Origin of the sequence: Nesterenkonia sp. AY15 (assembly GCF_022565855.1) — a bacterium.
Classification (GTDB): Bacteria; Actinomycetota; Actinomycetes; order Actinomycetales; family Micrococcaceae; genus Nesterenkonia.
Window position 1 is genome coordinate 168,959 of sequence record NZ_JAJOYV010000003.1, and the last position, 112,388, is coordinate 281,346.

Here is a 112,388-nt window from a genome sequence, read left to right on the forward strand (position 1 = left end):
CTCCGAGCACCTCGGCGCGCAGCTGCGGGTGGTCCAGGGCCGTGATCTCAGGGAAGGCGCGGATCACGATGTCCAGCGAGTGCCCTGAAACGGGCTCGAGCGCCTCTTGGCGCATCAGGTCCATCACGATGTGTCGCAGTCGTCGCTGGACGCGATGTCGCACCACAGCATTGCCCACGGCTTTGGACACGACCAGCCCGCAGCGCCAGGACCGGTGATCCACCGCAGCGTCATCCGGGCGCGGCAGGACCGAGACCATGAGCCCGCTGCCGCCGGCGCGCGACCCGAGTCGCATCGCGGCGCGATGATCTCGGGAGGAGGTCAGACGGTGTTCCTTGGGAAGCACAGCTGGTGACCTTCCTTCGGTGCGGACGATATGGTGCGCTGGATGTCCTCGGGCGTGCACCCGTGCGTGGATGCACGAACGGCCCGATCCCTGATTGATGGGACGGGCCGCGGTGTCGGTCCTGCAGCTGTGCGCTCGGACCGGCTGACCAATTGGTCAGCGTGAATTGCTCTGAATCAGGCCGAGAGTTCCTTGCGGCCCTTGGCGCGGCGGGTCGAGATGATGGATCGGCCGGCACGGGTGCGCATACGGGAACGGAAGCCGTGCTTGCGGCTGCGACGGCGGTTGCTCGGCTGGAAAGTCCGCTTGCTCACTGTGTACTCCCACTTGGATGGTTTGAAGTCATTGGGGCCCCGGAAAGTATCTGCGTGCAGGCACGGCAATACCCTGGGGCGACCTGCCAACACTAGGGGTTTTTTCCATCCGCCGTCAAGTCGGCCCCGATTCGGCCATCAACAGCTGTGCAGAACACTGTGCATAAACCGGGTTGTGACCCATTGGCCAGGGGTTCGGGCTGACCTATGGTGGACCTCCCGGCGCCGGTCGGGGTGCCGAAAGGATTGGGCATGACTGGTCATGATCCCGTGATCCAGGTGGAGGACCTCACAAAGTCATTCGGCGATGTCCTCGCCCTGGACAAGCTGTCGCTGCAGATCAACCCGGCCGAGGTCCACGGCTTCCTGGGGCCCAACGGGTCCGGAAAATCTACGACGCTGCGTGTGCTGCTGGGCCTGCTTCGTCCAGACTCCGGAACGGTCAGGGTCTTCGGCGGAGACCCGTGGCGGGACGCGGTGTCCCTGCATCGCCGCCTGGCCTACGTCCCGGGGGAGGTGCAGCTCTGGCCCAACCTCTCCGGCGGCGAGGTGATCGACGTGTTCCTGCGGCTGCGCAGTCGCGACGCAGGATCCAGGCATGTGACCCGGCGCCGCGACGAGCTGATCGAGCGCTTTGGTCTGAACCCTCGCAAGAAGACCCGCACCTACTCCAAGGGCAACCGGCAGAAGGTGGCGCTCATCGCGGCCCTGGCGGCCGACGTCGACCTCCTGCTCCTCGACGAGCCGACCTCAGGACTGGATCCGCTGATGGAGGTGGTCTTTCAACAGATCATCGCCGAGACCCGGCGGGAGGGCCGGTCGGTGCTGCTCTCGAGCCATATCCTGGCGCAGGTCGAGGCCCTCGCGGACCGGATCTCCATCATTCGTCAGGGCCGCACCGTTGAATCTGGCAGTCTCTCGCAGATGCGCCACATGACCCGCACCACGATCGAGGTCGAGACCCAGGGCTCCACCGCCGGACTCCAGCAGCTCGAAGGGGTTCATGATCTGCGCATGAAGACCACCGCCGGTGCCAGCCGCACTGTCCTGGAGGTCGACAGCGACCAGCTGGCGCAGATCACCGCGCACCTGGCATCCCTGGGCGTGCAGTCTCTCGTCGCCCATCCTCCGACGCTCGAACAGCTCCTGATTCGGCACTACGGAGTGATCCCGGAGTCCCATCCTTCCGCCTCCAGCAACTCCGTCTCCAAGACTTCAGCACCATGACGACGGCGCAGGCCCGGTCCTCCAGCAGGTCCGGCAACAGGTCCGGCAACAGGTCCGGCAGCACCAGCGGTCAAACCCAGGCGAGCCTGGTCGGCACCGGCGTCCTGCTGCGGTTTCTGCTGCGTCAGGACCGGGTTCGGCTGAGCCTCTGGGTGGTGGGCATCGGGCTGATGAGCTTCTACGTGGCCAACGCTGTGCAAGCACTGGTGACCGACGAGGCGGAGCTGGCCCAGATGGCGGGGCTGTTCGCGGAGCCGGTCGGACGGCTGATGACTGGTCCGGCCTACGGCATGGAGTCACCCACCTTCGAGCGCTTCTATGCGGCCGGCTATGTGCTGTTCATCTACATCCTCACCGCTCTGATGAGCATGTTCACCGTGGTTCGGCACACGCGCGCCGAAGAGGCCTCCGGCAGGGCGGAGCTTCTGCGTGCCGATGTGCTGGGTCGGCACGCCACGCTCACCGCGGCGCTGATTCTGGTGCTGCTGGCCAATGCAGCGGCGGCGGCGCTGGTGCTCCTCGGTGCGCTCTCCGGTGGGTTCGCGCTGACAGGGTCGCTGCTGGTGGCCGGTTCCGGGGCATCCGTCGGACTCTTCTTCGCCGCCGCGGCGGCTCTCGCCGCCCAGCTGACCGAGACCTCCCGTTCGGCCTCCGCACTAACCGGTGCCCTGCTGGGGCTGGCGTATCTGATCCGGATGCTTGGTGACATGGCGGCCGTCGAGGGAACCACGCTGTCCTGGTTCTCCCCCCTCGGCTGGTCCCAGCAGACCGCCCCCTACGTCGAAGATCGCTGGTGGCCGCTGCTGCCCTGTCTGGCGCTGGCCGCCGCAGCAGTCCTCGGCGCGTACGAGCTGAGCACCCGGCGCGATCTCGGGGCCGGGCTGCTGCCCTCCCGGCTCGGCAGGTCCAGGGCTCGGCCCCGGCTGGCGACACCCCTAGGTGTGGCGACGCACACCCTTCGCGGCGGTCTGCGCGGCTGGGGGATTGCAGTCGTCCTCTGTGGAGCGCTCTTCGGCAGCTACGCCCAATCCATGGTCGACACCGCCGCGGACCTGCCCGAAGAGTTCCGCAGCTTCTTCAGCGGAGAGACTGTGCTGCTGGGATATCTGGCCTATATGGCGATGTTTCTGGCACTCTTCGTCGCGGCCGCGGGAGTCGGCGGGGTCCAACAGCTGCGTGGTGAGGAGAAGCACGGGCGAGCAGAGTGGATTCTCAGCGCTCCGCTGAGCCGGACTCGCTGGATCGGTGCGCACCTCGCCGTGATCCTCGGCGGACTCAGCATCATGCTGGTGCTCACCGGCCTGGCCACAGGTGCAGCGGCCGTGGCCGTGCTCGCGGATGAGCCCGGTGATCACTTCACCGACATTCTGCTGGCCAGTCTGCATCAGGGGCCCGCCGTCCTGGCTGTGCTGGGACTGACGTTCGCCGCATACGGCTGGGCGCCTCGGTTCGCCGGGGTGCTGGGTTGGACCGTTCTCGGCTACGCGGCCGTGATCACGAACTTCGGTCCGCTCCTGGATCTGCCGGAGATCTTCTTCGAGCTCAACGTGTTCGGACACCTCGCGCAGTACCCGGTGGAGGCTTTCGAATGGGGTCCGGTGATCTGGCTCAGCGCCATCGGAGTGGGCGGGATCCTCCTGGGATTCACAGGCTGGCACCGCCGAGAGATCCCCAGCGGCTGACCTGCAATGACGCGGAAGCAAAGAGTTGTTCCACAGGCCTCTCCACAGAAGCTGTGGAATACTATGGGCAGAATTTCACCGATGTATATGAGGGGAGCAGCGTGCCTGCTGAGTCAGAGATCGATGTGCCGCGCCAGTGGCAGCAGGTGCTCGCAGAGCTCCGTGAGAACCATGGCATCGGGGCCCTGAACCTCACTGATGTGGGACGAGCAGTCCCGCAGGGGGAACAGCTCCTCGGCGAGACGCTGCTGCTGACGGTGGCAGTCCCCCACGAGCGGGTTCGCGAACTGATGCAGGCGACTCTGACTGTTCAGCTCAGCGATGCGCTGCGCACCGTGTTCGGCAGGGAGGTCCTCTGCGCCTACGTGATCGATCCTGAGATGTCTCAGCGTCAGCGCGAACACACCATCGACAGCACCGCTCCCTCGGCGCCCTCGGCCGCTTCTGCCTCCTCCACCGCCGTGGATGATCTCTACCCCAGTGAGACGGTCGTCGAACAGCCGCGGCGGGGACTCGCCGCAGACGCGGCGCCCTACGACCGCGCCGAGCGTGCACCGGAGCGCCGAGGCATCGGTTCGGGCCGCGAACGTGACGAGTTCGGTCAGCCGAGCTTCCCGCCCACGGATTATTCGCAGTATGAACGCCCCGAGCCGACGCAGCGCGAGCAGCGCCTCGTCGAGCGCCGTCCGAGCCGTCCGGCCCCGGCAGAATCCTTCACCGCCAGCGGCGGCGGTGAGTCCTACGAGACCTCCCGGCTGAACCCGCGCTACACCTTCGACACCTTCGTCATCGGCTCTTCGAACAGGTTCGCCCATGCGGCCGCGAACGCCGTGGCAGAAGCTCCCGCGAAGGCCTACAACCCGCTGTTCATCTACGGCGACTCCGGGCTGGGCAAGACCCATCTGCTCCACGCCATAGGGCACTACGCCCAACGGCTGTATTCCGGCATCCGGGTGCGCTACGTGAACTCGGAGGAGTTCACCAACGACTTCATCAACTCCATCCGCGATGACGAGGGCGCCAGCTTCAAGCACCTCTATCGCAATGTGGACATCCTGCTCCTCGACGACATCCAGTTCCTCGCCGACAAGGAACGCACGGTGGAGGAGTTCTTCCACACCTTCAACACCCTCTACAACAACAACAAGCAGGTCGTCATCACCTCGGACCTGCCGCCCAAGCAGCTCTCCGGCTTCGAGGAGCGGCTCCGGTCACGGTTCGAGTGGGGCCTGATCACCGATATCCAGCCGCCTGAGCTCGAGACGCGCATCGCGATTCTGCGCAAGAAGGCCACGGCGGAGAACTTCTCCTGTCCCGACGATGTGCTCGAATACATCGGTTCCAAGATCTCCACCAACATCCGTGAGCTCGAGGGTGCGCTGATCCGAGTCACCGCGTACGCCGCGCTGAACAAGCAGGCGGTGGATCTGTCGCTTGCAGAGCAGGTCATGCGGGATCTGATCTCCGATGACCACGCCCAGGAGATCACCTCCGAGCAGATCATCAATGCCACCGCGGACTACTACAACTTCACGGTCGAGGAGCTGACCTCGAAGTCACGCAATCGGACCCTGGTGACGGCGCGTCAGATCGCCATGTACCTGCTGCGCGAGCTCACCGAGATGTCGCTGCCCAAGATCGGTCAGGCACTCGGCGGCCGCGACCACACCACCGTAATGTATGCCGAACGAAAGATCCGTGAGCTCATGGCCGAACGTCGGGCCGTCTTCAACCAGGTCACGGAACTGACCAACAAGATCAAACAACAGCGCTGATCCACCCGCAGAATGACCTGAGTTAAGTCAAGCTCGTCCCTGACACCTGTGGAGAAGCTCCTGCTCCACAACTCACACCGTTGTCATTTGTTGTGCTGGTTGGGATTCAGGGAAGTTGACAGCGTCGATCTCCACAGGTTTTCCCACATATCCACAGGCACCGGTGGAGTTTTCCCGATTCTTGTTAACAGCTGTGGATAAAACAGTGCACGAAGCGGTGCAGAAGCCGACTTTTCTGTGGATAACTGCGCTATGCCTGGGGAACGGCCTCTTGGACCCTCTTCGAATCTCCACTGCCGGTGCACAGCTGAAGCGACGGCGGTCCACCGCTGGGTGCACAGAGGATCTCGGACAGGGCAGGCGAAGGAGGCGGTTATCCACAGATTCCACAGCACCTGTTAACACTTCTGACCCTTAACCCTTTTAAATGACAGAGAACAATCACCTGGCTCGCTGAAACGAGGATCCAGCCGGAGAACACCCACCGCCACGATCTTTGAGATCCTCGGCCCCAACGATGTCTCAGTCTGATCCTCGGATCCCAGATCTTGTGGCTGATGACCCGCCATGGGGCTCATATGGTGGTCGCTGAGATCTTTGCTGGCTTCTGCCGCGCTCTTGCAGGTAAGCTCGACACTCGACACAGCCACCAGATGCTTGACATTGCGCACTGGGCTGTCGATGAGCCACAAGAAGGGCAGGGATCAGTGGAGTTCACTGTTGAGCGGGACGTTCTTTCCGAAGCAGTCTCTTGGGCTGCCCGTTCGCTGTCTCCCCGACCCCCGGCGCCGGTCCTGGCAGGGCTGCACATCACCGCGGCTGATCAGACCGTCACCATCTCCAGCTTCGACCATGAGATCTCCGCCCAGCTGCACATCGAGGCGGACGTGCAGCAGTCCGGGACGATCCTCGTCTCAGGGCGGCTCCTCAATGACATCGTGAAATCCCTGCCGAACGCCCCGGTCACCGTGCATCTGCAGGACGCACGCGTCCAGCTGACCTGCCGATCCTCGAAGTTCACCCTCTCCACCATGCCGGTGGACGAGTATCCTGAGCTCCCTGGCATGCCGGAGCTCGCCGGCACCGTGGACGGTGCGGCATTCGCCCGCGCGGTCTCCCAGGTGATCACCGCGGCGTCGAAGGACGACACGCTGCCGATCCTCACCGGCGTGAAGGTCGAGATCGAGGGGGACACCATCACCTTCCTGGCGACTGACCGCTACCGGCTTGCCATGCGAGAGATCAACTGGTCCCCGGCGGACCCCGAGATCTCCACCTCGGTGCTGATCAAGGCCAAGACGCTCAACGACGTGGCGAAGTCCCTCGCCGGGGCCGGATCCCTGCAGATCGCGCTCTCCGAGACCGCCGAGCTGGTCGGCTTCTCCTCCGGCGGGCGGCGGACCACCTCTGTGCTGGTCGACGGGGACTATCCGAAGATCCGGCAGCTGTTCCCGGAAGAGACCCCGATCCACGCCGTGGTCAACACCGCAGAGTTCATCGAGGCGGCCCGCCGCGTCTCCCTGGTCTCCGAACGCAATGGCCACGTGCGGCTGCAGTTCACCCAGGACAACGAGGTCATCCTCGACGCAGGAGTCGACGACGCGGCCTCCGCCTCCGAGGTCATCCCCGCCACACTCACCGGTGAGGCGATCACCGTCGGATTCAACCCGGCATACCTCAACGAAGGGCTCAGCGTCATCGACACCGAGTTCCTGCGCTTCTCCTTCGTCTCGGCGCCCAAGCCGGCGATGATCACCGGTCAGGCCGAAGCCGACGGCGAGAAGGCCATCGACTTCCGGTATCTGCTGATGCCGGTGCGCCTGATCAACCCGTAGCCCTGGCAGCCCAGGAGACCATGCGGATCTCACAGCTCACACTCACAGACTTTCGCAGCTACGCCCACGCGCAGCTGACATTGGAGCCTGGCCCCAACGTGCTGCTGGGATACAACGGGGTGGGCAAGACCAACATCGCCGAAGCCATCGGCTACCTCTCCACGCTGAGCTCGCACCGGGTGAGCCAGGACGGGCCCCTGGTCCGACATGGAGAGAAGCAGGCCTTCATCCGGGCCGATGCGCATCGTGGATCTCGGCAGGCGCGACTCGAGGTCGAGATCAACCCGGGGCGCAGCAACCGGGCCCGGATCAATCGCGGAAACCCGGTGCGGGCCACCGATGTGCTGGGGATCCTGCGCACCGTGCTCTTCGCTCCGGAGGATCTGGAGCTGATCAAGGGGTCCCCCGCTGTTCGGCGTCGGCTTCTGGATGATCTCGCGGTGCAGCTGCGTCCGGCGCTCGGCAGGGTGCGCCTGGACTACGAGAAGGTGCTCAAACAGCGCAACGCCCTGCTCAAGTCGCTGCGCCATGAGGGGTTCACGGCCACTCATGAGTCCACGCTCGCGGTATGGGACCACCAGCTCTCCGAAGCTGGATCTCACCTGCTCAAAGCCCGATTGGAGATGCTCACGGCGCTTCGTCCCCACACGGCGACCGCCTACGGGCAGCTCTCCGGCAGCGTCCGCACGGCGCGGCTGAAGTACCTCAGCTCCCTTGATGCCGCGGGCACGAACGACGAGGATCCAGACGGCGAGATGGCCGCTGCCCCGGACACGGAGGGAGCACCGGCCGCCGATGCGGGTGCCGGGAGCTCGACCGTGCCTGGGACGGCCGACGTCTCGGCCCTGGAATCGGCCTCCCGCGAGGAGCTGGCGGCGCTGATGGTTCAGCGTCTCGGGGCAGCCCGGCGGGAAGAACGGCATCGCGCCATCACCCTGGTGGGTCCGCACCGCGACGACATCGCCTTCACCCTGGACGAGGTGCCGGTCAAGGGCTTCGCCTCGCATGGAGAGACCTGGTCCTTCGCGCTGGCGCTGCGGCTGGCCGCGTACCGCGTGATGGTCGACGACGATCCCGGTGAAGGCGCCCAGCCGGTGCTGATCCTCGACGACGTGTTCGCCGAGCTCGACTCCCGGCGTCGACGGCGCCTCGCCGAACTCGCCGCCGAGGCGGAGCAGCTCATCGTGACTGCGGCAGTGGACGACGACGTACCGGCCAGCCTCATGCGCAACGCGCTGCGGGTGGAATCGGTGGATCAGATCAGCCAGGTGACCGTCCATGAACGAGATTGAGGACCCGCTCCACGATCATGAGGACGCCGCCAAGATCCTGCTGGCCCGGATGCGCGCGGCTGCCCGCGGGCGCGGAGAGCATCGGATGCGCGGAATCCCGCGCGGCTCCTCGCTCGCCGGTGACCCGCGCAGCGGCGCCAAAGAGGCCCAGGCACGGGGGAAGAGCACCGGGGGATCGCAGTCCGGGGCGGACCGGCGTGATCCGAACCTGCTCGGCGGAGTCGTCGGGGGGCTCATCAAGACCCGCGGCTGGAGCTCTCCTGTCGCGGTGGGCTCGGTCATCGCACGCTGGGAGCAGCTGGTCGGCTCTGCCATCGCGCAGCACTGCAAGCCGGAGAAGTTCGAGAACGGGGTGGTGGAGGTCCTCTGCGACTCCACCGCCTGGGCCACGAACCTGAAGCTCATGCAGCCGCAGCTGATGGACGTGTTCAACACTCAGCTCGGCCCGGGGATCGTCACCGGTCTCTCGATCCGCGGTCCCGCGGCGCCGAGTTGGAAGAAGGGGCGCTATTCGGTGCGCGGTCGGGGCCCACGAGACACCTATGGCTGAAACGCCAGGCTGCGATATGCCGCGCTCGGGCCCACCCAGTGGAACCCAACCTCATCCGGGCATCCCCGAGATGGTCCCAGGCCGGTTCCCCGGCCGCTGACCATGAAGTCTGGGCGTCCACAGCGTCCAAAAAATGCGATTCTGGGGCGATGGCGCGGTAGACTGGAGCGACGGCCCGAGCGTACCCACCACTCGGGCTGGTCTGTGTCATGACAAGGTCGACCTTCACGACCTTCCCGGCAACTCAAGGAGACGGCATAGCCCGTGACCTCGGCTAACGAGAACAAGCAGCACCAGGGCAACTACGGCGCCTCGGACATCACCGTCCTGGAGGGCCTGGAAGCAGTCCGCAAGCGTCCCGGCATGTACATCGGTTCCACCGGTGAGCGCGGTCTGCACCACCTGGTCTACGAAGTGGTCGACAACTCGGTGGATGAGGCCCTGGCCGGCTACTGCTCCCACATCCAGATCACCATGCAGGACGACGGCGGCGTCCGGGTCGAAGACGACGGCCGCGGCATTCCGGTGGACATGCATCCCACCGAGGGCAAGCCCACCGTCGAGGTCGTGATGACCGTGCTGCACGCGGGCGGCAAGTTCGGCGGCAGCGGCTACGCGGTATCCGGCGGCCTCCATGGAGTCGGCATCTCGGTGGTCAACGCGCTCTCCCAGAAGGTCCGCACCACCGTGCGTCGGCAGGGCTATGAGTGGAGCATCGGCTTCGGCAACGGCGGCGAGACCACCGAGCAGCTCAGCCGGGGCCCTGAGACCGATTCCACCGGCACCACCATGACCTTCTACCCGGACCCGTCGATCTTCGAGTCCATCGAATTCGACTTCGAGACGCTGCGCGCCAGGTTCCAGCAGATGGCCTTCCTGAACAAGGGCCTGCGCATCACCCTGCGCGATGAGCGCAACATTCCGGGCAACGCCGTGGTCCACGACGAGGTGCTCGAGGAGCACCACGAGGAGACCGAGGCCGAGCTGGAGCCCACCGAGGCCGGCGGCGGCCATGACGGCATCATCGAGACTCCCAAGGGCCGCGTCGTCGTCTACCAGTACGACTCCGGGCTGCTCGACTACGTCAACCACCTCAACGCCACCAAGCGGGCCGAGGTGGTCCACGACGACGTCATCGCCTTCGAGACCGAGGACACCGAGCGCGGCATGGCCGCCGAGCTCGCGATGCAGTGGACGCTGTCCTACTCGGAATCGGTGCACACCTACGCGAACACGATCAACACCCACGAGGGCGGCACCCACGAAGAGGGCTTCCGCGCCGCGATGACCACGTTGATCAACCGGTACTCCCGAGACAAGCAGATCCTGCGTGAGAAGGACGACAACCTCACCGGCGAGGACATCCGCGAAGGTCTCACCGCGGTCATCTCGATCAAGCTGCGCGAGCCGCAGTTCGAGGGGCAGACCAAGACCAAGCTGGGCAACACCGAGGCCCGCGGCTTCGTGCAGAAGGTCGTCAACGAGAATCTCGGGGACTGGCTGGAGCGAAACCCCGGCCCGGCGCGCGACATCGTGCGCAAGGCCCAGTCAGCGGCTCATGCTCGCGTCGCGGCCCGCAAGGCCCGCGAGAACGCCCGCCGAAAGTCTCCGCTGGAGACCATGGGCATGCCCGGCAAGCTCGCGGACTGCTCCTCCAAGGACCCCTCCGAGTCCGAGATCTACCTGGTCGAGGGTGACTCGGCCGGCGGCTCGGCCAAGCGTGGCCGCGACCCCCGCACCCAGGCGATCCTGCCGCTGCGCGGAAAGATCCTCAACGTGGAGCGGGCACGGCTGGACCGGGCGCTGGGAAACCAGGAGGTCCAGTCGATGATCACCGCCTTCGGCACCGGCATCGGCGAGGACTTCGATCAGGCCAAGCTGCGCTATCACAAGATCGTGCTCATGGCCGATGCCGACGTGGACGGTCAGCACATCACCACGCTGATGCTGACCCTGCTCTTCCGCTATATGCGCCCGCTGATCGAACACGGCAACGTGTTCCTCGCGCAGCCGCCGCTGTACAAGATCAAATGGCAGACCGGTCCGCAGGATTACGTCTACACCGACGCCGAGCGTGATGTCGCGCTGTCTGAAGGTCGGGCCAAGGGGCGCAAGCTGCCCAAGGAGCTCGGGATCCAGCGCTATAAGGGACTCGGTGAGATGGACTACTCGGAGCTGTGGGAGACCACCATGGATCCGGATCACCGCACCCTGCTCCAGGTCTCCATGGAGGACGCCGCTGCCGCCGACGAGGTGTTCTCCATCCTGATGGGTGAAGACGTCGAGTCCCGCCGCGGATTCATCCAGCAGAACGCCAAGGACGTCCGCTTCCTCGACATCTGACCCGCTGCCAGCCCGTGCAGGGCGCAGCCGCGAGACGATGCCGATTTCCGCATAAGGGAGAACACCACACGTGAGTGACAACACCGAAGAACCGCAGGACCCGCAGGGCGGGCCGTCCGAGGCCGTTGAGGGCGTCGTCGTCGAAGAGGTCGTGACCACCGACCGGATCCGGCAGATCGACCTGCAGACCGAGATGAAGCGGTCCTACCTGGACTACGCGATGGCAGTGATCGTGGGCCGCGCGCTGCCCGATGTGCGCGACGGGCTCAAGCCGGTGCACCGCAGGGTGCTCTACGCGATGTACGACGGCGGCTACCGCCCGGACCGCTCCTTCAACAAGTGCGCCCGCGTGGTCGGCGACGTGATGGGCAACTATCACCCCCACGGCGACTCGGCGATCTACGACGCCCTGTCCCGGCTGATCCAGGACTGGGTGATGCGCTACCCGCTGGCCACCGGCCAGGGCAACTTCGGCAACCCCGGCGACGACGGCCCGGCGGCCCCGCGTTATACCGAGACCAAGATGGCCCAGCTGGCCATGGAGATGGTCCGGGACATCAACGAGAACACCGTCGACTTCCAGGACAACTACGACGGCAAGCAGCAGGAACCCGTCGTGCTGCCCTCGCGCTTCCCGAACCTGCTGGTCAACGGCTCCTCCGGCATCGCGGTGGGCATGGCCACCAACATTCCTCCGCACAACCTGCGCGAGGTCGCCGACGGCGTGAAGTGGTATCTGCAGAACCCGCAGGCCAGCCGCGAAGAGCTGCTCGAGGCGCTGCTGCAGCGGATCAAGGGCCCAGACTTCCCCACCGGCGCACAGATCCTGGGCACCCGTGGGATCGAAGAGGCCTATCGCACCGGCCGCGGATCGATCACGATGCGCGCAGTGGTCAGCGTCGAGGAGCTCCAGGGACGCACCTGCCTGGTGGTCACCGAGCTGCCCTACCACGCGAACCCCGACAACCTGGCCCGAAAGATCGCGCTGCTGGTCAAGGACGGCAAGGTCTCCGGGATCGCGGATCTGCGCGATGAATCCTCCGGACGCACCGGCCAGCGCCTCGTCGTCGTGCTCAAGCGCGATGCCGTGGCCAAGGTGGTGCTGAACAACCTCTACAAGCACACCCAGCTGCAGGAGAACTTCTCCGCGAACATGCTGGCCCTGGTCGACGGCGTGCCGCGCACGCTGAGCCTGGACGCCTTCGTCCACCACTGGGTCACACACCAGATCGACGTGATCGTCCGGCGCACCCAGTTCCGGCTCGACAAGGCCCAGCGTGAGGCCCACATCAAGATCGGGCTGCTCAAGGCTCTGGACGACCTGGACCGCGTGATCGCCACGATCCGCGCCTCCTCCACCGTCGACGAGGCCCGGCAGAACCTGAAGTCTCTGCTGGAGATCGACGACGACCAGGCCCAGGCCATCCTCGACATGCAGCTGCGCAAGCTGGCCGCCCTGGAGCGCCAGCGCCTGCAGGACGAGTACGACGAGCTGATGAAGATGATCGAGGACTTCCAGGACATCCTGGCCTCAGAGGATCGCCAGCGCCGGATCATCAGCTCTGAGCTGGACACCATCGTGGACAAGCACGGCGATGACCGCCGCACCCACATCCAGCTGGGCTACGACGGTGACATGTCCATGGAGGATCTGATCCCCCAGGAGGACGTGGTCGTCTCGATCACCCGCGACGGCTACGTGAAGCGGACCAAGATCGACAACTACCGCGCCCAGCACCGAGGCGGCAGGGGAGTCCGCGGCGCCCAGCTGCGCACCGACGACATCGTCGAGCACTTCTTCGTGACCACCACGCACCACTGGATCCTGTTCTTCACCAACCTCGGCCGGGTCTACCGCACCAAGTGCTACGACCTGATCGAGTCCGGTCGCGATTCCAAGGGCCAGCACGTGGCCAACATCGTGGCGTTCCAGCCCGATGAGCACATCGCCGGCGTGCTGCCGCTGCGCACCTATGAGGATGCCCCCTACCTGGTGCTGGCGACGAAGCGCGGACTGGTGAAGAAGACCGTGCTCACCGACTACGACACTCCCCGTCAGGCAGGCGTGATCGCGATCAACCTGCGCGAGGACGACGAGCTGGTCTCCTCCAAGCTGATCTCGTCCGCCGATGATCTGATGCTGGTCTCCCGCAAGGGCCAGTCGCTGCGCTTCACCGCCACCGACGAGGCGCTGCGACCCATGGGTCGCGCCACCTCGGGCGTCACCGGCATGAAGTTCCGCGAGGAGGACGAGCTGCTGGCCGCCGACGTGGTGACCGAGGACTCCTATGTGTTCGTCGTCACCGAGGCCGGCTATGCCAAGCGCTCCGATGTCAGCGAATACCGGGTCCAGGGCCGCGGCGGCCTGGGCATCAAGGTGGGCAAGCTGGTGGAGGACCGTGGTGACCTGGTCGGCGCCATGGTCGTCGAGGACGACGACGAGGTCCTGGTCGTCATGGAATCCGGCAATGTGGTCCGGTCTCCCGTCTCAGGCGTGCCCTCCAAGGGCCGTGACACCATGGGGGTCATCTTCGCGAAGCCGCGCAAGAAGGACCGCATCCTCAAGGTCGCACGCAACTCCGGGGTGACCCTGGCCGCCACGGGTGAAGCCGAGGGTGCAGCTGAGGGTGCAGCTGAGGGTGCAGCTGAGGCCACGACGTCGGAGCCCGGGACACCAGGTGCTGCCGCCGGCGAAGCTGAGCGTCCCGACGCGGCCGATGCAGTAGCGTTGGTCCCTGATGAAGCGGACCGGGATGAATCGGACCGAGACGATGCCTGATGGAGGACTTCAGTGAGCGCAAGCAACGGCGCAGGTAATTCAGGGAGCCAGACGGGCTCCTCCGCGGCGCGGCCGGCCAACCGGTTCCCCGCGCCTCGGCCGCGTGCCCAGGCCGCTGGCGGAGCCACCACATCCCCCCGTCCCCAGGCGGAGAAGGCCGGGGCCCCCAAGCCGCGACCGACTGCCGGGGCACGCCCCAGCGGGCAGGGAGCACGTCCGGCTCAGGGTCAGCGCCCCACCGGTAGTCGTCCCCAGCCCGGCCTGGTGCGACCGACGCCCAAGGCGAAGGTGCGCAAGGCGCGGCTGCTGATCTCCAAGGTCGACCCCTGGTCGGTGCTGAAGATGAGCTTCCTGCTCTCGGTGGCCCTGGGCATCATGACCGTGGTCGCGGCGGTCACGCTGTGGACCGTCATGGACGTCTCGGGGATCTTCAACCGAGTCAACGAGCTGCTCGGTCAGATCCTCGGCACCGAGGGCGGCGGCGGGTCCTTCCGGGTCGAGGAGCTTGTGACCATCACGCAGGTCGCAGCCTTCGCCACGATCATCGCCGTGGTCAACGTGGTGCTGCTGACCGTGCTCTCGATGCTCGCTGCAGTGCTGTACAACCTCTCCGCCTCCCTGGTGGGCGGCGTGGGAGTCACGCTCACCGACGACTGAGCGCTCCGGCTCCACGATTTGGCGGGGTCGCAGGGTGCAGGGTAACGTGTAGTGGTCGCCCTCGCGGGGGTGACGCACCTGAAACAAGGTGTCCGGGCGTATAGCTCAGGCGGTTAGAGCGCATCGCTGATAACGATGAGGTCGGAGGTTCAAGTCCTCCTACGCCCACCCCGGACTCCAAGGAGGGAAACATGAAACGCATCGTCTTTGTGGCTCTCTCTGTGGCGGGAATCCTCGGTTATCGCCAGTGGCGACGAGCCGAGGACACCCGGCAGGTCTGGTCTCAGGCCACAGACTCGCTCTGATAACCTGAGAAGCACCTTTGGGGGCATGGCGCAATTGGTAGCGCACCTGCTTTGCAAGCAGGGGGTTAGGGGTTCGAGTCCCCTTGCCTCCACCAGAGGATCTGAATCGGAAGAGGCTCCCCGCACTTGAAGTGCGGGGAGCTTTTTCGTGTCCTGGGCCGGGCCCGGCGACCTGGTGGAGCTTCCTGTCACCGCATGCGTCTCTCGGTGCAGTCTGGTGGTTCACGCTGGGGGCCCTGTCTCGATGTGTCTTCCGGCGAGGCGGACCACGGCGGCGACGAGATCGCTCACCCCGGGCTCCTCGATCGGGAAATGCCCGCATCGGCGCAGCATCACAGCCTCGGTCGGGGCCGCGATCCGCAGCAGGAACCGCATGCTCAGCTGCACGGGGGTCCAGGCGTCGTGTGTGGGGTGAAGGAGGGTCACCGGTGTGGTCATCTCCGCCCCGGGGACATGGTCGTAGTTCAGGAATGAGCTGAGAAACCCCACCGGTATTCGGGCGCCTCCGCCCAGCGGATCCGAGGCGCACAGTTCGGCCAGGTCCGGGTCCCGGCTCATCTTCGCGAAATCAGCCACGGCGCGCATCGGCACCATCATCTGTGCGGCTCCTCCGGGGATGAGGCGGGTGAGCTGAGCGCCGGCGACGGCCAGGGGACCGAAGCGGGTCAGCCTCGCCCGGACGCGCCAGTCCTGCGGATCCAGCAGGGAGGTCGCTCCGACCGCGGCCACGTGCGGTGATCTGGCTGCCGCCTCGTAGGCGAGCATCCCGCCCATGCTCGCACCGAGCAGGATCAGCGGTCGGTCGTCGTGCTCGGCGTCGAGAAGGTCGACCAGCAGCCCGACCCAGGTCTGATACCGCACGGCGCCCGGGTCCAGGCTGAGCGTCCTGCCATAGAGCGGGAGATCCACGGCTGCGACGTCGAGGCCCTGCGCGGCGAGCAGCGAGGTGATCGGCCAGAGCGCCCCGCTGTGCCCGCCGCCGCCGTGGATCACCAGCACCCGGACCGCCGGCCTGGCCGGCTTGGGCGGCTTGAGCGGGACTGTGCCGACGGACTCATCGGCCGGTGCGGCGAGAGCTGCAGCCAGCGGCGCGGGGCGGGGTGCGGGGCGGGCGATGTGCACCTGGTGATCCTGCCAGCGCCACCATGTGCTCACCCGCGGATGGGTGGCTGCCGCATGGTGCCCCGGATCGAGAAACGCGGCATAGGCCTCGGTCGTCACGGGCACACGGTATCAACAGGAGACGGTCCTTCACAGGAGACTCCGGCCAGGACCTGCCGCACGCGGTCTACCCCCGGGACCCGATTGCGCTATAGTCTCGATCTATCGGTCCAATCTAAAGTCTGAAGAGGTGCCTGACACAGGTGTACGAGTTACAACGCGCAGTACTCCGCTGGCGACGATCTCGCCCCCCGAGTACTGCGAACGCAGGGCAAGCTGATCTCCGCAGGTGCGCGCTGGTGGTGACCCGGTGATCGACATCTTGCTTCTGCTGCTGGGCATCCTCGTCATCCTGGTCATCATTGCCGCCAACGGCTACTTCGTGGCCCAAGAATTCGCGTACATGTCCGTGGACCGCAATAAGCTGCGGGCACTGGCCGCCGGAGGCGATAAGTCCGCACAGCGCGCGCTGGACGTCACCGGACGCACCTCCTTCATGCTCTCCGGAGCCCAGCTGGGCATCACCGTCACCGGTCTGCTCGTGGGCTATGTCGCAGAGCCGCTGGTGGGGGAGAGTCTGGGCGCTCTGCTGGGCGGCATCGGCGTCCCGGCGGCGCTGGGCATCGCGGTCGGCACGATCATCGCTCTGGCCGCCGCCACGATCGTACAGATGATCTTCGGCGAGCTTTTCCCGAAGAACTACGCGATCGCGAATCCGACCCCGTTGTCGCTGGCCCTGGCGCGGTCCACGAAGATCTATCTCGCCGCCTTCGGCTGGCTGATCTGGATCTTCGATGTCTCTGCGAACGCGCTGCTGAAGCTGTTGCGAATCGAGCCGGTGCACGACGTGGAGTCCAGCGCCACGGCGAAGGACCTCGAGCACATCGTGACCAGCTCGCATGAGAGCGGAGACCTGGCCGAGGAGATGTACCTGACCCTCGACAGGATCCTGGACTTCCCGGATCACGACGTCGAGCACGCCATGATTCCGCGGTCCCGCACCGGGCTGATCCATCCTGACACCACGTTGGGCGAGATCCGTGCGCTCATGGCCCAGGAGCACACCCGCTACCCGGTGGTCGACATGCATGACGAACCCGTCGGCGTCGTCCATCTCGTAGACCTGCTGGGCACCAAGTTCACCGATGCGGCCGCTGCGACCGAGATCATGCGCTCTCCGGTGATCGTGCCGACGTTGATGCCGCTGCCTGAGGCGGTGCGCACGCTGCGTGATGCCGACGCCAAGCTCGCCTGCGTCATCGACGAATACGGCGGCTTCACCGGTGTGGTGACCATGGAGGACCTTGCGGAGGAGATCCTCGGCGAGATCACCGACGAGCACGACGACGAGGCGCCCGCCGGCATCGAACATGTCGGCGAGAACCACTGGCGCGTCGATGGTGATCTGCACCTGGACGAGGTGGAGCGCGTCATCGGTCAGGACTTTCCCGAAGGCGATTACGAGACGCTCTCCGGGCTCCTGATGTCCCAGGAGGGCGCGCTGCTCACCGAAGGCCAGGAGGTCCGGATCGATCTGCCGGCTGAACCCGCCGACTATGGCGAGTCCTCGCCCCCGCAGCGCTGGGTCGACGTCACCGTGATCAGCGTGGACCGCCACGTTCCCGAGTCAGTGCACCTTCGCCTGACCGAACATTTCGAGGAGGAACGATGAGCGACTGGCTGATCCCCACCATTGCAACCATCGCCATCATTGCCATCTCCGCCTTCTTCGTCATCCTTGAGTTCGCGCTGCTGGCTGCCCGCCGCCACCGCCTGGAGGAAGAAGCAGAGCACAGCCGTTCGGCGCGCGCCGCGCTGCGCGGGCTCAACGAGCTCACGGTGATGCTCGCCGGAGCCCAGCTGGGCATCACGGCGTGTACCTTCGCGCTGGGCGCGGTCAGCAAACCCGCTGTCGACTACGCACTCACCCCGATCTTCGAGTCGTGGAACATGCCGCTGTGGGCCGCCGACGTGCTCGCCTTCGCGCTGGCGCTGTTCCTGATGACCTTCCTGCACCTGGTGGTCGGCGAGATGGCCCCGAAATCCTGGGCCATCGCGCATCCGGAGCGAGCCGCGAAGCTCGTCGCACTCCCGGCCCAGGTGATCCTCTGGGTCTTCCGGCCCTGGCTGCTCTGGATCAACAGCATCGCCAACCGACTGGTCGCGGCCAGCGGAATCATCCCGGTGGACCGTGCGGCTGCGGGCGGCTACGACTCCGACACGATCCGGCATCTGGTCGAGCACTCCACCCGGACCGGCATGCTGGATCAGGCCTCGGCCTCGCAGATCTCCCGGGTCATCGACCTCGAGACGCTCACCGTCGACGATGTGATTGCCGCGCGCACCCGTCAGGAGACCACTACGGTGCCCGCTTCGGCCACGGCGGCTGATGTGCAGGCCGCGGCCCAGCGCACCGGGCACCTGCGGATTCTGATCATCCCCGAGACCGGCACGAACCCGCTGGTGGTCCATGTGCGGGACACGCTCACCGTCGAGCCGGGGCACCCGGTCAGCGAACTGGCCCGCCCTGCGCTGGTCGTGTCCACCGGAGCGTCCGTCTATGACGCGTTCCAGACCATGCGTGAGGCCGGCGAACAGCTGGCAGTGGTGTACTCCGACGGCGTTCTTGCTGGGGCGATCACCTGGAACGACATCCTCAAGCGGATGTGGCCCACCATGGAGGAGCAGTGGAGCGAGTCAGAGGCCGCTGCCGACTCCGGTCCGCACGGGGCGGCCGCACGACGCTGAGCAGCAGCAGCTCGGCGGCCCGGCTGGATCATCCAGCGGAACATGACGATGACGCCGAAACCACGGTCTGTGGTTTCGGCGTCGTCGTATCTGCTGTGAAAGCCCAGATCAAAAGGTTATCCACAGGGTTTATCCACAGTGTGTATAAGTTACACAGGTGTGATTCCCCAGGTCAGCCCGCTATCCACAGGTTTCTGTGAATTGTGCACAAAACTGTGGATTAGTCCTGCACAGCCTGGGGAGGAAGCGGGGTGGTTCATGCGTAGGGATTCACCAGGGTCATGCCCAGGCCGGTGAGCAGCACCAGGACCACGGCGATGCCGAGCAGACCGAAGCCCTGCCAGCGCGCGCGTCGGCGCGCGTCCTGGCGCCGGTCGGTGGAGGAGCGGGCCGGGGCCTTGGAGAACACCAGGGCGCACAGCGCGCCGATGACGAGTCCACCGAAATGCCCCTGCCAGGAGATGCCGGGGACCACGAAGCTGATCACCACGTTGATCGCGATCAGCGCCAGGATTCCGCCGGTCTGGGAGCCGGTGGCGCGCATCAGGATGAACAGCGCACCGAAGAGGCCGAAGACTGCTCCGGAGGCGCCGAGCGTGGGGGTCCACGCGGGAGTCAGGAAGAGCACAGCGACAGAGCCGCCGAGAGCGGAGAGGGTCAGCAGGGCGATATAGCGCAGGGGTCCGAGCGCCGGTTCGATGGCCCGGCCGATGAACCAGAGCGCGAACATGTTGAAGAGCAGATGCATGGCGTTGGCCGGAGAATGCACCAGCGCGGAGGTGAGCATCCGCCAGGGCTCGAAAGCCCAGGAAGACGTCTGCAGCGGGGCATACCAGAGGGCCCCGGTGACGGGGTCAGGGTTCGCGTCGGTGACGGCGCTGCCGAGCAGCTGCAGGGAGAAGAGCAGGACGCAGAGCCCGATGACGGTGAAGGTGACCACCGGGCGCTGATCGTCGCGCAGCACGGCACCGAACTGGGAGCGCGCCGGGGGCCGGCGGCGTTGGAACTCATCCCTGGCCCGGGCCAGGCAGTCCACACATTGGAAGCCGACCGGGGCCTCCCGCAGACACTCCGGACAGGCCGGCCGCTCACAGCGTTGACACTGCACGGTGGCGGGCCTGTCCGGGTGCTGCGGACAGAATGTTGCGTTGATCGGTCTAGATCCTCAGAGCTTCTCGATGTCGATCTTCTCGATGACGACATCTTCCTTCGGACGGTCCCGGTTGTCGGTGGGGACAGTGTTCAGGGCGTCGACGATCTTCTGCGAGGCGGGATCAGAGACCTCGCCGAAGATGGTGTGCTTGCCCTGCAGCCAGGTGGTGGCCACCGAGGTGATGAAGAACTGGGACCCGTTGGTGCCCGGTCCTGCGTTGGCCATGGCCAGCTTGTACGGGGAGGTGAAGTCCAGCTCCGGGTGGATCTCGTCGCCGAACTTGTAGCCGGGGCCGCCGACGCCGAGGCCCAGCGGGTCTCCGCCCTGGATCATGAAGTCGGAGATGATCCGGTGGAACACGGTGCCGCTGTAGAGCGGGGTGTCGACCATCTTCTCGCCGGACTCGGGGTGGGTCCACTCGCGCTCACCGGTGGAGAGACCGACGAAGTTGTCCACGGTCTTGGGAGCGTGGTTCCCGAAGAGCTCGACGAGGATCTCGCCCTGGGAAGTACGGATAGTTGCCTTGTGTGTTGCGATAGCACTCATGGACCCCATTCTCTCACTCTTGGTGGCGCGCGGTGCCAGCTGGGGGGATGATGAAGGGATTGGCCGTGCCATAGCAGGTCACGGAGAGACCACGTAAGCTGGAGCCAGCAACCGATCCGAATTCGGAGGACATGCATGTTCGGCAAGAAGAAGAAGCGGAACCACGGCTGGGAGCACCTGGTGCTCGCAGGGGTCGAGACCGCACGTGATTGGACCGCCCCCAAACTGGGTGCGGCAGCAGACTGGGCCGAGGACACCTACCGCAAGGGTGCCCCGAAGGTGCACGACGCTTCGGGTCGCGCACTGACGGCGGTCAACGACGGCGCCTCAGTGGCCGGCAAGAAGATCAAGGAGTACTCCTCGGTCGCCGGAGAAGGCATCTCGTCCCAGTACGAGAAGCTCCCCCCACAGGCCAAGGCTGAGGTGACCAAGATCCTCTCCAAGTACGACACTGCCAAGACGCAGTTCACCTCGGAGTACGTCCCTGCCACCTCGGCGAAGCTGGGCGGCTATGCGGACAAGACCGCGAAGCTGATCCACCGCGCTGAGCTTGATCCCCGCGTCGAGAAGGCGCTGATCAAGGCCACCGGTGACAAGAAGATCGTCAAGAAGCTGCGCAGGAGCTCCGAGCGCTACGCGAAGGACGCTGCCAAGACGCTGAAGAAGCACCAGCGCTCCAACAGCCGCAAGAAGGGTCTGCTGGTCTTTGGACTGGTGGCCGCGGCCGTGACGGCAGGGGTGGCCGCATGGCGCGCCAGCCAGCCGGTGGAGGATCCGTGGAAGAAGCCTGCGCCGGTCACCCGGCCAGCGACCTCCTCCACGGCAGCTCCCAAGCCGGTGACCTCGGCTCCCAAGCCAGCCGCCTCGGCTTCGCAGCCCGCAACATCGGCGCCGAAGCCGGCTGCCCAGGGCGGTCCGGCTGCGCCGAGCACCGTCGCTGGCACCCCGGCCGCCGCGCCGAAGGCGACTCCCGATGCCCCCAAGACCTCCGGTGCGCCGGAGTCCAAGGCTGGGCCCTCGGGAGCGACCAACGTCAACGCGCAGAATGCTGACGAGGCCAAGGGCAAGAACGTTCCCTCACCGAAGCCGGCCACCTGAGCCGAGCGTCGACTGAGAACGTAGACACACAAGAGCGGACCTGGCGTGATCGTCAGGTCCGCTCCTGCGTGTCGTGCTGTCTGCGCCGACGCGTATCGGGCTCCTGCTGGGCCTGCGCGGGCACTCAGCGGATGGGGTTGAGCTTCGCAGCCTTCTCCGCCGCGCCGGTCTGCCCCATGGTCTCGAGCCAGTTGCCCAGCATCCGGTAGCCGCCCTCGGTGAGCACCGACTCAGGGTGATACTGCATGCCCCACAGCGGGGCCGTGCGGTGGGCCAGGCCCATGATGACCCCGTCCTCGGTGCGCGCGGTCACCTCGAGCACCTCAGGAATGGTCTCCGGGGCCACGATCAGGGAATGGTAGCGAGTGGCCACGAAGGTCTCGGGCAGTCCGGCGAAGGAGACGTGCCCGGTGTGGGTGACCGGGGAGGTCTTGCCGTGCATCAGCTGCTCGGCATGGGTGACCGTTGCGCCGAAGGCCTCCCCCAGGCCCTGATGCCCCAGACAGACCCCGAGCATCGGCTCCTGGGCCTCGGCGCACCAGCGGATCAGCTCCACCGAGACACCAGCCTCACCGGGGGTGCCGGGGCCGGGGGAGATGAGCACGCCGTCGTGCTCGGCGGCGAGCTTCTTGGCCTCCTCCACCGAGAGGTCGTCGTTGCGGATCACCGTGGCCTCGGCGCCGAGCTCGCGCAGGTACCCGACAAGGGTGTAGACGAAGCTGTCGTAGTTGTCGATGACGAGGATGCGGGCGGGGGTGTCGCTCATGCGGGGGTCCCTTCGGCCCGGCCCAGCGCCGGGAAGGTCATCGTTTCAAGCGTGGAGTCATTGAGCGGGCTGTACTGGCTCAGCCAGGGGAAGACGAACTGCATCAGGAGGAACACGATACCGGCCACGAGGGCCAGTGCCAGAAGGATCTGCACCACCAGCGGACCGGGAAGCGAGCGGAAGAGCCAGGCATACATCTCAGGAACCTCCCTGGCCGAGCGCAGCCGGCGCCTCGGCGGTCAGTGGTGCGAAGTCGACCAGCTCCGCGTGGGTGATCAGTCGCTCGCGGTTGGAGAAGAGCGGATGACAGGTGGTCAGCGTCAGCAGCGACCGATCAGCCTCTGCCTCCGGCTCGCCCGGGACCGGGAGGATGACCTCGGACTGCTGGGGCAGCACCACATGGGTCTCATAGACCTCATAGGTGTAGTACCCATCGGGGGACTCCACGTAGACCTCGTCCCCGGGAGTCAGGCGGTCCTGATCGCGCAGCACGTCGCCATAGGTGAGGCGGTGTCCGGCCACCGCGAAGTTGCCCGGCTCTCCGGGCAGCTGGGTCTCCGGGTAGTGTCCCAGACCGCCGGTGTTCAGCGTCTGGTCGTCGACTCCGGAGCGGACAGGTGCTGACCAGTCGGCGCCGATGGCGGGGGCGTAGATCATGGCCATGGCCCCGGAGTCCACGGCGGCCATCTTCTCTGGACACGCCGCAGCCTTCCCGTTGGGAAGCTCCTGACAGTCTTGCTGTGACTCCGGCTGCTCCTGCCGTGCCGGGTCAGCGTCCAGCTGTTCGATTCGGGTGTGGAACTCGTCTTCGATGGTCTGGGCCTCGCGATTCGCGTCGAGTCCGGTCCACCAGACCTCCCACACCACGAAGAGCAGCCCCAGCACCCCCAGGGTGATCAGCAGCTCGCCGGCGACACCGAGGATCCGGGCGCCTGTGCTGCGGCCACGGTGTCCCGACATGAATCCTCCGAAGGTTGAGTGGGGCGACCATCACACCGGAACGGTAGAATGGCACGCAGACCACGGCCGGGCCCCAAGGGGGCACGGCCGTGAGACCAGGATACCGAACCGAGATCCGTGCCAGACCCAGAGGGGACCGAACCGACGTGGCTGAGTCCAAGCACCGCAAGAACCGCAGGACGCGCGACAAGACCGAGACGAAGAAGTCTCCGCTGAACGACGCCGATCCCAAGGAGGTCAAGGACCTCGAACTCGAGGACGACTCGCTGCCGCTCTGGTACCGGGCGACGATGATCGGGCTGATGATCCTGGGCCTGCTCTGGCTGATCGTCTGGTACATCACCCAGGGCGCCGCCCCGGTGCAGGCCGCCGGCGGCTGGAACGTCATCATCGGCTTCGGCATCACCATGGTCGGCTTCTTCATGACGATGCGCTGGAAGTAGTGGGTCGAGGCATCGACGATGAACTGATGTGAGGACCTAGCGGGGTCGCCTGGTCGCCGTCGTCCGGGCCTTGCGGGTCAGCTCATCGATCGGCTGGGCAGACCCGGCCGGATCGATCTGCGGCTGGATCGTCTCGGCGTAGCGGTTCTGAACGGCCTGTGCGATCAGGAAGTCCGCGATCGCCGGATTCTTCGGCAGCAGCGACCCGTGCAGGTAGCTGCCCACGATGTTCTTCCAGCGCGCGCCCTCGTGTGAATCCCGGGCGTTGTTCCCCTCGCCCTTGGTGACCCGTGCCAGCGGCTGGACCTCGGGCCCGAGATAGGTCTGTCCGGAGTGGTTCTCGTAGCCGAGGATCTCGCCGAACTCCTTGGACTCGGCCACCACATTGCCGATCAGCCGGGTGTCGGTGCCCTCGGTTCTCAGGTCCAGGAGGCCCACGCCCTTGATCTCCCGGCCCTCCCGGGTGCGGAAGGAGTGCCCGAAGAGCTGGTACAGACCGCAGATCATCAGCATCGGGGTGCCGTCCTCGGCCAGGGCGTGGAGCTTGTCACCGATCCGCAGCAGGTCCTGCTGGATCTTGTCCTGACCGCTGTCCTGACCGCCGCCGCCGATGACGATGTCGACCTGCTCCGGGAACTCATCCTCCGGGTCGTAGCTGTGCAGGATCGGCTCATAGCCGCGCCACTGCAGACGTCGCTGGAGCACCAGCGCATTGCCGAAGTCTCCATAGATGTTCATGTCCCGGGGATAGAGCTGGAGCACGTGGATGGGCTTGGACTCTGCCATCAGAAGGCCTCGACTTCGGTATAGGCGCCAAGCCGCTTTCGCAGCCCGAGCATGGCGGTGTAGGTGCAGAAGATCCGGGCGGGCTTCCCGGGGTTCTCCTCGAGGAAGCGGGTGAGCGCGAGCGACAGGTCAGGCTCCACCGCGTCGAAGTCGACCTCGTCGTATTTCAGCCGCAGAGCCATGTCGTAGGCGCGCACTCCGGAGATCATCCGCACGCCCTCCTCCGCGAGCGAGGCGAACTCCACGTCCCAGAGCCAGCTCATGTCCCGGCCGTCGGCGTAGTTGTCGTTGATCGCGATCATCGTGGCCACACCGCCGGCAGGGAAGGAGCTCAGTCCGAGCCGGAATCCGGAGGGGTTCTTCACCAGCACCAGGTCCAGCGGACGTCCCTGCACGGTGAGGCTCTCGCCACGTCCGAAGGCCGGAGAGACCTTGGAGAGGGAGTCGATGAGCGCCGGGGCGTCCACGGTGTCGCCCAGCGCCTGGCGGACGACCGCCATCGCGGCCGCAGCGTTGAAGGTGTTGTAGGCGCCGTTGACGGTCAGTGAGGTGGTCACCGACTCGCCGTCGACGGTGAACCGGCCACCGCCCTCGATGAGCTCTTCGAGGACGACATCGGCGTGCGGGTGATCCGCCGCGGTCGCGGGTCCTGAGTGGAAGTCATCGTCGCTGGGGAAGTGGCCGCGCAGCGACTCGCTGAGCCCGAAGTAGTCGACCCGCTGGGCGCCAAGGGTCTCGGCGATGGCCCGGACCCGGGGGTCCTCACGGTTGAGCACCACGGCCTCGACCGTGTGCTGGGCGATGGTGCGCAGCATCCCTGCGGTGGTGTCGATCTCCCCGAAACGGTCCAGCTGATCACGCATGACATTGAGCAGCAGGCTGTGGTTGGGGCGCACCGCCTTGACGAAGTGCACCGCGTGGGCCTCATCGAGCTCCAGCACCGCGATGTCGGCGTCGAGCTTCCCGGAGAGCTTGACCTCTTCGAGGATCGAGGCGACGACGCCGCGGGTGAAGTTGGAGCCGCTGCGGTTGGTGAAGACCTTCAGACCCTGGCCCTGCAGCAGCTCCACGACCATCTTGGTGGTCGTGGTCTTCCCGTTGGTCCCCGACACGACGATGACCCCGCGCGGGAGCCGGTGCAGCGTGCGGGCGAGGAAATGCGGGTCGAGCTTCTCGACGACCAGTCCTGGGAAGGCCGACCCGCCGCCGCCGCGCAGCTTCGTCACGGTGCGGGCGGCCCGACCGATGAGCACCGAGCCGGCCGAGCCCAGAGCCGTGCCGAGGGTTCGCGGTGAGAAGGAGAGTCTGGACATGGCGCTGATTATTTCATCTCATTTCTGGGGTGCCGCGCAGGTCGGTGCCGCGCGGTGGTCGAGGAGGTGGTCCTGGTGGCGGTCCGTGAGGCGCAAGGCGTCTCAGTCGCCGTTGCCGCCGTTGCCGTTGGAGTTCCCGTTCGTGTCCTCCGAGTCTGCTGAGTCATCACCCGCGTTTCCCGGGGACTCCTCGGCGTCGCCGTTCGATCCGCCGTTCGCTCCGCTGTTCGCCTCAGGGGATTCCTCCTCTGCGGGGGACTCCTCGGGTGCTTCGGAGTCTTCGTCCGCTGCGTCTTCGTCCTCGTTGCCGGACTCGGCTCCGCCATCGTCGGCTTCCTCAGCGTCCTCGCTGGGGGACTCCTCGGGGTCTTCCCTGGGGGATTCACGGTTGTCGCCGTCATCGGTGTCCGGCTCGGGCGCCTCTTCCTCTTCCTCTTCCGGCTCCGGGTCAGGCTCCGGCGCGGGAGCGGGAGCGGGAGCGGGAGCGGGAGCCGGCTCCGGGGCGACCGCGACGACCAGCGTCACGGTGGAGCGCTGCGGGATGGTGTCTCCGGCGACGACGGACGCGCCGCCCACCCGCTGGCCGACGACGGTGTCCTCGGCGTAGTCGGTGCGCTCATCTTCGACGATGGCCACGCTGAGCCCCAGGTTCTCGAGGATCGTCTGGGCCTCGGTGCGGGTGCGGTTGAAGACTCCCGGCATCTCCACCAGACCGGTGGAGAGCACCAGATCCACCTCGGATCCTGGCGCCACCGAGGAACCGGCTTCCGGGTCGGTGCTGATCAGCATGTCTTCCTCGATGCTGGGGTGATTCTCCTGGCTGATCTCGCCGACCTCCAGGCCCACCTCGTCCAGCGCCTCACGCACCTCCTCCTCGGAGGAGCCCTGCAGACCGTCCGGGATGCGCACGCTCTGCGGCCCGGTGGAGATGTAGAGCACCACGGCGCTGTCAGGAGCCACCGCGGTCTCTGCCTCGGGGTCGGTGCGGATCGCTAGGTCTTCCTCGATCTCGGGGTGAGCCTCCGTCTCCACGGTGGGGTTCAGGTTCAGCGCGGTAAGCTCCGCCCGCGCGTCCTCCTCGGTCATCCCGGTCACATCGGGGATGGAGACCTCCGGGCTGTCGAGCATGTTCATCAGCGCCCAGGTGCCGCCGCCTGCCAGCGCGAGGATCAGCAGCGTCCAGATCAGGATCAGGCCGCCACGACGACGACGCGGTCGTTCCTGAGGCTGGTCGTGGCTCTGATAGAGGTCGGGGTCCTCCGGGGTGCGCGCGGAGAGCTGGGTGGCCGGTGCGACGCCGCCGGCGGCGAGGACCTGATTGAAGTCCTGCCGGCCGCCGATGGCCGCCATCGCCGCGGTGGGGTGGTCGTCGTCGTCCACGCCGATGCCGATCAGCGCCTTCTGGATGGCCTGGTTGAACTCCTCGGCGGTCTGGAACCGGAACGCGGGATCCTTGGTCAGGGCCTTGCCGACCACTGACTCCATCGCCGGGCTGACCTGGTGGTTGAAGTCGCTCACCAACGGTGGGGCCTCGCGCACATGCTGGTAGGCCACCGAGACGGGGGACTCGCCCTGGAAGGGCGGACGGTTGGTCAGCAGCTCGAAGAGCACGCAGCCGGCCGAGTAGAGATCCGACCGGTGGTCCACCACTTCGCCGCGCGCCTGCTCAGGGGAGAGGTACTGGGCGGTGCCGACCACGGCGGAGGTCTGGGTCATGGTCGAGGCGGAGTCAGCCAGGGCTCGGGCGATCCCGAAGTCCATCACCTTGATCTGTCCGGTCTGGGAGACCATCACATTGGAGGGCTTGATGTCGCGGTGGACGATGCCCTTCTCGTGGCTGTAGCCCAGTGCGCCGAGGATCCCGTGCATATAGCCGGCCGTCTCCCGCTCGGAGAGCGGCTTGTTCAGCGCATGGTCGATCTTCGACTGCAGCTGGGAGCCGACCTGCGCGGCGGGGAGGTGGTCCTCGCCGTCGTGGACCCGGCCCGTGTCGCCCAGGGCCAGGACGTCGTCGTCGGGCTCATCGGGTGCCGGTGCATGGTTCGTCTCCCCGGCGATCCGGGTCTGCTCATCATCGACGTCTGCGGTGTCGGTGATGCGCGGAGTGCCATGCAGGATATGGCGCAGGGTGACCCCGTCGACGTATTCCATGACGATGTAGGGAGTCTTGATCTCGTGGTGCGCCTGGTCCTCGACCTCGGCGCGGCCGGAGTCATACACGGCCACGATGTTGGGGTGGTTCAGCGAGGCCGACGACTGGCCCTCGCGGCGGAAGCGGCCCTGGAACTGGGGATCACGGGCCAGGTCGGGGCGCAGCATCTTGACCGCGACCTGGCGATCCAGCGTGAGGTCATGGCCCAGGTAGACATCAGCCATCCCGCCGCGTCCGATCAACGAGGTGATTCGGTAGCGGTTGTTGAGGACGCGCTCAGCAGTCTCGGTCATATGTCGGTTCCTGTCTCCGATCCTGGCCCATCCTCGGCTGAGAAGCCAGCCCGATCGGGATCCTCGGTGCCCTCGGCACCGGATTCGCCGCCGGCCTGCCCGTCCTGGGGTGACTCGTCCTCGACCACGTCGGACTCCGTCGGCTCCGGCTGGGTCGCCTCGGGGTCCTCAGCGTCGTCCTGGTCCTCGGGCGAGGGGGACGTGGCGGGAGTCGGCGTGGGGGCCGGGGAGGTGTCCTGCTCGGGCTCCTCCTCCTGCTGACCGGTGCCGTTCTGCCCGTCGCCGTCCTGCTGGTCCTGGCCGTTCTGACCCTGATCGTTCTGACCCTGATCATTCTGGCCGGGGGCCTGGTCCTGGTTCTCAGGCACGGTGTCGTTCGAGACGGCGGAGTAGAACACGGTGACCGTCGACCCCGCCGGGACGCTGCCCGACGGTGCCACCCCGGTGACCACGCCCGTGGGCTCGCCTGACTCCACGGGTTCGGCCTGGACCTGGAGCCCAGCGTCCTGCAGCCGTGCGGTGACCTCCTCCAGGGAGAGTCCCAGGAAGTCGCTCTCGGAGATCTCGACCATCTCGGCGCCGGGGATGAAGGTCTCGGTGACCGTCGGCGTCGGGCTCGGCTCGTCCTCGCCGCCGTTGCCGCCGAACTGCGGGAACAGCCACGAGCCGATCAGGGCCAGCAGGACCAGCACCAGCAGTGCGATGAGCGGCCAGTACCACCGTCGACCCCCATGGAGTCGGCGCGGCTCCTTCTCCGCGCCGGCCTCCGAGCCAGCCGTGGGCGCGCTGGGGCGCGGGTGTGCGCCGCCGGTCGCGGCGGGGGCGGCTCCCTGCTGGGCAGTGTGCTCGGCGGCCTCGGCAGGCTGCTCCGGCGTGCGCGCCGACGGGGCCCGGCTGCTGCCGGGGACGACGGCGGTCGGTGTGGTGTCGGTTCGTGGGATGGCGGTGGTCGCGTCCGCGTCGGGCTCGGCGCCGTCCATATGGGCTGCCATGGCGGGAACTGCCTTCAGCGCAGACTCCGTGTCATGGCGCAGCAGGGCGTCGGCTGCTTCGGCGAGCTTGGTCGCGGTGAGCGGTCGCTTGCTGGGGTCCTTCTCAAGCATCGACATGATCAGCGCCCGCACCGGCTCAGGGACGGTGTCCGGCAGCGCCGGCGGCGGCTCGTTGACCTGTTTCAGCGCGATGGCGATCTGCGATTCGCCGGTGAACGGGCGGTGCCCGACCAGCGCTTCATAGCCGATGATGCCCAGTGCGTAGATGTCCGAGGATCCGGTGGCGTGCTGGCCGGTGGCCTGCTCCGGGGAGAGGTACTGCACCGTGCCCATCACCTGTCCGGTGGCGGTCAGCGGCACCTGATCGGCCAGTCGGGCGATGCCGAAGTCGGTGATCTTCACCCGCCGGGTGGGGGTGATCAGCAGGTTGCCGGGTTTCACGTCGCGGTGGACCAGGCCCTGGTCGTGGGCGACCTGCAGGGCGCGGCCGGTCTGGGCGAGGATCGAGAGGGTCTTCTCCCAGGAGAGCGTCTTGTCCGTCTCGAGCAGGACCGAGAGTGGACGTCCCGGCACGAGCTCCATGACCAGGTAGCCGGAGCCGGACTGCTCGCCGTAGTCGTAGATGTCAGCGATGCCGGGGTGGTTCAGCAGGGCGGTGTGGCGCGCCTCGGCGCGGAACCGACGCAGGAACGCCTCGTCCCCGGTGTACTCCTCCTTGAGGATCTTGATCGCCACGGTGCGCCCGAGGACCTGGTCAGAGGCCTTCCAGACCTCGCCCATGCCGCCGATGGCGATGCGTTCGGTGAGCTGGTAGCGCTCACCCATCAGGATGCCGACCACGGGCCTCATTCGATCGCCGCCTCGAGCATGGTCAGCAGCTGCGGTCCGGTGAGCGAAGATCCGGTGTCGAAGTCGATCCGCTCGTAGGCCACGGTCACCGCGTACTGCGGATCGTCGGCGGGGGCGAAGCCGGTGATCCAGGAGTTCACCTCTCCGGTGTCGCCGACGTCTGCCGTGCCGGTCTTGGCCGCGACCTGGAAGCTCTCGGTCTGCGCGCGGGTGCCCGTGCCGGACTCGACGACCCCGACCATCATCTCGGTGATCTCGGCGGCCACCTGCTCCGAGGTCACCTCGGAGAGCGTCTCTGGTTCGGAGGTGGAGAGCAGCTGCAGGTCGGAGCCACGGATCGCGTTGACCAGGTTGGGCTTCATCAGGGTGCCGTCGTTGGCGATGGCGGCGGCGACCATGTTCATCTGCAGCGGGGTGGAGGTGACGTCGAACTGGCCGATGGAGGACTGGGCCAGGGCGGCGTCGGAGAGGTCGGTGGGGAAGTTCGAGGTGTCCACGCGCAGCGGGATGCCCAGGCCATCGGAGTTGAACCCGAAGGCCTCGGCGCTGTCCCTGATCGGGCCCTCGCCGAGGTCCATGGCGGCCTCCGCGAAGGGCGTGTTGCAGGACTGCGCCACGATCCAGGAGAGCTCCGCCTGGGAACGCTGCGCGCAGATGCCGCGATCGAAGTTCGCCAGCTCGGTGTTCGAATCCGGCAGCGTGATCGAGTTCGGGTTGGCCAGGATCGTGTCGGGCTCGTAGTCCCCGGACTCCAGCATCGCCACCAGGTCGACGAGCTTGAAGGTGGAGCCGGGGGCGAGGGTGCTGGAGATGGCCCGGGAGATGTAGCGCAGATCCGGGTCGGACTCCAGCTCCTCCTGGTTCTGGATCAGTTGGGTGGAGTCCTGCACGGCGAGAGCATTGTTGTCATAGCTGGGCTTGGCGGCCATGGCCTTGATGTCGCCGGTGGCGATCTCGGTGACGATGATGCTTCCGCGGGTCCCCTCGGGGATCTGGTCGTAGGCGAGCTGCTGCAGCTCGGCGTCGAGGGTCAGCTCGACCTGACCGCCGTCCATCGTGTCGCCGGTGAACACCGAGGTGATCCGGTCGAAGAACTGGCTGTCGGACTGCCCGGAGAGGTACTCGTTGAGCGTGCCCTCCAGTCCGGTGGGGTTCGCGGCGATGGAGTAGGTGCCGGTGATCCCGGAGTAGAGCTCGGGCTCGTGGTAGACCCGCTGGTAGGCGAAGCTGGAGTTCTCCGAGGGGACGGATTCCGCGACGGCGGTGCCGTCCACCGTGATCGCGCCGCGCGGGGCTCCACGGTCCTCATAGACCTGCCGCACGTTGTTGGGGTTGGCATTGAGCTCATCGGTCATCGCCACCTGGATGATGGAGAGCGCGACGAAGAGCGTGAGGAACAGGCCGACCGCGACGACCCAGGTGTGACGAATGGCGTTGTTCATCTCGTCGTCCCTCCCTGCTCAGCTGGCACATGGTCGATGCCGGTGTGATCGTCGTCGTGGCGGTCATGGTGGTCTGGCTGTCGGTGCGCGCCGTGCCGGTGGACGGCGCTCTCGCGCGCCCCCGGCCCCTCGGAGTGCAGTCGCGACTCGATGCCGGAGGAGGATTCCCCGGTCGCGTTGACCATCGGTCCCACGATCACCGGCTGCCGGGCGGAGTGGGAGATCAGCAGCACCAGCGCCACGATCAGCCAGTTAGCCAACAGCGCGGAGCCGCCTGCGGCAAGGAAGGGCGTGGCCAGTCCGGTCAGCGGGATGACTCGCGTGATGCCTCCGACGACGACGAAGACCTGCAGCACCAGGACGACGGCGAGGCCCACGGCGAGCAGCTTGCCGAAAGTGTCGCGGGTTCCGAGCCCGGCGCGCATGTAGCGGCTGAAGAGCAGAAGGTATAGCAGCAGCATGGCGGAGAGCCCGATGAAGCCGAGCTCCTCGCCGAAGGCGGCGATGATCATGTCCGAGTTGGCCAGCGAGACCATGTTCGGGTTGCCCGAGCCCAGGCCGGTGCCGGCGAGGCCGCCGTGCGCCATGCCGAACAGGCCCTGCACCACCTGGTGGGAGCCGCCGAAGGCGCGTTCGTAGATGTCCTGGTCGAAGGCGTTGAGCCAGATCTCGACCCGGTCCCGGAAGTGGGACACGAACCGATAGGCCAGGGCGGCGCCGATGAGCATGAAGACCGAGCCGATTGCGATCCAGGAGAACCGGGAGGTGGCCACGTAGATCACGGCGACGAAGAGGCCGAAGAACATCAGCGCGTTCCCGAGGTCGTTCTGCACCACGAGCACGCCGATGGCGATGATCCAGGCGATGAACATCGGGGCGAGGTCACGCAGCCGGGGGAAGGTCACGGGCCCGAACTTCCGGCCCGCCAGCAGGATCAGATCGCGGTTGTTGGCGAGGAATCCGGCGAAGAACACAGCCAGGGTGATCTTGGCGATCTCGCTGGGCTGGAAGGACAGCGGGCCGAGGTTCACCCAGATCCGGGCGCCGTGCAGCTCCTGGCCCACTCCCGGCACGATCGGAAGGAAGAGCAGAACGACGCTGGCCGCCAAGGAGATGTAGGTCAGCTGCCGGAGCCGACGGTGGTCCTTGAGCAGCCACAGAAGCGCCACGGCGGCCACGATCGAGACCCCGGTCCACATCAGCTGCCGATCGGCGACCCCGGAGTAGGCGGGGGTGAAGTCGAGCCGGTGGATCATCGCGAGGCCCAGCCCGTTGAGGGTCACCACGATGGGAAGGATGAAGGGGTCCGCGTACTTCGCGCGCAGCCGCAGGACCACATGGAAGGCGAGGACCAGGCCGGCGAAGACGGCGCCTTCGACGTAATAGTCGGCGGTGATCGGCTCGTCGAGGGCGAGCGCGACCAGCATCTGGGCGCCAATCGCCACAGTCAGGGCCATCAGGAGCAGCACCAGCTCGAGATTCCTGCGGGGCTTGTACACCTGCTGAGATGCTGCGTTCACTGGTCACCTCCCTGATTCTCGGCTGGCTGGTCCTGGGCTGGCTGATCCTCCGCGGGATCCTCGGCCGTCTCATCGGCGGGCTCGTCGGCCTCATCCTCCCCCGGTTCGTCCTCCGGGCCGGGTTCGTCCTGCTCGGCATTGGCGATGGCCATGGCGCGCAGCTGGCTGACGATGTGTTCCGCGTGATCACGGTCGTCGGCGGCGATGCCTCGCTCGATCCGCTCCTGGTGGTACTGGGTGAGGTCTCCCAGGGCGATATCGGCGTGTTCGTCGACCTCGGAGAGCCTGATCGGCCCCAGGGACTGGGAGACGCCGCTGTAGATGGCGACCTCGCCCTGGTCCTCTCCGACGTAGTACTGGGTCTGGGTCCAGACGTACCCCAGGAAGGTGACGACGGCGACCAGCACGGCCAACAGCGCCACAAAGGTGGGCAGGAACCAGGAGCTGCGTCGTCGAGTCGTCTCCAACGCGTCGAGCTCCTCCTCATCGAGGACCAGCTCCTCCTCCTGGATGCTCTCGGGCTCCTCGGCGAGTCCGGCGCCGGCCCGGTGCGGCCCGTCGTCACTGGGGGCCTGCGCCGCGGATGAGTCCGGATCACGTGGAGCTGGCTGATCGGCGGAGGGGTCAGCGGATTCGGGGTCGGCCGTGCCAGCGGGGTCAGCGAGGTCGGAGGCACCGACGGCGGCGCCTGAGTCAGCTCCGGTCTCGTCTGCTTCGCCGCTGGCCGCGGCAGGGTCGTGCGGATGCTCCTCGAGCAGCTCGGAGTAGGTGTGGCGCACGGGACGCAGCGGCTGGCCGGTGAGCAGCGAGGCCATCGGGTGCTCATCCACATTGCGCGCAACCACGGGAATCGTGCCGGTGTCGGCTGCCTTGTTGGCGGCGCCGACCAGCAGGTGCGGACGCGCTCCGAGCTTCTTGCGCACCATGGCGGCCGACAGCGGGGAGAGCGAGTCCTCGTCGTCGTGGGCGGAGAAGGCCTCGGAGTTGACCACCGGGACCACGTCGAGCTCCATGGTCGCGTCGGCTCCGCCGTAGTTGTGGGAGGCGGCGGCCACGGCGGCCTCGCTGAGCGGCAGTTCGTTGCTCGGTGCCAGGGCGGCCTCATCGGCCTCCACGACCTCCAGGCAGACCACTGTCACGTTGTCCGGGGCGCCTCCGCCGAGGGTCAGGTCGACAAGGTCATCGACGATCGACTCCAGGGTCTGGGTGGAGCGCAGCTTCTGTTCGATCAGCCGTTCGGAGACGACGGCGTTGAGCCCGTCTGAGCAGAGCAGCCAGCGCTCACCGGCCTCCAGCGGGAAGGAGGTGATGTCCAGCTCGGGTGAGGCATCGACATCGCCGAGCACGCGCATCAGCACGTTCTTGTGCGGGTGGTGCTCGGCCTGGTCTGGATCCAGCCGGCCTTCGTCGACCAGTCGCTGGACGAAGGTGTGGTCCTTGCTGACCTGCCGGAACCGTCCACGCTTGAGCCGGTAGGCGCGGGAGTCGCCGATGTGGGCGAACTGCAGCCGTTCCTGGGTGATCAGCAGCGAGGTGATGGTGGTGCCCATCCCGGCGAGCTTCGGGTTGGCCTTGACCAGCTTGTTCAAGAAGGAGTTCGCGGTCTGGATCTCATCCGGCAGCACCGTCTCGGGGTCCGCGAACCCGCGCGTGTCCAGGTGTGCGAGGTCCAGCACCGTGGAGGCGGAGGCGACGTCGCCGCCGGCGTGGCCGCCCATGCCGTCTGCGACCACGGCGAAATAGCGGCCCGCGTAGCCGGAGTCGTCGTTCTTGGAGCGCACGGCACCGGTGTCGGAGCGCGCTGCGAAGCGGAATACCAGAGCCACGGGCTAGGTCCTCAGCTCCAGGACGGTCTTGCCGATGCGGATCCGGTCCCCGGGCTCGACCGTGGAGGCGCGGGTCAGCTGCTCCTCACCGAGCCAGGTGCCGTTGGTGGAGCCCAGGTCCTCGAGGAACCAGCGGGAACCCTGGGGGAAGAGTCGGGCGTGCTTGCCGGAGGCGTAGTCGTCATCGAGCACCAGGGTGCATTCCTGTGCCCGGCCCATCATGATCGAGGCTGAGCCGAGCGGGAGCTCGGTCCCGGCCAGGGGGCCCTCGCTGACCAGCAGGCGTCGGGGTCGCGGACGCGGAGTGGGGGCGCTGTGGTTGCTGCCGGCGGGGGCGGGGGGTCCGCTGCGCGGGGCCGGTGCAGCGTGTGGGGCGGCGGCTCGGGCCCGTGAGCGCTTGGAGATGGTCATGTCCCGGCCCTGCGCTCCGATGATCGAGAGGATCAGGATCCAGAGCAGCAGCAGCAGCCCGAACTGCAGCACCGTGACAGCGAGTTCACTCATGTGTAGGCGTCCTTCAGCTCTGGCGGAAGCGCAGGCGCGCGTTGCCGAGCGAGATCAGGGCGCCGTCGATGAGCTGCACCTTCGGCGTGTCACCGGTGAGCTGCTCGCCGTCCACATAGGAGCCGTTGGTGGAGCCCAGGTCACGGGCGTACCACGCGCCGCCGGAGCGGAAGAGCTCCAGGTGCTTGCGCGAGACCCCGGTGTCGGGAACGGTGACATCGGCCGAGGTGGAGCGCCCGATCACGGTGGAGTCCGGGCGCAGCGGGTAGGTCTGCTCCTCATACTCCAGGCTCGCCGTGGGCTGCGGGGCAGGGGCTGATGTCGGCGCGGGCGGAGGGGTGACCGTGGGCTGGGACATCGTGGCCGGAAGCGGGGCGGCGGCGCTGGGGCCGGCTGCCGGGGAGGACTGCTGGGGCGCGACGGGGCTGGCCAGCGGGTCCTTGTCGGTGCGCGACTCGATGCTGAGCTGACCGCGCTTGAGCTCGGTGTTCTTCACGAAGGTCGCCTTCACCGGGCCCAGCAGGGTGTATCCCTGGGATTCGGCGTGGCGCAGGATCTCCTCGCAGAGCTCCTCGGCCAGGGCGACGCCATATTTCTTGGCCTCGCTGAAGTCCTCACCGGCGAGCCGGACCTTGTACAGGTTCGGTGCCAGGTGCTGGCCCTCGGCGATGGTCTTGGACTCTCGGTCCATGTGGCGGCGTACGGCGGTGGCGATCTCCACGGGTCCGAGACTCCCTCCTCGTCCTGAGAAGGCACCGCGGACGGCCTTTTCGATGCCGTGTTCAAGCTTGTCTAGCAGTCCCACCGGCACCTCCTTCTACTGATGAATGTGTGCCCAGCCTTGAAACGGCTGCGTGCTGAACTGGGCAATAAGTCCAGAGTCTACTGTCTCACCCCTGCACCGTGCCGCCCAGTGGCTCCTCCCGCAGGGCCTCAATGGCGGGACGGGGCTGTGACCCTTGCCACAGTCTTACCAGGGGTGCTACTTTCTTCTCACCGTGAGAGCGCTCTCACAAGACGGCTTGGGGACTCGCTCGCACCTCATATCGAAGGAGATTTCTGTGATGAGGACTACTGATCACGCGGAGGAGAACACCTCCGCAGCCGCCCACCCGGGGCGTCGGCCAGGCTCGGCCCGAGGCGCGCATCGCCGCGCCCCTGTGCTGCGGGGCATCGCGCTCACCTCCGGCCTGGCGCTCGCCCTGACCGCCTGCGGAGGTGCCGCCGGCGGGGACGACGACGGCGGCGTGGCCGAGGGGGAGGACGTCAGCTTGAGCGTGACCACCTTCAACGAGTTCGGCTATGAGGAGCTCTTCACCGAGTACGAGGAGCTCAACGAGAACGTCACCATCGAGCACAACAAGATCGACACCGCAGAGAACGCCCGTGATTCGCTGCGCAACAGCCTCGGCGCCGGGCAGGGCGCCTCGGACATCGAGCCCCTGGAGGTGGACTGGCTCGCCGAGTTCAAGCAGTACCCGGACCGCTTCGAGGACCTCTCGGATCCCGAGGTCGAGGGCCGGTGGCTCGATTGGAAGTACGAGGATGCTCTGCTTGAGGACGGCAGCCTCATCGGCTACGGCACCGACAGCGGTCCGCAGGCCGTCTGTTACCGGGCGGACCTGTTCGAGGAGGCCGGGCTGCCCACCGACCGTGACGAGGTGGCCGACTTCCTCGGAGACACCTGGGAGGACTACTTCGCGGCCGGCCGGGAGTTCGTGGCTGAGTCCGACTCCGCCTGGTACTCCGGTTCCGACAACGTCTGGCAGGGCATGATCAACCAGGTCGAGGTGCCCTTCCAGGATGCGGAGGGCGAGGTCATCGCCGATACGAATCCCGAGGTGAAGGACCTCTACGACCAGCTGCTCGAGGCCTCGGTTCAGGACGAGCTCTCGGCGGGTCTGACCCAGTGGAGCGGCGACTGGTCTGACGCCTTCCAGCGCGAGGAGACCTTCGCCACCATGATGTGCCCGGGCTGGATGCTGGGCATCATCGAGGGCAACGCCGCGGAGGTCGAGGGCTGGGACATCGCCAACACCTTCCCGGGCGGCGGCGCCAACTGGGGCGGCTCATATCTGACCGTGCCGTCGCAGGGAGACAACGTCGAGGCGGCCAAGGAACTGGCAGCCTGGCTCACCGCTCCGGAGCAGCAGCTGAAGGCCTTCGAGGTTGTCAACGCGTTCCCATCCACGGCGGAGGCGCTGGAGTCCGAGGAGCTGCTCTCAGCCACCAATGAGTTCTTCAACGACGCTCCCACCGGCGAGATCCTGGCCGAACGCGCCGAGGCTGTGGAGACCCAGCCGCTGAAGGGCACCGAGTACCTGACCATCAATGTGGCGATCCAGGACGCGATCAACCGGGTCGACGTCGACGGCTCCGACGATCCGGAGTCCTCCTGGCAGAAGTTCGTCAACGACATGGAAGCCCTGCGCTGATCATGACCGCACCTTCAAGGGCCGAGGCCGCCGCCACGGGATCCCGTAGCGGCGGTCCGGCGGGCCGGACCGGGACCGGTCGCCGGAAGCCGCGCATCAGCTTCCGGCACCGGGCCTCGGCCTGGGACCGCCGGTATTCGCCCTACCTCTACATCAGTCCCTTCTTCCTGCTCTTCGCCGTGGTCGGGCTGTTCCCGCTGATCTACACCATCTGGGTCGCCGCCCACGACTGGGACCTGATCATGGGCCAGGGCGAATTCGTCGGCACGGACAACTTCGCGCACGTGCTGGGTCAGCGGGCCTTCTGGATCTCGCTGCGCAACACGCTCTCGATCTTCATCCTCTCCTCGGCCCCGCAGGTGGTGGCGGCAATCCTGATCGCCTACCTGCTCGACTACAACCTGCGCGCCAGAACCTTCTGGCGGATGGGCGTGCTGGTGCCCTATGTGGTCACGCCGGTGGCCGTGGCGCTGATCTTCTCCAACCTTTTCGGTGACCGGTTCGGGCTGGTGAACTCGATGCTCGAGACCGTGGGCATCGACGCCGTCGGCTGGCATTCGGGCGTGCTGCCCAGCCACCTGGCCATCGCCACCATGGTGAACTTCCGCTGGACCGGGTACAACGCACTGATCTTCCTGGCCGCCATGCAGGCTGTCCCGCGAGACCTCTATGAGGCGGCCGCGATCGACGGCGCGGGGAAGGTCCGTCAGTTCATCTCGGTGACCATCCCGAACCTGCGCCCGACCATCATCTTCGTGATCATCACCTCGACCATCGGCGGGCTTCAGATCTTCGACGAGCCGCGGATGTTCGACCAGTACGGCCGCGGCGGCGCCGACGGCCAGTGGCAGACCATGACTTTGTACCTCTACGAACTGGGCTGGACCCGGTCCGACTTCGGGCTCGCCTCCGCGGTGGCGGTGCTGCTGTTCCTGCTGATCGTGGCCATCGGGCTGGTCAACTTCGTCATCACCCGCCGCATCTCAAGCTCGGAGGTCAAGCGATGAGCGCGCTCGAAGAGAGGCCGCTGCCGATCATCCCGCGCACGGGACCCGCGACAGCGCCCAAGAACGACGACGACCCCTTCGGCCGCCGCGGGTCCGGATCCGGGGCAGGATCCCGACCTAAGGGACGCCGCCGCCGACGCGGAGGCTCCGGAGGGCCGGGCCGCGGACCGGGCTGGATCGTCTACGGGTGCCTGGCGGCGGTGATCCTGGGCAGCATGTTCCCACTGTGGTGGTCCTACCTGATCGGCAGCCACGACTCGACGATCCTCTCCCGGGACTCCTTCCCGCTGCTCCCGGGCGGAAACTTCCTGGACAACGCCGCCTCGGTGATCAACACCGTGCCCTTCTGGCGGGCGACGATGAACTCGATCATCGTCTCCACCGTCACTGCGGTCTCGGTGGTGTTCTTCTCCACCCTGGCCGGCTACGCCTTCGCGAAGCTGCGCTTCAAGGGTGCCGCGCCGCTGCTGGTCTTCGTGATCGCCACCATGGCGATCCCCACCCAGCTCGGCGTCGTTCCGCTCTACCAGGTGATGGCGCGGCTGGGCTGGATCGGGGAGCTGCAGGCCGTCATCGTGCCGGGCCTGGTGACGGCCTTCGGAGTGTTCTGGATGACCCAGTACCTGCGGCAGGCGATCCCCGATGAGCTCATCGAGGCCGCCACCGTGGACGGGTGTTCCATGATCCGCACCTTCTGGCACGTGGCCCTGCCGGCCGCGAAGCCGGCGGCGGCGATGCTGTTCCTCTTCACCTTCGTCCTGAACTGGACGAACTTCTTCTGGCCGTTCATCGTGCTGGGCCCGCAGAATCCCACCCTGCCCGTGGCGCTGCAGCAGCTGCAGGCGGCGCACTTCGTGGACTACTCGCTGGTGCTGGCCGGGGCCACCATGGCCACCATCCCGCTGCTCATCCTGTTCATCTTCACGGGCCGTCAGCTCGTATCCGGAATCATGCAAGGAGCCGTCAAGCAATGAGTTCTTCCCTCACCACCCAGGCAACCAGCGCACCGCGCACCGTGGCCTTCCCCGCCGACTTCCTCTTCGGCTCCGCCACCGCGGCCTACCAGGTCGAAGGTGCTGCCGCAGAAGGCGGCCGCGCCCCCTCGGTGTGGGACACCTTCGCCCACACCCCGGGGAAGGTCCACGCCGGGGACACCGGGGACGTCGCCTGCGACCACTTCCACCGCTTCCGTGACGACGTGGCGCTGATGAAGCGGCTGAACCTCAAGGTCTACCGGTTCTCGGTCAGCTGGTCCCGGGTGATGCCTGACGGGGTGACCGTCAACCCGGAGGGACTCAGGTTCTACTCGGATCTCGTCGATGAGCTGCTCGCCGCCGGGATCCTGCCCTGGCTCACGCAGTACCACTGGGATCTGCCCCAGGCACTGGAGGATCAGGGCGGGTGGACCAACCGCCGGACCGCTGAGCTCTTTGCTGACTACGCGGTGGTGCTGCACGAGGCGCTGGGCGATCGGGTCCGACACTGGACCACCCTGAACGAGCCGTGGTGTTCGGCCTTCCTGGGCTACGCCAACGGGCACCACGCGCCGGGGCGGACCTCCCCGGAGGACGCTCTGGCCGCGGCGCATCACCTGCTGCTCGGACACGGGCTCGCGGTGAGGCGGCTGCGTCGTCGTGATCCGCAGCTGGAGCTGGGGCTGACGCTGAACTTCACCGACTACCGGCCGGCGGATCCAGAGTCACCGGGAGATGTGGATGCCGCACGCCGGCTCGATGGCAGCTTCAACCGCTTCTTCGCTGGGGCGATCTTCGACGGGGCCTACCCGGAGGATGTGCTTGCCGACCAGGCAGGGCTCTGGCGCGAGGGGCTGGTCCAGCCGGGAGACCTGGAGATCATCTCGACGCCCATCGACGTGCTGGGGGTCAACTTCTACACCGGGGAGCTGCTCACCGGTGTAGAGCCCGAACGCGCCGCGCAGGCGGCGGCCACGGCGCGGGCGACGGGGGAGCCGAACCCGAACGTGGGCTCCGAACACGTCTCGGCGGTGCCGCGGGGACTGCCGGCCACCGCGATGGGATGGGAGGTCTTCCCGCAGGGACTGCATGATCTGCTGCTTCGGCTGCACCGCGAATACACCGGTCCCGCCGGGGTGGCGCTCTATGTCACCGAGAACGGCGCGGCCTACCCGGATGCGCCCGACGCCGCGGGCTTCGTCCAGGATGATCAGCGGCTCAGTTATATCCGAGAGCACCTCCATGCCGTGCATCAGGCTAGGGAGGCCGGTGCGGATGTGCGGGGATACTTCGTGTGGTCCCTGTTGGACAACTTCGAATGGGCCTTCGGCTATGACCGGCGCTTCGGGATCGTGCGGGTGGATTACGATACGCTCACGCGCACTCCGAAGGCCTCGGCGAACTGGTACGCACAGGTCGCGGCAACTGGTGTGGTGGACTGAGAGAAGCAACGACGCCGTGGTGACCACATCCGACGAAGGGGGACCGATGCCTGCTCGGCGACTGCCGACCCTGGAGGATGTGGCAGCCAGGGCAGGTGTTTCCCGCGCCACCGCCTCCCGGGCGGTGAACCTGGATCCACGGGTCCGCGCGCAGTCCCGGATCGCGGTGGAGGCGGCGGTGACCGAGCTCGGCTACCGCCCCAACCGGGCCGCGCGCTCGCTGGTGAACCAGGAGGTCGACTCGATCGCCGTCGTCGTGCCGGAGGCCGAGGACCGGGTCTTCGCGGATCCGTTCTTCGCCTCGATGCTCGCCTCGATCACCCAGCGGCTGGCGGATTCCCCGGTGCAGGTGCTGCTGGCCATGGGCCAGCCCGGGGGACGGCAGAAGATCGAGCGATATCTGCGCGGCGGCTACACCGACGGCGCGATCATCGTCTCGCACCACCGCGACGATGACCTGTCCGACGTGCTCCACGAGACGAAGCTGCCCGCGGTCTACGTCGGCCGGCCCTACGCCGGAGATGTCGGCATCCCCTGGGTGGATGTGGACAACCGCTCGGGTGCGGCGCTCGCGGCAGACCACCTGATCAGTCAGGGACGACGTCGACTGGCCACCATCGCCGGTCCGCAGGACATGGCAGCCGGGTCGGATCGATTGACTGGGTGGACCGAGGCGCTGCAGCGCGCGGGCCTGGACTCCGGCCTGGTCGAGTTCGGCGACTTCACCTCCGCCTCGGGTGCGGTGGCGATGGAGCGGCTGCTCGAGCGCGCTCCAGACCTCGACGCCGTCTTCGTGGCCTCGGATCTGATGGCGGTGGCCGCCATGCATGAGGTCCAGTCTCGAGGAATCGCCGTGCCGGAGCAGATCGCAGTCGTGGGATTCGACGACACGCACGCCGCACAGCTGACCCGCCCGCCGCTGACCACCGTGATCAACCCGGTGGGGGAGCTAGCCGGGCGTGCAGTGGACCTGCTGCTTCAGCTGATGCAGGGGGAGAACGTGGACCCTGTGGTGCTGCAGACCGCCATGGTCAAACGGACATCGGGATGACACTCAGGTGAACTTGCTTCAGTTTTGAAATAAAATGAGGCAGACTGCTGTTGTCCCCATTGACCAACCACGGTGGTTCTGCGCGTTCGGCGCGGGGCCGCAACCCTAAGAGGAGTCCCATTCATGGCACATCTGACCCCCGGCACCTGGAACCTTGATTCTTCGCACTCCGAGATCGGCATGACCGTGCGCCACGCCGGCATCTCCAAGGTGAGGGCCATCTTCGAAGAGGCCGAGGCCACCCTCGTCGTCTCCGAGGGTGATGAGGCGACTGTTGACGCGCACGTCAAGGCCGTGTCCTTCAACTCCAAGAGCCCCGACCGCGACGCCCACGTCCGCGGCGAGGACTTCCTGAACTCCGAGGCCCACCCCGAGCTGACCTTCGTGGCGAACAACATCGCCGCAAACGGTGAAGAGTTCGAGATCTCCGGCGACCTGACCATCCGCGGCGTCACCAAGCCGGTGACCTTCGAGGTCGAGTTCGGCGGTCAGGCGGTGGATCCCTTCGGCATGACACGTGCGGGCTTCTCGGCCAACACCGTGATCTCCCGCAAGGAGTTCGGCCTGACCTGGAACGCAGCCCTGGAAGCCGGCGGCGTGCTGGTCGGCGACAAGGTCTCGATCGACCTTGAGGCAGCCTTCGTCCTGGCTCAGTGATTCGATTCTGAGCCGATGCTCAGCGCATCGGCGATGAGGGCTCAGGCCCTCTGCTGAGAGAGGCCCGGTTCCGTGCCGGTGGGGTTGATCTCCATCGGTGCGGGGCCGGGCCCTTTTTGTATACAGGATCGTGCAAGTGCGTCCTGTTCGTGCGCGTGCGGGGAGCCGCGGCGCTCAGGCGGCCGCGGTCTGAGTCGTGGTGGCCACAACGGGCGGGTGCGGATAGCCGGCGGTGAGGATGTTGAAGGCGTCCTGGATGAGCGCCGGGAGCTCCTCATCCGGCAGGTTGTTCTGCGACCAGAGGGCCAGCGAGGTGACCATCGCCGAGACCGCACCTGAGGCGGCGAGCGAGGGATAGAGGTCCGTGCTGACATCGGTGCCGGAGTGCACGGCGATGCGCGCGCTCAGAAGCTCCACCAGCTCCACCTGCTGGGTGACGCGGAAGGGGCGCAGTGAGGGATTCTTCTCCTCCAGCTGTGCGAGCTGAGAGGCCCTCCGCAGCTGCTCGGGATGCTCGCGGGCGTACTCACTGAGCTGCTCGCAGAGCACCTTCAATGGTGGCTCGTCAGACTGCTCGCCTCCGCATTCATCCAGGACCTGCTCCGCGCCGATGCTGCCGGCTGCGAGCACGGCTTCCTCTTTGGAGGGGAAGTAGTTCGAGACCGTGCGCGGGGAGACGAAGGCTTCGCGCGCGATCTCATCGATGGTGACATCGTTGAGCCCTTTGGCCAAGGTCAGCTTCAATGCGGCCCCAGCGATTGCTTCTCTGGTCATCTGCTTCTTCAGCTCGCGTAGGCCCAGCCGTTCTTCATCCATTGTTCAATATTACCGCAGGTCTGCTGATTGAGATTCTTTGCATGAAGGGCAAAGTTCTTGAGAACTGTCCGACCGAAACTGCATGGCGCTCAACGCGGCGATATCTGTTGTCCGGCAATTCTGGGGTGAGGGCATCCACAATTTGTTTCCACATGTTCGACTGCCGCACTTATAAGCATGCACAAACTGCAAAGTCGCACAAGAAGAAGCTTGCGTTAACCGCAAAACGCTGTAATGATCAAGGCGGCACCTGATTCCTGAACGGGGGCGGGAGCCAAAGTCCCCAGAACCTTTTCTGGGCTTCCACTTTGATCAAAAGGAATCCGCCATGAATCGTGCATACGCGCTGGTCGCCACCCTCCAGTCCTTCATGACTGACCGCTTCGAAGGCCGCAAGGACCGCGGCGCCACCGCCGTGGAGTACGGGCTCCTCGTAGGGCTGATCGCTGTGGTGATCATTGCCGCTGTCATCCTGCTGGGCAACACGCTCGACGGTCTCTTCGGCAAGGTAAACACCGAGCTCACTAAAACCACCACTCCGTGATGAAGCTCGCTTCCCATATCTGATTGCCGGTGGAGCCCTTGAGAGGGCTTCACCGGCAGCTTCGGTTCCAGGAACTGTTGTACCTCCGGCTGCGTGGAAGGATCGAGACGTGAGAGCACGAGCGAATGATCGCGGTGCCTCGGCGGTGGAATTCGCCATCGTCGCTCCGATTCTTGTGTTCATGCTGCTAGGCATCATCGCCTTCGGTCACGCGTTTCACGTTCAATCCGCCCTATCGAACGCGGCGCGTGACGGGGTCCGGGTCATGGCATTGCAGGACACCTCCGGCGGCGCGGATCCGCGAACTGCCGCCCGCGACACCGTCATCGCCTCGGCAGCCCCCTCGGCGAACGTCTCCGCGGGGCAGATCAACATCACCCCCGCCACATGTGAGGCAGCCGGCACCTCAGGCCCCGGTACCGCCACGGTGACTATCAGCTACCCGATGCAGCTGCTCGGCGGCGTCGGATCGGTGACTCTCACCGGCAAGGGGACCATGCGATGCAACGGCTGAAGACCTTGTTCAAGTGGCGAAAGAACAACGATGACCGCGGGGCGTCGGCCGTCATCGTCGCGCTGATGATGGTGCCAATCATGATTCTGGCCGCGCTGGCCATCGATGTCGCAGCAATGCACGCGGACCGTCAGCAGTTGCAGACCGGCGCCGACTCCGGAGCTCTCGCGATCGCCCAGGACTGCGCGCGCGATGACTGTAGCACCACTGGCGCCACTGCGCAGAGCATGGCCGCTGCCAATCTCAATGCCGCCGGCGCTCTCGGTGAAGTTCACGCCCTGGACGAGACCGCCGGGGAAGTGAGGGTGCAGACCAGCACCGTCCGGGACCATTGGTTCGCCCCGATCATCGGGATCAACTCGACCCCGCTGCAGGCACAATCTGCTGCCCGCTGGGGATATCCCACCGGCGGCACCGCAGTTCTCCCGTTGACGTTTTCCTGGTGCGCTCTCACGGCTCAGGCGGGAATCACCGTACAGCGCGATCCCTCTTCTGGCGCAGTGATTGGGGTGGACATTCCCGAATCGACCCCAGACCGCACAATCAATTTCACTAAGTCCTCTGACACCAGCTGCACCGGTCCGTCCGGCAATGCCCTGCCCGGTGGGTTCGGCTGGCTGTCGCCTAGCGCGGAGAGCTGTGGCAAGACGGAATCCATCATCAACGGATGGGTTGGTTCAGATACCGGCAACAACGTTCCCTCTATCTGCAACGACGCTGAGTTTCGCAAGTGGATCGGGAAGACGGTGCTGCTTCCGATATTTGACCGAACCACCGGCACAGGGAACAACGGAGAATATCTGATCTATGGGTATGCGGCGTTCACACTGTCCGGGTATTACTTTGCCGGCCAGTACGGTCATCCGTCTCCAGCACCCTGTGGAGGCAATGAACGGTGCATCCGTGGAAGCTTCGACCGTTTCGTGGACCTGACCGAAGATTTCGACTACAGCCCCAGCGGTCCGCGCCTCGGCGCCGCCGTCGTCGCCCTGACCGAGTAAGGCTCACATGTCCCGTCGCGTCCTTGCCGCCCTTGCCGCCGTCGTCCTTGCTGCCCTGGCAGCCGTGTTGGTGATCAGCTACGTCAACCAGGCCGACGATCGTGCGATGGCGGACATGTCCCCCGAAACCGTCTTGGTGGTGACTGAAGCTGTTCCTGAGGGGACCCCCGTGGAAGAGATGGGGGAGTTCGTCGGCACCGATGAGGTGCCCTCCGCCGCCGTCGTCCCCGCTGGCATCGAGTCCCTCGAGGAGGTGGCAGGTCAGGTCACGATCGCGCCCTTGTACCCGGGAGAGCAGCTGATGGCCGGGCGCTTCGCCTCCCCTCAAGATCTGGAAGGGGCGAGAGACGTGGAGATCCCTTCAGGGTTCCACGAGATCACCGTCCAGCTTCCCGCCACTCGGGTCGTCGGGGGACAGCTGAATCCCGGGGACACTGTCGGGTTCTTCGTGAGTGCCTCCGATCCCCAAGAGACGCAATTGACTCTGCAGAAAGTCCTCGTCACGCGGGTGGACGGCGGAGTCACCGAGACGATCGAGGAGGACGGTACCGAGACCACCACCCCCGCCGCCGAGACCCTCATGGTGACCCTCGCCGTGGAGGCCAGCGATGCCACGCTGGTGGCTCACGCTGCGGAGTTCCACGGAGTCTGGCTCTCGCTGGAGCCTGAGGATGGGCCCGAAGATGACTCCGATTCCATTGAAGTCCAGGACGTGCTGCGATGATCCGCATCGCGGTGGCCGTCGCTGACTCCGACCTCGAACCCGCCTACGCGCAGGCCGCCGGGGGCGGGTACCTGTCCCTCCCGGTGCCGTATTCGGAGAACCCGGCAGATCTGCTCGGAAGGCTCAAGGGCGGCTCCGTTCCCGGTGTACTGGTGATGGACTCCCGGCGCGACCCCGATCTCTGCCTCGCATTGGCAGCTCGATTCCACACCGAACATCCGGACACCGTGGTGCTGCTGATCACCGATCAGCCCGAGGCCCTCGGCCTGCGGGCCATGCGTGCAGGAGTCACCGACCTGCTCGCCCCCGGTGCCGACCTGGAACAGGTGAGTCGAGCCCTCGCCGCTGCCAAAGAACAGGCCGACGCCCTCGCTGCCCGGCACGCCACCACCGAATCTCAGGGTCCCACCGGCCGGGTGATCACCGTCGTGGCCTCCAAGGGAGGCGTGGGCAAGACGACAGTGATGACCAACCTCGCGGTCGCGCTGGCTCAGGCCGTCCCGAACTCGACAGTGATCGTGGACCTGGACCTGCAGTTCGGCGATGTGGCCACGGCGCTGAACCTCTCCCCGGAGCATTTCCTGCCCGACGCGCTGCAGAGCGTGGCAAGCGGAGACACCATCGCACTGAAGACCCGGCTGACCCTGCACGAGACCGGGCTCTACGTGTTGCCGGCGCCGGCAGATCCGGCCGCCGCCGACGGCATCACCAGCGCCCAGATCAGTCAGCTCCTGCAGGTGCTGACCCAGGAGTTCCCGTACGTGGTGGTCGACACCTCCCCAGGTCTAGCGGATCACACGCTGGGGGCGCTGGATCACACCACCGATCCGCTGCTGCTCACTACGCTCAGCGTGCCCGCGCTCAGCGGACTGCGCAAGATCGTCGACACGCTCTCGGTGCTACAGATGTTCACCGAGCGGTATCACGTGGTGGTGAACCACGCCGACGCCGCGGACGGCGTCGCGCTGAGCGACGTGGTACAGACCCTCGGGGTCCCGGTTGGGACCGCGATCCCCAGGTCCAAAGGTGCACCTGCTTCGATCAACGTCGGCGTGCCGCTCATGCAGTCCCAGACGCGCGATCCGCTGGTCAGATCGCTGGCGACGCTGGCGAACAGGCTGCTCCCTGCGGGAGTCCAGCTCGACCGGCGGGGCCGGCTGCGCACGAAGGGGAAGAAGTCATGAGCCTCTCCGAACGGCTGAAGGCCGCGCAGGCGGGGTCCCCGCCACCGAAAGCCGAGGCAGCACCGGCAGCGCTGGACGCGGGTGGCCCCCCTCCCCTCCTCGACGCATCAACGGACACGCCTGCGCGCCCCGTCACGCGCCGGACCGCCGCCAGTGCCCGTGAGCGACCACCCGTGGCGGCGCGGTCGGATGAGCCCGACGACGCCCTCCGTCGGTTGAAGGACACCGCCGCCGCGACGCTGTTCCAACGCATCGGTGCCCGGCTCAACGACCCCTCCCTGGATGAGCGCCAGCTCCATGCTCTGGTGCGTGCCGAACTGAACGCCGTCATCGAGAAATCCGCCATCCCGCTCAGCACCGAGGAGCGCAAACGGCTCACCGCCGAGGTCCAGGACGACGTGCTCGGCTATGGTCCGCTGCAGCGGCTGCTCGATGACGAGACCGTCACCGAGGTGATGGTCAACGGACCGGACATGATCTACATCGAGAAGTCCGGCCAGCTGCAGCGCGCGGCCAGCCGATTCGCCTCCGAGGAACATCTGCGACTGGTCATCGAACGCATCGTCTCCCGCATCGGACGCCGGATCGATGAGTCCGCCCCGATGGTCGACGCCCGACTTCTGGACGGCTCCCGCGTCAATGCCGTGATCCCACCGCTGGCCTTCAACGGGTCCTCGCTGACCATCAGAAAGTTCAGCAAGGACCCCTTCAAGGTCCATGACCTGGTCCGCTTCGGCACGCTCAGCCCGGAGATGGCAGAACTCCTGGACGCCTGTGTCGCGGCCAAGCTCAACATCATCGTCTCCGGCGGCACCGGCTCCGGCAAGACCACCCTGCTCAACGTGCTCTCCTCCTTCATCCCCGACGGCGAACGGATCGTCACCATCGAAGATGCGGTCGAGCTCCAGCTCCAGCAGGACCACGTGGTCCGGCTGGAATCTCGGCCTCCCAATGTGGAGGGCAAGGGCGAGGTCAGCATCCGCGACCTGGTGCGCAACTCGCTGCGCATGCGACCGGACCGGATCGTGGTCGGCGAGGTCCGCGGTGGAGAGAGCCTCGACATGCTCCAGGCCATGAACACCGGCCACGACGGCTCCCTGTCCACCGTCCACGCCAACTCACCCCGCGATGCGATCGCCCGGCTGGAGACACTGGTCCTGATGGCAGGAATGGACCTTCCGCTGCGCGCCATCAGGGAACAGATCGCCTCAGCGGTGGACCTGATCGTGCAGCTCACCCGTCTTCGCGACGGCACCCGGCGGGTCACCGCGGTCACCGAGGTCCACGGCATGGAAGGCCAGACCGTCACCCTCCAGGACGTCTTTCTCTTCGACTACTCCGCCGGAGTCGACGACGGCGGGAAGTTCCTCGGCAAACCCATCTCCACCGGCATCCGCCCACGATTCACGGAACGCTTCGCTGACCTGGGCATCACCGTCTCCCCGGGCGTCTTCTCCCGGCCAGAGGCCAGGCCCGGACCATGATGGAGATCATTCTCGAGAACCTTCTGCCGACAATCGGAGTGCTCGCCGGCGCGATCGCAGTGGGCATCATCAGTTACCTGATGGTCTCGCCGGGCCCGGTGCGCGTGCCGGTAGAGCGCCGCCAACCTGGCCACGTGCCCATGCCCAGCGCCTTGGAGCGCGGCGCGGGAACCGCTACGGCGCTGGTGGAGCGGCTCATCCACCGCCGGGGAACCCCGGTGGGCGCCTCGACGCTGGAGCTCGCCGCGGTAAAGCTGCGACCCCAGGACTTCGTCTTTCTGGTCATCGTGGGCTCGGTGGTCGGTTTCGCCCTGGGCCTGGTGCTCAGCGGCGCGCTGGCTGCGTTCCTGTTCGCCGCCGCGGTGCCGTTGGGAGCGAAGATCCTGCTCGGGCTGCGGATCTCCAAGCGGCAGAAGCAGTTCGCCGACCAGCTCGATGACTCGCTGCAGCTGATGGCCTCGAATCTGCGCGCCGGGCACAGCCTGCCGCAAGCACTCTCCTCAGTCGCGAAGGAGGCAGAGAGCCCCACCTCCGATGAGTTCGTGCGCATCGTCAACGAGACCCGGGTGGGACGAGACCTCGGCGTCGCTCTGGACATGACCGCCGCGCGCATGGCCAGCGAGGACTTCTCCTGGATCACCCAGGCGATCGCGATCAACCGGGAGGTCGGCGGAAACCTCGCCGAGGTGCTCGACGGCGTGGCCAACACCATCCGACAGCGCAACGACATCAAGCGTCAAGTGGCTACCCTCAGCGCCGAGGGCCGACTCTCGGCACTGATCCTGATGGTGCTCCCGTTCGGCCTCGCCGGTTTCCTGCTGATGAGCAATCCCGGGTATCTCGCCCCCTTCACCGAGAGTGCGCTCGGCTATGGACTGATGATCCTCGGCGTGGTCATGCTCACCCTTGGCGGGCTCTGGCTGCGCAAGGTTGTGGAGATCAAGTTTTGAACGCCATGACCACGTCCGTCGCGCTTGCCACCGCGTGTGCCGCGCTCGCCGTGGGAATGGCGGTCTGGCTCATCTGGACGGCGGTGGATCCGACGCGACGCCAAGTCCGCGAGAACCTGCGGCGCACCGGAGTCACCCTGGTGGCGGCCCCAAACGGCCCGGGACCGAACGAAAGCAGCTTCTCACTCTCGTCGCTGGCCAGGAGGGTGACGCCCGAGGTCATCGTGAAGACCCTGGACCGACAGCACACCCTCGCCGGCCGTCCCGCCGCTTGGACGGTGGAGAAGCTGCTCACGCTCAAGCTCCTCTGGCTCCTGGCCGCAGGGGTGGTCAGCGCATTGACCCTTTTGTCTGGGCCCCCGCCACTCCTGGTGCTGATGACTCTAGGCGTGTCGATGGTCGGGTACTTCCTGCCGGAGCTGCTGCTCAACAGCGAGGGGACCAAACGTAACCAGCAGATCGAGCTGGAACTCGCCGACACCCTGGACCAGATGACCATCGCGGTCGAGGCCGGACTGGGATTCGACTCCGCCATGGCGCGCGCCGCGCAGAACGGCAAAGGTCCGCTGGCGAACGAGCTGGTCCGCACCCTTCAGGACATCCAGATGGGCAACTCGCGCAGGCAGGCCTTTGAGGCATTGACCGTGCGCACCACCGTCGTGGACCTGCGCCGGTTCGTCCGTGCCGTGATCCAGGCGGATGCCTACGGAGTCTCCATCGCGAGCGTCCTGCGGACCCAGGCGGATGAGATGCGGCTGAAGCGACGCCAGCGCGCTGAGGAGAAGGCCCAGAAGATTCCGGTGAAGGTGCTTGCTCCGTTGATGCTCTTCATCCTCCCGGTCATCTTCATCGTGGTCATGGGACCGGCCGCGATCAACATCGTCGAATCCTTCAGCGGCATGTGATGAGTGAACCCGTCATGATCCCTCTTCTGACCGCGTTGCTGGCCGCAGTGCTGGGTGGGCTGCTCACCCCGGCCCTGCGTCCGTTCCTCGAGGACGATTCCGAGCGGGTGGGGAGTCTTCTGCGTGTGCCTGTTGCGGTGCTTGCAGCGCTGGCCGGATTCGGTGCCGCGGGCGTCGCGGACAGTGCCGCGGAGCTGGTGGCCTTCGCGGCGGTCGGAGTCGGTTGCGCGCTGCTGGTGGTGACCGACCTGATGGTGCGTCGGCTGCCCGATGTCTTGGTGGCATGTACCGCTGTGGCACTGCTGGTGCCACTTGCGGTGGCGGCAGCTACCGCGGATGAATGGTCCACGTTCGGTCGGAGTCTGCTGGCGGCCGTGGTGCTCCTCGCCGGGTACTTGCTGCTGGCGCTGATCGCGCCGACCGGGCTGGGTCTCGGTGACGTGAAGTTCGCTTTTCTGGTCGGCGGATTCCTGGGCTGGTTCGGGTGGTCCCACGTGGCCGCTGGCACGGTACTGGGATTCACCATCAATGGGGTCATCGCGCTGGTGGTTTTGGTCAGCCGAAATGGAGGCCGGGACACGCAGATTCCCTTCGGCCCGTCGATGGCCCTCGGCGCAGTCTGCGCCGTGGCGCTGCTGCCGTAACTCGAACGGGCAGAGAAACGTTCTTAGGGCACAGGCGAACGAGAATTCTTCACCGATGACAGCGTCTTCGGTCGCCTCCAGGCAGTGCTCGCGCCGTTTTCCGCCTCCGCGGATTTGTGTTTTCTGCATCGTCATGCAAGGCAGAGAACCTGGTGATACTCACTCGGTATTTTCTACTGATGAATTACGTAGTACTTACTAGGCCGGCTAAAAATAGCATTTGCCACCATCACTGCACCTCAGAACGCGCCTGGTGAATCTTGCGAGGCATGGCGATGAAATTGGACTTGTGGATCTTCAGACTGCGCCGTAATCTCAGCGACAAGTGACCCAGATCGCCCAGATCTACATGGGTGAAAAATCTGTTGGAACTTGTGCGAACGACTAGGTTCGATCGGCACCAATTGCATTCCATTCCGGGGGGAAAAATGAATAATACGACCAGCTCGGCTCGATCTGCGCCAGCAGTCCAGCGGCCCGATTTCAGTACGCGGTTGAGAGTTGGGCTGAGCGCCCTGCTCGTCACTTTTGTTGTTATGGCGGTGGCTCTGTCGTTCTCGTCCGCTGCCTCTGCCGCCACCACTCCTGTAGTGCTTGGCACTGCCGGGTCCTATTCGGTGCTTGGTGGCCAGACCGTCACGAATACGGGCCCGACCATCCTGAGCGGGGACCTGGGAGTCAGCCCGGGCAACGCCATCACGGGCTTCCCCCCGGGGCTGGTCGGCGGAACGACTCACGCGGGCGATGCAGAGGCCCTTCAGGCTCAATCGGATCTCGTGACTGCCTATAACGACGTGGCCGGGCGCGCTCCGACTGCGAGCATCGCCGGCGATCTCGGCGGGCAGACCCTCGTTGACGGTGTCTACAATTCCACCGGGGCCATCGAACTCACCGGCACGCTGACGCTTGACGGCCAGGGGGATCCGAATTCGGTGTTCATCTTCCAGGTGGCGTCGAGCCTGATCACCGCAACGTCCAGCAATGTCTCACTGATCAACGGTGCACAAGCCTGCAACGTCTACTGGCAGGTCGGGAGCTCAGCGACCCTGGGAACCGGATCCACCTTCGTGGGTTCCATCTTGGCGCTCACCTCGATCAGCGCTACGACGGGCGCCACCGTGCAGGGCCGGGCCCTCGCTCGCAACGGCGCCGTGACCCTGGACTCCAACACTTTCACCACCACCAGCTGCGCCGTGGAGTCGACGGGAGAACCGACCGAGACTCCAGTTCCTACCGAGGAGCCCACCGAGACGCCAGCCACGACGGAGACTCCAGTTCCTTCCGAGGAGCCCACGGAGACTTCGGTCCCGACGGAGGAGCCGACCGCGGTCCCAGTCCCCACGGACGAACCCATTGAGGTGCCGGTTCCTGCTGAGGAGCCGACCGAGGTTGCGGTCCCGACCGAGGAGCGCACAGATGTTCCAGCCGCGACGGACGAGCCGACTGAGGTTGCGGTCTCAACCGAGGAACCCACTGAGGCTCCGGTTCCGACCGATGAGCCCACCGATTCGGCCGGGCCTACGAACACGGAGAGCCAGGAAGCTTCGGCATCACCTGTGGAATCCGATGCCCCGAGTGGATCGGATTCCCCAACCGCATCTGACACAACGGACGATGACGCGACAGAATCCGCTGCCCTGTCAGACTCAGACGACGCGACCATTGAGGCAGACGCATCGGCGGCTGACACGGACGACGACTCAGCCGAGGCGGCATCCGATTCCTCGGATCTGCCCTCTACCGGCATCGGGGCGCTGACCAGCGTGCTCGTCGGGCTGAGCGTGCTGCTCATCCTCGGAGGCGCCACACTGCTGATCATCAGGCGGCAGCGCTCGACCTCGAGCGACTAGTTCGATCCTGGGCCTGATCCAAGGTCCAGACAGCCGAAGGGCCCGAGCCTGACACCTGGTGGGTGCAATCACCAGGTGTCAGATCGGGCCCTTTGTCATGTCCTGGGCTGACGCGCCAGCCCCGCCTCAGGAGGAGGAGAACGCCGCATCGAACGCGGCATCCGAGGGTTCGAACGCATTGGCCCGCACGAACTCCAGGGCCTGGGGTGCTCCGATCAGCCGGTCCATCCCGGCGTCCTCCCACTCCACCGACAGCGGGCCGGTGTATCCGATCGCGTTGAGCATCCGGAAGGCGTCCTCCCAGGGCACATCGCCGCGGCCGGTGGAGATGAAGTCCCAGCCGCGCCGCGGATCAGCCCAGGCGAGATGCGAGGACAGCCGGCCATTGCGCCCGTTCAGCCGCTTCTTCGTGTCCTTGCAGTGCACGTGATAGATCCGGTCCTGGTAATCCCAGAGGAACGCCACCGAATCGATGTCCTGCCAGACCATATGGGAGGGATCCCAGTTCAGGCCGAACGCCTGCCGGTGCCCGATCGCCTCCAGTGCGCGCTGGGTCGTCCAATAGTCATAGGCGATCTCCGAAGGATGCACCTCATGGGCGAAGCGGACCCCCACCTCGTCGAAGACGTCGAGGATCGGGTTCCACCGGTCAGCGAAGTCCTGGTAGCCGGCCTCGACCAGCTCCGCGGAGACCGGAGGGAACATCGCCACATACTTCCAGCTCGCGGACCCGGTGAAGCCGGTCACCGTGTTGACCCCCAGCCGGGCCGCGGCCCGCGCCGTGTACTTCATCTCCTCGGCCGCCCGCTGCCGCACCCCCTCGGGGTCGCCGTCGCCCCAGATGTGATCCGGAAGGATGTCACGGTGCCGGGCGTCGATCGGGTCGTCGCAGACCGCCTGTCCCCGGAGGTGATTGGCGATCGTGTAGACCTTCAGCCCGTTCTTCTCCAGGATGTCAAGGCGATCCTTCACGTAGGCATCGTCTTCTGCGGCCCGCCGTGGGTCGAGGTGATCACCCCAGCAGGCGATCTCCAGGCCGTCGTAGCCCCATTCACCCGCGAGCCGGGCGACCTCCTCGAAGGGCAGGTCCGCCCATTGTCCGGTGAACAGCGTGACTGGTCGTGCCATGGTCTTCATCTCCGTTCGTGATCGTGGATCTCGGTCCATTGATGCGCGGCCCCGCTGGAGCGCTCCACCGCCTCCAGCACCCGCTGCACGTGGAGGCCATCCTCGAATGAGGGCCGCGGATCCTTCCCGGCAGCGATCCCGCGCACCAGATCCACCACCTGGTGGGTGAATCCATGCTCATAGCCCAGCCCGTGGCCGGCCGGCCACCAGGCTTCGAGATAAGGGTGCTCCGGTTCGGTGGCCATAATCCGGGTGAACCCTGCGGTCCGCGCCGGTTGCGTCGCATCGTAGTAGTGAAGGACGTTCATGTCCTCGAAGTCGAAGCTGACCGCCCCGCGAGACCCGGAAACCTCGATGCGCAGCGCATTCTTCCGACCCCAGGCGAACCGGGAGGCCTCCAGGATCACCGGGGCGCCCGAGCTCAGCCGAGCGGTGACCAGGGCGGCGTCGTCCACCGTGACCGGGCCCCTCGCGGCCGTGCCAGACGCTTCGGCGGAGGCTCCCGGCCCGCCACCGAGACCACCGCTGCCACCGCCGATCCCACCTGCGGCGACGGCGGCCGCAGCGGCGACCGGGCGTTCCGCGACTATGGTGTCGAGCATCCCGGAGACCCCGGCGAAACGCTGACCGGTGAGGAAACAGGTCAGGTCCACGATGTGGGCGCCGATGTCGCCCAACGCCCCGGACCCCGCGCGGGCCTTGTCCAACCTCCAGGACAGCGGCGCGGTCTCATCGCCGAGCCAGTCCTGCAGATATTGGGCCCGCACCTGGCGCACCTCACCGATCCGGCCCTCGGCGATCAGCTCCTGGGCCAGCTTCAGCGCCGGCACCCGGCGGTAGGTGAAACCGACCATCGCATGGATGCCCTGGGCTCGCGCTCGGTGGGCGGCGTCGTTCATCCGCTCTGCCTCCGCCACCGAGTTGGCCATCGGCTTCTCCACCAGCACGTGCTTGCCGGCCTCCAGCGCCGCCGCGGCGATCTCCGCGTGGGTGTCACCCGGGGTGCAGATGTCGATCAGATCCACATCCTTGCGCTCGAGCACCCGCCGCCAGTCGGTGGCGGACTCGACCCAGCCCAGCCGCTGCGCAGCCTGCTTGCTCCGCTGTGCATCCCGGCCGACGAGCACCCGCATCCGCGGCTCCATCGGAAGGTCGAAGAACCGTGAGGCGGACCTCCAGGCCTGGGAGTGGACCCGGCCCATGAAGGCGTGCCCGATCATGGCCACGCCCAGTCGTGGCTTCTCCAGCTCTGCCATCGCTGCCGCTCAGGATTCGAAGGCGTAGGGCAGGTACTGGTCCACGTTCTCGGCGGTGACCACGGGTGCGTAGAGCTGGATCTCGCGAGGGACCTCGATCTGCACCAGGTCGCCCAGGGCCCGGCCCTGGGCGAGCAGCCGAGCCAGCCGGACGCCGTCGGCGGCCTGGGTGGCGGGATAGATGACCGTCGCCTCGACCACGGAGTCCCCGGACTCGATCTCGCGCATCATGTTCGCGGAGCCTGCGCCGCCGACCATGAAGAACTCGTCGCGCCCGGCGTTCTCGATGGCGGCCAGGACGCCGACGCCCTGATCGTCGTCGTGGTTCCAGATCGCATCGATCTCGGGTGCGGCCTGGAGCAGGTTCGCGGTGGCGCTCTCGCCGCCGGCGACGGTGAAGTCCGCGGCGACCCGGTTGTCGACCTCGAGCCCGCAGTCACTGAGGGCCTGTTCGAACCCTTCGCTGCGGTCCTGAGTCAGTGGGAGCGAGTCGATGCCGGCGATCTCAGCGACCACCGCATCCTCCTGATCGCCGAGCTGTTCACAGATGTACTCTCCGGCGGAGACGCCCATGCCGTAGTTGTCCCCGAGGATCGTGGTGCGCGCGGCGAAGGGGCTGGAGAATTCGCGGTCGACGTTGACCACGGGGATCCCCGCCTCCATCGCTTCGGTGGCCACCTCGGTCAGCGCGGCGCCGTCGAAGGGCAGGACCACGATCGCGTCCACGCCGTCATTGATGAACTGCTCGATCTGGCTGATCTGCTGGTTGACGTCATCGGTGCCCTCGGAGACGCGCAGCTCGACGTCTTCGAACTCTTCCCCCTGGGACTGGGCGCCTTCGGTGATGGCGCCGATCCAGCCGTGTCCGGCGGCAGGGCCGGAGAACCCGATGACGACGTCTTCACCGGGCTCGGCGTTGTCGCCCGCAGGTTCAGCGGCGGCGGCCGCGGCGTCGTCGTCGCCGGACTCCGCCTCCACCGGGTCGTTGGAGAGGCAGCCGCTGACGAGCAGGGTGGCTGAGATGAGCGCAGCGGCCGAGAGGTACCGGCGTGGGGTGCGAGACATGATTCCTCCTGATGGAAGTTGATTCAGCTGTGCGAGTGGGTTGATTCAGGTGATGAGGTGCTCAGGTCACGTTCGACTGTGGCTGGAGAAGCGCTGCTGGAGCAGCACGGCACCGACGATGATCGCGCCGGTGACAAGCGCCTGGACGGACGAGTCGAGGTTGTTCTGCACGAAGACGTTGCGCAGCACCGCGAAGACCATGACTCCCAGGACGGTGCCGAAGATGGTGCCGCGGCCGCCTGCCAGCAGGGTGCCGCCGACGACGACGGCGGCGATGGCGTCCAGCTCATAGAGCAGGCCGTGGGTGGAGGAGCCCGAGGTGGTCCGGCTGAGCATCATCACCGCGGCGATGCCGGCGCAGAGCCCGGAGAGGGCGTAGACCATGACCAGGTGGCGCTTGACCTTGATGCCGGCCAGCCGGGCGGCCTCGGGGTTGCCGCCCACGGCGATGGTGCGGCGCCCGAAGGTGGTGCGGTTGAGCAGGAACCATCCAGCGGCGGCGACGATCAGGAACATCCAGACGATGATCGGGATGCCCAGCAGGTCTCCGCGGAAGGTGCTGGTGAAGCCCGGCACGGTGACGATCTGGGTCTGCCGTCCGGAGATCAGCTCGGCGAAGCCGCGGGCGGCGACGAGCATCGCCAGGGTCGCGATGAACGGGACCACCCGCCCGTAGGCGATGATCACGCCGTTGAGCAGTCCAGCCGCGGCGCCGACCGCCAGCGCGGTGAAGAACATCATCGACCAGTGGACGTCCATCGCGATGGCCTGGGTGCCCAGCGTGGTGGCCCAGACCGTGGCCAGTCCCATCACCGAGCCCACCGAGAGGTCGATGCCTCCGGATGTGATCACGAAGGTCACGCCGATGCAGATCACCCCGATCACCGCGGCCTGCTGCAGGATCACCATGAGGTTCGCCACGCTGAGGAAGCGATCGCCGCCGGTGACGACGCCCAGGACCACCAGTGCCGCCAGGGCGAGGATCAGGCCGAGGCTGTGTCCCAGGCTGAGGTTCGACCCGCCGACCGTCTTCGGTGCCTTCTCCTCGTCCGGGCTGAGGTCCCGGCTCGGGGGCTCCTCGCCGGCAGGAGTCTCCGCACCGGCGGGGGCGCCTGTTTCTTTCGTCTCACTCATCCGTGAGCTCCTTCCATCACAAGATCAAGCACCTGGTGTTCGTCGATGTCCCTGGTCGCTCCGGTGTGGACGACCCTGCCGTCAGCGACGACGAGGACTCGATCGGCGAGTCCCAGGACCTCCTCGATCTCGCTCGAGACCATCAGCACTGCCGTGCCCTGTCGGCTCAGCTCCCTGACCAGTCCGTAGATCTCGGCCCGGGCCCCGACGTCGACGCCGCGGGTGGGTTCGTCGAGCAGCAGCACGTCGCACCCATGCACGAGCCAGCGCGCGAGCATCGCCTTCTGCTGGTTTCCGCCGGAGAGGGTGCGGATGCTGCGTTGGACGTCGGCGGGGGAGAGGTGGAGCGCCTCGGCCTGTTCGCGGGCCGCGGTGCGTTCGGCGCGCTCGTTGAGCAGGCCGGATCGGGCGAAGCGGGCGAACGTGGAGAGGGTGATGTTGCGGTAGATCGGCTCGTCCAGGAGCAGGCCCTGACTCTTGCGCTCCTCCGGGGCGAGCCCCACCCCGTGGTTGACCGCATCGGCGATGGAGCCGCGGCGCAGCTTCTTGCCCTTGACCCGGACCTCGCCGGCGGTGGCGCGGCGGGCTCCGTAGATGGTCTCGAGGATCTCGGAGCGGCCCGCGCCCACCAGTCCGGCCAGTCCCACGACCTCACCGGGGCGGACGTCGAAGGAGACCGGCTCGAAGACTCCGTCGAGGCTGAGTCCGTCGACCTCGAGCAGCGGCTGATCGCTGGTGGCTCCGATCGCGGTGCCGCCGAAGTCGGAGATGACCTCGTGCCCGGTCATCAGCGCGATGAGCTCCCTGGTGGGGGTGTCCTCGACCTCGAGGCTGGTGGCCGCGGTGCGCCCGTCCTTGAGCACCGTGATCCGGTCTCCGATCCGGCGGATCTCCTCGAGACGATGTGAGATGTAGACCACGGCCACGCCTTCGTCCCGGAGAGCTCGCACCACTCGGAACAGGTTCTCCACCTCTTCGGGATCAAGCACCGCGGAGGGTTCGTCCATGATGATCAGCTGCGCGTCATGGGAGAGTGCCCGGGCCATCGAGACGATCTGCTTCCCCGCTGCGGGCAGACGTCCGACCTCGCGCTGGGCGGGGATCTCGGGGTGACCGAGGCGCCGGAGCAGGTCGCGGGTGCGCTCCAGGGCGGTGGCCCGACGCAGCACGCCCCCCGAGCTGAGCTCGTGACCGAGGAACACGTTCTCGGCGACGCTGAGACCGTCGACGACGTCGAGCTCCTGATACATCGTGGCTATGCCCAGTCGCAGCGCGGCCATCGTGGTGGGGATGGTGACCCGTTCACCCTTCCAGAGGATCTCGCCCTCGGTGGGCTGATGGGCGCCGGAGAGCACCTTGATGAGGGTCGACTTCCCGGCGCCGTTCTGACCGAGCAGGCAATGGACCTCACCGGCCCGGATGTCGAGATCGACGCCGTCGAGGGCCTTGGCGCCGGGGAAGTGCTTGATGATCCCTCGCATCCGGAGGAGCTCGGACCCACCATTTTGTGTGACCATGCTCACAAATTTAGAGGGCACTTCTGTCGGCTGTCAATCAAAAGTCAAACTAAACACGTAAAACTTTCGGACTCACTCTGACTGAACACTGGGTGGTTTACTTGAACCATGGCCTCCTTCTCCGTGATCGATGAGCAGAACAGCGTGGCGTTCGCGCCGGCGGGGAACACTCTTCCCAACAGCGCGGGAGCGTTGTTCCAGCTCCTGCGGGACGGGACGCCGCGGACGCGCTCAGACCTGACGGCGATGACCGGTTTCGCGCGATCCACGATCTCCGCGCGGGTGGAGGAGCTGCTGGATGCCTCGCTGATCCGCCCTGCGGGGGAGAACTCCTCCACCGGGGGCCGGCCGCCGAGCACCTTCGCCTTCAATCCCGACGCCCGGTCGGTGCTCGCCGTGGACCTCGGCGGAACCCACGCGCGGATCGCCGTGACGGACCTGGCGGCCCGGGTGCTGGCGGAGAAGGAGCAGGAGCTCGACATCACCCGGGGCCCGGTGGCGGTGCTCGACGCGGTGGGCGCGATCGCCATGGAGCTCCTCCAGGAGACCGGACGCAGCCCCGAGGACCTGCTCGGTGTCGGGGTGGGCGTACCGGGTCCGGTGGAGTTCGCCACCGGTCGGCCGATGAGCCCGCCGATCATGCCGGGCTGGGACCACTTCGACATTCCCGGACATCTGCGCCAGTGGTTCCCGGTGCCGATCATGGTGGACAACGATGTCAACGCCATGGCCCTGGGGGAGCACGCGGTGACCTATCCGGGTGTGGCCAACATGATGTTCGTCAAGGTCGCCACCGGCATCGGCTCCGGCATCATCAGCGATGGTCGGCTCCAGCACGGCGCCCAGGGAGCGGCAGGGGACCTCGGCCATATCGCGATCCCCGACGGCGACACCACACCCTGCACCTGCGGGAATGCGGGCTGCCTCGAAGCGGTCGCCTCCGGGCCGGCGATCGCCGCCCAGCTGCGCGAGCGCGGCTTCGACGTGCCGCACCATGCGGCGATGCTGGACCTGGTGCGCTCCGGTGACGTGGAGGCTCTGCGCACCGTGCGCCAGGCCGGGCGGCAGGTCGGATCGGTGCTGGCGGGCTGCGTGAACCTGCTCAACCCCTCGGTCATCGTGATCGGCGGGGTGGTCTCCACGGCGGGGGAACACTTCCTGGCCGGGATCCGCGAGGCGGTCTACTCCCGCTCGCTGCCGCTGGCCACCCAGCACCTGCGCATCGTGGTCACCCAGACCAGGGCGCGCGCCGGGGTGCTCGGAGCCTCCGCGCTGGTCACCGGCCACGGGCTCTCGGTCGAGAACGTGAACCGACTGGTCGGCTGAGGTCAGCGGTCAGTAGACCTTGTCCGGGGTCTCTGCGTCAGGCTGGGCCTTGCCGTTCTGCTGAGCCTTGCCGTCCCGCTGGGCCTTGGCGCTGCGCAGCGCCAGGACCAGGGCGGTGCCCACCATCAGCAGGGCCAGTCCCCAGCCGAGGGTCGCAGTGTAATCCGGTGCCTGTGGGATGGCGGAGAGCACGATGCCGATCGGGGCGAAGAACAAGAGTCCGTTGATGACGTTTTTTTGGCGTGCCATGCGATCAACCCTACGGTGAAACACCTCAAGCGAGACCTGCGCAGGAACGCCCGCGCGCCGCGGCTGCACCGGATCAGCCAGCCTCACTGTCCAAGCGAACCGCACTGGGTGAAGCCAGCCTCAGTCCCCGAAGGCGGCACCGACCCGGCGCTGCAGCCGGGCCCATTGGTCCGCCGGGTCGAGCGCGGGGGAGAGCGTGTGCAGCTGCACCGCCGCAGGTGGAAGGACCGGTCCCTCGGCGGTGTTGTCCGCTGGTTCACCGTCGGCGGTGACCACCTGTTGGACCATGGACCCGGGCATCAGGTTCATCAACGCCAGAGCGAGCTGGCGGGCATGACCCGGTTCCAGCGCAAAGGGCGCCACGACGACGTCGGGGGCGATGTCGACCGGACGGGCCAGCACCCGACGTGCCACATCGAGTCCGCCGAGCACCGACTGCCCCAGGAACCAGCCCAGCAGCACGATCGATGATCCCAGCCGGCGAGGCCAGCCGCGCGGTGAGCGCCGCGCGGAGGGCGGCAGCAGCAGCAGGCTCATCCCCGTGGCCAGCGCCACCGAGACCAGCCCGTAGATCAGGTAGTCTGCGCCGGCTCCGGAGAGCGCCCACCAGAGGACGCCCAGCACCACGGCGCGCAGCACCCCGGCCGATACCCAGCTGCTCATGAGAACCTCCCTGCCACGAGCATCGTGGCCACCGTGACCACGGTCAGCAGCACCACCAGCATCAGGCCGGTGGATTCCCAGCCGCCCAGCCGAGCCTCCGCCCAGGAGACTGCGCGTCGTCCCCGCTGCGCCGCGGCGGACCAGAGGCTGCCCCAGCGTTCGGCGGCGGACGTGGTGAACCCATGTGCACCATCCAGCGCCGACCCGCCGGCAGCCCCGACGCGACGCAGCAGCGACTCCTCCGCCAGCAGCAGGTCCCCGGGCGGGACCGCCGGCGTCGTCTCGCCGCGCAGCCGCGCCGGAAGCAGCCCGCGGCGGGCCGCGCCCCAGACCAGCGCCGCGAGGAGGATCCCGAACAGGATCGGCCAGGTCGCGTCCCACAGGGTGCTCGGCTCCCAGCTCGGCACCGAGACGCCGTCTGCCTGCACCGGATCGGTCACCCACCGGGCGCCGATCACCCAGGGGACCACGATCCCTGCCGCGCAGACCCCCAGCCAGGACAACAGCTCCCCATCGGCCCGCCGGCGCGGATCACGGTCCGCCGCCCAGATCACCACGGCGAAGCGCAGCAGCAGCAGGGTGGACCCGGTCGCGACCAGCGGCAGCAGCAGATCCAGCCCCACCCCGAGGACCTCGATCCCACTCACCGCCTCCTTGGACACATACTTGCCGAAGGCCCCGGAGGTCAGCGGAGCCCCCGCCACGGCCAGCCCCGCCCCGAGCATCCCGAGCAGCACCAGGATCCCGGTCCGACCCCGGGCATAGTGCTTGACCACCGGCACCCCCAGGAACAGCGCCCCCTTGGCGAGGCCATGGTGGACCGCGTAGATGACCGCGGCAGCCGACGTCGCGGCCCGCAGCTCGGGGACCATCAGCCCCACCGCGACCAGCACGGTGATGAACCCCATCTGCGAGATGGTCGAATAGGCCAGGACCACCTTCGGATCATGCTGGAGGACTCCGACGGCGACGGCGGCGAACGCCCCGATCAGCGCCAGCGTCAGCAGCACCGCCCCGGCTGTCTCGCCCTCGGGCAGGAACCGCAGCCAGCCGATCATCCCGGCCTTGACCATCGCCCCGGAGAGCACCGCCGAGGCGGCCGGCGGCGCGGCCGGATGGGCCAGCGGCAGCCACACATGCAGCGGGACGGTGCCGGCCTTGACCCCGAATCCGAAGATCAGCAGCCCCTGGATCAACCCGGTGTGCGCGGTGCCTGCCGCCTCGGAGGCCTCGGCGAGCAGGAACCCGCCGGCGGAGGTCATCAGGATCAGCGCGGCCAGGATGGCGGTCTCGGAGAGCACCGACATCACCAGGTAGACCCGGGTGGCGCGCTGCGCGGCCGGGGTCCGGTAGTGGATCACCAGGCCGGCCGCGGAGAAGCTCATCAGCGCGAAGGCCAGATAGAAGCTGGCGGCGTCGGCGGCGAGGTAGGTGCCGATGTTGCCGGTGAAGCTGAGCAGCAAGAACGCCGAGAGCGCGCCCGAGCCCCGCTCCGCATCACGCAGCTTGATCCAGCTGATCGACAGCAGCGCGGCCCCGTAGAGCAGCGCGGCGATCAGCAGCAGCGGCCTGGCGTAGAGGTCCACCCCGAAATGCGCCCCGAAGAGCAGCCAGGGCACCTCGACGGTCTCAGCGACGGAGCCGGGTTCCGCCAGCAGCGCCAGCAGCACCGCCGGGGCCACGGCCAGCGGCGCGAACAGGGTCAGCCGGCGCCGAAGCGTGAACGCCTGCAGCGGGCGCAGCAGTCCCGCGAGCCCGAGGACCAGCACGATGACCAGCGGGGTCAGCAGGGACAGTGCGATGAGCAGCGACGGTGAGAAGAGCGAAGGGGGTGAGATCAGCATCAGCCCAGCACCCCCTCAGCGATGAACCGGGCGACCTGCAGCGGGGCGAAGGCCAGCGAGGCGGCGATCCCGACGAAGAGGGTCAGCCCGGCGGTGATCAGCGCCGGGATCAGCAGGCTCTTGGGCTCGCGGACCCGCAGCGGATCTGAGGCGTCGGATCCGCGGCTCACCAGCGTCTCGGGCTCCACCTCCTCGGGATCGACGAACCACAGCGCGTAGACCACGGGCAGGAAATATGCCGCATTGAGCAGCGAGGAGCCCACCAGCACCCACAGCACCCAGGGGTGCTCCGAGGCCAGCGCTCCGGTGCCCAGCTGCCATTTGGAGATGAACCCGGCCGTCGGCGGCAGCCCGATCATGCCGAAGGCGCCCACGGTGAACGCCGCCGAGGTCAGCGGCATCCGTCGTCCCGCCCCGCGCAGCTGGCTCACCGTATGGGCGCGGATCACCTCCGCGAAGAGTCCCGCGCAGAAGAACAGCGTCACCTTCATCAGTCCCTGGTGGACCAGGTGCACCACCCCGCCGGTGGTGGCGAGCACGTTGACCATCGCCACCCCCAGCACCACGTAGCTGACCTGGGAGATCGTGGAATAGGCGAGCCGCTTCTTGATCTCCTGCTGGCGCAGCGCCTGATAGGAGCCATAGAGGATGGTGAACGCCGCGAGGATCAGCAGCGGCGTGAGCACCCCCAGCTCGGCGGCGGCTTCGACCCCGAAGGCGTCGTGGAGCACCCGCACGATCCCGAACACGCCGGCCTTGACCACTGCCACCGCGTGCAGCAGCGCCGAGACCGGGGCCGGTGCGACCATCGCCAGCGGCAGCCAGCCATGCAGCGGGAACAGCGCGGCCTTGACTCCCAGACCGCCCACGAGCAGCCCGAAGATCAGCAGCGCCGGCACCGGATTCGAGGCGACCAGCTCGGTGACACCCTCGGCGCCGCCGTCGGCGAAGTCGACCGGGCCCACGTACATGGTCAGCCAGACCACTCCGATGAGCACCGCGAGTCCGCCGCCCAGGGCGTAGCGCAGGTAGATCCGGGCCGCCCGCAGCGAGGCGGGGGTGCCCCAGTGCGCCACCAGCGGGTAGGTCACCACGGTGAGCAGCTCATAGAACACCAGGAAGGTGACCAGGTTCCCGGAGAAGGAGATGCCCACCGTGGCGGTGACACACAGGCTGAAGAACCCGAAGAAGCGGCTCTTGTTCTTCGTCCCGCGCAGGTATCCCAGGGCATAGATGGTGGTCAGCAGCCACAGCAGCGAGGAGAGCCCGGCGAAGAACAGCGCCAGCGGGTCCACCCGCAGCACCAGGTCGATGCCCGGCAGGAAGGGTGCGGAGAACTCGGGCCGGGCGCCGTCGGCCACCACGGCCGGGACCAGGGCGATGATCAGCAGCACCTTCGCCACCGCGGCGGTGAGGTTGATCCCGGCGCGCAGCTTCACGCTGTTCTCCGGCAGCGGGAAGATCGCGACGGCGGCGGTCAGCGACAGCAGCACCATCACCACCGGGATGGCGGGCAGGAGCTCCCCGGGCATCTGCTCGAGCCAGGTCACCATGGGGCGCCCACCTCCAGGACCCCGGTGAGCCAGACGCCGAGGAACCCGGTGAGCACGGTGAGCAGTCCCAGCACGAAGGGCGCCAGCTGCGCCTTCCCGGTCAGCGTGGGGTCTTCGGGGCGGGTCTGGGCCTGCGGCAGGGTCAGCTCGGTCTGATCGTCTTCACTCATCACCAGCAGCGGAGCCACCGCCTTGAGCAGATAGGCGGCGCTGAACAGGGTTCCGGCCACCAGGACCACCAGCATCCAGTAGTGTCCGGCGGCGACGGCGGAGGTGGCCAGCAGCCACTTGCCGGAGAAGCCCAGGGACAGCGGCAGCCCGATCAGGCCCACCGCGCTGAGACCCATGCTCATCACCAGCATCGGATGTGCCCGGCCGGCGCCGCGCAGATCTGCGATCTCATCGGTGCCGTAGAGGTCCTTGAGGTGCCCGGCGGAGAGGAAGAGGCTGGCCTTGGCCAGCCCGTGCCCCAGGGCCAGCGCCACGGTGCCGCTCAGCGCGCCCGCCAGCACCGCACCCTCGTCCAACGTGGTGCCCGGCTGGCCTTCGAGTGCGCTGGTCTCGGGGTCCAGCAGCAGCGGCAGCAGCAGGAACCAGTATCCGACCTGGGCCACGGTGGAGTAGGCGATCAGCGGCTTGAGCCGGCTCTGCCGCAGCGCCATCACCGACCCCACCAGGATCGCGGCGGCGCCCATCCCGGCCAGCACCCCGGCCAGGATCGCCAGCTCCGGCAGCGGACCGGCGACCCACAGCCAGACGCGCAGCAGCACGAACAGCGCGGCCTTGATGACCAGCGCGGAGAGCAGCGGGGAGACCGCACTGGGGGCCGAGGAGTGCGCCGGGATCAGCCACCGGTGCAGCGGCACCAGGGCCACCTTCAGCGCCAGGCCGAGACTGATCAGGCACAGCGCCAGCACGACGGCGGCGAGGTCGGCGTCGTCCTCGGCGGCGAGCCCGGTGATGATCTCGCCGGAGTCGATGATGTCCAGGGTGCCGGTCACCGAGTAGATCAGCGCGACCCCGATGAGGAACAGCAGCGAGCCCAGCACCGCGATGAACAGGTAGCGCAGCGCCGCGGGCCAGGCGTCACGGCCGCCGAGGGCCACCAGCGCCACCGCGGTCAGTCCCACCAGCTCCAGCCCGACATAGGTGTTGAACAGGTCCCCGGAGAGGAAGACGGCGTTGAGCCCGGACCAGCAGCCCAGCCACAGCGGCCAGAACCCGGCGTGACCCGCGCGCCAGACGCCGGGGGGCTCCGTGCGACGGTGATGCTGCTTGTCCGCATCCCGGTCCGGTGTGCCTGGGACCAGCCGCTTCCCGGTGGAGGCGGGGCGCGCGGCGGCATAGCAGCTGACCACCGCGCCGACCACGGCGGTCATCGCCAGGAACAGGGCTGAGAGGCCGTCGGCGCGCAGGGTGATGCCCAGCGGGGACTCGAAGCCGCCCAGGGCGAGCTCGAGGGTCTGTCCGGAGGTGACCTGGACCAGGATCGGGGTGCTCAGGCCGAGCACCGCCGCAGAGGTGATCACGCCCAGGACCCGCCGCGCCACCGAGCCCAGCAGCACGCTCAGCGCGCTGGCCAGCAGCGGAACCAGCACCACAGCGCCCAGACAGAACAGGGTCAGGCTCATCGGCGCGGTCACTCCTCGGCCTCCGCGTCCTTGGAGCCGTTGAAGTGTCCAGAGTCTCCGGAGTCTTTGGTGTCCGCGGGGCCTTCGACGTCCTGGACACCTTCGATCCGGCGGATCAGCACCGCGCCGAGTCCGGTGAAGGCCACCGTGATGACCAGCCCGGTGATCACCAGTGCCGAGAGCACCGGATCGGTCCCGTCCCCCGCGCCGGCCGCATCACCGGATTCCGCCGTGCGGGCCGCCAGGGCGAGGATGAGCATCAGCGAGCCGATCCCGGTGACGTTCAGCGCGATCAGCCGGGCGACCAGGTCCCGGGTGAGCAGCATCCGCACCATCCCGATCACCGCGATCGCCGTGCCGAGAAGCAGGTACCACTGCACCTGGGAGAGGTCGATCGCGCCCACGCCAGCCAGACCGAGGGCCACAGACAAGGGCATCATGTGGTGACCTCGCGCCGCGCGGGGTCGTCCAGGCACAGATAGATCGCGTAGAGCCCGGCCGCGATCCCCAGCGTCAGCAGGATCTCGATGGTGAGCAGCACCGGGAAGGAGAAGGGCGCGTTCAGGTGTGCCAGGGCGGCCAGGATGAAGACGACGACGCCGGCCACCAGCACTGGGCGCAGCCAGCTCACGGTGAGCTTCCCCAACGGCACGTGGGCGCTGTGCAGCAGGATCAGCACCGCGCAGAGCACGGCCCCGGACTGGAAGGCGCCCCCGGAGTCGGTGCTGCCGGCGAAGAGCAGCCACAGTCCGGCCAGGAACAGCACCGGGGCGAACACCCGGATCAGCCAGTGCAGGCTCGCCGGGATCGGCGGCGCCGGGCTCAGCGCGCCGCTGAGTCCGGCCCGAGGCCCGACGTCACCGTGACCCAGCGCGAGCACGGCGACGGCCGTGAGCATCAGCACCGCAGATTCCAGCAGGGTGTCGTAGAAGCGGAAGACCAGCAGCACGCCGGTGATCTCATGCTCCACACCGGTCAGCCCCATATTCGCGGTGAGGGCCGCGTCCCAGGCGGGCAGCGACTGCTCGGCGCGGAGCCAGACGGCCGCGGCGACGACGATCAGGGTGATGGCGCTGAGCGTGCCCACCACAGGTCGCAGCCAGGTCCACCGCGGCGCGGTCGCGGCATCGGGGGAGGGCTGGGCGGGGGAGCCGACCGAGACCCAGACCAACAGTGCTGCGAGGATCCCGCCGCCGATGCCCGCCTCGGCCAGAGCCACATCCACGCTGCCCAGCCGCAGCCAGGCCAGCGTGGTCAGCACGCCCAAGCCGAGCAGGCCCATGGACTGGGCGAACCGAGAGCTCGGAAGAACGGTGCACAGCACCGAGGCGAGCAGCCCAGCCCCGAGCACCAGGTCTGCGGCCGGGACTCCACCGGTCATGACTGGCGCTCCGGGGTGTCCGGCGTCGGTGGAGTCGCCTGCGTCTCCGAGCCGCCCCGGCGCTGCTGCGACTGCTCGGCGGCGTCGATGCCGCCGAGCACATGGGCCGAGATCGACGCCGCCGCCAGCGCCAACACCCAGGTCAGGACCAGCACCGCGGCGCTGGTCCAGCTCCCCAGCAGCAGCGCGACGCCGGTGAGGACCAGCCCGAGGCCCAGATTGTCCGCTTTGGTCAGAGCATGCAGCCGGCTGCGCAGGTCGGGGAAGCGGATCAGGCCCAAGGTGCCCACGCTGAAGAAGAAGGTGCCGGCCAGGATCAGCGCCAGGGCCGCCAGCTGGCTGAGTTCGCTCATGCGGGCTCTTCCGCGGCGGTTCGCCGGGGGCGCCTGCGCAGTCCGGCGCGCACCGCCGCCGCGACCGCCGCCGTGCCGGTGAGCACCAGCGCCACGTCGAGGTACCGGGCGCCGTCGTCGGCCAGGGCGGCGAGCACCGCCGCCAGTGCGGCGCCGGTGGTGCCGGTGAGCAGGACCACCAGCAGCCAGTCACCGGCCAGGCCGCGACGGGCGAACACGGCCAGGGCGAGAACGTAATTGGCGAGCAGCACTGCGAAGACGCCCAGCAGCACTGCTTCGCTCATCGCCGCTCCTCACTCACCAGGAATCTGTCACTCGGCAGGGATGTGTCACTGTCCGCGCCAGTCGTCAGCTGCTCGAGCCGACCCCCACCAGCCTAACGATCTGACCCCGCCGCCAGGACATACACTGAGGCACTGTGACCTGTCTCTCAATCTGGGACCGTTCATGTGGAGTTCACGCTCTGTCACCCAACTCGTCAGTGGTGTGGCTAACATGAGGTCAGTAAATACTGGAAGGAAGCTGGATGAGCTCTGCTGTGCAGACTGAGCAGGAACGGACGCGCGCTCGCGCGCACCGACGACGGCAGTCGAAGAACTGGTCCCTGTTCCTGCTATTCGCGGGTCCGAACATCCTGCTGATCCTCGCGTTCATCTATTACCCGCTGTTCTCCAACATGTACTACTCCACCCTGGACTGGCGGCTGGGCTCCTCCAGCGCCACCCAGATCGGGCTGGAGAACTACGTGGCCTTCTTCACCTCAGACTCCGGCCTGGAGGTCTGGCGGGTCACCGGCATCTTCACCGCCGGCGCGGTGCTGGGCTCGATGATCCTGGGCCTGCTGATCGCGCTGGTGCTGAACAAGAAGATCCCGGGCAAGACCGCCGCCCGCACCGCCGTGTTCTCCCCCTATGTGCTCTCCGGGGTCGGGGTGGCGATGGTGTGGAACTTCATCTTCGATCCCACCCGCGGCGGGCTCTCCCACATCCTCGGGTTCTTCGGCGTCAGCTCCCCGGAGTGGTACCTGAATGAGGACTGGTCGCTGTTCATGGTGATCATCGTCTATGTGTGGAAGAACCTCGGCTACTGCGCGGTGGTATTCCTCGCCGGGCTGCAGTCCATCCCGAAGGACCTGATCGAGGCCGCGACCATCGACCGGGCCGGCCCGATCCGCCGTTTCGTCTCGGTCACGCTGCCGCTGCTGACCCCCACGGTGTTCTTCCTGCTGGTCACCAACATCCTCTTCTCGATGACCAACGCCTTCGACATCCTGCGCACCATGACCCCGACCGGTCACGGCACCAACACCATCATCTTTGAGATCTACCTGCAGTCCTTCGGCGCCTATCAGCGAGCCGGCTACTCCGCGGCCATCGCCGTGGTGCTCTTCTTCACCCTGTTCTTCATCACCGCTGTCCAGCTGCGCTTCGTCGAGCGGAAGGTGCACTACTCATGAGCCTGACCCGATCGCGACCCCCCAAAGAAGATGCGCAGCCCCGCGGCATCGCCCCGGAGAAGAAGCAGAAGCTGACCAAGACCGAGCGCAAACAGATGCGCCGCGGCGGCTGGCTGGACGCGTTCAGCCGGCAGAACCTCGCCGACACCATCTTCACCGGCTACCTTCCGATCTTCGTGGCGCTGATCGTGATCGTGCTGCCGCTGGCCTGGATGGTCTCCTCCAGCTTCAAGCCGCCGACCGAGATCGTCACGCTCAACCCCACGCTGCTGCCGCAGGATCCCACCCTGGACAACTTCGGCAACGTCGTGGATCGAGTGCCGCTGCTGACCATGTTCGGCAACAGCATCTACGTGACCCTGGTGGGCTCCAGCATCAAGGTGCTGCTGGCGGTCACCACTGCCTACGCGCTGGTCTTCATCAAGGTCCCAGGCCGGAACTTCATCTTCCTGGGCATCCTGGTGGCTCTGATGGTCCCCCCTGAGGTCTCGATGCTGCCGAACTACCTGACGATCACCGGCCTCGGCGGCCGCGACACCCTCTGGGGCATCATCCTGCCGGGCCTGGGCACCGCCTTCGGCACCTTCCTGCTGCGCCAGCACTTCATGGCCCTGCCCAAAGAGATGTTCGAGGCCGCCGAGCTCGACGGCGCCGGACACTTCCGCAAGCTCTTCCAGATCGCGGCACCGGTGTCCATCCCGGCCATCGCCACCGTCGGTCTGGTCACCGTGGTCAACGAGTGGAACAGCTTCCTCTGGCCGCTGGTCATCACCGGCAGCGCCGAGAAGATGACCCTGCCGGTGGGCCTGAACCTGCTGCAGTCGGTCGAGACCCAGGCCGGCAGCTACGGGATCCTGATGGCCGGCGCGGTCATCGTGATCGCCCCGATGCTCATCATCTTCGCCGCGCTGCAGAAGTACATCGTGGCCGGACTGACCCAGGGCTCCGTGAAATGACCCAAGCCGAGATGCTCTCCGCCGCCGGTCCGCCGGGCGCCACCCAGACCTCCCTGTCACGACTCCGAATCAATCACCGCACCACAAGGAGCACCTGATGAAAAAGCTGAACAGCAGGACGACGACGGGCGTCGCAGCCCTGAGCATCGCCGTACTCGCGCTGAGCGCATGCGGCCCCGACACCTCCGGCGATGAGCAGGAGGCCGGCGAGGGCGTCGACTGGGCCGAGGTCGAGCCGGCCGAGGAGATCGTCTTCTGGTCCAACCACCCCGGCGGGTCGGTGGATCAGGAGGAAGAGCTGATCGCCGCCTTCGAGGAGGAGTCCGGCATCTCGGTCACCCTGGAGAACTCCGGCGCCACCTACGAGGAGACCTCCCAGGGGTTCCAGACCTCCCAGGGCACCGGCGCGACCCCCGACGTCGTCGTCCTCTCGGACGCGACCTGGTTCCCCAACTACCTCAATGACTCGCTGCTGGCAGTCGATGAGGTCCTTGAGGCGGCCGAGGTCGACACCGACGGCTATGTGGAGGCCCTCTACGAGGACTACGTCTACGAGGACTCCCACTACGGCGTGCCGTATGCCCGCTCCACCCCGCTCTTCTACTACAACGCGGATCACTACGAAGAGGCCGGCATCGAATCTGCTCCCGAGACCTGGGAAGAGGTCGCCGAGGTCTCCCAGCAGCTGGTGGAGGCCGAGACCGCGAACTCCGCGTTCTCCTTCCCCCCCCAGGAGGAGTATCCCGCCTGGTGGATGCAGAACCTGATCTGGGGCTACGGCGGCAGCTGGTCCGATGAGTGGGACTTCGCCCCCGTCTCTTCAGACGAGACTGTCGAGGCGCTCCAGTTCGCGCAGGACGCCACCGACGACTGGGCCTCGGTCTCCTCCGGTGACCCGGCCGATGACTTCGGCTCCGGCGCCACCAGCCAGATCGTGCAGTCCACCGGCTCGCTCGGCGGCATCCTGGACACCGCCGACTTCGAGGTCGGCGTGGCGTTCCTGCCCGGCGGTCCCGAGGCTGAGGGCGAGACCCCCACCGGCGGTGCCGGTCTGATGATCTCGGCGAACTCCGAGCCCGAGGAGCAGCTGGCCGCGGCCATGTTCATCGGCTTCATGACCAACACCGAGAACACCGCATTCTTCTCGGAGAACACCGGGTACATGCCGGTCCAGCAGGACGCCGACATGTCGGCCGTCTACGAGGAGACCCCGCAGTTCCAGGTCGCCGTCGAGCAGCTGGAGCGCGCACGCTCGCAGGACAACGCCCGCGTCTTCCTCCCCGGCGGTGACCTGGAGCTCTCGCAGACCCTGCAGAGCATCCTCACCAACGACGTCGACGTGGCCGAGGAGATGGAGTCCGTGCAGTCCTCCCTCGAAGACCTCTACGAGCGCGATCTGGCCTCCGAGCTGGAGTAGACACCGCAGCATGTGAACACCAGAACCGCCGCTCGACCCACTGGGCCGGGCGGCGGTTCTGTGCGTTCGTAGATTCTGCGGGTTCGCTACAGTCAGACCATGAGCGAACCGACCCCGCATCAGAACACCACCTTCTCCCTCAACGGAACCGGCACCGGTGAGCAGACCGGGCACGGCTACCTGGCGCTGCCCGAGAGCGGCTCCGGGCCCGGGGTGATCGTGATCCAGGAGTGGTGGGGACTCACCGATCACATCAAGGACGTCACCGACCGGCTCGCGGCCTCCGGCTTCGTCGCACTGGCCCCGGACCTCTACGGCGGGTCGATCACCCACGACGGGGCCGAGGCCAGGGAGATGATGTCGAAGCTGCCCGCCGAGGAGGGCGCCAGACTGCTCGCCGGCGCCACCGATCACCTGTTGGGGCTGGATGCGGTCACCTCCGCCTCGGTCGGCGCCATCGGCTTCTGCATGGGCGGTGGGTTCGTGCTCGCCCTGGCCGCCCAGCAGGGGGACAGGGTCTCCGCCGCGGTGCCGTTCTACGGAGTGGGCCAGGGCGTGCCGAAGAGCTACGTCGGGGTCACCGCCACGGTGCAGGGCCATTACGCCGAACACGATGACAGCTGCCCGGTGGAGCGGGCCCGCGAGCAGGCGCAGCAGATCCGGGCCGAGTCCGGCGCCGAGGTCACCTACTTCTACTACGACGCCGGCCACGCGTTCCACAACGACACCAACGCCGCCGGCACCTACGATCCAGAGCAGGCGCAGCTCGCCTGGGACCGTGCGGTGGAGTTCCTCGCAGAGAAGGTGGTCTGAGCCCCAGCGCTCCTCCCGCGTCCGCAGCCTCGGCAGGGCCACCGGAGGAGGGTATCGTGTCCGCTACGGAACTCACTCTCTGTCACATGGGAGGACAGATGGCGTCGGTCCTGGACCATACGAGCATTCCCGCGTGGGCGCGTGCGCCTGCCGCGCAGCCAGTGGACCCGGCAGCCGCCTCATGCACGATCCTCACCTACGGGTCGTCGTCGCTCGCCGCAGGGTGGAGCAGCGAACTCACCGACCTCGGCATAGAACACCGCATCGTCGCCCTGGCAACGGGAGACAGCGCCCAGGAGCAGCTCATCATGGCTGAGGAGCTTCAGCGCGCCGTCGTCGGGTGGAGGTTGATGATCGTGGGACCGCTGGCGGACGTCCTGCGCGCCCGCTCCCTGGCGTTGCAGGCAGGACTGCTCGGAGCGGAGATCATCGTGAGCACCACAGACGTGGATCGCATTGAAGTCAGCTGCGCCCACTGTGCGGCGACGACGCTCACCACGGCGCGGCCGGCCCAGATCATCGCCTGTCATGGCTGCTCGGAGACCCTGGTCGTCCATCATCATCTCTCGCCTCTGAGAGGCAGCCTCCTCGGCTCCAAGCACGACGCGGAACAGCGGCTCGAGGCGAGGAGAGAGCCGGCATGAGCACCTTTGCCCTGGAGGTCACAGACGTGGTGGACGCCTCCCCAGAGGTGCGCACGCTCACGCTGGCGCGTCCAGATCGTGGCTGGCTTCCGTCATTCACCCCGGGCAGCCACCTGATCCTTGAATGTGGACCCTCGGTCAACGCCTATTCCCTGCACGGGGACTCCCAGATGCCGGACGCCTACACGATCTCGGTGCTCCGCACCGGGTCTGCCGAGGGAGGCTCGAGGTGGCTGCATGAGCGCCGCCCGGGAGACACGGTCCTCGCCCGACCGCCGCGTTCGCTGTTCCCCCCGATGCAGAAGGCCAGCAAGCACCTGCTGGTCGCCGCGGGCATCGGAGTCACCCCGATCCTCTCGCATCTGCGGGCGGCCGTCCGCTGGGGCCAGGCGGTGGAGGTCCGCTACATGCATCGACCCGGTCACGGGGTCCACCTGGAGGAGCTGCGCAACCTCGCTCCTGGGTCACTGCGCAGCTTCACCGACCGCGTCCAGTTCCGCGCCGATCTTGAACTGTGCCTGCAGCGCCAGCCCATCGGAACCCATCTGTATTGCTGCGGGCCGGCGACCTTCATGGACGCGGTCCGCGAGGTGGCAGCACGACGAGGCTGGCCGCTCGAGCGGGTGCACACCGAACGCTTCGGTGCTGACGTGCTGGACCCGGGGAAGTCTTTCGACGTCGCCCTCAGCGTCTCGCAGAAGGTCATCACGGTGGCTCCGGGTCGGAGCCTCTTGGAGGAGCTCGAAGACCAGGGACTCGCGGTGCCGAACCTCTGTCGGCAGGGATTCTGCGGGGAATGCCGGATCGACGTCACCGCTGGGATCCCGCTGCACCGCGACCAATACCTGGAGGACGAGGAGCGGGCCGCCAACGATTCGCTGATGTGCTGCGTCTCCCGAGCCGCATCTGACCGTCTCGAAGTGCCGCTGTGAGCGCTGATACGGTCGCCAGGGATCTGGTCCGCACTTTTCCCTTCCCTTTTGCCGGTGACACGTACCGATACTCCACCAACCTGGAACCAGCGCGTCAGTCGGTGCAGACGCCGGCAGGCCGATGGGGAGACGCCGTGGTGCACATCGACAGTGGATACGCCGCCGAGCTCGCTGAGCGAAGGGCCATTCTCAGCAGCGACCCCTCGCGGATGCAGGTGCTGCCGCATATGCGTCCCGCCGCGTGGGACGCCATGCTGACCCTGATGCAGGAGCTGACCCTCGCCTACCCGGACACGATGCGTCTGGACCGTGAAGCCGGGACGTTCCTGTGGACCAACCGGCGCAGGGGCATCGAACAGCGGTTCGTCTACGGGGACCCCAGCACGCTGCCGCAGGAGCCGCTGGCGTTCATCGGCGACCAGGTGCAGGAGGACATCGTCCTGTTGGACCAGCGCGAGGGTCAGCTCTTCGTGGATGCGGGACTGGTCTCCTTCGCGTCGAACTGGTCCTTCGGCTTCGACCTGGGGATGAGCTTCATCGAGATCCACGGGCCGGTGCCGCGGGTCCACGACACCGGGGTCATCGCCCGAGCCCAGAAGTTCCTCATGCGTCTGCAGCCGGACGCCCCCTATCGCCGGACCAACTGGTCGCTCTCCGTAGGGCGGCGCCTGGATCTGTCCACCGAGACGTATCCCGACTGGGGGCCTGAGAGAGGAAGGGTGCTCAGCGTCGACGACGCGACCTTCGGCGCCGAGGTGCACCTGCGGGTGGAGGTTCAGCATCTGGTGCGGCTCCCCGAATCCGGGTGTGTCATGTTCTTGATCCGCACCTACCTGCTCCCCCTGGAGGCGGTCGCGGAGGTGGAGCCCTGGCGGGACAGGCTGATGGCAGTTCTCGCCGAGCTCCCTGAGGACATGGCCGACTACAAGGGCTTCCTCGCCTACCGCGATCGTGCGGTGGACTGGCTGGCGGCCCGAAAGTCCGTGGCTCCGTAGACTGACCCGATGAGACTGGGAGCCATACCGGGCGCGACGCCGGACAAATGGGTGACGCGCTGGCGTGAGCGGTACCCCGACTTCGCCCTGAGCGTGGACCGCTTCGACGAGGCGGGTCAGTTGGAGCGACTGCGCGCCGGCACGGTCGACGTCGGATACATCCGGTTCCCCGAGGACGCGCAAGCCCCCACCGGGGATGACCTGCACCGGGTGTGGCTCTACCGCGAGGCCCCGGTGGTCTGCGCCTCCCGCGATCACTGGGTGGCCGCCGCCGAGACCTCGGTGACCTGGGATGAGATCGCCGCAGAGCCGTTCTTCGACCCGGCCGAGATGCTCCCCGAGCCCGGTTCAGACACGTCAGCTCCAGACCCGTCCGCTTCAGAGCAGTCAGCGCCGGAGTCAGAAGAACCCGAGGAGCATCAGCCGGCAGATCCGGAGCAGCTCGCCGCAGATGACATCCACACGCCCAAGCTGGGCGTCGATCTCGCCGCGGGGGAGAGGATGGCCTTGGAGGTCGTCGCCTCGGGTGCCGGACTGGTGATCCTTCCGAACTCGGTGGCACGGATGCTCGCCCGCCGAGACATCGTCATCCGCGAGGTCGAGGGCCTCCCAGGTTATGACGTGGGCCTGGCCTGGCTCCGCGAAGCCGACGGCCCGGTGATCCAGGAGTTCATCGGAGTGGCGCGCGGCCGGAAGCCCGGCAGCGGCCGCAGCGAGATCAGCACCGGCGTCGAGGCGAAGTCCGGGTCGAACTCTGGCTCGAAGCCTGAGGCGAAGTCCGACCCGAGGTCGAAGTCGACTCCTAAGCGGGCAGCTGCTCGCGCAGCGCCCGGGCGCTCGCGGCCGGGTCCGAAGCCTGGGTCACGGCGCGGACAACCACCACGCGGTCGGCGCCGGCCGCGGTGACCTCGCCGATGTTGGCCTCATTGATCCCGCCGATGGCGAAGAAGACCTTCGAGCTCTCCAGGCTCGCCGCCTGTGCCGCCAGCTTTAGTCCGACAGCGGCGCGGTCCGGTTTGGTCGGGGTCTCCCAGATCGGACCGGTGCAGTAGTAGTCCAGGCCGATGTCGGAGTCAGCTTCACGCACCTGCTCCCAGGTCTGGCAGGACCGGCCGATGACGACGTCGTCGCCCAAGATCATCCGGGCCTCTTCAGTGGTCAGGTCGTCCTGGCCGACGTGGAAGACGTCGACCCCGGTGATCGCCGCGACGTCGGCCCGATCGTTCGCGGCCGAGAGTCCGCCGTGCTCATTGGCGACCTGGCGCAGCAGGGTCAGCGCGGCGATCTCCGTCTGCACCGCGACACCCTTGTCCCGGATCTGGATGATGTCCACACCTCCGGTGTAGGCGGCGACGAAGAAGTCGTACAGCGCGTCGAAGTCCAGCTCATCCACCGGCCCCGCCTCGGGCCGGGTGATGAATCGCTGGAGGTCGGTGCAGACGTAGAGCCTGGCCGAGACCAGGCGATCCCGGCGCAGATGACCCAGGTGGGAGGGGTGTGGGGTGTGTGCCATGGTCTCAGTCTCATCCATATCTCCACATTAGGGCACCCCCTGGGGCTGTGGCCTTGGGATTGGTGAACGACATGGCTCCGGCCTCCGCGGAGCGCCAGCGCAGACAGAAGCGGCCAGGACCCATCTCTGGTCCTGGCCGCAATGCTCGTCAGCCGTCAGCCTTTCGGCCGGCGTGGCCTGTTCAGCCCTTCGCGACCAGCGTCAGGAACGCGTGGTTGAAGTCATCCAGATCATCGGGGGTCCGGGACGTGACCAAGCGATCGCTGACGACGGCGGACTCGTCCACCCATTCGGCGCCCGAGTTCGTCAGGTCTGTCTTCAGGGACGGGAAGCTCGTGACTCGACGGCCCTTGACCTGATCGATCTCGGTGAGGATCCAGGGGCCGTGGCAGATCGCGGCCACCGGCATCTCGGCAGCGAAGAATGCGGAGACGAACTTCTTGGCAGCATCGTCGATCCGCAGGCTGTCAGCGTTCAGGGTGCCGCCGGGCAGGATCAGCCCGTCGTAGTCCCCGGCCGAGGCGGAGCCGAGCTGGACGTCGACGTCGAAGTGATCGGAGTGGTTCCAGTCGCCCTCCATCGCCTGGAGGGACTTCTCGTTGGGGGAGACGATCTTCGCGGTCCCGCCGGCAGCCTTGATGGCGGCGATCGGCTCGGTGAGCTCGGGCAGCTCGACGCCGTCGGTGACCAGCAGCGCGATGGTCTTGCCAATGATCTGTGGTGAGTTCTCGGCCATGGTGATGCTCCTTGGTATCGGTGGTCATGTCAGGCCCGTGAGGGCCTTCTGCGCCTGTCGAATCTAGCCGGTGGCGCTGGTCGGTGCCATCGCACCTCCTGCACGCGAGCTGAAGATCGGAGGTGCTCGCGAGACCCGGGGCGCCCGCGGGACGAAGGTCAGAGGACCTGGGAGATCTGCTGGAAGCCGAAACGCTCTCCGCGCGGGTACTGGGCGTCGTCGTCGGTGCTGGGGCCGTGGCCCACGTTCAGCACCATCAGGGTCTTCCAGCCGGTCTCCGCGTGGACTTCGGCGTCGACCCCAGGTGCGTCGAGTCCGGCCATCGGTCCGACGTCGAGGCCGTGCGCGCGCAGCGCCACGATGAAATACCCGGCCTGCAGGAACGCGTTGTCGCGCCCCATCTTCTCGCGGAACTCGACTCGCTCGGCGAACTTCTCCCGCAGCCCCTCCACCTGGGGATAGAGCGTGGGCATGTGCTCATGCCAGTTCGGGTCATAGGCGAGGACCACGGTCATCGGTGCCGCGGAGGTCTTCTTGCCGTTGTCCCCCTTGAAATGCTCGACGACGGCGTCGCGCCGTTCCCCGGGGTTCAGCACGGTCAGGCGCATCGGCTGGCAGTTCATGGAGGTCGGAGCCCAGCGGGCGTCCTCGTAGGCCTGGTGGATCAGCGCCAGGTCGACCGCGCCCTCGGAGAAGAGGTTCGTGGTGTGGCGGCCTTCGAAGAGTTGATGCATGGTCTCGCGGTCCACTGCTGCAGTCGCCGTGGGCATGGGGGCTCCTCGTGCTCGTCGGTGTGCGCTTGAAGATGCCGGTTGCGGCATTATCAACACCAACGCCGAAGGCTTAGAGGTTCTTCCCTCCGCCGCTCCATCCCGCCTCTTCCTCATCTGAGCAACGGGTGTGGCTCGGGGGCGGCGCGCGTGACCCCGGTGCACCTGGTAATCTCGAAGCCTGGCTTCACCAGGCCAGAATGCGGGCGTAGCTTAATGGCAAAGCTTCTGCTTCCCAAGCAGACGACGCGGGTTCGATTCCCGTCGCCCGCTCTGTGAACACCAGGGCGAACACCGCAGTCATCGGCGCCGGCGTGATCGGGCTGTTGACCGCCTGGCAGCTGCGTCTGACCGGCCATGACGTCACCGTCATCGCCCCGAGCATCGCCCAGGACGCCTCCTACGCCGCCGCCGGAATGCTCGCCCCGATCAGCGAGGTCCAATACGGCCAGGATGATCTCTGGCCGATCATGACCGCCTCCCGGTCCGAGTACCCACAGTTCCTCTCCACGCTTTCCCGCGCAACCTCGGTGCCCACCGGGTACCGCGAGAACGGCACGCTGCTCATCGCCGCCGACCGCTCCGACCGCGACGCCGTCGCGGAGCTGGCTATTCTCCAGCGTGAGCACGGCATGGAGGTCAGCGCGCTGACCAGCTCCACCCTGCGACGTCGTGAGCCGGGCCTCGCCCCCGGACTCTCCAAGGGCTGGGATGTCCCCAGCGATCATCAGATCGACCCGCGCCAACTCGTCGCCGCCACCCGGGCCGCGCTGGAGGCAGACCTGGACCCGCGTCAGTTCCCCGGAGCCGGAGCTCCCGCCCGCTGGCACACCGCCACGGTCACTTCCGTCGAGGAGGCGCCTGACGAGCAAGAGGCACCCGGTCAACGGTTCATCCTCACCACCGACGACGGCGCGGCGCACCCGTTCCACTCGGTGCTGATGGTGCCCGGACTCGGCTACTCCGAGATCGCAGGACTGCCGGAGACCTGCCCGCTGGAACTGCGCCCGATCCACGGCGATGTGCTGCGCCTGCAGGTCAACCCGGCTCAGCTCATGCGCGGGGAATCCCACGTCCTCGATGCCACCGTCCGGGCCAAGGTCAACGGCCGCTCGGTCTACCTGGTCCCGCGCGCCGACGGGGGACTGGTGATCGGAGCCTCCTCCCGCGAAGACAGCCTGGCCGGCACCCACGCCGGCTCCGTCCAGGAGCTGCTCACCGACGCCGTCGCCGTGCTGCCCGGGGTCAAGGACATGGAGCTCACCGAGATCACCACCCGGGCCCGCCCCGGCACTCCCGACGAGCGGCCCTTCCTGGGGGAGCTGCGCCCCGGACTGGTGGTCTCCACCGGCTACTCCCGCCACGGCATCCTGCTGGCCCCGCTGGCCGCTCGGCTCGGCGCCGCACTGGTGAAACCTGCACTGTTGGGATCTGCATCGTCGGACCCCACACCCGAGCTCAGCGCAGAAGATCAGCAGCTGCTTAGCCGCATGCGGCTGACCCGGCACCGAGACTGACTCACTAGACTGGTCACGGCCCGCGCCGCGCGGGCCCGAGTCCTGGATCGGACCAGGAACACACCCGGCCCGTGCCGTGTTGTGCCAAGACCACCCGCACCTGATGACGTGGAGAACCATGCTCACCGTCCGCATCAATGAAGAACCCGTGACGCTGCCTGAGGACGCCACCGTGGTGGACGCCGTCGCGCAGACCACCGGGCGCAGCCTCAACCCCGATGGCACACCCGCCGACGGGGGTAGGCTCGGCGTCGCCGTCGCCCTCGACGCCGCCGTCGTCCCGCGCAGCCGCTGGTCCGCGACCACCCTGACCGGTGGCGAAGACATCGAGATCGTCACCGCAGTCCAAGGCGGCTGAGAAGAGAGCCCTATGAACACACCACTGCGCGCAGCAGACCTTCCCGCCCTCGAAGTCGGTGACTACACGCTGACCAACCGCCTGATCATGGGCACCGGCGGCATCACCGACCTCGACGCGCTCGAACGCGCCCTGCTGGCCTCGGGCACCACGCTGACCACCGTGGCCATGCGCCGGTACAGCCCCGAGACCAAGACCTCGGTGTTCTCGATGCTGGAGCGGCTCGGGATCGACATCCTGCCCAACACGGCAGGCTGCTACACGGTCAAGGACACGGTGCTCACCGCCGAGCTGGCCCGCGAGGCGCTCGAGACCAACCTGATCAAGGTCGAGGTCATCGCCGATGAACACACCCTGCTCCCGGACGTCATCGAGACCCTCGAGGCCACCGAGCAGCTCGCCGACCGCGGATTCATCCCGATGGTCTACACCTCCGACGACCCCGCCGTCGCACTGCGCCTGGAACAGGCCGGCGCGGCCGCGGTCATGCCGCTGGGTGCGCCCATCGGCACCGGGCTGGGCATCTTGAACCGGCACAACATCGAACTCATCACCTCCCGGGCCGGCATCCCGGTGGTCCTCGACGCCGGCATCGGCAGCGCCTCCGAAGCCGCACTGGCCATGGAGCTCGGCTGCGACGCCGTGCTGGTCGCCTCCGCGGTGACCCGCGCCCAGCGCCCCACCGAGATGGCCACCGCGATGCGAATGGCCGTGCACGCCGGCTACCTCTCCGCCCGGGCGGGGAGGATCCCGCGGCGCGAACATGCCCAGGCCTCCTCCGCTTTTGACGGCCGGATCTCCCCCATCGACGAACTCACCTGAGGAACCTGCCCCACGATGAATGATCTTTCCCAGTTCTCCCGCTCCCAGATGGAGCGGTTCCAGCGGCACTTCTCCCTGGACGGCTTCGGCATCGAGGCTCAGGCGAAGCTGCTGAACTCCCGTGTGGTGGTCATCGGCGCCGGCGGGCTGGGCGCACCGATCCTGACCTACCTGGCCGCCGCCGGGGTGGGCACCATCGATGTGATCGATCACGATGTGGTGGACCGCTCGAACCTGCACCGCCAGGTGATCCACTCCGAGTCCAGCATCGGGGAGCCCAAGACTGCCTCCGCCGCCGCGGTGATGCGCGGGCTGCACCCCGAGGTGGTCATCCACGAACACCGCGCACCGATCACCGCCGCCAACGCGCTGGAGCTGATCGCCGAGGCGGACATCGTGGTGGACGGCTCGGACAACTTCGCCACCCGCTACGTGGTCGCCGACGCCTGCGAGATCGCCGACAAGCCGATGGTCTCCGGGTCGATCCTGCGCTTCGCCGGACAGGTCAGCCTCTTCTGGGCTGGCCACGGACCCGCCTACCGCGACCTCTACCCCGAGGCTCCCGACGCCGGCGAGGTCCCCACCTGCGCCCAGGCCGGGGTGCTCGGGGTGCTGCCCGGGGTGATCGGATCCATCATGGCCACCGAGACCATCAAGTTCCTCACCGGCATCGGTGAGACCCTGTTGGGACGGGTGCTGATCTATGACGCGCTCAACGCCAGCTTCCGCGAGATAGGCCTGCACCCCGATCCCGAGCGGGTGCCGGTGACCAGCATCGGCGCCGATGTCGCCGGACTGGGCGGGTTCAGCGCCGACGCCCCCGCCGCGGCGGCCGCCCCGAACGCTTCGGCGCCCGCGACCGAGCCCGCGACCGAGCCCGCGACCGAGCCCGCGACCGAGTCCGCCACCGGGCAGTCTGAACCGGAACCGGCAGCCGAGCCGGCCGCCGTCGACGATCTCGACTTCAATCCCTTCACCGGGGACCCCAAGCTCGACGATGAGCTGACCCCCAAACAGTTGCGTGAGCTCCTGGAGGCCGGAGCGATCGGCGGCATCGTCGATGTCCGGGAGCCGTGGGAGCACCAGATGGGCACCATCGAAGGCGCGGTGAACATCCCGCTGGGGGATCTCTGGCACGACGACGCCGGGGTCTCCGGTCTCGACGACGTCACCGGAAAGCCGGTGGTGCTCTATTGCAAGATAGGGGTCCGCTCCCGCCAGGCCCTTGAAGTCCTGCGCCAGCGCCACCCGGAGGCGGAGCTGCGCAACCTCATCGGAGGCTATGAGCTTTACAAACAGCTCTGAGCTTTCTTGGGTGCGGTAGTTTAGTAGTGTGAGTGCATACCTGGCGGTCATCGGAGAATGCCTGGTAGATGTCGTCCATTCGGAGACATCTGCCCCCAAAGCGCACGTCGGAGGTTCGCCGTTCAATGTCGCGGTGGGACTGGCCCGGCTTGAGCACGACGTGGTCTTCGCCGGTCGCCGCGGAGACGACGACTATGGACGGATGATCGCGCGCAGTCTGCGCGCCCAGGGCATCACCGCCCTGCTGGAGGCCGACGCCTCCCCGACTTCCGTGGCGCGCGCCACCCTGGACCCCACCGGACAGGCCAGCTACGAATTCACCCTGGACTGGACGCTTCCCAGCGCTGACGAGCTGGAAGAGAAGTTCTGTGCCCTGGCCCGGGAGACCAAGCCCGCCGCCCAGAACGGCGACGACACCGGCCCGCTGGAGCACCTCCACGCCGGTTCGATCGGGGCCATGCTCCAGCCCGGCGCCGAGACGGTCAAGGGGGTGCTGGACCGGGCGCGGGGGGTCGCGACCATCTCCTATGACCCGAACTACCGCCCCACTCTGGTGCCCAACCGCGAGGAAGCCCGCCTGCAGGCCGAGGAGTTCATCGCCCGCGCCGACGTCATCCAGGCCTCCACCGACGATCTGGATCTGCTCTACCCCGAGCGCAGCCACCGCGAGACCATGGAGGCCTGGCTGCAACTGGGTCCCGCCCTGGTCATCGTCACCCGAGGACCGTCCGGGGCGATGGGGCTGACCCGCGCAGGCTTCGCCGAGCAGGAGGCCTTCTCCATCGAGGTCGCTGACACGGTCGGCGCCGGAGACTCCTTCATGGCCGCCACGCTTTCCACGCTGCGCGGGATGAACCTGCTCGGTGCCTCCCGGCGGGCAGCGCTGCGCGAGATCAGTACCGACCAGCTCGCCACCGTGCTGCGCACCGCCGCCCGGGCCGCGGCGATCAACTCCTCCCGCTTCGGCGCCCAGCCTCCCACTGCGGATGAGCTCACCCAGGCTCTCAAGAGCTGATCAGATGACCGAGCTCTCCTTCCCCGCCTCCGTTCCGACGCTCACCGGTGGGCCGGTGCACCTGATCGCCAGCGACATCGACGGGACCATCCTCAGCTACACCCACACCCAGTCGGGCACGGTCTCCGCGCGCACGGTCGAGGCGTTCCAAGCCGCCCAGTCGGCAGGTGTCCGGGTCGTGCTCGTCACCGGACGCCCGGTGCGCTGGCTCAAACACATCAGCGAGACCCTCGGCGCACTGGGCACCGTGATCGCCTCCAACGGCGCAGTCATCTACGACCTCGCCGGCGACCGGCTCATCCACGAGGCCGCCCTGAACGCCGAGGCGCTGTTCAGCGTAAAGGATATGATCAGCCAGATCGATCCGCGGGCCTCCTTCGCCGCGGAGACCCTCCAGCACGTGCACATGGAGGAGCCCTTCATCGCCGGTTCGCTGTTCTTCGAAGAGGACCGCCGCCGCGCCGCCGGCGTCACCGAGGAAGACCTGCGGCTCGGGCCGCTGGACGAGACCCTGGAGCGCGATGGGCTCACCCACGCGGCCCGGACCCCGGGAAGCGACGTCACCAGCGCCCACGTGACCGATCGGGTGGTCAAGCTGCTATGCAAGACCAACACCATGGCCCCGGATGAGTTCCTCGGCCGGGTCCAGGAGAAGGTCGGGAACCTGCTCACCGTCACCCACTCAGCCCCTGGGGTCAGCCTGCTGGAGCTCTCCGCCCGCGGCGTGAACAAGGCCGCCGGCCTCGCCCGCTACGCTGCCTCCCATCAGATCGACCGGGAACGCGTCGTCGCCTTCGGGGACATGCCCAATGACATCGAGATGCTCCGCTGGGCCGGCACCTCCTGGGCCGTCGGCTCGGCCCACCCGGAGGCCCGCTCCGCCGCGAACCACACCGCAGCATCCTGTGACGAGGACGGCGTCGCGCAGGTGATCGAGAAGCTGCTCGCCGGAGAGCTCTAGATGCCCAAGCCCTACCGCAGGCACGCCTATCGGGACGTGGCGTACCTGCTGAACTCCCGGCCCGGGCCGCTGCACCACCGGCCGCTGGCCTTCGCCCACCGCGGCGCTGATCCGCGCCGTGAGAACACCATGGGCGCCTTCCGCCATGCGGTGGAGCTGGGGTACCGATACCTGGAGATCGACGTGCGCACCGCCGCCGACGGCACCCTGGTGGTCTTCCACGACGAGGAGCTGGACCGCGTCACCACCGGCAGCGGCCCGCTGGGCGAGAAGACCTGGGCTGAACTCGCCGAGCTGCGGGTGGGCGCCGGCGAGGACTTCACCGAACCACTGGTGCGCTTCGAGGAGCTGCTGGACGCCTGGGATGACGTCCACCTCAACGTCGACCTCAAGGACTCCGCCGCGGTGACCGAGTTCGCCCGGCTGGTGGACTTACACCAGGCCCACGACCGGGTGCTCTCCGCGAGCTTCAACGACGCCCGCCGGCACAGTGTTCGACGTCGGCTGACCCGGCCGGTCGCCGCCTCAGGCGGCTGGGCCGCCACCGCGCTGATCGTGCTCATGGGACCGCTCGGACTGATGGGCCGGCTGGGCGGGCGCATCGCCGAGATCGACTGCGTGCAGGTCCCGGTCTCCCAGGGCCGGCTGCGCGTGGTGACCCCGCGCTTCGTGCAGCGCTGCCACCAGGCGGGCCTGCAGGTCCACGTCTGGGTCGTCGATGACCCCGCGCAGATGCATGAGCTCCTGGACATGGGCGTGGACGGTCTGATGACCGACGACGCCGAGGCGCTCGCCGAGGTCATGCGCGAACGCTCCGTCTGGCCGCAGCGCTGACCTGGTCCGAAGAAGACGTCACCCCACAGTTCACTCCCAGGTCGGGTCGTGGGTGTCGATCTGCTCGATGACGGACTGGATCGCGTCCAGCTGCTCCTGGCTGCGTCCATGACCGGGCAGCACCTGCGCCCAGCCGTCCACCGCGACGTCTCCGAAGTTGTGGCCGTGGCTCGGCGGGACCGCCTCGCTGACCAGCATGTCTGCCACCAGGTGCAGGAACGTGACTCCGGGGATCCAGCGCATCGAGTCGCTGACATCAGCACCCCGTCCGCCCGAGGCCGCAGGTCCCTGCAGCCACTCGGGGGACCGGACTATCACGGCAGGGTCGAGCCAGGTGATCGGATCCGTGGCGTGCTGGAGGTAGCCCAGGCGAGGCTGCCGCCAGGATCCCCCGAGTGCGGCGAAGTCGCCGGGCTTGGACTGCCAGCGCACCTGCTCACCGTCCCGGTAGACCGGCCGCCAGATGGGACTGCCCGGATCCCGGTTCGCCTGCAGGGTGCGCCACGGCTCGGAGGTCGCCGGCGGTCCGGTGAACAGGGCGGCGTCGGTGCGCGCCAACAGATCCTCCAGGCTCAAGAAGCTGCCGGACATTCCCAGCGCGCCCAGGCTCAGCCCGTAGACCACCAGCCGGGGCCGGTCCGCCTCTGGCAGCTCCTGCCACCGAGCATGGACCGCGTCGAAGAGCACCCGGCTCGAATCTTTCGGGAGATCCGGGTCGAACAGGAAGGGGACCCAGCTGGGCTGCACCGAATACTGCATCGAGGCGGTGGCGGTGTCTCCGGCATAGAGGTGTTCCAGGGACGCTATGGCCTGCGGCTCGAGCCAGCCGGAGCCGGTCGGCGTAGCGACGAGCAGCACTTCACGGTCGAACCCGCCGTGGCGTTCGAGCTCCTCCACCACCAGGGCCGCGCGGGCCGCCGGGTCTTCCCCCTGCGAGAGCCCGGCGTAGGCCCGCACCGGCTCTTCTGCCTCAGCGCCGGTGACCTGCGCGATCTGCGCCGCGCTCGGGCCGCCGCCGGCGAAGGCTCGGCCCTGTCGGCCCAGCCCGTCCCACTCTGCGGCCGAGCCGGGCCCACCGGAGCGGCCAGGAAGAACCGGGGGAGAGCTGCCCTCGAGCGTGCCCGCGTCCCGGTCGTGATAGACCTGGCCGACGACGCCGAGCCCGCCGCCGACCAGCCCGAGGATCAGGGCGAGCACTGCAGTCACCCCCGTGGCCCGTGACGCCCAGCGGCCCCGTCGCTCGGAACCGCTCCGGCGGACCACCCACCGTCCCACCGCGCTCCGCAGTGCGGTGATCCCCCTGGCGATCCCGAGGAGCAGACCCATCGTGGCGACCATGCTCGCCACGAAGGCGACGTGACCGGCCCCGTCGACCGGTTCCATCTCCACGAGTTCGCGGACCTCGTTCTGCCAGGACACCACGAGCGCCCCATAGCCGACCACATAGGCCAGCAGCGCCACGACGAGGGCACCGGTGAGGCGCACGGTGCGACGCGGTGACCGCTGCTGCATGCCGGCAGAGGGAGGCGCGCCTCCAGGTCTGGGAGCTCGACGAGCGTGCGACGATGCGACCCCACGCCTGGTCGGCTGGCTGCCGGGAAGCTGGTCACCGACCCGCTGGTCACCGACCCGCTGGTCGTCGAAACGCTGCTTCCCGAAACGCCGTGCGAGAGCCCGCCCCCCACGGCGCACCGCGAAGCCGAGCTGGAAGCCGACCATGAACCACAGTCCCGCCATGACTCCCTGGAACACCGTCGGACGGGGCACCAGTGAAGGGGTCAGCGCGAGGGACGCTAGCGCCAGGGCGCAGACCAGGTTGATCAGATGCGCCCGCAGGAAGCCGGCGCAACGTGCAGCGAGGCTCATCATGCCGATCACCTCCGCGCTGACGACACCACTCGGTGGCCAGGGAGGGGCTCTGCAGGCTTTCCAGGTCACTCTGTGAGCGCAGTCTAAGCGCGCGGGGGTCGGTTGCGGGAGGGCTCAGGGATGAAGCCCGGTGGAACATCAGCGCTGATCTGGTCCCGCAGCATGAGGACCCGCTCAGGTGCGGCTTCTAGACTGGGGACGTGAATCCCTCCAACGCTGTCCTCGCCGCACGCCTGCTCACCGAGAGCAACCCCGTCTGGGCCTGGGCCATCGCGGTCACCGCGGTGGGGCTGCTGGTGGCGGCGCTGATGGTGCTGGTCCAGGACACGGGCAAGCCCGGCAGGCGCGCCGCGATCTGGGGTGTGGTGATCTTCATGATCCCGATCATCGGCCCTGCGTTCTACCTGATCTGGGAGACCGTGCGGTACCACCGTGAGCATGGCCGCCCGGAGAAGGGCATGGTGGAGAAGTATGCCCCCGAAGAGGTGGCGCAGCGCCGAGAAGAGGCCCGCCGAGAAGAGGCCCGCCGGGACGAAGACCGGCGCGGATCGAGACGGGGCGACGACGCCGACGCCGCTGCTGACTGACTCCCAGGCCGGGGGTAGGCGCGCCTTCGGCGCGATCGGGATCGAGGTCCTCCGTGCACAGCAAGAGGGCGGGATCCGAATACTCGGATCCCGCCCTCTCAGGTGTTGCTCGGTTCAGCGGATCACGTCACCAGGATGACGATGATCACGATGAGCAGGATGGCGGTGAGGCTGATTGGAAGAATACGTCCCATGTTGTGTCTTGCCTTTCGATGATGATTCGTCTGTGTCGGTCGTGAACTGTCTTGCGCTAACGTCGGGTCACTGCCCTGATGATGAAGAGAATCCCCACCACCACCAGGATCGCGAGAACGATGTTGAAGAACAGGTTCAGAACGACGCCAAACAGCCAGAGGGCGATCCGTAGGAACACCAGCACCAGCACAATGGAAATGACAATAGACAGTGCTCTATTGGCCATGACCCCCACTTTACGGGGTTTTACCTGTGCAGTTGCTGGGTACCGGGGTCTCTGCCCGGGTCAGGGCAACACGTAAGCCGTCTTGACCTGGGGTGATATCTGCGGCTGTCAGTCTTCGGCGTCGGCCAGTGCTTCCACGTCGGAGAGCGAGGCGTGGGGGGTGTGCTCCGGGACATAGCCGTTGAGGCGCAGCCCGTTCTCGATGTCGAACAGGTGTACATGGTTCGGGTTCGGCTTGATCGTGACCCGCTCTCCGCGCATGGGAGGACGGCGGCCGTCGACCCGGACGATGAAGGGCTGGAAGGTGTTGATGCCGTCGGGGGTGCCGAAGATGTAGGCGTCGGCGCCGAGCTCCTCGACCAGGTCCACGGTCATCGGCAGACCGCTCCCGTCGGAGGTGAGCTCCATGTCCTCGGGCCGAACGCCCAGGATGACCTGGTCGCCGTGGGCCTTGTCCAGGTGGCCGTCAGGGATCGGGATGACGTCCTGGCCCACGACGATGCCCTGCCCCTGGACCTTGACCTGGAACAGGTTCATCGCGGGGGACCCGATGAAGCCGGCGACGAACACATTGGCGGGGTTGTCGTAGAGGTTGCGCGGGGAGTCGACCTGCTGGAGCACGCCGTCCTTGAGCACGCAGACGCGGTCGCCCATGGTCATGGCCTCGACCTGGTCGTGGGTGACGTAGACGGTGGTGGTCTGCAGCTCGCGGGTCAGCGCGGCGATCTGGGTGCGGGTCTGGACACGCAGCTTGGCGTCCAGGTTCGAGAGCGGCTCATCCATCAGGAAGACCTTGGGGGAGCGCACGATCGCGCGGCCCATGGCCACACGCTGACGCTGACCGCCCGAGAGCGCCTTGGGCTTGCGCTCCAGGTAGGGGACCAGGTCCAGGATCTCGGCGGCCTTCTTGACCCGCTCGGCCCGCTCCTCCTTGGAGACGCCGGCGATCTTCAGCGCGAAGCCCATGTTCTCGGCCACGGACATGTGCGGGTAGAGGGCGTAGTTCTGGAAGACCATCGCGATGTCGCGGTCCTTCGGGGAGACGTGGGAGACGTCCTCGCCGCCGATCATGATGGCTCCCTCGTTGACCTCTTCGAGGCCGGCGAGCATTCGCAGTGCAGTGGACTTGCCGCAGCCGGAGGGTCCTACCAGGACCAGGAACTCGCCGTCGGCGATCTCGAGCTGAAGCTGATTGATGGCCGGTCGCGCGCCGGGGGTGTAGATCCGGCTGGCGGAGGCATAGGTCACAGAAGCCATTGTGATATGTCCCTTTCACGGGCAGGTACGTGCCCGACGATCCGTTGTGAAGGTGATTGTGGTGACACGCGGCTCACGTGTGATGGGCCACATCTCCTGTGCATCACATCACAGCGGCAGGCAGAAGTCCAAGACCGCCTCTTCGCAGTGCGGACCTCCGCCGGACCCCGGCATATCGACCCACAGACACGACGACGGCGCCCGTCCGCCTCGCGCACGGTGTGATCCGTGGTGAGGTGAGCAGGCGCCGTCGCGCGCTGTGGCTGAGCTGAGCAGAAGGTCAGCTGTTGCGCAGATCAGGCGTTGTCGTCCTCGAGGATCAGCGGATAGACGCCGTTCTCGTCATGGACTTCGCGGCCGGTGACCGGGGGGTTGAAGACGCAGACCACGCGGATCTCCTCCTCCACCTCCACGCGGTGCTTCTCCTGGCCGTCGAGCATGTAGAGGAAGCCATCGGTGATGGTGTACTTCTCTCCGGTCTCCAGATCGGTCAACGTGCCCTTGCCGCCCACGCAGTACACGGCTTCCACGTGGTTGGCATACCAGAACTCATTGGTGGTGCCGGCGTAGAGGGTGGTCTCATGCAGCGAGAAGCCGACCTTCTCCTTCGCCAGCACCATGCGCCGGGAACGCCAGTTCTCCTGCTGGATGTCACGGTCGGTGCCGTTGAGGGCGTTGATGTTCAAGGTGTACACGCAGATCTCCGATCAGTGGCTGCTCTATTGCGGGGACGAAGGGTTCTACCGGGGTGCTCGCAGGCGGGAGGGCTCTCCGAGGTTCCCGGTGGCCGCGAGGAGTGACTCCTCGATGATGCCCAGGCCCTTCTGCAGATCTTCGGACTCGATGTTCAACGCGGGCATCAGCTTGATGACCTCATCCTGCGGTCCGGAGGTCTCCACCAGCAGATTACGCTTATACGCCTCGGCAGCGACCTTGCCGGCCGTGTCGGGGTTCGGGAAGTGGATGCCGGTGAGGAAACCGCGGCCGCGGATCGAGGAGCCGGGAACGTGTTCTGCGATCCGCTTCAGTCCCTCGTTGAGCTCGGTGATGCGCTCCGCGAGCTGGTTCTGGAAGGTGTCATCGGCCCAGAAGAGCTCGAGTGCCCGTGCGGCGGTGACGAAGGCGAGGTTGTTGCCGCGGAAGGTGCCGTTGTGCTCGCCGCCCTCCCAGACATCAAGCTCGGGCTTGAACAGGGTCAGCGCCATGGCCAGGCCGTAACCCGAGATCGACTTGGAGACGCAGACGATGTCCGGGTAGAGGCCGGCTTCCTCGAAGGAGAAGAAGCGGCCGGTGCGTCCACAGCCTGCCTGGACGTCATCGACGATGAGCAGGATCTTGTGCCGGCGCAGCAGATCGGCCAGTGACTTGAGCCAGTCGATCCGGGCCGCGTTGAGGCCGCCCTCGCCCTGGACGGTCTCAACGATCACCGCGGCGGGCTTGTCCACGCCGGAGCCGGAATCCTCGAGGATCTTCTCCAGCCACAGGAAGTCAGGCATGTCGCCGTCGAAGTAGTCGTCATAGGGGATCTTCGAGGAGTTCGTCAGCGGGATGCCGGCACCGCGGCGCTTCATCGAGTTGCCGGTCACCGAGAGCGCACCCAGGGTCATTCCATGGAAGGCGTTGGTGAAGGAGAGGATGTGCTGGCGGCCGGTGACCTTGCGGGCGAGCTTCAGCGCAGCCTCGACCGTGTTGGTGCCGGTGGGACCGGGGAACATGACCTTGTAGTCCATGTTGCGCGGTTCCAGGATGATCCGTTCGAAGGTCTCCAGGAAGCGGCGCTTGGCCGGGGTCTTCATGTCCATGGAGTGGGTGACGCCGTCGTTGGCGACGTAGTCCACGATCAGATCGCGCAGCTCGGGGTGGTTGTGCCCGTAGTTCAGGGCGCCGGCTCCGGAGAAGAAGTCCAGGTAGCGGGTGCCGTCCTCGGTCCACTGGTAGGGGCCGGAGGCCTTGGCGAAGGTGGCGGGCCAGTTCATGCAGTAGCTGCGGACCTGGGATTCGCGTGTGTCAAAGATATCTGTAGGCATGGTGCTCATCTGTCCTTACGTTCCGGGGAAGTCGGGGTGGATATTCACTCAGCGCGACGGCGTGGCCGGCTTGGGCTGCGCAGCGAAGCGGGTGCACTCATCGGTGTGTGCGTGACCGGTCAGCTCAGTGGGGCCACGGTGTAGAGGTCCTCGGCGGCATGTACTTCTCCAGACTCGTCGGCTGAGGGGAAGACTGCTTCGGAGAACAATGCCGTGGTGGTGATCTCGGCGTTCTTGTCTCGCGCAAGACCGGTGAACAGCGCGATCGAGGCCGCGTTGTCGGAGGTGATGGTCGTCTCCAGCCGGTGCGGAGCGACCGAGACTACGAGGGTGCCGAGCATCCGGGAGGCCAGTCGGCGTCCGCGGAAGCGGGAGTCGACGGCGACCTGCCAGATGAACAGGGTCTCTGGGTCGCTGGGGCGGCGGTATCCGGAGATGAATCCCGCGGGCTCTCCATCGACCTCGGCGATCACCGAGGTCTCGGCGAAGTCCCGCGCCCACAAGATGTAGGCGTAGGGGGTGTTCACATCCAGTACGCCGGTTCCGGCAGCGAGCCTCCACAGGGAGGTGCCGTCGGCCACGGTGGGCGTGCGGATCTCAACTCGCTCCGAGCCCGTGGAGGCATCGGCGGAGTTCTGGGCAGGGGTGTCTGCGGTATTAGCCATCGATCTCCACAGTAGTGAGCCAACATTGAGATTCAACCGAGAACTCCGCGAATACCGGGTGAAATCGCGGTTCAGAGTGCCCAGAAAAGTTTAGTCCCAGAGTTATGCGTAGCGTTGGATGCCATGTATGGCAAGGGCAGGAGCAGATCGGCCACTTCTTCGCAACGAAATACGACGAATGTAATCATTATGTGATTAATTTTAAGATTGCCTAAAGTTGAGGACGTGATGGGTCCCATGCTCAGCGCCTGGTGTGACGGTGCTCAGGTGAAGCTAAGGTTGCTGTGATGACTACGCAGAAGAAGAGCCGCCTCCCAGGTTTCGGATGGACGCTCCACGGTGACGGCAAGACGGTTCGACCCGGTGCGGTGGTGACCCCTGACGAGCGGCTGGGCTGGCTGCAGACCACCGGCGTGGGCATGCAGCATGTGGTGGCGATGTTCGGAGCCACCTTCCTGGTGCCGCTGATCACCGGCTTCCCGCCGTCGACCACGCTGTTCTTCTCCGGGGTCGGTACCGTGCTGTTCCTGATCATCACGGCCGGTCGCATCCCCAGCTACCTCGGCTCCTCCTTCGCCTTCCTCGCTCCGGTCGGCGCCGCCACCGCGCAGTATGGGATGTCGGGTGCGCTCGGCGGGATCTTCCTGGCCGGGCTCGGACTGGTGGTGGTCGGCCTCATCGTCCACTTCGCCGGCAGCCACTGGATCCAGCGAGTGATGCCCCCGGTGGTCACCGGCGCGATCGTGGCGCTGATCGGGCTGAATCTCGCCCCGGCTGCCTGGAACAACGTCAACGAGGCCCCGGTCACCGCCACGATCACGATCGTGTCCATGCTGCTGGCCGGAGTGCTCTTCCGCGGTCTTCTCGGGCGGCTCTCCATCCTGGTCGGCGTGGTCGTCGGCTACGTCGTGGCCGTGCTGCGCGGCGAGGTGGACTTCTCCGGCATCGGCTCCGCCGGCTGGTTCGGACTGCCCGAGTTCACCACCCCGACCTTCCACATCGGCGTGCTGGGCCTGTTCATCCCGGTGGTGCTGGTGCTGGTGGCCGAGAACGTCGGGCACGTGAAGTCGGTGGCCCTGATGACCAAGCGGGACCTCGATCCGGTCACCGGGCGCGCGCTGATGGCCGACGGTGCTGCGACCATGCTGGCCGGCACCGGCGGCGGCTCCGGCACCACGACCTACGCCGAGAACATCGGCGTGATGGCCTCCTCGCGGGTCTACTCCACCGCCGCCTACTGGGTGGCCGGTCTCTTCGCGATCGCGCTGGCCCTGCTGCCGAAGTTCGGCGCCCTCATCGCCACTGTGCCGGTCGGTGTGCTCGGCGGTGCCGGCACCGTTCTCTACGGCATGATCGGGGTGCTCGGGGTGCGCATCTGGGTGCAGAACCGTGTTGACTTCGCCAACCCGATCAACCTCGCCGTCGCAGGCGTGCCGCTGATCATCGCGATCGCAAACTTCACCATGGTCTTCGGCGAGATCGTCTTCGAGGGCATCGCCCTGGGCAGCTTCGCGGCCCTGGCGATCCACCACGTGATGAGCGCGATCGCCCGCTGGCGCGGCACTGACGTCGGCTTCGCCACGGACGACGACGACGCCCTGGCCACCCCTTTCAATGCCGATGACCTGGCCGCCCAGGAAGCGGAGCACGTGCCCGCGGCTGAGCCGGATCGCCGCAAGCCATAGGTTGCGGTGCGGCATCGGTTCACTGGGAGTTCCCTGGAAAATGCCTAATCAGGGTGACAGTGCCCAGTGGGGTCGGTAGCGTGACAAGAGAATTGTCCGCCGACGAAAGGAATCACCTATGGGACTCGATGACAAGGCCAGCAACAAGACCGAAAAAGCCACCGGCTCCGCCAAAGAAGGCTTCGGCAAACTGACCGGCGATCGCGAGGCCGAGGCGGAGGGCAAGGGCCAGAAGAACCAGGCGAAGGCGAAAGACGTCGCTCAGGACGCGAAGGACAGCGTCAAGGGCTTTGCCGAAGGTCTGAAGAAGGACAACTGAATCTGACCTCTCTGAGGCTCCGCTCACCGCGGAGCGCAGGTGAGAGATTCCCGGCGCCGGGTTCGAGAAATCGGACCCGGCGTTGTTGTGTGTTCTGCCGTTCTCCGGCAGACCCTGGGCGCAGCTCCTGGCCGCTCAGGCCTGCGTCATGGTGGCGGCCAGAGCGAGCAGCTGCTCCTCTGACCCGGTGCGTCCGATCAGCTGGATCGACCAGCTCAGACCCTCGGCGTCGGTATGGGTCGGGACATTGATCGCCGGCAGGCCCATCACGTTGACCACCGAGCTGTAGGGAGTGAAGCGGCACTGTTCCCGGTAGTTCTCCTCGGGGGTCAGGCTCGCGAACCACCCGATCTCCGGCGGGGCGTAGGCCAGCATCGGTGTGGCCAGGACATCCCAGGGGCCCATGAAGGCCTCGGAGTCGTCCGCGAAGTCCTCCAGCGCGGCGATCGACTCGCGGGTCTGCTGTTCGGGGCGGCTCTTCGCGAGTTCGATGAAATAACGGGTCAGCGGGGCCATGGCGGCGAGCTGCTCGGCGGGCGGATCCAGTTCGCCGAGCGGGGTGGTCCACAGCGCCTGGAAATGCCGGTGGTAATCGGGGGGCCAGAACGCCTCCGCACCGGTGCAGTGGCTGCTGCCCTGCAGGATGTGACCGCGCTGCTCCAGCAGCGAGAGCCCCTGTTCCAGGGCCAGGACTGCCGATTCGGCCAGGACGATGTCCAGCTCCGGGGAGAACGGCGATTCCGTGATCACCCCGATGCTCAGCCGGTCCATCCCCTGGTGCAGCGCCTGCCGCACCCGGCGCAGCGCGGGCCCTGCCGGAAGGTCTTCGGGGGCAGGACCTGGGCGAAAACGGTGACCGGCCATCACGTCGAAGAGCAGGGCGGCGTCCTCCGCGGTGCGGGCGATCGGTCCAGCCACCGCCAGGTTGCGCACACTGCTGCGCCTTTCGTCATCGGGGAGCCGTCCACGCCCTGGCTTCAGCCCGATCAGACCGCAGGCCGCCGCCGGGATGCGCACCGAGCCGCCGCCGTCGCTGCCGGGCGCCAGCGGAAGCATGCCTGCCGCCACGGCGGCGGCTCCACCTCCGGTGGATCCTCCCGCGGTGCGCTCCGGCGCCAGGGGATTCCGGGCCGCTGGTGCGAGTTCGTTCTCCGAGTAGCAGGGCAGCCCGAACTCGGGGACCTGCGTCTTGCCGATGCTGATCATCCCCGACATGTGGACGCGGCGTGCGAGCGGGTCGTCGTGGGCCGGGATGCTGGCGGCAAGTGCGGCCGTGCCGCGGGTGGTGGGCATTCCCGCCACGTCGACCAGATCTTTGAAGGCGGTGGGCAATCCCAGCAGCGGCGCGCGCGCTGCGAGTTCCTGCATGGCGGCGCTTCGTGCGGCACCGGTGCGGGAATCGAGCACGGCGCGGCGGACCTGGTCGATCTCAGCCGCTCGCAGCAGAGCCGACTCGGGGTCGAGGTGGATGAAGGCGCCGAGCTCGGCCTGGGCCGTGGCGGCGGTGACCGCGGTGGTGGTCAGCTCCACCGCAGAGATCTCACCGGCGACGAAGTCGTGGCGCCACTGCACGGCGCTGGCGGCGCGAAAGTCGACCAGCGGAGACGATTGGCTTGTGGAGGGTGCCGGGGCGAGTGGGGCAGGATCAGCGGGATGCACCATGGGCTCACTCTATGCGGACTGAACTGGGCAGGCGATAGTCTTGACAGCGCACCAGACCTGTTTGTTCCGCTCTGAAGGAGGCCGCAGATGGCAGATTTCGAGACCGTCCGCGCCGCAGACGTCCCCGCCGACGCCGCCCTGCTGGATGTGCGGGAGGGCTACGAGTTCGCCGAGGGGCACGCCCCGGGTGCTCTGCACATTCCAGTCGACGAGATCCCCGGACGGTTCGAGGCTGAGCTCGATCCGGACGAGGACTACTACGTCATCTGCCGCACCGGTGGTCGCTCGGTGCGGATCACCGCCTGGCTGACCTCTCAGGGCTACTCCGCAGTCTTCGTCGCCGATGGCATGGGCGGTTGGCTCGAGGCCGGGCGTCCGATGAGGTCCTCCACCGGGGAAGCGCCCAAGGTCCGATGAATACCTCTACGAACCCCTCTGCGCAGTCTCAGTCCAGTGCTCCGAGGTACTCCTTCCTCGGGCCCGCCGGCACCTTCACCGAGGCCGCGCTGCTGCAGGTGCCCGGCTCGGACCACGCCGCGCGAGTGCCGGCCGGCTCGGTGCTGAACGCGCTGAACATGGTTGAATCCGGCGAGGTCGACGCCGCCATGGTCCCGATCGAGAATTCAGTGGAGGGTGGGGTCACTGCGACCCTGGATGCCATCTCGGTGAGGCATCAGCTGCACATCCTGCGCGAGGAGCTGGTGAAGATCAGCTTCGTGCTGGCCTCCGCGGCCCCGCTGCCCCTGGAGCAGATCCGCACCGTGGCCACCCACACCCATGGGTGGGCCCAGGTGCGCCGCTGGGCCGAGTCCGCAATCCCGGGTGCGGAGTTCGTCCCAGCCTCCTCCACCGCAGCGGCGGCCCGTGGGCTGCAGGCAGACGCACCCCTGGCCGACGCGGCGGTCTGTTCCCCGCTGGTGGCCGAGCAGCTCGGCCTGAACGTGCTGCAGCGCGGCATCGAAGACGTGACCGGTGCGGTGACCAGGTTCGTGCTGGTCTCCCGGCCCGGGGTCACCCCGCCGATGACCGGGGCGGACAAGACGACGATCATGATTCCGCTGCCGCAGGACCGGGCAGGAGCCCTGATGGAGCTGCTCGAGCACTTCGCGACCCGCGGGGTCAACCTCTGCCGCATCGAGTCCCGACCCACCGGCGATGGTCTGGGGCAGTATTACTTCTCCATCGACCTCGAGGGTCATATCGACGAGGCGCGCGTGGCAGATGCGCTCGCCGGGATCCACCGGATCGCCCCGGGGATCCGGTTCCTGGGCTCCTACCCCCGAGCCGATCGCAAGCCCCAGCAGACCACGGCAGAAGTCTCCGACGAAGCCTTCACCGCCGCCTCCGCGTGGATCAGCTCGCTGAGACACGCGTAAGAGAACCCGGCGCGGGCCCCGCGCTCGGCGAAGCCGGTCTGATCAGGCCCCCTGGGGCTCCTTGGTGATCCGACCCTCGGTGAGCCTCGGCTGCTCAGCATGATCGCTGGCCTGGTCCGCCTCGGAGTCTTCGTGCGCGGCCTCGATGTCTTGGATGCCCCGGACGGAGACGCCGTTGACCACCAAGGCACGCGGGCGGACCCGTGCTGAGACGCTGATGACCTCGCCCATGGCGTCGCCGTCGATCTGGAACGGCATCGGCTCGGCCATCGTGATCTTCACGCGCTTGGCCTGGCGCACGGTCATCACGGGGATGTCGGCGGCGAAGCGGGTCACGGTCTTGGCCATGATCCTCGCCCAGTCCCACGCGTGGCGGGGGGTGAAGAGCACCGCATCCATGTGTCCGTCGTCGAACTTCGCCGAGGGCACCAGCAGCATGTTGGCCTGCAGCGAGCCGCAGTTGGCGAGCAGGACCGAGCGCACCCGGTAGGCCTGTGCGGCGCCGTCGTCGATGGAGACAGAGATGGCGGAGCGGGAGCCCATGATGTGGCGCAGCCCGGCCTCGCCGTAGGCGAGCCAGCCGGCGCGCTGCTTCAGGGCGTCCCGAGTGTCTCCCATGACCTCAGCGTCGAGACCGCCACCGGCGATGACCAGCGAGTTCTCCTCGTCGGTGCGCCCGTCCGGTCGTTCAAGGCTCAGATCAAGGGTGTCCACACGGTGGCTGCGGCCGTGGATGGCCTCATCCACGCAGGCCCGGAGGTCCTGGAACGGCAGCCCGATATTGCGGGCGAAGAGATTTCCGGTGCCCAGCGGCACGATGCCCAGCGCCGTCTGGGTGCCGACGATCTCGGCGGCCACAGCGCGCACGGTGCCATCCCCTCCGGCCGCGATGACGGTGACGGCGCCGGCCTCCAGTGCCCGCCGGGTCATCTCATGGCCGGGGTCCTCCGCGCTGGATGCCATCACCAGGGGTGCTGGCATTCCCGCCCGGGAACAGGCGGAGTGGATCTGGCGCACGACGTCGTCGGCGGGGTCCTTGGTGGGGTTCACGACCACCGCCACCAGTCGCCCGGGGCCATCGGCAGTCACCGAGGGGTGAACCGCAGGCTTGCTTTCGAGCTCCTGGGTGAGTTCGGCCGTGCTCCGGCGCAGCCGGTGGTGGGCGATGCCCAGCCAGACCACGGCGACGAGCAGGATCGCAGCAAGAGCGAGCGTGGACCAGAGGAGGGCGCTGAGCGTGGCGGTAGTCATCATCTTCAGTCTACTGCGGCCGGTTCCAGGGGGAACCGGTGCTGTCCGGAGTCATCTTCACCCTTGGCGGGGGGCCGCTGATCGATGAGCTCCCCAGGGGCGCCGGTGGCGATAAGCTGGGGGCGTGATCGACATCAAGGACCTCATCGAGAATCCCGAGAAGTACCGGGCCAGCCAGCGCGCACGTCAGGCGGACGAGTCCGCAGTGGACTCGCTCATCGCCGCGCAGCAGACACGCAGCGCCGCCATCACGCGCTTCGAGACGCTGCGCGCGGAGCAGAAGTCCTTCGGCAAGAAGGTCGCACAGGCCGCCGGGGAGGAGAAGCAGCAGCTCCTCGCCGAGGTCAAGGACCTCTCGAACCAGGTGAAGGCCGCCGAGGCAGAATCCCAGAGCGCCGCGGAGCAGCTGCGCCGCCTCCAGGCAGCCTTCCCCAACCTCATCCACGAAGGGGTCCCCGCCGGCGGCGAGGAGGACTTCATCGTGCTGCGCGAAGAGGGTGCCGCCCGTGACTTCGCCGCGGAGGGCTTCACGCCCAAGGATCACCTCGAACTCGCCGAGTCCTTCGCCGCGCTGGACATGGAGCGCGGAGCCAAGGTCTCAGGGTCACGGTTCTACTTCCTCAAGGGCATCGGTGCACGCCTGGAGCTGGCCATGATGCAGATGGGCATGGACCAGGCGATCGAAGCCGGCTTCACCCCGATGATCACCCCCACCCTGGTGCGCCCGGAGACCATGGCCGGCACCGGCTTCGATGTGGAGCACGACGACGAGATCTACCGGCTCGAGCGCGACGACCTCTACCTGGTGGGCACCTCCGAGGTGGCCATCGCCGGGTATCACTCCGATGAGATCCTCGACCTCGCGAAGGGGCCGGAACGGATCGCCGGATGGTCCACCTGTTACCGCCGCGAAGCCGGCTCCCACGGCCGCGACACCCGCGGGATCCTGCGCGTGCACCAGTTCAACAAGCTGGAGATGTTCACCTTCTGCACCGCCGAGGAGTCCGCCGCCGAGCACGCCAAGCTGCTGGCCTGGGAGGAACAGATGCTGCAGAAGATGGAGCTGCCCTACCGGGTGGTCGACATCGCGGCCGGAGACCTCGGCCTCTCGGCCGCCCGCAAGTACGACTGCGAGGCGTGGGTGCCCTCGCAGCAGACCTACCGCGAGCTGACCTCTACCTCGGACTGCACCACCTTCCAGGCGCGCCGGCTCAACATCCGCGAGCGCACGCTCAAGGAAGACGGCTCCAAGGGGCCGACGACGCCGCTGGCCACGCTGAACGGGACCCTGGCCACCACGCGCTGGCTGGTGGCCATCCTGGAGAACCACCAGCAGGCCGACGGCACCGTCCGGGTCCCTGCCGCGCTGCGCCCATACCTCGGCGGCCTGGAGGTCATCGAGCCGGTGGTGTGACCGAACTCGACTGAGGATAGGCTCGTCTGCCTAGCCAGCGCTTTTCTGAATCATTAGTATCAAGAGGGTCGGCGCCGAACAGCGCCAATTGCCTCAACAGCACAAGGAGTGTCACATGACTCAGAAGTACTCCGACTACACCGCGCCAGGTCTGGCGCAGGAGAACGGTCACGAGATCGCCGGTCTGCTGCAGAACCGCCTCTACGCCCTGAACGACCTCCACCTCGTGCTCAAGCACGTGCACTGGAACGTCGTGGGCCCGAACTTCATCGCCATCCACGAGATGCTCGACCCGCAGACCGAGGTCGTCCGAGGCTTCGCCGATGAGGTGGCAGAGCGAATCGCCACCCTCGGCGGGTCCCCCTCGGGTCTCAGCGGCGAGCTGGTCACCAAGCGCAGCTGGGAGGACTACCCGCTGTTCAAGGCCGATGGTGCCTCGCACCTGGCCGAGCTGGAGAAGGTCTACGACGGCGTCATCGGCGATCACCGCGATGTGCTCAACAAGGTCGGCGAGCTCGACCCGATCACCGAGGATCTTCTCGTCGGACAGGTCAAGGAGCTCGAGCTGTTCCAGTGGTTCATCCGCTCCCACCTGGACAAGGCAGGCGCAGCCTCCTGATCGACTGAGCCTGAGCTCCCTCGAAGAGCCCCCGTCAGCGCTGAAGTGCTCCTCGGAAGAAGGAACTGGGTCTACCAGTCCGACTTCCGGGGAGCACTTCACGCAGCGTCGGGGGCTCCCCTGTGTCATCGGCATCTTCTTCTCACATCTGTCGAGACCCACGTCGAGCGTTCAGAGACCCGGCGTTGCCGAGCCGGCTGGAACAGTCAGACGCCGCGCGCGGGAGCACCCTTCCGGGCCTCCCTGGGTGCTCCCCGGCAGCTGTCAGGCGTGCGACAAACGCAGTCGGGCAGGGGTCGCCGGAGACCTCAGTGCTTCTCGGCGATGAGCCCGCGGCGGGCGGCGTAGGCCTGGCGGACCTCCGGGGTCGGGGTGGCGGTGATCGTCTGGGTCTCCACCGTGGACCAGGCTGGTGGCTTGGGCGCTCCGGAGAGCACCCAGGCGGCCTGACGGGCGGCGCCGTCGGCGACATACTCGCCGGGAGCCGGGACGCTGACCTCGCGGCCCAGGATCGCCGGGGCGATCTGCTGGACGGCCGCGGAGCGGGCAGCGCCGCCGATCAGCGTGATGGACTCCACCGGGACGCCCTGGGAGGTCATCGCCTCCAGGCCGTCGGCGAGGCCGCAGAGCAGTCCCTCCACGGCGGCGCGCGCGACGTCCTGCGGGTTCATCGAGGCCAGCGTGAGCCCGATGAAGGATCCGGTGGCGTAGGGGAGGTTCGGAGTGCGTTCCCCCTCGAGGTAGGGCACCAGGGTCAGCCCGTTGGCGCCGGGCTGTGCGGCCAGGGCCAGGTCCGCGAGCCCGGCGTGGTCCACTCCGAGCATCTTCGCGGCACCGTCGAGGACTCGCGATCCGTTGAGGGTGACCGCCAGCGGCAGAAACTCCCCGGTGGCGTCGGCGAAGCCGGTGACCATTCCGGAGGGGTCCTGGATGGGCTCCGGCGAGACCGCGGAGACCACGCCGGAGGTGCCGATGGAGAGCGCGACGTCGCCGGTGCTCATGCCCAGACCCAGGGCCGCGGCGGCGTTGTCCCCGGCGCCGGGGCCCAGCAGCAGGTGCTCCCAGCCGCGGGCTGGGTCCCCGGTGCCCACCTGCTCCCGCGGTCCGCAGACGCGCGGCAGGATGATCTCCCGGGCGGCGTCCTCGGAGATCCGCAGGGCGCGGGCCAACAGGTCATAGCGGTAGCTGCCGGCGGCGGTGTCGAAGTAGCCGGTGCCGGAGGCGTCGGAGCGATCGGTGGCGAGGTCCGCCAGCTCGGTGGAGCCCGAGAGCTTCCAGGTCAACCAGTCGTGGGGGAGTGCGACGGCGGCGACGCGGGCGGCGTTCTCCGGCTCCGCATCGACGAGCCAGCGCAGCTTGGTCACGGTCAGCGAGGCCACCGGCACCGAGCCGGTCATCGCTGTCCAGGCTGCGGCACCCTCGGTCCCGCCGCCGTATTCGGCGATCAGCTCGGCCGCGGCATCGGCTGAGCGCGTGTCGTTCCAGAGCAGCGCGTCCCGGATGACCTCGCCCTGGGCATCGAGGGCGACCATCCCGTGCTGCTGCCCGCCCACCGAGGCGGCGGCGACGTCGGCGAGCCCGCCGGCGGCCGCAATGGCGTCGATCAGCGCAACCCACCAGGCGGCTGGGGCGACCTCGGTGCCCTCGGGGTGCTTCGCGGAGCCGGTGCGGACCAGCTCTCCGGTGTGCGCGTCACGGATGACGACCTTGCAGGACTGGGTGGAGGAATCGATACCGGCGACCAGAGTGGGCATGCGGTGTCCTTTCGTGACGCTCGCCCGGGCAGGCTGCCGGTCAGGGTCGGCCCTTGGCGCTGGCGGGGGAGCTGGCGTGGGGATGATCTGGGGTCGTTTCTCGAGGGTCCCACAGCGGTGGCCGGCCGCTCCAGTGTCCTGATGCGACCGGCCACGCGGTGAGGCTCAGCTGTTCGGCCGAGGCCCGGCCGAACTGGTGAGGATCAGCCGATCAGGTGTTTCATGGCCAGCTGGTTGAGATTCACGAAGCCGTAGTTTCGCTCGGCTGCCTTGTCCACGTCGAACTTCTCGTAGCTGGAGGTGTCGGCGAGGAAGTCGGTGAGCGACTCGCCGGCGGCCAGGGTGGACTCGCCGAGCTCGTAGACGCCTGAGTCCTTCAACGCAGCCTGGACCTCGGGGTCCGCACGGAAGGCCTTGGACTTGTCGGCGAGCATGGTGACCATCTCGACGTTGGCCTTCGCCGAGTCCCAGATGCCCTGCACGTAATCGGTGCGGGAGGGCTTGTAGTCGAAGTGCATCCAGCCGTCGTAGCTCGGTCCGCCGCCTGGGAAGCCGTTGACCAGCAGGTCGACGGTGAAGAACGCCGAGGCCAGTTCACCGTGGCCGAAGACCAGGTCCTGGTCATACTTGATGGAGCGCTGACCGTTGAGATCGATGTGGAAGAGCTTGCCCGCCCACAGCGCCTGCGCGATGCCGTGGGTGAAGTTCAGTCCGGCCATCTGTTCGTGACCGGTCTCCGGGTTCAGCCCGACGATGTCGCCGTGCTCGAGCTGGGCGATGAAGCCAAGCGCGTGACCGATGGTCGGCAGGAAGATGTCACCGCGTGGCTCGTTGGGCTTGGGCTCCAGCGCGATGCGCAGATCGTAGCCCTTGTCCTTGATGTAGCTGGCGATGGTGTCCACGCCCTCGGCGTAGCGCTCGTGGGCGGCGAAGAGATCCTTGGAGCCGTCGTACTCGGCGCCTTCACGGCCGCCCCACATCACGAAGGTCTCGGCGCCGAACTCCGCGGCGCGGTCGACGTTGCGCAGCAGCTTGCGCAGGCCGAAGCGGCGCACCGAGCGATCGTTGGAGGTGAGTCCGCCGTCCTTGAAGACCGGGTGGGAGAAGGTGTTGGTCGTCACCATCTCGACCTTCAGGCCGACCTCGTCCGCCACCTCTTTGAACCGGGTGAAGTACTTCTCGCGCTCGGCGTCGTCGGTGCCGAAGGGGGCGACGTCGTCGTCGTGGAAGGTGACGCCGGACGCGCCGGCCTCCTTCAGCTTCGGCAGATACTCCCAGGGCTCGAACGCAGGGCGGGAGGCCGAACCGAACTGGTCCTGCGCGGTCCATCCGACGGTCCAGAGACCGAAGGAAAGCTTGTAGTCAGATGCTGGCGTCGATGCCATGGGGGCCTCCTGCAAGGAAAAGGAATGGTTCCGGGTGCACCGGGAAAGCTGTGACCCGGCACTCATTTTGTTTCTAGATGTAACCTAAATCCTATTGGGGCTAAGATCAAGTCCGTGACCCGAGACACTCCCCGCAGGACGGCAGGACCGAGCCCCAGTACGGCGTTCGGCGTGACCTCGCGCGGCTCGCTCGCCCGGCTGGGCCGCAGCTCCGGAGACGACCACGGCGACTTCTCCCGCGCCCCGCGCGGAGACGGAGCGGCCAGCGACCAGTCCTCCCGCCCCGGCGCCCGTCAAGAGACGCTGCGCGAATCCAACCTGCTGCTGCTGACCGAAGAGATCTTCTCCGCCGTCGAGCCGCTCTCCCGGGCTGACCTGGCGATGCGCACCGGCATGACCCGCTCCACCGTCTCGCGACTGGTCGATGACCTGCTCGCCGCCGGGATCATCCGCGAAGGCTCCCCGGCCGTCGGCGGGGGCTCCCGCGGCCGGCCGGCCGTGCCGCTGCACCCTGCGCGCGCGACCCTGGCCGGGCTCGGCGTGGAGATCAGCGTGGACTTCATGGCGGCCCGTGCGCTGGATCTGACCGGGGAGACCCTGGCCGAGGAGATCATCGACGGAGACTTCCGCGGCTCGGATCCAGAAGCCGTGCTGCCTCAGGCTGGTGCGATGGCGCTGCGGGTGGCCCAGCAGGCCACCGCCCGAGGCGCGCGCGTGGTGGGCACAGTCCTGGCACTGCCGGGCCTGATCGGCGCCGACGAGCATTCGCTGGTGCTGGCCCCGAACCTCGGCTGGCGCGGCGTGGACGCCGTGCCGCTGCTGGTCGGTGAGCACCGTGACGCCTTTGGTGGATTCATCCATGCCGCGAACGAGGCCAAGCTCGCTGCGCTTGCGGTGGCGCAGGAGCTGGCCGCGGCTGATCAGCAAGAGCAGACCTTCCTCTACGTCTCCGCGCAGATGGGCATCGGGGCCGCCGTGGTCATCGAATCAGTGGTCGACGTCGGACAGCACGGCTGGGCCGGAGAGATCGGGCACATCTCGGTGGAACCGGAGGGGCCGCAGTGCGGCTGCGGAGCGCTGGGCTGCCTGGAGACCTACGCCGGGAAGCGTTCTCTGCTCGCGGCCGCCGGGATGGAGCGCACCGCCACCGCGCAGGACCTGGTGGAGCTCAGTCAGCGCGACGACGACGCCGGCCGGACCGCCTGCCAGGCCATCGACCGCGCCGGATGGGCGCTCGGCGTGGCGCTGGCCGGGGCGATGAACCTGCTCGACGTCCACGACATCGTGCTCGGCGGGGTCTACGGCCCGCTCGCGGACATGCTGCGTCCGCGCATCGAGAAGGAGCTCAACTCCCGGGTGCTCTCCGCGCAGTGGAGCACCTTCCGGGTGCGCACCGCCTCGAGCCAGTCGGCACCGGCGGCAACCGGCGGTGCGCTGCGCGCGATGCGCTGCGTGGTGGACGCGCCGCTGCAGTGGGTCCCCCAGCCCGGGTGAACCCAGCTTGCATGAACCGAGCCTGCATGACCCCGGGCAGCGTGTGCCCATGAGTGGAGCGCCGCAGCTGGGCGTCGCAGCTGAGGGGTGTCAGTCGGCTCGGATGGCTTCGATGCTGTAGCCCATGCGGAACCATTTCCCGGGCTCCAGGTGGATCAGGTCCTCACCGCTGTTGAGCGCATTCGGCGGGCAGGTCATCGGTTCGACGGCCACCCCGGCGCGATCGATCCGTTCCCCGGTGTAGACCTGGACCCAGGGCGAGTCGGCGATCATGCGCACCACGAACCCTGAGGGCCCGTGGATGAGTTCCGCGGTCCAGCCCTCCTCGGGCAGATCGGTGAAGGCGTGATCGATGTTGCGCCCGGCCAGCAGCGGGCCGTTGGTGAGGTCGAAGTCCTGAGAGACCGACTTGCGGCCGGTCACAGTGCCATCGGCCTTGGTCTTGAGCATCGTCCGGGCGGGGAGCCGCAGCCGGCATTCCCTCAGCGAGGCCCCACCAGCAGTCAGGTAGGGGTGGAAGCCGGCGCCGAAGGGCGCGGTCTGCGGGACCTGGGCGGGGGTCGCGTCGGTGCCATCGATGTCAGCATCAGGGGCGTCGGCGTCGCGGACTTCGGCTTCTGAGGCTTCGCCGTCGGGGACGTCGGTGTCGGCGACTTCGGTGTCTGTCGCGTCGGCATCGGCGACCGCGGCGTCTGGGGCCGCACTCTCCTGGTCTTCGCTGGCGGAGGCAGCCAGGTCGTGCTTGAGATCCTCGTCCTCGGCTGTTTCGCCGTCGGGGGTGTCGCTGTCTGCGGCGAGGGCGTCTGCAGCGTCGGCGTCAGGCGTATCGCTGTCGGGCTCGGCTGCACTGAGGCCTGCGCTGTCGGGCTCGTCGGCACCGGGGCTCACGTCGTCGTCGTCCCTCGCGCCTTCTGAGGCTCCAAGATCACCGGCTTCGACGCCGTCTACGGCCAGAACGCTGTCATCAGCTTCGACAAGAGGTGCCTCGGTCTCCGGGGCACCGTCCTCCAGCTGCTCAGGGCGGTAGCGCGCCATCAGTGTCGCGGCGAGGCCGACGTCGGCGGAGACCCGGTAGGTCAGGGCGATGTCCAGGCCGAAGGGGTATCCCTCCGAGCTCTCCAGCCAGCCCGCCAGCTGCACCTCGGACTCCTTTTCGGAGATCACGCGCAGCGGCAGGTCGATGAGCAGTCCGTGCAGGGCGGCACCGGTGGCCTCTTCGTTGACCGGAAGCAGGTGCTCCACCCCGTTGTAGGTGTAGCTGCCACCCTTGGTCCGATTGGGCCACGGAGCCAGCACGGCCCCGGCGAAGGAGCCGTCGGTCTTCGCGGCGGGCACGATGAGCTCGTCCTCGTGATGTGTGAGGTTGAGCAGCTGGCCGCCGAGAAGGCTGACCTCTGCCGTGTATCCGCCGCCGGTGATGGATACCGAGTTCATCGCGTCCATTTGTGGTGCCTCCTACGAAGCGTCGCAATTCTCTGCGCTTCCCTGACACTGCCCCGACCCGGCTGAAGACCAGGCGGACGGTGGCAGTGAAACGCAGAGTTACATGTATGGCAACAGTACCCAAAAGGCGATAGTCCGGCCTATTCGTGCCGAACCTCGGGGTGCGGGGGTGCAAGACTGACCCATAAGGCATAATGACCGGTTACCCCTTCCGAGCGAGTGTGATGACAATGAATACATCTGCAGTGACGACTTCTGAAGAATTCTCGATCCCGGCGGCCGGCGCAGGCGGCAGCTTCTCCCATACCCCGGGGAAGAAGATGGTCTGCCTGGACGTGGACGGCACGATCGTCTTCCACGACGGTCGGATGTCCGACGCCGTGAAGGAGGTCGGTCGCGCCCTGGTGGCCGAGGGGCACACGGTGGTGGTCTCCACCGGCCGGTCCCTGCCGGCGACGCTTCCCGTGGTCGAGACCTTCGGCATCGAACACGGCTACGCGGTGTGCAGCAACGGCGCAGTGACCGTGCGGATCGATGTGTCCCTCGAGGACGGCTACGAGGTCCTGGACCGGCGGATCTTTGACCCCGCTCCCGCGCTGGACGCGCTGGTGGAGCGGCTGCCGAATGCCCGCTACGCCATCGAGACCTCCGTCGGCGACTTCCTCTCCACCGAACGCTTCGAGGACATGTCCTTCGGCCTCGATGCCCGCGGCGTGAGCTTCCAGGAGATGAAGGAGGCTGAGGCCGTCCGGCTGGTGGTCAACTCCACCGAGTCCACCGCTGAGGACTTCGCCACCGCGGTGCAGAGCATCGGCCTGCACGGAGTCACCTATTCGGTGGGCTGGTCGGCGTGGCTCGACATCGCCGCCTCCGGAGTCAGCAAGGGGTCCTCCCTGGAGGCGCTGCGCGAACGGCTCCAGGTGCCCGCCAAGGACACCGTCGCCGTCGGTGATGGGCGCAATGACATCGAGATGCTCGGCTGGGCCGCCCGCGGCGTCGCCATGGGGCAGGCGCCCCAAGAAGTGATCGACGTCGCCGACGAGCTCACCGCCCCGGTCGAGGAAGACGGACTGGTGCCGGTTCTGCGCAGCATTCTGAAGCAGGATTGAGGCGCGGGGGCGGTCACCCCGCGCCCAATCCGCCCCAGCCGCCCCACAAACACCTCGAGTGGGCGATCTGAGTGGATTCAACGGCCGTTCCGGCCCGGAGAATCACTCAGATCGCCCACTCGATGAGGGTGGGGCTCTAGGAAGCTAGGTCAGCGCAGGGGCAGCTTCTCGTCTGCGGTGAGCGCGACGTCGTCCTCGGGCTCCTTCTCCCCGCTCCACGCCCGCTTCATAGACATGATGCACTCCACCAGGACCCAGACCGCGGCGAAGATGATGACCACGTTGATCGTCAACAGCAGCCACTCGCCGTTCTCGAGGAAGCTGAACACCTGGACCACAGCGGCGTAGGAGCTCATCACGAGCACGAACGCCATCGGGATCAGCACCGGCAGGAACGGGCGGTTCTTGCGCATCAGCATCACCACGATGATGCCCATGGTCAGCGAGGCCAGCAGCTGGTTGGTGGTGCCGAACAGCGGCCAGATCAGCATGCCGCCGGAGCCGTCGGCGCCCTGCGAGAAGGTCAGCCCGCCACCGATCACGATCACCACGATGGTCGCCGTGATGACGCCGATCCGGATCTTCGCGAGTTCGCCGATCTCCTGGACCACGAAGCGCATCAGGCGCACGCCGGTGTCCATGGTCGTCGCCGCGAAGAGCACGGCCATGGTCGCCAGAATGGTGGCCGAGAGACCCACCGGGATCCCGAGGCCCGCGTTGACGATCGCGCCGCCGCCCGCGACGAAGTTCCCGACCGGGTTGTCGTTGAAGGAGGAGTAGACCTCTTCCCACTGGGTCAGCGTCTGGAAGCCGGCGGTGGTGGCGATGATCGCACCCAGGGCCAGCAGGCCCTCGCCCACGGCTCCGAAGTATCCGACGAAGCGCGCATCGGTCTCCCGGTCCAGCTGCTTCGAGGTGGTCCCGCTGGCGACGGTGCCGTGGAAGCCGGAGATCGCGCCACAGGCGATGGTGACGAAGAGCAGCGGAATCATCGAGGGGGTGCCCTCAGGCAGGTTCGTGTTGATCGCCGGAGCCACGATGGTCGGGGTGGCGAACATCGTTGCGCCGTAGAGGATGCCCAGACCGATGAACAGCTGCACGCCGTTGATGTAGTCACGTGGCTGCAGCAGCACCCACACCGGCAGCAGCGAGGCGATGCCGGCGTAGAGGAAGAGCACGATGATCCAGACGCCGTTGGGCGCCAGGCCGAAGGTGCTCTCCGGCAGTTCGATCGGGTACGCGTTGCCCAGGATGATCAGGCTGTAGAGCGCGATGACGCCGACTGCGGTGACTGCCAGCAGGTTCCAGCGGAATCGGTAGATCGCCTGACCAACCAGCAGCGCGACGATCAGCGCGCCCCAGGTGGGTATGACCGCCCCCGGCTGGGAGACCAGCAGGTTCGAGATCACCACGGCGAAGGCTGCGACCACCATGAGCAGCAGCAGGAAGACCACGACCAGGAACAGGTTGCGGCCGCGGGCGCTGATGTAGCGACCCGAGAGCGTGCCGATCGACTGGCCACGGTTGCGCTGGGAGGCCCAGAGTGCGCCGAGGTCATGCATGCCCGCGATGAACACGGTGCCGACGGTGACCCAGATGAACGCCGGGAGCCAGCCCCAGATGACGGCGACGGCGGGGCCCACGATGGGCGCTGCGCCGGCCACCGAGGTGAAGTGGTGGCCCCAGAGCACGTAACGGTTCGTGGGGACGTAGTCCACGCCGTCGTTGAACTGATGTGCGGGCGTCTTGAACTCCGCGTTGAGCTTGTAGACCTTCTTCGCGAGGAACCGCGAATACAGGAAATAGCCGCTGAGCATCATAGCGACGCCGATCGCGGCGATGACCAGAGAGTTGACTCCGTCCATCTTGACCTCCTCATTGGGGGCGCCTGCATGAGGGCAGGCGCCGGTTACGGTGCGAATGATGTGATGGCAGACATAGTACGCAGATTGTGTGAGCGAGGACACCGCCGAGTCGTGACGCGCGACTAGGATCATCAGATGCCCCAGCCCAGCGAGCGCCCGGTGACCCCCGCACTGACCTTGGAGGAGCTCTGGCCGCCCTTCGGCCTGCGCATCGAATCCGCGCGGATTGAGCTGCGGGTCGTGCGCGAGACCGACTTTCCTGCGTATGTGGACGCCGCGACCTCGGGGGTCACCCAGACCAGCAGGAATCCGTTCCGCCATGCCAGGAACGAGCAGGAAGCTGCAGAACTTCCGAAGAGTGCGCTGCCGCGGCTGTGGTCCACTCGATCCGAGATCGGCCCAGACCAGTGGAGTCTGATGCTCGGAATCTTCCTCAAGGGTGCCGGCAGCGCCGAAGGTTGCCTGACCCAAGAGTCCGGTGAGCTCATCGGGATGCAGGACTGCCGCGCCGAGGATTGGTCCGTGCTGCGCACCATCGGATCCGGCAGCTGGCTGCGCGCCGACCGGCAGGGCCAGGGCCTGGGCACCGAGGCTCACGCCGCGATGCTGCTGTGGGCCTTCGACCACTTCGGCGCCGAATACGCCGAGTCCGGCGCCTCCACCTGGGACGAGCGCTCGCGGCGGGTCGCCGAGACGCTGGGCTACTTCACCGCGGGCACCCGTCGGGTCCCGGATGCCCACGGCGAGAAGCCCGAATGGGAGCACATGTTCCGGCTGCCGAAGAACGACCTGCTCCGCCCGCCCTGGCAGATCCAGGTCACCGGCAACGACCGACTCAGGGGCTTCTTCGGTCATGACTGAGTCAGAGGCAGGCCCAGCGCGCTCGACGCCGGCACCCCCGGCGACGACGACGCCCGCGCTGCCCGTGAGCACCGACTGGGTGCGCGCCGTCGTCACAGGTGCCCAGCACATCCCTGCCCCGGCCGGCCCCGGGTTCTACGCCAGCGCGGCGGGAGTCCTGCGCGGAATCGGGCTGATCCAGCTGGACCCGCTCACCCGGGTCTCCACCGCGCAGCGGCTCACCACGCTGACCCGGCTGCCGCGCAGCGCCCGGGCCGAGGACATCGACTCCTCGCTCTGGCCGGCGGGAGCTCCGCTGCACGGGACGCCGGTCTCCTTCGAGGCCTTCACCAAGGTCGCCTGCGTGTTCCCGATCGAGGACTGGCCGCTGCTGCAGCTGCGCCGCGAACGCGTCCGCGAGACCTACGCGCTGAGCCTCGATCCGAAGATGCGCGCGCAGATCCGCGAGGTGGTCGCCGCGGCGGAGAGCGGCGCCCAGATCGGCGCCATCGAAGCCGCGATGGGCGCCACGCGCACCACCGGCTGGAACTGGTCTGAGATCAAGCACGCCGCCGAGCTCATGGTCCGCACCGGGGAGCTGGTGATCACCGCGCGCAACGGGATCATCCGGCTCTTCGACCTGCCTGAACGCGCGCTGCCTGCACCGATCCTCGAAGCGGCACACCTCCCGAGGGATCAGCTGCGCGCCGATCTCGCCCGCCGGGCCGCCGGAACCCTCGCGGTGATGACCGCGGCCGACTTCGCCCACCATTACCACCTCTCCACCGCCGACGCCGCCCGTGGCATCGCGCTCGCCGGGCTCACCGCGCTGCAGGTCCAGGGATGGAAGGACCTCGCCTACTGCCACCCACAGCTGCTGGACCCGGTGCCCGATCGCGCCGCCCCTGAGGCAGACGCCACTCCGCAGCCCTCCCCACACACCACCTCGCCGCCCGGCACCGCACCGGCAGCCCAGTCCCGACTCATCGGCCCCTTCGACCCCTTGCTGCGAGACCGCGGTCGGGCCCGCCGGATCTTCGACTTCGACTACAGCTTCGAGGCCTACGTGCCCAAGGACAAGCGGCTCTACGGCCACTACGTCATGGCGGTGCTCTCCGGCACCGAGATGGTCGGCCGGGTGGACCTCCAGCGCGTGGGCGGGGTGCTGCAGCTCAACCGGATCTTCCCTGAACGTGGACACAGCACCCGCGCGGTCACGGCCCGGGCCCGCGCCGGGGCCGGGACGCTGGGCGCCCAGCTCGGCACCGAGGTGGAGCTCCGGGACGCCGCACGAGACCGTTGACCGGGCGCAATGTGTACGCTTGGCCGTGGAAGCGGACGCGCAGCGAGAATCCTTCACGGG

General features: G+C 67.3%; 103 protein-coding genes, 3 tRNA genes and 2 pseudogenes (1 of these 108 cut by a window edge). 61 read left to right on the plus strand and 47 right to left on the minus strand.

All coding sequences use genetic code 11. The features are described 5' to 3' along the window. Positions 1 to 346, minus strand: partial view of a ribonuclease P protein component gene (rnpA, locus tag LSI54_RS06350; protein ID WP_241477974.1) — the 5' portion only. It extends 50 nt beyond the left edge of the window; the window shows 346 of its 396 coding nt (coding positions 1-346); the start codon lies at positions 344 to 346; its stop codon lies beyond the left edge, outside the window. Between the two features lie 176 nt (positions 347 to 522). Next, the gene (gene rpmH / locus LSI54_RS06355; protein ID WP_083504652.1) at positions 523 to 660 is read right to left on the minus strand and encodes a 50S ribosomal protein L34; all 138 of its coding nucleotides are present in this window, start codon (positions 658 to 660) and stop codon (positions 523 to 525) included. A 330-nt stretch (positions 661 to 990) separates the two neighbouring features. On the opposite strand from rpmH, the pseudogene LSI54_RS06360 reads away from it, so the two are divergent. The 12 genes and pseudogenes from LSI54_RS06360 to LSI54_RS06415 form a co-directional block, all read left to right on the plus strand. Beyond that, positions 991 to 1,887: pseudogene (locus LSI54_RS06360) on the plus strand (ABC transporter ATP-binding protein); the annotation flags it as partial. Beyond that, the gene (locus LSI54_RS06365) at positions 1,884 to 3,569 is read left to right on the plus strand and encodes an ABC transporter permease (protein ID WP_241477976.1); all 1,686 of its coding nucleotides are present in this window, start codon (positions 1,884 to 1,886) and stop codon (positions 3,567 to 3,569) included. The pseudogene LSI54_RS06360 and the gene LSI54_RS06365, both read left to right, overlap by 4 nt. Positions 3,570 to 3,859: 290 nt before the next feature. Continuing rightward, positions 3,860 to 5,344, plus strand: coding sequence for a chromosomal replication initiator protein DnaA (gene dnaA, locus LSI54_RS06370; protein ID WP_446740421.1), 1,485 nt, complete (start codon positions 3,860 to 3,862; stop codon positions 5,342 to 5,344). 707 nt (positions 5,345 to 6,051) lie between these two features. After that, positions 6,052 to 7,179, plus strand: coding sequence for a DNA polymerase III subunit beta (gene dnaN, locus LSI54_RS06375; protein ID WP_241465676.1), 1,128 nt, complete (start codon positions 6,052 to 6,054; stop codon positions 7,177 to 7,179). Between the two features lie 20 nt (positions 7,180 to 7,199). Next, positions 7,200 to 8,471 carry a DNA replication/repair protein RecF gene (gene recF, locus LSI54_RS06380; RefSeq protein WP_241477977.1) on the plus strand — a complete coding sequence of 424 codons (1,272 nt, stop codon included), beginning with the start codon at positions 7,200 to 7,202 and terminating at the stop codon, positions 8,469 to 8,471. Then, positions 8,458 to 9,021 (plus strand): DUF721 domain-containing protein, encoded by a 564-nt coding sequence (locus LSI54_RS06385; protein WP_241465674.1) that lies wholly within the window; start codon positions 8,458 to 8,460, stop codon positions 9,019 to 9,021. The genes recF and LSI54_RS06385 overlap by 14 nt, the downstream gene beginning before the upstream one ends. A 264-nt stretch (positions 9,022 to 9,285) precedes the next feature. Continuing rightward, on the plus strand, positions 9,286 to 11,364 hold the full coding sequence (gene gyrB / locus LSI54_RS06390; protein ID WP_241465673.1) for a DNA topoisomerase (ATP-hydrolyzing) subunit B: 2,079 nt from the start codon (positions 9,286 to 9,288) through the stop codon (positions 11,362 to 11,364). Positions 11,365 to 11,434: 70 nt separating this feature from the next. Beyond that, positions 11,435 to 14,143, plus strand: a complete 2,709-nt coding sequence (gene gyrA, locus LSI54_RS06395; protein ID WP_446740418.1) for a DNA gyrase subunit A — start codon at positions 11,435 to 11,437, stop codon at positions 14,141 to 14,143. A gap of 264 nt (positions 14,144 to 14,407) precedes the next feature. Continuing rightward, positions 14,408 to 14,800, plus strand: coding sequence for a DUF3566 domain-containing protein (locus LSI54_RS13260; RefSeq protein WP_370642747.1), 393 nt, complete (start codon positions 14,408 to 14,410; stop codon positions 14,798 to 14,800). A 94-nt stretch (positions 14,801 to 14,894) separates the two neighbouring features. Continuing rightward, positions 14,895 to 14,968 (plus strand) — tRNA-Ile (locus tag LSI54_RS06405). A gap of 23 nt (positions 14,969 to 14,991) precedes the next feature. Then, positions 14,992 to 15,105, plus strand: a complete 114-nt coding sequence (locus tag LSI54_RS06410; RefSeq protein WP_219886429.1) for a DLW-39 family protein — start codon at positions 14,992 to 14,994, stop codon at positions 15,103 to 15,105. A 19-nt stretch (positions 15,106 to 15,124) separates the two neighbouring features. After that, positions 15,125 to 15,200: transfer RNA gene (locus LSI54_RS06415), tRNA-Ala, on the plus strand. 127 nt (positions 15,201 to 15,327) lie between these two features. Here LSI54_RS06415 and LSI54_RS06420 read toward each other — a convergent pair. Continuing rightward, entirely contained in the window at positions 15,328 to 16,326 is a 999-nt protein-coding gene (locus LSI54_RS06420) for an alpha/beta fold hydrolase (RefSeq protein WP_241477978.1), read from the minus strand. A gap of 250 nt (positions 16,327 to 16,576) precedes the next feature. On the opposite strand from LSI54_RS06420, the gene LSI54_RS06425 reads away from it, so the two are divergent. Together LSI54_RS06425 and LSI54_RS06430 are read left to right on the plus strand one after the other, a co-directional pair. Then, positions 16,577 to 17,938, plus strand: a complete 1,362-nt coding sequence (locus LSI54_RS06425) for a hemolysin family protein (protein WP_241477979.1) — start codon at positions 16,577 to 16,579, stop codon at positions 17,936 to 17,938. Further along, positions 17,935 to 19,014: a CNNM domain-containing protein gene (locus LSI54_RS06430; RefSeq protein ID WP_241476383.1), complete on the plus strand. Its 1,080-nt coding sequence runs from the start codon at positions 17,935 to 17,937 to the stop codon at positions 19,012 to 19,014. The genes LSI54_RS06425 and LSI54_RS06430 overlap by 4 nt, the downstream gene beginning before the upstream one ends. 256 nt (positions 19,015 to 19,270) lie before the next feature. On the opposite strand, the gene LSI54_RS06435 is transcribed toward LSI54_RS06430, so the two are convergent. Next, positions 19,271 to 20,050 (minus strand): rhomboid family intramembrane serine protease, encoded by a 780-nt coding sequence (locus LSI54_RS06435; protein WP_241477980.1) that lies wholly within the window; start codon positions 20,048 to 20,050, stop codon positions 19,271 to 19,273. 129 nt (positions 20,051 to 20,179) lie between these two features. Further along, entirely contained in the window at positions 20,180 to 20,713 is a 534-nt protein-coding gene (locus LSI54_RS06440; protein ID WP_274616090.1) for a peptidylprolyl isomerase, read from the minus strand. A gap of 135 nt (positions 20,714 to 20,848) precedes the next feature. Between LSI54_RS06440 and LSI54_RS06445 the strand changes: the two genes are divergently transcribed. Beyond that, the gene (locus LSI54_RS06445; RefSeq protein ID WP_241477981.1) at positions 20,849 to 21,811 is read left to right on the plus strand and encodes a hypothetical protein; all 963 of its coding nucleotides are present in this window, start codon (positions 20,849 to 20,851) and stop codon (positions 21,809 to 21,811) included. 124 nt (positions 21,812 to 21,935) lie between these two features. Here LSI54_RS06445 and LSI54_RS06450 read toward each other — a convergent pair whose 3' ends face one another. From LSI54_RS06450 to LSI54_RS06460, 3 genes are read right to left on the minus strand one after another with little or no spacing between them, the layout of a single operon-like run. Further along, positions 21,936 to 22,577 carry an aminodeoxychorismate/anthranilate synthase component II gene (locus LSI54_RS06450; protein ID WP_241465665.1) on the minus strand — a complete coding sequence of 214 codons (642 nt, stop codon included), beginning with the start codon at positions 22,575 to 22,577 and terminating at the stop codon, positions 21,936 to 21,938. After that, positions 22,574 to 22,774: a hypothetical protein gene (locus LSI54_RS06455; protein WP_241465664.1), complete on the minus strand. Its 201-nt coding sequence runs from the start codon at positions 22,772 to 22,774 to the stop codon at positions 22,574 to 22,576. The genes LSI54_RS06450 and LSI54_RS06455 overlap by 4 nt, the downstream gene beginning before the upstream one ends. 1 nt (position 22,775) lies before the next feature. Next, positions 22,776 to 23,537 carry a class E sortase gene (locus tag LSI54_RS06460; RefSeq protein ID WP_241465663.1) on the minus strand — a complete coding sequence of 254 codons (762 nt, stop codon included), beginning with the start codon at positions 23,535 to 23,537 and terminating at the stop codon, positions 22,776 to 22,778. Between the two features lie 146 nt (positions 23,538 to 23,683). On the opposite strand from LSI54_RS06460, the gene LSI54_RS06465 reads away from it, so the two are divergent. After that, positions 23,684 to 23,980, plus strand: a complete 297-nt coding sequence (locus tag LSI54_RS06465) for a cell division protein CrgA (RefSeq protein WP_241465662.1) — start codon at positions 23,684 to 23,686, stop codon at positions 23,978 to 23,980. A 36-nt stretch (positions 23,981 to 24,016) separates the two neighbouring features. Here the strand turns inward: LSI54_RS06465 and LSI54_RS06470 are convergent, their stop codons facing one another. The 9 genes from LSI54_RS06470 to LSI54_RS06515 all read right to left on the minus strand — a co-directional run bounded on the left by LSI54_RS06470 (position 24,017) and on the right by LSI54_RS06515 (position 36,462). Then, on the minus strand, positions 24,017 to 24,766 hold the full coding sequence (locus LSI54_RS06470) for a type 1 glutamine amidotransferase (RefSeq protein WP_241465661.1): 750 nt from the start codon (positions 24,764 to 24,766) through the stop codon (positions 24,017 to 24,019). Next, positions 24,766 to 26,079, minus strand: a complete 1,314-nt coding sequence (locus LSI54_RS06475; RefSeq protein ID WP_241477982.1) for a Mur ligase family protein — start codon at positions 26,077 to 26,079, stop codon at positions 24,766 to 24,768. The genes LSI54_RS06470 and LSI54_RS06475 overlap by 1 nt, the downstream gene beginning before the upstream one ends. Positions 26,080 to 26,181: 102 nt before the next feature. After that, positions 26,182 to 28,524, minus strand: coding sequence for a protein kinase domain-containing protein (locus LSI54_RS12985; RefSeq protein ID WP_274617544.1), 2,343 nt, complete (start codon positions 28,522 to 28,524; stop codon positions 26,182 to 26,184). Beyond that, the gene (locus LSI54_RS06490; protein ID WP_241477983.1) at positions 28,521 to 30,365 is read right to left on the minus strand and encodes a protein kinase domain-containing protein; all 1,845 of its coding nucleotides are present in this window, start codon (positions 30,363 to 30,365) and stop codon (positions 28,521 to 28,523) included. The genes LSI54_RS12985 and LSI54_RS06490 overlap by 4 nt, the downstream gene beginning before the upstream one ends. Next, complete coding sequence (locus tag LSI54_RS06495; RefSeq protein WP_241477984.1) at positions 30,362 to 31,807, minus strand: penicillin-binding transpeptidase domain-containing protein; 1,446 nt, start codon at positions 31,805 to 31,807, stop codon at positions 30,362 to 30,364. The genes LSI54_RS06490 and LSI54_RS06495 overlap by 4 nt, the downstream gene beginning before the upstream one ends. Further along, entirely contained in the window at positions 31,804 to 33,264 is a 1,461-nt protein-coding gene (locus LSI54_RS06500) for an FtsW/RodA/SpoVE family cell cycle protein (RefSeq protein WP_241478046.1), read from the minus strand. The genes LSI54_RS06495 and LSI54_RS06500 overlap by 4 nt, the downstream gene beginning before the upstream one ends. Positions 33,265 to 33,323: 59 nt before the next feature. Beyond that, entirely contained in the window at positions 33,324 to 35,153 is a 1,830-nt protein-coding gene (locus LSI54_RS06505; RefSeq protein WP_241477985.1) for a PP2C family protein-serine/threonine phosphatase, read from the minus strand. A gap of 3 nt (positions 35,154 to 35,156) precedes the next feature. After that, positions 35,157 to 35,657 (minus strand): FHA domain-containing protein FhaB/FipA, encoded by a 501-nt coding sequence (locus LSI54_RS06510; RefSeq protein WP_241477986.1) that lies wholly within the window; start codon positions 35,655 to 35,657, stop codon positions 35,157 to 35,159. 13 nt (positions 35,658 to 35,670) lie between these two features. Beyond that, a complete protein-coding gene (locus LSI54_RS06515) occupies positions 35,671 to 36,462 on the minus strand; it encodes an FhaA domain-containing protein (protein WP_241477987.1) in 792 nt (263 codons plus the stop codon). Between the two features lie 259 nt (positions 36,463 to 36,721). On the opposite strand from LSI54_RS06515, the gene LSI54_RS06520 reads away from it, so the two are divergent. The 6 genes from LSI54_RS06520 to LSI54_RS06545 all read left to right on the plus strand — a co-directional run bounded on the left by LSI54_RS06520 (position 36,722) and on the right by LSI54_RS06545 (position 43,223). Further along, the gene (locus tag LSI54_RS06520) at positions 36,722 to 38,092 is read left to right on the plus strand and encodes an ABC transporter substrate-binding protein (RefSeq protein ID WP_241477988.1); all 1,371 of its coding nucleotides are present in this window, start codon (positions 36,722 to 36,724) and stop codon (positions 38,090 to 38,092) included. Between the two features lie 2 nt (positions 38,093 to 38,094). Beyond that, a complete protein-coding gene (locus LSI54_RS06525) occupies positions 38,095 to 39,099 on the plus strand; it encodes a carbohydrate ABC transporter permease (RefSeq protein ID WP_241465653.1) in 1,005 nt (334 codons plus the stop codon). Then, positions 39,096 to 40,073, plus strand: a complete 978-nt coding sequence (locus tag LSI54_RS06530; RefSeq protein ID WP_241477989.1) for a carbohydrate ABC transporter permease — start codon at positions 39,096 to 39,098, stop codon at positions 40,071 to 40,073. Before LSI54_RS06525 ends, LSI54_RS06530 begins: the two co-directional genes overlap by 4 nt. After that, positions 40,070 to 41,515: a GH1 family beta-glucosidase gene (locus LSI54_RS06535; RefSeq protein WP_241465651.1), complete on the plus strand. Its 1,446-nt coding sequence runs from the start codon at positions 40,070 to 40,072 to the stop codon at positions 41,513 to 41,515. Before LSI54_RS06530 ends, LSI54_RS06535 begins: the two co-directional genes overlap by 4 nt. A gap of 46 nt (positions 41,516 to 41,561) precedes the next feature. Further along, positions 41,562 to 42,566, plus strand: a complete 1,005-nt coding sequence (locus tag LSI54_RS06540; RefSeq protein WP_241465650.1) for a LacI family DNA-binding transcriptional regulator — start codon at positions 41,562 to 41,564, stop codon at positions 42,564 to 42,566. Positions 42,567 to 42,689: 123 nt separating this feature from the next. After that, complete coding sequence (locus LSI54_RS06545; RefSeq protein WP_241470819.1) at positions 42,690 to 43,223, plus strand: YceI family protein; 534 nt, start codon at positions 42,690 to 42,692, stop codon at positions 43,221 to 43,223. 174 nt (positions 43,224 to 43,397) lie between these two features. On the opposite strand, the gene LSI54_RS06550 is transcribed toward LSI54_RS06545, so the two are convergent. Next, positions 43,398 to 43,997: a TetR/AcrR family transcriptional regulator gene (locus LSI54_RS06550; protein ID WP_241470820.1), complete on the minus strand. Its 600-nt coding sequence runs from the start codon at positions 43,995 to 43,997 to the stop codon at positions 43,398 to 43,400. Between the two features lie 370 nt (positions 43,998 to 44,367). Here LSI54_RS06550 and LSI54_RS06555 point away from each other — a divergent pair, with 370 nt between their 5' ends. The 11 genes and pseudogenes from LSI54_RS06555 to LSI54_RS12995 all read left to right on the plus strand — a co-directional run bounded on the left by LSI54_RS06555 (position 44,368) and on the right by LSI54_RS12995 (position 53,839). Then, positions 44,368 to 44,583, plus strand: coding sequence for a Flp family type IVb pilin (locus LSI54_RS06555; RefSeq protein WP_241470821.1), 216 nt, complete (start codon positions 44,368 to 44,370; stop codon positions 44,581 to 44,583). Between the two features lie 145 nt (positions 44,584 to 44,728). After that, positions 44,729 to 44,833 (plus strand): annotated as a pseudogene (locus LSI54_RS13170) (TadE/TadG family type IV pilus assembly protein); the annotation flags it as partial. 15 nt (positions 44,834 to 44,848) lie between these two features. Next, positions 44,849 to 45,097, plus strand: a complete 249-nt coding sequence (locus tag LSI54_RS06565; RefSeq protein WP_241478049.1) for a hypothetical protein — start codon at positions 44,849 to 44,851, stop codon at positions 45,095 to 45,097. Next, positions 45,085 to 46,098 carry a TadE/TadG family type IV pilus assembly protein gene (locus LSI54_RS06570; protein WP_241470823.1) on the plus strand — a complete coding sequence of 338 codons (1,014 nt, stop codon included), beginning with the start codon at positions 45,085 to 45,087 and terminating at the stop codon, positions 46,096 to 46,098. The genes LSI54_RS06565 and LSI54_RS06570 overlap by 13 nt, the downstream gene beginning before the upstream one ends. 7 nt (positions 46,099 to 46,105) lie before the next feature. Then, positions 46,106 to 46,822 (plus strand): Flp pilus assembly protein CpaB, encoded by a 717-nt coding sequence (gene cpaB, locus LSI54_RS06575; protein WP_241470824.1) that lies wholly within the window; start codon positions 46,106 to 46,108, stop codon positions 46,820 to 46,822. Beyond that, positions 46,819 to 48,006 (plus strand): AAA family ATPase, encoded by a 1,188-nt coding sequence (locus LSI54_RS06580; protein WP_241470825.1) that lies wholly within the window; start codon positions 46,819 to 46,821, stop codon positions 48,004 to 48,006. The genes cpaB and LSI54_RS06580 overlap by 4 nt, the downstream gene beginning before the upstream one ends. Further along, complete coding sequence (locus tag LSI54_RS06585) at positions 48,003 to 49,490, plus strand: CpaF family protein (RefSeq protein ID WP_241470826.1); 1,488 nt, start codon at positions 48,003 to 48,005, stop codon at positions 49,488 to 49,490. The genes LSI54_RS06580 and LSI54_RS06585 overlap by 4 nt, the downstream gene beginning before the upstream one ends. Beyond that, positions 49,487 to 50,440: a type II secretion system F family protein gene (locus LSI54_RS06590; RefSeq protein WP_241470827.1), complete on the plus strand. Its 954-nt coding sequence runs from the start codon at positions 49,487 to 49,489 to the stop codon at positions 50,438 to 50,440. Before LSI54_RS06585 ends, LSI54_RS06590 begins: the two co-directional genes overlap by 4 nt. A 5-nt stretch (positions 50,441 to 50,445) precedes the next feature. After that, a complete protein-coding gene (locus LSI54_RS06595) occupies positions 50,446 to 51,345 on the plus strand; it encodes a type II secretion system F family protein (protein WP_241470828.1) in 900 nt (299 codons plus the stop codon). A 14-nt stretch (positions 51,346 to 51,359) separates the two neighbouring features. Next, a complete protein-coding gene (locus LSI54_RS06600) occupies positions 51,360 to 51,989 on the plus strand; it encodes a prepilin peptidase (protein ID WP_241470829.1) in 630 nt (209 codons plus the stop codon). Between the two features lie 353 nt (positions 51,990 to 52,342). Continuing rightward, positions 52,343 to 53,839, plus strand: a complete 1,497-nt coding sequence (locus LSI54_RS12995) for an ice-binding family protein (RefSeq protein WP_342357804.1) — start codon at positions 52,343 to 52,345, stop codon at positions 53,837 to 53,839. Positions 53,840 to 53,965: 126 nt separating this feature from the next. Here the strand turns inward: LSI54_RS12995 and LSI54_RS06615 are convergent, their stop codons facing one another. From LSI54_RS06615 to LSI54_RS06635, 5 genes are all read right to left on the minus strand, one after another. Next, complete coding sequence (locus LSI54_RS06615) at positions 53,966 to 54,967, minus strand: sugar phosphate isomerase/epimerase family protein (protein WP_241470830.1); 1,002 nt, start codon at positions 54,965 to 54,967, stop codon at positions 53,966 to 53,968. Between the two features lie 5 nt (positions 54,968 to 54,972). Further along, the gene (locus tag LSI54_RS06620) at positions 54,973 to 56,223 is read right to left on the minus strand and encodes a Gfo/Idh/MocA family protein (protein WP_241470831.1); all 1,251 of its coding nucleotides are present in this window, start codon (positions 56,221 to 56,223) and stop codon (positions 54,973 to 54,975) included. 9 nt (positions 56,224 to 56,232) lie between these two features. Beyond that, positions 56,233 to 57,288, minus strand: a complete 1,056-nt coding sequence (locus tag LSI54_RS06625) for a substrate-binding domain-containing protein (RefSeq protein WP_241465636.1) — start codon at positions 57,286 to 57,288, stop codon at positions 56,233 to 56,235. Between the two features lie 66 nt (positions 57,289 to 57,354). Continuing rightward, positions 57,355 to 58,422 carry an ABC transporter permease gene (locus LSI54_RS06630; RefSeq protein ID WP_241470832.1) on the minus strand — a complete coding sequence of 356 codons (1,068 nt, stop codon included), beginning with the start codon at positions 58,420 to 58,422 and terminating at the stop codon, positions 57,355 to 57,357. Further along, complete coding sequence (locus LSI54_RS06635; protein ID WP_241465634.1) at positions 58,419 to 59,939, minus strand: sugar ABC transporter ATP-binding protein; 1,521 nt, start codon at positions 59,937 to 59,939, stop codon at positions 58,419 to 58,421. The genes LSI54_RS06630 and LSI54_RS06635 overlap by 4 nt, the downstream gene beginning before the upstream one ends. Positions 59,940 to 60,047: 108 nt before the next feature. Between LSI54_RS06635 and LSI54_RS06640 the strand changes: the two genes are divergently transcribed. Then, on the plus strand, positions 60,048 to 61,265 hold the full coding sequence (locus LSI54_RS06640) for an ROK family transcriptional regulator (RefSeq protein ID WP_241465633.1): 1,218 nt from the start codon (positions 60,048 to 60,050) through the stop codon (positions 61,263 to 61,265). 9 nt (positions 61,266 to 61,274) lie between these two features. On the opposite strand, the gene LSI54_RS06645 is transcribed toward LSI54_RS06640, so the two are convergent. From LSI54_RS06645 to LSI54_RS06685, 9 genes are all read right to left on the minus strand, one after another. Next, on the minus strand, positions 61,275 to 61,514 hold the full coding sequence (locus tag LSI54_RS06645; protein WP_241470833.1) for a hypothetical protein: 240 nt from the start codon (positions 61,512 to 61,514) through the stop codon (positions 61,275 to 61,277). Between the two features lie 120 nt (positions 61,515 to 61,634). Next, a complete protein-coding gene (locus LSI54_RS06650; protein ID WP_241470834.1) occupies positions 61,635 to 62,177 on the minus strand; it encodes a Na+/H+ antiporter subunit E in 543 nt (180 codons plus the stop codon). After that, complete coding sequence (locus tag LSI54_RS06655) at positions 62,174 to 64,021, minus strand: complex I subunit 5 family protein (RefSeq protein WP_241470835.1); 1,848 nt, start codon at positions 64,019 to 64,021, stop codon at positions 62,174 to 62,176. Before LSI54_RS06655 ends, LSI54_RS06650 begins: the two co-directional genes overlap by 4 nt. Beyond that, positions 64,021 to 65,574 carry a complex I subunit 5 family protein gene (locus LSI54_RS06660; protein WP_241477990.1) on the minus strand — a complete coding sequence of 518 codons (1,554 nt, stop codon included), beginning with the start codon at positions 65,572 to 65,574 and terminating at the stop codon, positions 64,021 to 64,023. The genes LSI54_RS06655 and LSI54_RS06660 overlap by 1 nt, the downstream gene beginning before the upstream one ends. Next, positions 65,568 to 67,205 carry a complex I subunit 5 family protein gene (locus LSI54_RS06665; RefSeq protein WP_241477991.1) on the minus strand — a complete coding sequence of 546 codons (1,638 nt, stop codon included), beginning with the start codon at positions 67,203 to 67,205 and terminating at the stop codon, positions 65,568 to 65,570. The genes LSI54_RS06660 and LSI54_RS06665 overlap by 7 nt, the downstream gene beginning before the upstream one ends. 8 nt (positions 67,206 to 67,213) lie before the next feature. Beyond that, on the minus strand, positions 67,214 to 67,645 hold the full coding sequence (locus LSI54_RS06670) for an NADH-quinone oxidoreductase subunit K (RefSeq protein ID WP_241470838.1): 432 nt from the start codon (positions 67,643 to 67,645) through the stop codon (positions 67,214 to 67,216). Continuing rightward, the gene (locus LSI54_RS06675; RefSeq protein ID WP_241470839.1) at positions 67,642 to 68,586 is read right to left on the minus strand and encodes a hydrogenase subunit MbhD domain-containing protein; all 945 of its coding nucleotides are present in this window, start codon (positions 68,584 to 68,586) and stop codon (positions 67,642 to 67,644) included. The genes LSI54_RS06670 and LSI54_RS06675 overlap by 4 nt, the downstream gene beginning before the upstream one ends. Beyond that, positions 68,583 to 68,939, minus strand: a complete 357-nt coding sequence (locus LSI54_RS06680) for a cation:proton antiporter (RefSeq protein WP_241477992.1) — start codon at positions 68,937 to 68,939, stop codon at positions 68,583 to 68,585. The genes LSI54_RS06675 and LSI54_RS06680 overlap by 4 nt, the downstream gene beginning before the upstream one ends. After that, complete coding sequence (locus LSI54_RS06685; RefSeq protein WP_241477993.1) at positions 68,936 to 69,223, minus strand: hypothetical protein; 288 nt, start codon at positions 69,221 to 69,223, stop codon at positions 68,936 to 68,938. Before LSI54_RS06685 ends, LSI54_RS06680 begins: the two co-directional genes overlap by 4 nt. A gap of 242 nt (positions 69,224 to 69,465) precedes the next feature. On the opposite strand from LSI54_RS06685, the gene LSI54_RS06690 reads away from it, so the two are divergent. The 8 genes from LSI54_RS06690 (at position 69,466) to LSI54_RS06725 (ending at position 77,058) form a co-directional block, all read left to right on the plus strand. Beyond that, positions 69,466 to 70,395, plus strand: a complete 930-nt coding sequence (locus LSI54_RS06690) for a carbohydrate ABC transporter permease (RefSeq protein WP_241465623.1) — start codon at positions 69,466 to 69,468, stop codon at positions 70,393 to 70,395. Positions 70,396 to 70,490: 95 nt separating this feature from the next. After that, positions 70,491 to 71,351 (plus strand): carbohydrate ABC transporter permease, encoded by an 861-nt coding sequence (locus LSI54_RS06695; RefSeq protein WP_241465781.1) that lies wholly within the window; start codon positions 70,491 to 70,493, stop codon positions 71,349 to 71,351. 97 nt (positions 71,352 to 71,448) lie between these two features. Beyond that, complete coding sequence (locus tag LSI54_RS06700) at positions 71,449 to 72,768, plus strand: ABC transporter substrate-binding protein (protein WP_241477994.1); 1,320 nt, start codon at positions 71,449 to 71,451, stop codon at positions 72,766 to 72,768. Positions 72,769 to 72,867: 99 nt separating this feature from the next. Next, positions 72,868 to 73,581 (plus strand): dienelactone hydrolase family protein, encoded by a 714-nt coding sequence (locus LSI54_RS06705; protein ID WP_241477995.1) that lies wholly within the window; start codon positions 72,868 to 72,870, stop codon positions 73,579 to 73,581. A gap of 98 nt (positions 73,582 to 73,679) precedes the next feature. Then, positions 73,680 to 74,225, plus strand: coding sequence for a dimethylamine monooxygenase subunit DmmA family protein (locus LSI54_RS06710; protein WP_241477996.1), 546 nt, complete (start codon positions 73,680 to 73,682; stop codon positions 74,223 to 74,225). After that, on the plus strand, positions 74,222 to 75,157 hold the full coding sequence (locus LSI54_RS06715) for a PDR/VanB family oxidoreductase (protein WP_241477997.1): 936 nt from the start codon (positions 74,222 to 74,224) through the stop codon (positions 75,155 to 75,157). The genes LSI54_RS06710 and LSI54_RS06715 overlap by 4 nt, the downstream gene beginning before the upstream one ends. Further along, positions 75,154 to 76,152, plus strand: coding sequence for a heme-dependent oxidative N-demethylase family protein (locus LSI54_RS06720; RefSeq protein ID WP_241477998.1), 999 nt, complete (start codon positions 75,154 to 75,156; stop codon positions 76,150 to 76,152). Before LSI54_RS06715 ends, LSI54_RS06720 begins: the two co-directional genes overlap by 4 nt. A gap of 9 nt (positions 76,153 to 76,161) precedes the next feature. After that, a complete protein-coding gene (locus LSI54_RS06725) occupies positions 76,162 to 77,058 on the plus strand; it encodes a LysR substrate-binding domain-containing protein (protein ID WP_241477999.1) in 897 nt (298 codons plus the stop codon). Here the strand turns inward: LSI54_RS06725 and thiE are convergent. The 3 genes from thiE to LSI54_RS06740 all read right to left on the minus strand — a co-directional run bounded on the left by thiE (position 76,955) and on the right by LSI54_RS06740 (position 79,171). Next, a complete protein-coding gene (gene thiE / locus LSI54_RS06730) occupies positions 76,955 to 77,665 on the minus strand; it encodes a thiamine phosphate synthase (RefSeq protein WP_241470848.1) in 711 nt (236 codons plus the stop codon). The two genes, LSI54_RS06725 and thiE, sit on opposite strands and share 104 nt — an antisense overlap. A gap of 181 nt (positions 77,666 to 77,846) precedes the next feature. Further along, positions 77,847 to 78,401, minus strand: a complete 555-nt coding sequence (locus LSI54_RS06735; protein WP_241478000.1) for a type 1 glutamine amidotransferase domain-containing protein — start codon at positions 78,399 to 78,401, stop codon at positions 77,847 to 77,849. A gap of 158 nt (positions 78,402 to 78,559) precedes the next feature. After that, positions 78,560 to 79,171 carry a malonic semialdehyde reductase gene (locus tag LSI54_RS06740; protein ID WP_241476339.1) on the minus strand — a complete coding sequence of 204 codons (612 nt, stop codon included), beginning with the start codon at positions 79,169 to 79,171 and terminating at the stop codon, positions 78,560 to 78,562. A gap of 202 nt (positions 79,172 to 79,373) precedes the next feature. Here LSI54_RS06740 and LSI54_RS06745 point away from each other — a divergent pair. From LSI54_RS06745 to LSI54_RS06780, 8 genes are all read left to right on the plus strand, one after another. Continuing rightward, positions 79,374 to 79,444, plus strand: a tRNA-Gly gene (locus LSI54_RS06745). Between the two features lie 2 nt (positions 79,445 to 79,446). Continuing rightward, the gene (thiO, locus tag LSI54_RS06750) at positions 79,447 to 80,688 is read left to right on the plus strand and encodes a glycine oxidase ThiO (RefSeq protein WP_241478001.1); all 1,242 of its coding nucleotides are present in this window, start codon (positions 79,447 to 79,449) and stop codon (positions 80,686 to 80,688) included. Between the two features lie 118 nt (positions 80,689 to 80,806). Continuing rightward, on the plus strand, positions 80,807 to 81,046 hold the full coding sequence (gene thiS, locus LSI54_RS06755) for a sulfur carrier protein ThiS (RefSeq protein WP_241470852.1): 240 nt from the start codon (positions 80,807 to 80,809) through the stop codon (positions 81,044 to 81,046). A 12-nt stretch (positions 81,047 to 81,058) separates the two neighbouring features. Further along, a complete protein-coding gene (locus LSI54_RS06760; protein WP_241478002.1) occupies positions 81,059 to 81,868 on the plus strand; it encodes a thiazole synthase in 810 nt (269 codons plus the stop codon). Positions 81,869 to 81,883: 15 nt separating this feature from the next. After that, positions 81,884 to 83,173: a molybdopterin-synthase adenylyltransferase MoeB gene (gene moeB, locus LSI54_RS06765; protein WP_241478003.1), complete on the plus strand. Its 1,290-nt coding sequence runs from the start codon at positions 81,884 to 81,886 to the stop codon at positions 83,171 to 83,173. A gap of 28 nt (positions 83,174 to 83,201) precedes the next feature. Then, positions 83,202 to 84,188, plus strand: a complete 987-nt coding sequence (locus LSI54_RS06770) for a carbohydrate kinase family protein (protein ID WP_241465609.1) — start codon at positions 83,202 to 83,204, stop codon at positions 84,186 to 84,188. A 4-nt stretch (positions 84,189 to 84,192) separates the two neighbouring features. Beyond that, positions 84,193 to 85,149, plus strand: a complete 957-nt coding sequence (locus LSI54_RS06775; RefSeq protein WP_241465608.1) for an HAD family hydrolase — start codon at positions 84,193 to 84,195, stop codon at positions 85,147 to 85,149. Further along, positions 85,150 to 85,983, plus strand: coding sequence for a glycerophosphodiester phosphodiesterase (locus LSI54_RS06780; protein ID WP_241465607.1), 834 nt, complete (start codon positions 85,150 to 85,152; stop codon positions 85,981 to 85,983). Positions 85,984 to 86,013: 30 nt separating this feature from the next. Here the strand turns inward: LSI54_RS06780 and LSI54_RS06785 are convergent, their stop codons facing one another. Further along, the gene (locus LSI54_RS06785) at positions 86,014 to 87,852 is read right to left on the minus strand and encodes an alpha/beta-hydrolase family protein (RefSeq protein WP_241476334.1); all 1,839 of its coding nucleotides are present in this window, start codon (positions 87,850 to 87,852) and stop codon (positions 86,014 to 86,016) included. A gap of 200 nt (positions 87,853 to 88,052) precedes the next feature. Between LSI54_RS06785 and LSI54_RS06790 the strand changes: the two genes are divergently transcribed. After that, entirely contained in the window at positions 88,053 to 88,439 is a 387-nt protein-coding gene (locus LSI54_RS06790; RefSeq protein ID WP_241465605.1) for a PLD nuclease N-terminal domain-containing protein, read from the plus strand. A 250-nt stretch (positions 88,440 to 88,689) separates the two neighbouring features. Here the strand turns inward: LSI54_RS06790 and LSI54_RS06795 are convergent, their stop codons facing one another. The 5 genes from LSI54_RS06795 to ectA form a co-directional block, all read right to left on the minus strand. Further along, positions 88,690 to 88,860 (minus strand): hypothetical protein, encoded by a 171-nt coding sequence (locus tag LSI54_RS06795; protein ID WP_241465604.1) that lies wholly within the window; start codon positions 88,858 to 88,860, stop codon positions 88,690 to 88,692. Positions 88,861 to 88,968: 108 nt separating this feature from the next. After that, positions 88,969 to 90,117: an ABC transporter ATP-binding protein gene (locus LSI54_RS06800; protein WP_241478004.1), complete on the minus strand. Its 1,149-nt coding sequence runs from the start codon at positions 90,115 to 90,117 to the stop codon at positions 88,969 to 88,971. A gap of 296 nt (positions 90,118 to 90,413) precedes the next feature. After that, positions 90,414 to 90,812, minus strand: a complete 399-nt coding sequence (locus LSI54_RS06805) for an ectoine synthase (protein WP_241465602.1) — start codon at positions 90,810 to 90,812, stop codon at positions 90,414 to 90,416. 45 nt (positions 90,813 to 90,857) lie between these two features. Further along, complete coding sequence (ectB, locus tag LSI54_RS06810; protein WP_241465601.1) at positions 90,858 to 92,144, minus strand: diaminobutyrate--2-oxoglutarate transaminase; 1,287 nt, start codon at positions 92,142 to 92,144, stop codon at positions 90,858 to 90,860. Between the two features lie 119 nt (positions 92,145 to 92,263). Beyond that, entirely contained in the window at positions 92,264 to 92,809 is a 546-nt protein-coding gene (gene ectA / locus LSI54_RS06815) for a diaminobutyrate acetyltransferase (protein ID WP_241478005.1), read from the minus strand. A gap of 287 nt (positions 92,810 to 93,096) precedes the next feature. Between ectA and LSI54_RS06820 the strand changes: the two genes are divergently transcribed. Both LSI54_RS06820 and LSI54_RS06825 read left to right on the plus strand, forming a co-directional pair. After that, entirely contained in the window at positions 93,097 to 94,494 is a 1,398-nt protein-coding gene (locus LSI54_RS06820) for a uracil-xanthine permease family protein (protein ID WP_241478006.1), read from the plus strand. Between the two features lie 118 nt (positions 94,495 to 94,612). Continuing rightward, positions 94,613 to 94,813, plus strand: coding sequence for a CsbD family protein (locus tag LSI54_RS06825; protein WP_241465598.1), 201 nt, complete (start codon positions 94,613 to 94,615; stop codon positions 94,811 to 94,813). 135 nt (positions 94,814 to 94,948) lie between these two features. Here the strand turns inward: LSI54_RS06825 and LSI54_RS06830 are convergent, their stop codons facing one another. Continuing rightward, complete coding sequence (locus LSI54_RS06830; RefSeq protein WP_241478007.1) at positions 94,949 to 96,475, minus strand: amidase; 1,527 nt, start codon at positions 96,473 to 96,475, stop codon at positions 94,949 to 94,951. 87 nt (positions 96,476 to 96,562) lie between these two features. Between LSI54_RS06830 and LSI54_RS06835 the strand changes: the two genes are divergently transcribed. Next, positions 96,563 to 96,892, plus strand: coding sequence for a rhodanese-like domain-containing protein (locus tag LSI54_RS06835; protein WP_241465596.1), 330 nt, complete (start codon positions 96,563 to 96,565; stop codon positions 96,890 to 96,892). Then, positions 96,889 to 97,851 carry a prephenate dehydratase gene (pheA, locus tag LSI54_RS06840; RefSeq protein WP_241478008.1) on the plus strand — a complete coding sequence of 321 codons (963 nt, stop codon included), beginning with the start codon at positions 96,889 to 96,891 and terminating at the stop codon, positions 97,849 to 97,851. Before LSI54_RS06835 ends, pheA begins: the two co-directional genes overlap by 4 nt. Positions 97,852 to 97,893: 42 nt before the next feature. Here the strand turns inward: pheA and LSI54_RS06845 are convergent, their stop codons facing one another. Next, complete coding sequence (locus tag LSI54_RS06845) at positions 97,894 to 99,102, minus strand: diacylglycerol/lipid kinase family protein (protein ID WP_241478009.1); 1,209 nt, start codon at positions 99,100 to 99,102, stop codon at positions 97,894 to 97,896. A 124-nt stretch (positions 99,103 to 99,226) separates the two neighbouring features. On the opposite strand from LSI54_RS06845, the gene serS reads away from it, so the two are divergent. Together serS and LSI54_RS06855 are read left to right on the plus strand one after the other, a co-directional pair. Next, positions 99,227 to 100,516 carry a serine--tRNA ligase gene (gene serS, locus LSI54_RS06850; RefSeq protein WP_241478010.1) on the plus strand — a complete coding sequence of 430 codons (1,290 nt, stop codon included), beginning with the start codon at positions 99,227 to 99,229 and terminating at the stop codon, positions 100,514 to 100,516. A 115-nt stretch (positions 100,517 to 100,631) separates the two neighbouring features. Continuing rightward, on the plus strand, positions 100,632 to 101,135 hold the full coding sequence (locus LSI54_RS06855) for a Dps family protein (protein ID WP_241465592.1): 504 nt from the start codon (positions 100,632 to 100,634) through the stop codon (positions 101,133 to 101,135). 308 nt (positions 101,136 to 101,443) lie between these two features. Here LSI54_RS06855 and xylB read toward each other — a convergent pair whose 3' ends face one another. Further along, positions 101,444 to 102,889 (minus strand): xylulokinase, encoded by a 1,446-nt coding sequence (xylB, locus tag LSI54_RS06860; RefSeq protein ID WP_241478011.1) that lies wholly within the window; start codon positions 102,887 to 102,889, stop codon positions 101,444 to 101,446. Between the two features lie 203 nt (positions 102,890 to 103,092). After that, complete coding sequence (gene xylA / locus LSI54_RS06865; RefSeq protein WP_241465586.1) at positions 103,093 to 104,274, minus strand: xylose isomerase; 1,182 nt, start codon at positions 104,272 to 104,274, stop codon at positions 103,093 to 103,095. A 114-nt stretch (positions 104,275 to 104,388) separates the two neighbouring features. Between xylA and LSI54_RS06870 the strand changes: the two genes are divergently transcribed. Next, complete coding sequence (locus LSI54_RS06870) at positions 104,389 to 105,768, plus strand: ROK family protein (RefSeq protein ID WP_241478012.1); 1,380 nt, start codon at positions 104,389 to 104,391, stop codon at positions 105,766 to 105,768. Positions 105,769 to 105,858: 90 nt separating this feature from the next. Here the strand turns inward: LSI54_RS06870 and LSI54_RS06875 are convergent, their stop codons facing one another. Then, on the minus strand, positions 105,859 to 107,202 hold the full coding sequence (locus LSI54_RS06875; RefSeq protein WP_241478013.1) for an aldose epimerase family protein: 1,344 nt from the start codon (positions 107,200 to 107,202) through the stop codon (positions 105,859 to 105,861). A gap of 329 nt (positions 107,203 to 107,531) precedes the next feature. Here LSI54_RS06875 and LSI54_RS06880 point away from each other — a divergent pair, with 329 nt between their 5' ends. Then, positions 107,532 to 108,320, plus strand: coding sequence for an HAD family hydrolase (locus LSI54_RS06880; protein WP_241465780.1), 789 nt, complete (start codon positions 107,532 to 107,534; stop codon positions 108,318 to 108,320). Between the two features lie 149 nt (positions 108,321 to 108,469). Here the strand turns inward: LSI54_RS06880 and LSI54_RS06885 are convergent, their stop codons facing one another. Beyond that, positions 108,470 to 110,185 carry a carbon starvation CstA family protein gene (locus tag LSI54_RS06885; RefSeq protein WP_241465583.1) on the minus strand — a complete coding sequence of 572 codons (1,716 nt, stop codon included), beginning with the start codon at positions 110,183 to 110,185 and terminating at the stop codon, positions 108,470 to 108,472. Between the two features lie 135 nt (positions 110,186 to 110,320). Between LSI54_RS06885 and LSI54_RS06890 the strand changes: the two genes are divergently transcribed. Beyond that, positions 110,321 to 111,046, plus strand: coding sequence for a GNAT family N-acetyltransferase (locus tag LSI54_RS06890; protein WP_241478015.1), 726 nt, complete (start codon positions 110,321 to 110,323; stop codon positions 111,044 to 111,046). Continuing rightward, positions 111,039 to 112,328, plus strand: a complete 1,290-nt coding sequence (locus LSI54_RS06895) for a DNA glycosylase AlkZ-like family protein (RefSeq protein ID WP_241478016.1) — start codon at positions 111,039 to 111,041, stop codon at positions 112,326 to 112,328. Before LSI54_RS06890 ends, LSI54_RS06895 begins: the two co-directional genes overlap by 8 nt. The last annotated feature ends 60 nt before the right edge of the window (positions 112,329 to 112,388 follow it).

What these genes read in the sequence shown, in the direction of transcription:
- LSI54_RS06365 (WP_241477976.1), top strand. Translation starts at nt 1,884, where the DNA reads ATGACGACGGCGCAGGCCCGGTCCTCCAGCAGGTCCGGCAACAGGTCC.
- dnaA (WP_446740421.1), top strand. Translation starts at nt 3,860, where the DNA reads ATGCAGGCGACTCTGACTGTTCAGCTCAGCGATGCGCTGCGCACCGTG.
- recF (WP_241477977.1), top strand. Translation starts at nt 7,200, where the DNA reads ATGCGGATCTCACAGCTCACACTCACAGACTTTCGCAGCTACGCCCAC.
- LSI54_RS06385 (WP_241465674.1), top strand. Translation starts at nt 8,458, where the DNA reads ATGAACGAGATTGAGGACCCGCTCCACGATCATGAGGACGCCGCCAAG.
- LSI54_RS06410 (WP_219886429.1), top strand. Translation starts at nt 14,992, where the DNA reads ATGAAACGCATCGTCTTTGTGGCTCTCTCTGTGGCGGGAATCCTCGGT.
- LSI54_RS06430 (WP_241476383.1), top strand. Translation starts at nt 17,935, where the DNA reads ATGAGCGACTGGCTGATCCCCACCATTGCAACCATCGCCATCATTGCC.
- LSI54_RS06440 (WP_274616090.1), bottom strand. Translation starts at nt 20,713, where the DNA reads ATGAGTGCTATCGCAACACACAAGGCAACTATCCGTACTTCCCAGGGC.
- LSI54_RS06445 (WP_241477981.1), top strand. Translation starts at nt 20,849, where the DNA reads ATGTTCGGCAAGAAGAAGAAGCGGAACCACGGCTGGGAGCACCTGGTG.
- LSI54_RS06450 (WP_241465665.1), bottom strand. Translation starts at nt 22,577, where the DNA reads ATGAGCGACACCCCCGCCCGCATCCTCGTCATCGACAACTACGACAGC.
- LSI54_RS06455 (WP_241465664.1), bottom strand. Translation starts at nt 22,774, where the DNA reads ATGTATGCCTGGCTCTTCCGCTCGCTTCCCGGTCCGCTGGTGGTGCAG.
- LSI54_RS06460 (WP_241465663.1), bottom strand. Translation starts at nt 23,537, where the DNA reads ATGTCGGGACACCGTGGCCGCAGCACAGGCGCCCGGATCCTCGGTGTC.
- LSI54_RS06470 (WP_241465661.1), bottom strand. Translation starts at nt 24,766, where the DNA reads ATGGCAGAGTCCAAGCCCATCCACGTGCTCCAGCTCTATCCCCGGGAC.
- LSI54_RS06475 (WP_241477982.1), bottom strand. Translation starts at nt 26,079, where the DNA reads ATGTCCAGACTCTCCTTCTCACCGCGAACCCTCGGCACGGCTCTGGGC.
- LSI54_RS12985 (WP_274617544.1), bottom strand. Translation starts at nt 28,524, where the DNA reads ATGACCGAGACTGCTGAGCGCGTCCTCAACAACCGCTACCGAATCACC.
- LSI54_RS06490 (WP_241477983.1), bottom strand. Translation starts at nt 30,365, where the DNA reads ATGAGGCCCGTGGTCGGCATCCTGATGGGTGAGCGCTACCAGCTCACC.
- LSI54_RS06495 (WP_241477984.1), bottom strand. Translation starts at nt 31,807, where the DNA reads ATGAACAACGCCATTCGTCACACCTGGGTCGTCGCGGTCGGCCTGTTC.
- LSI54_RS06500 (WP_241478046.1), bottom strand. Translation starts at nt 33,264, where the DNA reads ATGGCCCTGACTGTGGCGATTGGCGCCCAGATGCTGGTCGCGCTCGCC.
- LSI54_RS06510 (WP_241477986.1), bottom strand. Translation starts at nt 35,657, where the DNA reads ATGAGTGAACTCGCTGTCACGGTGCTGCAGTTCGGGCTGCTGCTGCTG.
- LSI54_RS06520 (WP_241477988.1), top strand. Translation starts at nt 36,722, where the DNA reads ATGAGGACTACTGATCACGCGGAGGAGAACACCTCCGCAGCCGCCCAC.
- LSI54_RS06525 (WP_241465653.1), top strand. Translation starts at nt 38,095, where the DNA reads ATGACCGCACCTTCAAGGGCCGAGGCCGCCGCCACGGGATCCCGTAGC.
- LSI54_RS06530 (WP_241477989.1), top strand. Translation starts at nt 39,096, where the DNA reads ATGAGCGCGCTCGAAGAGAGGCCGCTGCCGATCATCCCGCGCACGGGA.
- LSI54_RS06535 (WP_241465651.1), top strand. Translation starts at nt 40,070, where the DNA reads ATGAGTTCTTCCCTCACCACCCAGGCAACCAGCGCACCGCGCACCGTG.
- LSI54_RS06540 (WP_241465650.1), top strand. Translation starts at nt 41,562, where the DNA reads ATGCCTGCTCGGCGACTGCCGACCCTGGAGGATGTGGCAGCCAGGGCA.
- LSI54_RS06545 (WP_241470819.1), top strand. Translation starts at nt 42,690, where the DNA reads ATGGCACATCTGACCCCCGGCACCTGGAACCTTGATTCTTCGCACTCC.
- LSI54_RS06550 (WP_241470820.1), bottom strand. Translation starts at nt 43,997, where the DNA reads ATGACCAGAGAAGCAATCGCTGGGGCCGCATTGAAGCTGACCTTGGCC.
- LSI54_RS06555 (WP_241470821.1), top strand. Translation starts at nt 44,368, where the DNA reads ATGAATCGTGCATACGCGCTGGTCGCCACCCTCCAGTCCTTCATGACT.
- LSI54_RS06565 (WP_241478049.1), top strand. Translation starts at nt 44,849, where the DNA reads ATGGCATTGCAGGACACCTCCGGCGGCGCGGATCCGCGAACTGCCGCC.
- LSI54_RS06570 (WP_241470823.1), top strand. Translation starts at nt 45,085, where the DNA reads ATGCAACGGCTGAAGACCTTGTTCAAGTGGCGAAAGAACAACGATGAC.
- cpaB (WP_241470824.1), top strand. Translation starts at nt 46,106, where the DNA reads ATGTCCCGTCGCGTCCTTGCCGCCCTTGCCGCCGTCGTCCTTGCTGCC.
- LSI54_RS06580 (WP_241470825.1), top strand. Translation starts at nt 46,819, where the DNA reads ATGATCCGCATCGCGGTGGCCGTCGCTGACTCCGACCTCGAACCCGCC.
- LSI54_RS06585 (WP_241470826.1), top strand. Translation starts at nt 48,003, where the DNA reads ATGAGCCTCTCCGAACGGCTGAAGGCCGCGCAGGCGGGGTCCCCGCCA.
- LSI54_RS06590 (WP_241470827.1), top strand. Translation starts at nt 49,487, where the DNA reads ATGATGGAGATCATTCTCGAGAACCTTCTGCCGACAATCGGAGTGCTC.
- LSI54_RS06595 (WP_241470828.1), top strand. Translation starts at nt 50,446, where the DNA reads ATGACCACGTCCGTCGCGCTTGCCACCGCGTGTGCCGCGCTCGCCGTG.
- LSI54_RS06600 (WP_241470829.1), top strand. Translation starts at nt 51,360, where the DNA reads ATGATCCCTCTTCTGACCGCGTTGCTGGCCGCAGTGCTGGGTGGGCTG.
- LSI54_RS06615 (WP_241470830.1), bottom strand. Translation starts at nt 54,967, where the DNA reads ATGGCACGACCAGTCACGCTGTTCACCGGACAATGGGCGGACCTGCCC.
- LSI54_RS06620 (WP_241470831.1), bottom strand. Translation starts at nt 56,223, where the DNA reads ATGGCAGAGCTGGAGAAGCCACGACTGGGCGTGGCCATGATCGGGCAC.
- LSI54_RS06625 (WP_241465636.1), bottom strand. Translation starts at nt 57,288, where the DNA reads ATGTCTCGCACCCCACGCCGGTACCTCTCGGCCGCTGCGCTCATCTCA.
- LSI54_RS06630 (WP_241470832.1), bottom strand. Translation starts at nt 58,422, where the DNA reads ATGAGTGAGACGAAAGAAACAGGCGCCCCCGCCGGTGCGGAGACTCCT.
- LSI54_RS06635 (WP_241465634.1), bottom strand. Translation starts at nt 59,939, where the DNA reads ATGGTCACACAAAATGGTGGGTCCGAGCTCCTCCGGATGCGAGGGATC.
- LSI54_RS06640 (WP_241465633.1), top strand. Translation starts at nt 60,048, where the DNA reads ATGGCCTCCTTCTCCGTGATCGATGAGCAGAACAGCGTGGCGTTCGCG.
- LSI54_RS06645 (WP_241470833.1), bottom strand. Translation starts at nt 61,514, where the DNA reads ATGGCACGCCAAAAAAACGTCATCAACGGACTCTTGTTCTTCGCCCCG.
- LSI54_RS06650 (WP_241470834.1), bottom strand. Translation starts at nt 62,177, where the DNA reads ATGAGCAGCTGGGTATCGGCCGGGGTGCTGCGCGCCGTGGTGCTGGGC.
- LSI54_RS06655 (WP_241470835.1), bottom strand. Translation starts at nt 64,021, where the DNA reads ATGCTGATCTCACCCCCTTCGCTCTTCTCACCGTCGCTGCTCATCGCA.
- LSI54_RS06660 (WP_241477990.1), bottom strand. Translation starts at nt 65,574, where the DNA reads ATGGTGACCTGGCTCGAGCAGATGCCCGGGGAGCTCCTGCCCGCCATC.
- LSI54_RS06665 (WP_241477991.1), bottom strand. Translation starts at nt 67,205, where the DNA reads ATGAGCCTGACCCTGTTCTGTCTGGGCGCTGTGGTGCTGGTTCCGCTG.
- LSI54_RS06670 (WP_241470838.1), bottom strand. Translation starts at nt 67,645, where the DNA reads ATGATGCCCTTGTCTGTGGCCCTCGGTCTGGCTGGCGTGGGCGCGATC.
- LSI54_RS06675 (WP_241470839.1), bottom strand. Translation starts at nt 68,586, where the DNA reads ATGACCGGTGGAGTCCCGGCCGCAGACCTGGTGCTCGGGGCTGGGCTG.
- LSI54_RS06680 (WP_241477992.1), bottom strand. Translation starts at nt 68,939, where the DNA reads ATGAGCGAACTCAGCCAGCTGGCGGCCCTGGCGCTGATCCTGGCCGGC.
- LSI54_RS06685 (WP_241477993.1), bottom strand. Translation starts at nt 69,223, where the DNA reads ATGAGCGAAGCAGTGCTGCTGGGCGTCTTCGCAGTGCTGCTCGCCAAT.
- LSI54_RS06690 (WP_241465623.1), top strand. Translation starts at nt 69,466, where the DNA reads ATGAGCTCTGCTGTGCAGACTGAGCAGGAACGGACGCGCGCTCGCGCG.
- LSI54_RS06695 (WP_241465781.1), top strand. Translation starts at nt 70,491, where the DNA reads ATGCGCCGCGGCGGCTGGCTGGACGCGTTCAGCCGGCAGAACCTCGCC.
- LSI54_RS06700 (WP_241477994.1), top strand. Translation starts at nt 71,449, where the DNA reads ATGAAAAAGCTGAACAGCAGGACGACGACGGGCGTCGCAGCCCTGAGC.
- LSI54_RS06705 (WP_241477995.1), top strand. Translation starts at nt 72,868, where the DNA reads ATGAGCGAACCGACCCCGCATCAGAACACCACCTTCTCCCTCAACGGA.
- LSI54_RS06710 (WP_241477996.1), top strand. Translation starts at nt 73,680, where the DNA reads ATGGCGTCGGTCCTGGACCATACGAGCATTCCCGCGTGGGCGCGTGCG.
- LSI54_RS06715 (WP_241477997.1), top strand. Translation starts at nt 74,222, where the DNA reads ATGAGCACCTTTGCCCTGGAGGTCACAGACGTGGTGGACGCCTCCCCA.
- LSI54_RS06725 (WP_241477999.1), top strand. Translation starts at nt 76,162, where the DNA reads ATGAGACTGGGAGCCATACCGGGCGCGACGCCGGACAAATGGGTGACG.
- thiE (WP_241470848.1), bottom strand. Translation starts at nt 77,665, where the DNA reads ATGGCACACACCCCACACCCCTCCCACCTGGGTCATCTGCGCCGGGAT.
- LSI54_RS06735 (WP_241478000.1), bottom strand. Translation starts at nt 78,401, where the DNA reads ATGGCCGAGAACTCACCACAGATCATTGGCAAGACCATCGCGCTGCTG.
- LSI54_RS06740 (WP_241476339.1), bottom strand. Translation starts at nt 79,171, where the DNA reads ATGCCCACGGCGACTGCAGCAGTGGACCGCGAGACCATGCATCAACTC.
- thiS (WP_241470852.1), top strand. Translation starts at nt 80,807, where the DNA reads ATGCTCACCGTCCGCATCAATGAAGAACCCGTGACGCTGCCTGAGGAC.
- LSI54_RS06760 (WP_241478002.1), top strand. Translation starts at nt 81,059, where the DNA reads ATGAACACACCACTGCGCGCAGCAGACCTTCCCGCCCTCGAAGTCGGT.
- moeB (WP_241478003.1), top strand. Translation starts at nt 81,884, where the DNA reads ATGAATGATCTTTCCCAGTTCTCCCGCTCCCAGATGGAGCGGTTCCAG.
- LSI54_RS06775 (WP_241465608.1), top strand. Translation starts at nt 84,193, where the DNA reads ATGACCGAGCTCTCCTTCCCCGCCTCCGTTCCGACGCTCACCGGTGGG.
- LSI54_RS06780 (WP_241465607.1), top strand. Translation starts at nt 85,150, where the DNA reads ATGCCCAAGCCCTACCGCAGGCACGCCTATCGGGACGTGGCGTACCTG.
- LSI54_RS06785 (WP_241476334.1), bottom strand. Translation starts at nt 87,852, where the DNA reads ATGATGAGCCTCGCTGCACGTTGCGCCGGCTTCCTGCGGGCGCATCTG.
- LSI54_RS06795 (WP_241465604.1), bottom strand. Translation starts at nt 88,860, where the DNA reads ATGGCCAATAGAGCACTGTCTATTGTCATTTCCATTGTGCTGGTGCTG.
- LSI54_RS06800 (WP_241478004.1), bottom strand. Translation starts at nt 90,117, where the DNA reads ATGGCTTCTGTGACCTATGCCTCCGCCAGCCGGATCTACACCCCCGGC.
- ectB (WP_241465601.1), bottom strand. Translation starts at nt 92,144, where the DNA reads ATGCCTACAGATATCTTTGACACACGCGAATCCCAGGTCCGCAGCTAC.
- ectA (WP_241478005.1), bottom strand. Translation starts at nt 92,809, where the DNA reads ATGGCTAATACCGCAGACACCCCTGCCCAGAACTCCGCCGATGCCTCC.
- LSI54_RS06820 (WP_241478006.1), top strand. Translation starts at nt 93,097, where the DNA reads ATGACTACGCAGAAGAAGAGCCGCCTCCCAGGTTTCGGATGGACGCTC.
- LSI54_RS06825 (WP_241465598.1), top strand. Translation starts at nt 94,613, where the DNA reads ATGGGACTCGATGACAAGGCCAGCAACAAGACCGAAAAAGCCACCGGC.
- LSI54_RS06830 (WP_241478007.1), bottom strand. Translation starts at nt 96,475, where the DNA reads ATGGTGCATCCCGCTGATCCTGCCCCACTCGCCCCGGCACCCTCCACA.
- LSI54_RS06835 (WP_241465596.1), top strand. Translation starts at nt 96,563, where the DNA reads ATGGCAGATTTCGAGACCGTCCGCGCCGCAGACGTCCCCGCCGACGCC.
- pheA (WP_241478008.1), top strand. Translation starts at nt 96,889, where the DNA reads ATGAATACCTCTACGAACCCCTCTGCGCAGTCTCAGTCCAGTGCTCCG.
- LSI54_RS06845 (WP_241478009.1), bottom strand. Translation starts at nt 99,102, where the DNA reads ATGACTACCGCCACGCTCAGCGCCCTCCTCTGGTCCACGCTCGCTCTT.
- LSI54_RS06855 (WP_241465592.1), top strand. Translation starts at nt 100,632, where the DNA reads ATGACTCAGAAGTACTCCGACTACACCGCGCCAGGTCTGGCGCAGGAG.
- xylB (WP_241478011.1), bottom strand. Translation starts at nt 102,889, where the DNA reads ATGCCCACTCTGGTCGCCGGTATCGATTCCTCCACCCAGTCCTGCAAG.
- xylA (WP_241465586.1), bottom strand. Translation starts at nt 104,274, where the DNA reads ATGGCATCGACGCCAGCATCTGACTACAAGCTTTCCTTCGGTCTCTGG.
- LSI54_RS06875 (WP_241478013.1), bottom strand. Translation starts at nt 107,202, where the DNA reads ATGAACTCGGTATCCATCACCGGCGGCGGATACACGGCAGAGGTCAGC.
- LSI54_RS06880 (WP_241465780.1), top strand. Translation starts at nt 107,532, where the DNA reads ATGGTCTGCCTGGACGTGGACGGCACGATCGTCTTCCACGACGGTCGG.
- LSI54_RS06885 (WP_241465583.1), bottom strand. Translation starts at nt 110,185, where the DNA reads ATGGACGGAGTCAACTCTCTGGTCATCGCCGCGATCGGCGTCGCTATG.
- LSI54_RS06890 (WP_241478015.1), top strand. Translation starts at nt 110,321, where the DNA reads ATGCCCCAGCCCAGCGAGCGCCCGGTGACCCCCGCACTGACCTTGGAG.
- LSI54_RS06895 (WP_241478016.1), top strand. Translation starts at nt 111,039, where the DNA reads ATGACTGAGTCAGAGGCAGGCCCAGCGCGCTCGACGCCGGCACCCCCG.